This is a genomic window from Burkholderia sp. MSMB1589WGS (assembly GCF_001636105.1).
Taxonomy (GTDB): Bacteria; Pseudomonadota; Gammaproteobacteria; order Burkholderiales; family Burkholderiaceae; genus Burkholderia; species Burkholderia humptydooensis.
The window spans coordinates 286,226-398,963 of the sequence record NZ_LNJT01000007.1 but is presented as its reverse complement, the minus strand read 5'-3'; the positions used below and the strand labels follow the sequence as shown (position 1 = coordinate 398,963).

Annotated in this window: 109 protein-coding genes, 2 tRNA genes and 2 pseudogenes (1 of these 113 only partly in view); 73 read left to right on the top strand and 40 right to left on the bottom strand. The window is 68.7% G+C overall.

The genetic code is table 11. From position 1 onward, the window contains the following. Together WT16_RS09765 and WT16_RS09760 are read right to left on the bottom strand one after the other, a co-directional pair. Positions 1-59 carry the start of an MFS transporter gene (locus WT16_RS09765; protein ID WP_063533234.1) on the bottom strand. Its footprint begins 1,135 nt before the window's first position, so 59 of the gene's 1,194 nt are visible here — the first part of the coding sequence; its start codon is at positions 57-59; its stop codon lies beyond the left edge, outside the window. A 23-nt stretch (positions 60-82) separates the two neighbouring features. Beyond that, positions 83-1,144, bottom strand: a complete 1,062-nt coding sequence (locus WT16_RS09760; protein WP_063533233.1) for a porin — start codon at positions 1,142-1,144, stop codon at positions 83-85. Positions 1,145-1,477: 333 nt separating this feature from the next. Here WT16_RS09760 and WT16_RS09755 point away from each other — a divergent pair, with 333 nt between their 5' ends. Together WT16_RS09755 and WT16_RS09750 are read left to right on the top strand one after the other, a co-directional pair. Then, positions 1,478-2,623 (top strand): LuxR C-terminal-related transcriptional regulator, encoded by a 1,146-nt coding sequence (locus WT16_RS09755; RefSeq protein WP_063533826.1) that lies wholly within the window; start codon positions 1,478-1,480, stop codon positions 2,621-2,623. A gap of 82 nt (positions 2,624-2,705) precedes the next feature. Next, positions 2,706-3,695 carry a 2-dehydropantoate 2-reductase gene (locus tag WT16_RS09750; RefSeq protein ID WP_015600775.1) on the top strand — a complete coding sequence of 330 codons (990 nt, stop codon included), beginning with the start codon at positions 2,706-2,708 and terminating at the stop codon, positions 3,693-3,695. A gap of 81 nt (positions 3,696-3,776) precedes the next feature. Here the strand turns inward: WT16_RS09750 and WT16_RS09745 are convergent, their stop codons facing one another. Together WT16_RS09745 and WT16_RS09740 are read right to left on the bottom strand one after the other, a co-directional pair. Further along, a complete protein-coding gene (locus WT16_RS09745) occupies positions 3,777-4,226 on the bottom strand; it encodes a MarR family winged helix-turn-helix transcriptional regulator (protein WP_063533232.1) in 450 nt (149 codons plus the stop codon). Between the two features lie 90 nt (positions 4,227-4,316). Beyond that, positions 4,317-5,480: a glycerate kinase gene (locus WT16_RS09740; protein ID WP_063533231.1), complete on the bottom strand. Its 1,164-nt coding sequence runs from the start codon at positions 5,478-5,480 to the stop codon at positions 4,317-4,319. Positions 5,481-5,928: 448 nt separating this feature from the next. Between WT16_RS09740 and tig the strand changes: the two genes are divergently transcribed. The 5 genes from tig (at position 5,929) to WT16_RS09715 (ending at position 12,509) form a co-directional block, all read left to right on the top strand. Continuing rightward, the gene (gene tig, locus WT16_RS09735) at positions 5,929-7,278 is read left to right on the top strand and encodes a trigger factor (protein WP_006026148.1); all 1,350 of its coding nucleotides are present in this window, start codon (positions 5,929-5,931) and stop codon (positions 7,276-7,278) included. A gap of 144 nt (positions 7,279-7,422) precedes the next feature. After that, positions 7,423-8,076 (top strand): ATP-dependent Clp endopeptidase proteolytic subunit ClpP, encoded by a 654-nt coding sequence (gene clpP, locus WT16_RS09730; RefSeq protein WP_006026149.1) that lies wholly within the window; start codon positions 7,423-7,425, stop codon positions 8,074-8,076. Positions 8,077-8,235: 159 nt separating this feature from the next. Beyond that, complete coding sequence (gene clpX, locus WT16_RS09725) at positions 8,236-9,507, top strand: ATP-dependent Clp protease ATP-binding subunit ClpX (protein ID WP_004521258.1); 1,272 nt, start codon at positions 8,236-8,238, stop codon at positions 9,505-9,507. A 195-nt stretch (positions 9,508-9,702) separates the two neighbouring features. Then, positions 9,703-12,123 carry an endopeptidase La gene (gene lon / locus WT16_RS09720; RefSeq protein WP_009911970.1) on the top strand — a complete coding sequence of 807 codons (2,421 nt, stop codon included), beginning with the start codon at positions 9,703-9,705 and terminating at the stop codon, positions 12,121-12,123. Positions 12,124-12,433: 310 nt separating this feature from the next. Beyond that, a tRNA-Val gene (locus tag WT16_RS09715) sits at positions 12,434-12,509 on the top strand. Between the two features lie 132 nt (positions 12,510-12,641). Here the strand turns inward: WT16_RS09715 and WT16_RS09710 are convergent. Then, positions 12,642-12,977 (bottom strand): HPF/RaiA family ribosome-associated protein, encoded by a 336-nt coding sequence (locus tag WT16_RS09710; protein WP_059934620.1) that lies wholly within the window; start codon positions 12,975-12,977, stop codon positions 12,642-12,644. 93 nt (positions 12,978-13,070) lie between these two features. Between WT16_RS09710 and WT16_RS09705 the strand changes: the two genes are divergently transcribed. From WT16_RS09705 to WT16_RS09685, 5 genes are all read left to right on the top strand, one after another. Continuing rightward, a complete protein-coding gene (locus WT16_RS09705) occupies positions 13,071-13,565 on the top strand; it encodes a BCAM0308 family protein (protein ID WP_006026152.1) in 495 nt (164 codons plus the stop codon). 96 nt (positions 13,566-13,661) lie between these two features. Beyond that, positions 13,662-13,895, top strand: coding sequence for a hypothetical protein (locus WT16_RS09700; protein ID WP_063533230.1), 234 nt, complete (start codon positions 13,662-13,664; stop codon positions 13,893-13,895). An 81-nt stretch (positions 13,896-13,976) separates the two neighbouring features. Beyond that, the gene (locus WT16_RS35570) at positions 13,977-14,495 is read left to right on the top strand and encodes a carboxymuconolactone decarboxylase family protein (protein WP_308411156.1); all 519 of its coding nucleotides are present in this window, start codon (positions 13,977-13,979) and stop codon (positions 14,493-14,495) included. Between the two features lie 300 nt (positions 14,496-14,795). Continuing rightward, positions 14,796-14,872 (top strand) — tRNA-Asp (locus tag WT16_RS09690). An 86-nt stretch (positions 14,873-14,958) separates the two neighbouring features. Beyond that, the gene (locus WT16_RS09685; protein ID WP_015602446.1) at positions 14,959-16,893 is read left to right on the top strand and encodes a SurA N-terminal domain-containing protein; all 1,935 of its coding nucleotides are present in this window, start codon (positions 14,959-14,961) and stop codon (positions 16,891-16,893) included. 230 nt (positions 16,894-17,123) lie between these two features. On the opposite strand, the gene WT16_RS09680 is transcribed toward WT16_RS09685, so the two are convergent. Further along, the gene (locus WT16_RS09680; protein WP_006026156.1) at positions 17,124-17,798 is read right to left on the bottom strand and encodes an arylesterase; all 675 of its coding nucleotides are present in this window, start codon (positions 17,796-17,798) and stop codon (positions 17,124-17,126) included. Between WT16_RS09680 and WT16_RS09675 the strand changes: the two genes are divergently transcribed. Then, positions 17,797-18,513, top strand: a complete 717-nt coding sequence (locus WT16_RS09675; protein ID WP_063533229.1) for an ABC transporter ATP-binding protein — start codon at positions 17,797-17,799, stop codon at positions 18,511-18,513. The two genes, WT16_RS09680 and WT16_RS09675, sit on opposite strands and share 2 nt — an antisense overlap. Positions 18,514-18,583: 70 nt before the next feature. Here the strand turns inward: WT16_RS09675 and pgi are convergent, their stop codons facing one another. From pgi to WT16_RS09660, 3 genes are all read right to left on the bottom strand, one after another. Then, complete coding sequence (pgi, locus tag WT16_RS09670; RefSeq protein WP_015601235.1) at positions 18,584-20,206, bottom strand: glucose-6-phosphate isomerase; 1,623 nt, start codon at positions 20,204-20,206, stop codon at positions 18,584-18,586. A 101-nt stretch (positions 20,207-20,307) separates the two neighbouring features. Beyond that, positions 20,308-21,903, bottom strand: a complete 1,596-nt coding sequence (locus WT16_RS09665) for an NAD(P)H-hydrate dehydratase (RefSeq protein ID WP_063533228.1) — start codon at positions 21,901-21,903, stop codon at positions 20,308-20,310. Between the two features lie 45 nt (positions 21,904-21,948). After that, the gene (locus tag WT16_RS09660; RefSeq protein ID WP_063533227.1) at positions 21,949-23,253 is read right to left on the bottom strand and encodes an FAD-dependent oxidoreductase; all 1,305 of its coding nucleotides are present in this window, start codon (positions 23,251-23,253) and stop codon (positions 21,949-21,951) included. 220 nt (positions 23,254-23,473) lie between these two features. Here WT16_RS09660 and purL point away from each other — a divergent pair, with 220 nt between their 5' ends. Beyond that, positions 23,474-27,586, top strand: a complete 4,113-nt coding sequence (purL, locus tag WT16_RS09650; RefSeq protein WP_063533226.1) for a phosphoribosylformylglycinamidine synthase — start codon at positions 23,474-23,476, stop codon at positions 27,584-27,586. 130 nt (positions 27,587-27,716) lie between these two features. Here the strand turns inward: purL and WT16_RS09645 are convergent, their stop codons facing one another. From WT16_RS09645 to WT16_RS09625, 5 genes are all read right to left on the bottom strand, one after another. Beyond that, complete coding sequence (locus tag WT16_RS09645; protein WP_015601097.1) at positions 27,717-28,496, bottom strand: peptidylprolyl isomerase; 780 nt, start codon at positions 28,494-28,496, stop codon at positions 27,717-27,719. A gap of 24 nt (positions 28,497-28,520) precedes the next feature. Next, a complete protein-coding gene (locus WT16_RS09640) occupies positions 28,521-28,835 on the bottom strand; it encodes a BolA family protein (RefSeq protein ID WP_063533225.1) in 315 nt (104 codons plus the stop codon). A 2-nt stretch (positions 28,836-28,837) separates the two neighbouring features. Next, positions 28,838-29,368 (bottom strand): septation protein A, encoded by a 531-nt coding sequence (locus WT16_RS09635; protein WP_063533224.1) that lies wholly within the window; start codon positions 29,366-29,368, stop codon positions 28,838-28,840. 97 nt (positions 29,369-29,465) lie between these two features. Continuing rightward, entirely contained in the window at positions 29,466-29,897 is a 432-nt protein-coding gene (gene msrB, locus WT16_RS09630; protein WP_009911981.1) for a peptide-methionine (R)-S-oxide reductase MsrB, read from the bottom strand. A 50-nt stretch (positions 29,898-29,947) separates the two neighbouring features. Continuing rightward, positions 29,948-31,513 (bottom strand): protein adenylyltransferase SelO, encoded by a 1,566-nt coding sequence (locus tag WT16_RS09625; protein ID WP_063533223.1) that lies wholly within the window; start codon positions 31,511-31,513, stop codon positions 29,948-29,950. 128 nt (positions 31,514-31,641) lie between these two features. Between WT16_RS09625 and WT16_RS09620 the strand changes: the two genes are divergently transcribed. The 4 genes from WT16_RS09620 (at position 31,642) to WT16_RS09605 (ending at position 37,507) form a co-directional block, all read left to right on the top strand. Further along, positions 31,642-33,282, top strand: coding sequence for a 3-(methylthio)propionyl-CoA ligase (locus tag WT16_RS09620; protein WP_063533222.1), 1,641 nt, complete (start codon positions 31,642-31,644; stop codon positions 33,280-33,282). 223 nt (positions 33,283-33,505) lie between these two features. Beyond that, complete coding sequence (locus tag WT16_RS09615; RefSeq protein ID WP_063533221.1) at positions 33,506-35,590, top strand: 3-hydroxyacyl-CoA dehydrogenase NAD-binding domain-containing protein; 2,085 nt, start codon at positions 33,506-33,508, stop codon at positions 35,588-35,590. A 35-nt stretch (positions 35,591-35,625) separates the two neighbouring features. Then, complete coding sequence (gene pncA, locus WT16_RS09610) at positions 35,626-36,264, top strand: bifunctional nicotinamidase/pyrazinamidase (protein WP_015601290.1); 639 nt, start codon at positions 35,626-35,628, stop codon at positions 36,262-36,264. A 64-nt stretch (positions 36,265-36,328) separates the two neighbouring features. Then, the gene (locus WT16_RS09605; RefSeq protein WP_059934634.1) at positions 36,329-37,507 is read left to right on the top strand and encodes an acetyl-CoA C-acyltransferase; all 1,179 of its coding nucleotides are present in this window, start codon (positions 36,329-36,331) and stop codon (positions 37,505-37,507) included. Between the two features lie 118 nt (positions 37,508-37,625). Here WT16_RS09605 and WT16_RS09600 read toward each other — a convergent pair whose 3' ends face one another. After that, on the bottom strand, positions 37,626-38,090 hold the full coding sequence (locus tag WT16_RS09600) for a hypothetical protein (RefSeq protein WP_015602343.1): 465 nt from the start codon (positions 38,088-38,090) through the stop codon (positions 37,626-37,628). 532 nt (positions 38,091-38,622) lie between these two features. Here WT16_RS09600 and WT16_RS09595 point away from each other — a divergent pair. The 5 genes from WT16_RS09595 to WT16_RS09575 all read left to right on the top strand — a co-directional run bounded on the left by WT16_RS09595 (position 38,623) and on the right by WT16_RS09575 (position 42,358). Next, complete coding sequence (locus WT16_RS09595) at positions 38,623-38,937, top strand: Dabb family protein (protein ID WP_015600687.1); 315 nt, start codon at positions 38,623-38,625, stop codon at positions 38,935-38,937. Further along, positions 38,934-39,416, top strand: coding sequence for a PaaI family thioesterase (locus tag WT16_RS09590; RefSeq protein ID WP_006026173.1), 483 nt, complete (start codon positions 38,934-38,936; stop codon positions 39,414-39,416). Before WT16_RS09595 ends, WT16_RS09590 begins: the two co-directional genes overlap by 4 nt. An 89-nt stretch (positions 39,417-39,505) precedes the next feature. Next, positions 39,506-40,504 (top strand): NADP-dependent oxidoreductase, encoded by a 999-nt coding sequence (locus tag WT16_RS09585; protein ID WP_063533220.1) that lies wholly within the window; start codon positions 39,506-39,508, stop codon positions 40,502-40,504. A 98-nt stretch (positions 40,505-40,602) separates the two neighbouring features. Further along, positions 40,603-41,562, top strand: coding sequence for an alpha/beta hydrolase (locus WT16_RS09580; protein WP_063533219.1), 960 nt, complete (start codon positions 40,603-40,605; stop codon positions 41,560-41,562). A 355-nt stretch (positions 41,563-41,917) separates the two neighbouring features. Then, positions 41,918-42,358, top strand: a complete 441-nt coding sequence (locus WT16_RS09575; RefSeq protein WP_063533218.1) for a GNAT family N-acetyltransferase — start codon at positions 41,918-41,920, stop codon at positions 42,356-42,358. A gap of 48 nt (positions 42,359-42,406) precedes the next feature. Here the strand turns inward: WT16_RS09575 and WT16_RS09570 are convergent, their stop codons facing one another. Continuing rightward, positions 42,407-43,258, bottom strand: a complete 852-nt coding sequence (locus WT16_RS09570; protein ID WP_015602393.1) for an NRDE family protein — start codon at positions 43,256-43,258, stop codon at positions 42,407-42,409. A 64-nt stretch (positions 43,259-43,322) separates the two neighbouring features. After that, the gene (locus tag WT16_RS09565) at positions 43,323-44,369 is read right to left on the bottom strand and encodes a folate-binding protein YgfZ (protein ID WP_063533217.1); all 1,047 of its coding nucleotides are present in this window, start codon (positions 44,367-44,369) and stop codon (positions 43,323-43,325) included. A gap of 78 nt (positions 44,370-44,447) precedes the next feature. Here WT16_RS09565 and mltG point away from each other — a divergent pair, with 78 nt between their 5' ends. The 10 genes from mltG (at position 44,448) to WT16_RS09515 (ending at position 53,663) form a co-directional block, all read left to right on the top strand. Next, positions 44,448-45,467 (top strand): endolytic transglycosylase MltG, encoded by a 1,020-nt coding sequence (gene mltG, locus WT16_RS09560; protein ID WP_006026179.1) that lies wholly within the window; start codon positions 44,448-44,450, stop codon positions 45,465-45,467. Next, positions 45,468-46,088, top strand: coding sequence for a dTMP kinase (gene tmk / locus WT16_RS09555; RefSeq protein ID WP_015600227.1), 621 nt, complete (start codon positions 45,468-45,470; stop codon positions 46,086-46,088). Positions 46,089-46,107: 19 nt separating this feature from the next. Beyond that, entirely contained in the window at positions 46,108-47,142 is a 1,035-nt protein-coding gene (locus WT16_RS09550; protein WP_059934639.1) for a DNA polymerase III subunit delta', read from the top strand. Positions 47,143-47,184: 42 nt separating this feature from the next. Beyond that, positions 47,185-47,691, top strand: coding sequence for a GNAT family N-acetyltransferase (locus WT16_RS09545; RefSeq protein ID WP_063533216.1), 507 nt, complete (start codon positions 47,185-47,187; stop codon positions 47,689-47,691). 72 nt (positions 47,692-47,763) lie between these two features. After that, on the top strand, positions 47,764-48,573 hold the full coding sequence (locus WT16_RS09540) for a TatD family hydrolase (protein ID WP_006026183.1): 810 nt from the start codon (positions 47,764-47,766) through the stop codon (positions 48,571-48,573). Positions 48,574-48,585: 12 nt separating this feature from the next. Beyond that, the gene (locus WT16_RS09535) at positions 48,586-49,308 is read left to right on the top strand and encodes an ankyrin repeat domain-containing protein (protein WP_006026184.1); all 723 of its coding nucleotides are present in this window, start codon (positions 48,586-48,588) and stop codon (positions 49,306-49,308) included. Positions 49,309-49,381: 73 nt separating this feature from the next. Beyond that, positions 49,382-49,735 carry a Rap1a/Tai family immunity protein gene (locus WT16_RS09530; RefSeq protein WP_009912008.1) on the top strand — a complete coding sequence of 118 codons (354 nt, stop codon included), beginning with the start codon at positions 49,382-49,384 and terminating at the stop codon, positions 49,733-49,735. Between the two features lie 66 nt (positions 49,736-49,801). Continuing rightward, positions 49,802-50,989 (top strand): mechanosensitive ion channel domain-containing protein, encoded by a 1,188-nt coding sequence (locus tag WT16_RS09525; protein ID WP_059934641.1) that lies wholly within the window; start codon positions 49,802-49,804, stop codon positions 50,987-50,989. 195 nt (positions 50,990-51,184) lie between these two features. Next, a complete protein-coding gene (locus WT16_RS09520) occupies positions 51,185-52,363 on the top strand; it encodes an AAA family ATPase (protein ID WP_015601787.1) in 1,179 nt (392 codons plus the stop codon). A 235-nt stretch (positions 52,364-52,598) separates the two neighbouring features. Then, positions 52,599-53,663 (top strand): glycosyltransferase family 4 protein, encoded by a 1,065-nt coding sequence (locus WT16_RS09515; protein WP_006026188.1) that lies wholly within the window; start codon positions 52,599-52,601, stop codon positions 53,661-53,663. A gap of 194 nt (positions 53,664-53,857) precedes the next feature. Here the strand turns inward: WT16_RS09515 and WT16_RS09510 are convergent, their stop codons facing one another. The 3 genes from WT16_RS09510 to WT16_RS09500 form a co-directional block, all read right to left on the bottom strand. Further along, a complete protein-coding gene (locus WT16_RS09510; protein ID WP_006026189.1) occupies positions 53,858-54,445 on the bottom strand; it encodes a YSC84-related protein in 588 nt (195 codons plus the stop codon). Between the two features lie 235 nt (positions 54,446-54,680). Beyond that, complete coding sequence (locus WT16_RS09505) at positions 54,681-55,136, bottom strand: hypothetical protein (RefSeq protein WP_063533215.1); 456 nt, start codon at positions 55,134-55,136, stop codon at positions 54,681-54,683. 206 nt (positions 55,137-55,342) lie between these two features. Then, on the bottom strand, positions 55,343-55,633 hold the full coding sequence (locus WT16_RS09500; RefSeq protein WP_006026191.1) for a PsiF family protein: 291 nt from the start codon (positions 55,631-55,633) through the stop codon (positions 55,343-55,345). A gap of 440 nt (positions 55,634-56,073) precedes the next feature. Between WT16_RS09500 and WT16_RS09495 the strand changes: the two genes are divergently transcribed. Beyond that, positions 56,074-57,117 carry an asparaginase gene (locus WT16_RS09495; protein WP_063533214.1) on the top strand — a complete coding sequence of 348 codons (1,044 nt, stop codon included), beginning with the start codon at positions 56,074-56,076 and terminating at the stop codon, positions 57,115-57,117. A gap of 90 nt (positions 57,118-57,207) precedes the next feature. Here the strand turns inward: WT16_RS09495 and lysM are convergent, their stop codons facing one another. The 5 genes from lysM to gcl all read right to left on the bottom strand — a co-directional run bounded on the left by lysM (position 57,208) and on the right by gcl (position 61,799). Continuing rightward, complete coding sequence (lysM, locus tag WT16_RS09490) at positions 57,208-57,678, bottom strand: peptidoglycan-binding protein LysM (RefSeq protein ID WP_059934643.1); 471 nt, start codon at positions 57,676-57,678, stop codon at positions 57,208-57,210. After that, entirely contained in the window at positions 57,644-58,015 is a 372-nt protein-coding gene (locus WT16_RS30695) for a hypothetical protein (protein ID WP_230479270.1), read from the bottom strand. Before WT16_RS30695 ends, lysM begins: the two co-directional genes overlap by 35 nt. Positions 58,016-58,139: 124 nt before the next feature. Beyond that, the gene (locus WT16_RS09485) at positions 58,140-59,045 is read right to left on the bottom strand and encodes a 2-hydroxy-3-oxopropionate reductase (protein ID WP_015602368.1); all 906 of its coding nucleotides are present in this window, start codon (positions 59,043-59,045) and stop codon (positions 58,140-58,142) included. Positions 59,046-59,114: 69 nt separating this feature from the next. Next, positions 59,115-59,924: a hydroxypyruvate isomerase gene (gene hyi, locus WT16_RS09480; protein WP_015601773.1), complete on the bottom strand. Its 810-nt coding sequence runs from the start codon at positions 59,922-59,924 to the stop codon at positions 59,115-59,117. Positions 59,925-60,023: 99 nt separating this feature from the next. Further along, complete coding sequence (gene gcl / locus WT16_RS09475) at positions 60,024-61,799, bottom strand: glyoxylate carboligase (RefSeq protein ID WP_015601527.1); 1,776 nt, start codon at positions 61,797-61,799, stop codon at positions 60,024-60,026. Positions 61,800-61,963: 164 nt separating this feature from the next. Here gcl and WT16_RS09470 point away from each other — a divergent pair, with 164 nt between their 5' ends. After that, entirely contained in the window at positions 61,964-62,875 is a 912-nt protein-coding gene (locus WT16_RS09470) for a LysR family transcriptional regulator (RefSeq protein ID WP_006026197.1), read from the top strand. Positions 62,876-62,915: 40 nt separating this feature from the next. Here the strand turns inward: WT16_RS09470 and WT16_RS09465 are convergent, their stop codons facing one another. Then, positions 62,916-63,341 carry a cupredoxin domain-containing protein gene (locus WT16_RS09465; protein WP_063533213.1) on the bottom strand — a complete coding sequence of 142 codons (426 nt, stop codon included), beginning with the start codon at positions 63,339-63,341 and terminating at the stop codon, positions 62,916-62,918. Between the two features lie 10 nt (positions 63,342-63,351). Next, on the bottom strand, positions 63,352-64,272 hold the full coding sequence (locus tag WT16_RS09460) for a metallophosphoesterase (protein ID WP_063533212.1): 921 nt from the start codon (positions 64,270-64,272) through the stop codon (positions 63,352-63,354). A gap of 225 nt (positions 64,273-64,497) precedes the next feature. Here WT16_RS09460 and WT16_RS09455 point away from each other — a divergent pair, with 225 nt between their 5' ends. The 10 genes from WT16_RS09455 to WT16_RS09415 all read left to right on the top strand — a co-directional run bounded on the left by WT16_RS09455 (position 64,498) and on the right by WT16_RS09415 (position 71,277). After that, entirely contained in the window at positions 64,498-65,214 is a 717-nt protein-coding gene (locus WT16_RS09455) for an RNA polymerase sigma factor (RefSeq protein WP_006026200.1), read from the top strand. Continuing rightward, complete coding sequence (locus tag WT16_RS09450; RefSeq protein ID WP_063533211.1) at positions 65,204-66,220, top strand: zf-HC2 domain-containing protein; 1,017 nt, start codon at positions 65,204-65,206, stop codon at positions 66,218-66,220. Before WT16_RS09455 ends, WT16_RS09450 begins: the two co-directional genes overlap by 11 nt. Positions 66,221-66,496: 276 nt before the next feature. After that, positions 66,497-66,871 carry a 30S ribosomal protein S6 gene (rpsF, locus tag WT16_RS09445; RefSeq protein WP_006026202.1) on the top strand — a complete coding sequence of 125 codons (375 nt, stop codon included), beginning with the start codon at positions 66,497-66,499 and terminating at the stop codon, positions 66,869-66,871. A gap of 36 nt (positions 66,872-66,907) precedes the next feature. Continuing rightward, entirely contained in the window at positions 66,908-67,207 is a 300-nt protein-coding gene (gene priB, locus WT16_RS09440; RefSeq protein WP_006026203.1) for a primosomal replication protein N, read from the top strand. 2 nt (positions 67,208-67,209) lie between these two features. Continuing rightward, a complete protein-coding gene (rpsR, locus tag WT16_RS09435; protein ID WP_004193360.1) occupies positions 67,210-67,485 on the top strand; it encodes a 30S ribosomal protein S18 in 276 nt (91 codons plus the stop codon). 27 nt (positions 67,486-67,512) lie between these two features. Beyond that, on the top strand, positions 67,513-67,965 hold the full coding sequence (gene rplI / locus WT16_RS09430) for a 50S ribosomal protein L9 (RefSeq protein ID WP_015601438.1): 453 nt from the start codon (positions 67,513-67,515) through the stop codon (positions 67,963-67,965). Positions 67,966-67,970: 5 nt separating this feature from the next. Beyond that, positions 67,971-68,099, top strand: a complete 129-nt coding sequence (locus WT16_RS34850) for a DNA helicase (protein WP_075644811.1) — start codon at positions 67,971-67,973, stop codon at positions 68,097-68,099. A gap of 9 nt (positions 68,100-68,108) precedes the next feature. Then, positions 68,109-69,491: a replicative DNA helicase gene (locus WT16_RS09425; protein WP_006026205.1), complete on the top strand. Its 1,383-nt coding sequence runs from the start codon at positions 68,109-68,111 to the stop codon at positions 69,489-69,491. A gap of 138 nt (positions 69,492-69,629) precedes the next feature. Continuing rightward, positions 69,630-70,256: a DUF47 domain-containing protein gene (locus tag WT16_RS09420; protein ID WP_004193838.1), complete on the top strand. Its 627-nt coding sequence runs from the start codon at positions 69,630-69,632 to the stop codon at positions 70,254-70,256. A gap of 10 nt (positions 70,257-70,266) precedes the next feature. Continuing rightward, positions 70,267-71,277 (top strand): inorganic phosphate transporter, encoded by a 1,011-nt coding sequence (locus tag WT16_RS09415; protein ID WP_015601220.1) that lies wholly within the window; start codon positions 70,267-70,269, stop codon positions 71,275-71,277. Between the two features lie 227 nt (positions 71,278-71,504). Here the strand turns inward: WT16_RS09415 and WT16_RS09410 are convergent, their stop codons facing one another. Together WT16_RS09410 and WT16_RS09405 are read right to left on the bottom strand one after the other, a co-directional pair. Further along, entirely contained in the window at positions 71,505-72,575 is a 1,071-nt protein-coding gene (locus WT16_RS09410; protein ID WP_063533210.1) for a C40 family peptidase, read from the bottom strand. Positions 72,576-72,816: 241 nt separating this feature from the next. After that, positions 72,817-74,619: a PhoH family protein gene (locus WT16_RS09405; protein WP_082744096.1), complete on the bottom strand. Its 1,803-nt coding sequence runs from the start codon at positions 74,617-74,619 to the stop codon at positions 72,817-72,819. Here WT16_RS09405 and WT16_RS30685 point away from each other — a divergent pair. Further along, entirely contained in the window at positions 74,503-74,757 is a 255-nt protein-coding gene (locus WT16_RS30685) for a hypothetical protein (protein ID WP_006026209.1), read from the top strand. The genes WT16_RS09405 and WT16_RS30685 overlap by 117 nt on opposite strands. A 193-nt stretch (positions 74,758-74,950) precedes the next feature. Here the strand turns inward: WT16_RS30685 and WT16_RS09400 are convergent, their stop codons facing one another. From WT16_RS09400 to WT16_RS09360, 9 genes are all read right to left on the bottom strand, one after another. Continuing rightward, entirely contained in the window at positions 74,951-75,412 is a 462-nt protein-coding gene (locus tag WT16_RS09400; RefSeq protein WP_006026210.1) for a peroxiredoxin, read from the bottom strand. Positions 75,413-75,501: 89 nt separating this feature from the next. Next, positions 75,502-76,398: a polysaccharide deacetylase family protein gene (locus tag WT16_RS09395; RefSeq protein WP_015601280.1), complete on the bottom strand. Its 897-nt coding sequence runs from the start codon at positions 76,396-76,398 to the stop codon at positions 75,502-75,504. Positions 76,399-76,414: 16 nt separating this feature from the next. Then, the gene (locus WT16_RS09390; protein WP_006026212.1) at positions 76,415-77,470 is read right to left on the bottom strand and encodes a bifunctional UDP-4-keto-pentose/UDP-xylose synthase; all 1,056 of its coding nucleotides are present in this window, start codon (positions 77,468-77,470) and stop codon (positions 76,415-76,417) included. Continuing rightward, entirely contained in the window at positions 77,467-78,414 is a 948-nt protein-coding gene (locus tag WT16_RS09385) for a formyltransferase (protein WP_015600094.1), read from the bottom strand. Before WT16_RS09385 ends, WT16_RS09390 begins: the two co-directional genes overlap by 4 nt. Next, a complete protein-coding gene (locus WT16_RS09380) occupies positions 78,411-79,418 on the bottom strand; it encodes a glycosyltransferase (RefSeq protein ID WP_009890744.1) in 1,008 nt (335 codons plus the stop codon). Before WT16_RS09380 ends, WT16_RS09385 begins: the two co-directional genes overlap by 4 nt. A gap of 6 nt (positions 79,419-79,424) precedes the next feature. After that, positions 79,425-80,576: a DegT/DnrJ/EryC1/StrS aminotransferase family protein gene (locus WT16_RS09375; RefSeq protein WP_006026215.1), complete on the bottom strand. Its 1,152-nt coding sequence runs from the start codon at positions 80,574-80,576 to the stop codon at positions 79,425-79,427. Positions 80,577-80,715: 139 nt separating this feature from the next. Continuing rightward, on the bottom strand, positions 80,716-81,087 hold the full coding sequence (locus WT16_RS09370) for an SMR family transporter (RefSeq protein WP_004192320.1): 372 nt from the start codon (positions 81,085-81,087) through the stop codon (positions 80,716-80,718). A 20-nt stretch (positions 81,088-81,107) separates the two neighbouring features. Next, the gene (locus tag WT16_RS09365) at positions 81,108-82,814 is read right to left on the bottom strand and encodes a glycosyltransferase family 39 protein (RefSeq protein WP_015601985.1); all 1,707 of its coding nucleotides are present in this window, start codon (positions 82,812-82,814) and stop codon (positions 81,108-81,110) included. Positions 82,815-82,968: 154 nt separating this feature from the next. Next, positions 82,969-83,343, bottom strand: a complete 375-nt coding sequence (locus tag WT16_RS09360; RefSeq protein WP_006026217.1) for an Mth938-like domain-containing protein — start codon at positions 83,341-83,343, stop codon at positions 82,969-82,971. A 337-nt stretch (positions 83,344-83,680) separates the two neighbouring features. On the opposite strand from WT16_RS09360, the gene WT16_RS09355 reads away from it, so the two are divergent. The 6 genes from WT16_RS09355 to moaE all read left to right on the top strand — a co-directional run bounded on the left by WT16_RS09355 (position 83,681) and on the right by moaE (position 90,191). Continuing rightward, entirely contained in the window at positions 83,681-84,919 is a 1,239-nt protein-coding gene (locus WT16_RS09355) for a pyridoxal phosphate-dependent aminotransferase (protein WP_063533825.1), read from the top strand. A gap of 43 nt (positions 84,920-84,962) precedes the next feature. Further along, the gene (locus tag WT16_RS09350) at positions 84,963-86,291 is read left to right on the top strand and encodes a homoserine dehydrogenase (protein ID WP_015601717.1); all 1,329 of its coding nucleotides are present in this window, start codon (positions 84,963-84,965) and stop codon (positions 86,289-86,291) included. A gap of 7 nt (positions 86,292-86,298) precedes the next feature. Further along, entirely contained in the window at positions 86,299-87,750 is a 1,452-nt protein-coding gene (gene thrC, locus WT16_RS09345; RefSeq protein ID WP_006026220.1) for a threonine synthase, read from the top strand. 425 nt (positions 87,751-88,175) lie between these two features. Then, positions 88,176-89,414 carry a gephyrin-like molybdotransferase Glp gene (gene glp, locus WT16_RS09340; protein ID WP_006026221.1) on the top strand — a complete coding sequence of 413 codons (1,239 nt, stop codon included), beginning with the start codon at positions 88,176-88,178 and terminating at the stop codon, positions 89,412-89,414. Between the two features lie 20 nt (positions 89,415-89,434). Further along, entirely contained in the window at positions 89,435-89,692 is a 258-nt protein-coding gene (gene moaD / locus WT16_RS09335; protein ID WP_009912081.1) for a molybdopterin converting factor subunit 1, read from the top strand. 10 nt (positions 89,693-89,702) lie between these two features. Next, a complete protein-coding gene (moaE, locus tag WT16_RS09330) occupies positions 89,703-90,191 on the top strand; it encodes a molybdopterin synthase catalytic subunit MoaE (protein WP_009912084.1) in 489 nt (162 codons plus the stop codon). Between the two features lie 152 nt (positions 90,192-90,343). On the opposite strand, the gene WT16_RS09325 is transcribed toward moaE, so the two are convergent. Next, on the bottom strand, positions 90,344-90,895 hold the full coding sequence (locus WT16_RS09325) for a group III truncated hemoglobin (RefSeq protein ID WP_063533209.1): 552 nt from the start codon (positions 90,893-90,895) through the stop codon (positions 90,344-90,346). A gap of 182 nt (positions 90,896-91,077) precedes the next feature. Here WT16_RS09325 and WT16_RS09320 point away from each other — a divergent pair, with 182 nt between their 5' ends. The 21 genes and pseudogenes from WT16_RS09320 (at position 91,078) to WT16_RS09225 (ending at position 111,107) form a co-directional block, all read left to right on the top strand. Next, on the top strand, positions 91,078-91,575 hold the full coding sequence (locus WT16_RS09320) for an Rrf2 family transcriptional regulator (RefSeq protein WP_009912085.1): 498 nt from the start codon (positions 91,078-91,080) through the stop codon (positions 91,573-91,575). 202 nt (positions 91,576-91,777) lie between these two features. Continuing rightward, positions 91,778-94,375, top strand: coding sequence for an ATP-dependent chaperone ClpB (gene clpB / locus WT16_RS09315; RefSeq protein ID WP_015600325.1), 2,598 nt, complete (start codon positions 91,778-91,780; stop codon positions 94,373-94,375). A gap of 551 nt (positions 94,376-94,926) precedes the next feature. After that, entirely contained in the window at positions 94,927-95,664 is a 738-nt protein-coding gene (locus tag WT16_RS35565; RefSeq protein ID WP_348982055.1) for a reverse transcriptase domain-containing protein, read from the top strand. Continuing rightward, positions 95,573-96,316, top strand: coding sequence for a group II intron maturase-specific domain-containing protein (locus WT16_RS35560; RefSeq protein WP_348982099.1), 744 nt, complete (start codon positions 95,573-95,575; stop codon positions 96,314-96,316). Before WT16_RS35565 ends, WT16_RS35560 begins: the two co-directional genes overlap by 92 nt. A 150-nt stretch (positions 96,317-96,466) precedes the next feature. Further along, positions 96,467-96,772 (top strand): annotated as a pseudogene (locus WT16_RS09305) (transposase family protein); the annotation flags it as partial. 151 nt (positions 96,773-96,923) lie between these two features. After that, positions 96,924-97,118: pseudogene (locus WT16_RS35555) on the top strand (ABC transporter permease); the annotation flags it as partial. A gap of 294 nt (positions 97,119-97,412) precedes the next feature. Next, entirely contained in the window at positions 97,413-97,604 is a 192-nt protein-coding gene (locus tag WT16_RS09295; RefSeq protein WP_015601974.1) for a Flp family type IVb pilin, read from the top strand. 65 nt (positions 97,605-97,669) lie between these two features. Further along, entirely contained in the window at positions 97,670-98,149 is a 480-nt protein-coding gene (locus tag WT16_RS09290; protein WP_006026642.1) for a prepilin peptidase, read from the top strand. A gap of 12 nt (positions 98,150-98,161) precedes the next feature. After that, complete coding sequence (cpaB, locus tag WT16_RS09285; protein WP_063533207.1) at positions 98,162-99,202, top strand: Flp pilus assembly protein CpaB; 1,041 nt, start codon at positions 98,162-98,164, stop codon at positions 99,200-99,202. A 32-nt stretch (positions 99,203-99,234) separates the two neighbouring features. Next, on the top strand, positions 99,235-100,704 hold the full coding sequence (locus WT16_RS09280; RefSeq protein ID WP_063533206.1) for a type II and III secretion system protein family protein: 1,470 nt from the start codon (positions 99,235-99,237) through the stop codon (positions 100,702-100,704). Between the two features lie 33 nt (positions 100,705-100,737). Continuing rightward, positions 100,738-101,157 carry a CpaD family pilus assembly lipoprotein gene (locus WT16_RS09275; protein WP_063533205.1) on the top strand — a complete coding sequence of 140 codons (420 nt, stop codon included), beginning with the start codon at positions 100,738-100,740 and terminating at the stop codon, positions 101,155-101,157. Between the two features lie 10 nt (positions 101,158-101,167). Continuing rightward, entirely contained in the window at positions 101,168-102,400 is a 1,233-nt protein-coding gene (locus WT16_RS09270) for an AAA family ATPase (RefSeq protein ID WP_063533204.1), read from the top strand. Beyond that, positions 102,400-104,001 carry a CpaF family protein gene (locus WT16_RS09265; RefSeq protein ID WP_063533824.1) on the top strand — a complete coding sequence of 534 codons (1,602 nt, stop codon included), beginning with the start codon at positions 102,400-102,402 and terminating at the stop codon, positions 103,999-104,001. The genes WT16_RS09270 and WT16_RS09265 overlap by 1 nt, the downstream gene beginning before the upstream one ends. Continuing rightward, entirely contained in the window at positions 103,998-104,984 is a 987-nt protein-coding gene (locus WT16_RS09260) for a type II secretion system F family protein (RefSeq protein ID WP_063533203.1), read from the top strand. The genes WT16_RS09265 and WT16_RS09260 overlap by 4 nt, the downstream gene beginning before the upstream one ends. Beyond that, the gene (locus WT16_RS09255; RefSeq protein WP_006026649.1) at positions 104,981-105,925 is read left to right on the top strand and encodes a type II secretion system F family protein; all 945 of its coding nucleotides are present in this window, start codon (positions 104,981-104,983) and stop codon (positions 105,923-105,925) included. The genes WT16_RS09260 and WT16_RS09255 overlap by 4 nt, the downstream gene beginning before the upstream one ends. After that, the gene (locus tag WT16_RS09250; RefSeq protein WP_063533202.1) at positions 105,922-106,968 is read left to right on the top strand and encodes a tetratricopeptide repeat protein; all 1,047 of its coding nucleotides are present in this window, start codon (positions 105,922-105,924) and stop codon (positions 106,966-106,968) included. The genes WT16_RS09255 and WT16_RS09250 overlap by 4 nt, the downstream gene beginning before the upstream one ends. After that, complete coding sequence (locus WT16_RS09245; protein WP_015601982.1) at positions 106,965-107,393, top strand: TadE/TadG family type IV pilus assembly protein; 429 nt, start codon at positions 106,965-106,967, stop codon at positions 107,391-107,393. Before WT16_RS09250 ends, WT16_RS09245 begins: the two co-directional genes overlap by 4 nt. Then, positions 107,386-108,417, top strand: coding sequence for a TadG family pilus assembly protein (locus tag WT16_RS09240; protein ID WP_063533201.1), 1,032 nt, complete (start codon positions 107,386-107,388; stop codon positions 108,415-108,417). Before WT16_RS09245 ends, WT16_RS09240 begins: the two co-directional genes overlap by 8 nt. A 243-nt stretch (positions 108,418-108,660) precedes the next feature. Beyond that, complete coding sequence (locus tag WT16_RS09235; protein ID WP_063533200.1) at positions 108,661-109,476, top strand: ABC transporter substrate-binding protein; 816 nt, start codon at positions 108,661-108,663, stop codon at positions 109,474-109,476. A gap of 159 nt (positions 109,477-109,635) precedes the next feature. Continuing rightward, positions 109,636-110,361, top strand: coding sequence for an amino acid ABC transporter permease (locus WT16_RS09230; protein WP_063533199.1), 726 nt, complete (start codon positions 109,636-109,638; stop codon positions 110,359-110,361). A 2-nt stretch (positions 110,362-110,363) separates the two neighbouring features. Further along, the gene (locus WT16_RS09225; protein WP_063533198.1) at positions 110,364-111,107 is read left to right on the top strand and encodes an amino acid ABC transporter permease; all 744 of its coding nucleotides are present in this window, start codon (positions 110,364-110,366) and stop codon (positions 111,105-111,107) included. Between the two features lie 10 nt (positions 111,108-111,117). Here the strand turns inward: WT16_RS09225 and WT16_RS09220 are convergent, their stop codons facing one another. Beyond that, on the bottom strand, positions 111,118-112,539 hold the full coding sequence (locus WT16_RS09220; protein ID WP_063533197.1) for a peptidoglycan DD-metalloendopeptidase family protein: 1,422 nt from the start codon (positions 112,537-112,539) through the stop codon (positions 111,118-111,120). Positions 112,540-112,738: the final 199 nt, after the last annotated feature.

The following is a 112,738-nucleotide window of genomic DNA, read 5'->3' as shown; positions in this document are numbered from 1 at the left end:
TCGGCGGACGGCGCTGCGCCCGGCAGCGCGGGCTCTTGCAGCAATGTCTTGATGGTCATGGTCGTGATCTCGCGGGCTCGATTCAGAAGACGTGGTACATGCCGAGCATCGCGCCGAACTGCGATGCGCCGGCGAGCGGCGTCGGGTCGTATTCGTAGACGGTCTGCGAGCTGCGGCCGCTGTTTTTCGCGTAGCCGAGGTTCAGGTATGCGACGGTGCGCTTCGACAGCGAACAGGTCGCGCTCGCGATGAAGAGCGTCGGATGGCCGATCCGTGGCGTCGGCGAATCGGTGTGATAGACGCCGCCCGCGAAGCCGAAGCGGCCGCTCGTCTGGTAGCGCGCGCCGCCCCAGACGATCGTGCGCGCGGGATCGAGATCGCCCGTCAGGCGCTCGACGCCGGCATGGACGGTGAGCGGCAGCGATGCGAACGCATAGCGCGCGGCGAACGTGCCGATGTCGCGCCGCTGCGCGGAGCGGTCGACGCCGCCGTCGACCGTGCCGTGCGACCGATGCAGCACGGCGCTCGCCGACAGGCCGTTGCTCGTGAACTGGCCGCCCAGCTCGAGCACGCGGCCGGCGCGCGTATTGCCCGCGATGCCCGCCGTCGCGGCGAGCGCCTCGACGTCGAAGCCCGCGAACGTCGCCGACTGGAACTTGATCGAGTGGTCGATGAAGTTCGCGGACAGCGGCACGAGCACGCCCTGGCCGCTGTACGACGCGTACCAGAGCGGGTCGTAGAAGAGCGTCTTGTCGAACAGCGTGCTGAACTGGCGGCCGAGCGTGACGGTGCCGGCGGGGCCGCCGATGCCGACGTACGCGCCGCGAAAGAACGCATGGCCGGGCACGGTCGCCGTGCCGTCGTTCAGGTTGATGCCTTGCTCGAGCTTGAAGAGCGCCCGCCAGCCGCCGCCGAGATCCTCTTCGCCCTTGATGCCGACCTGGGAAGGCAGGATTCCGTAGTTTTGCAACTGCCAGGCGGCATGCCGGCCGTCGGCGTTCGACAGATACTGCACGCCCGCGTCGGCCACGCCGTAGAGCGTGAGCGTCGACTGCGCGTGCGTCGGGCCGGACAGCGCGGCGAGCGTTGCGGTTGCGGCGAGCGCGCGTCGTCGGCGTGTATTCCTGAACCTGAACGTCTTCATCGCTTCGTTTCTCCAAACCGGGTGATCGTTTTTCTTGAGGGGGCGTGCGCAGTGTCGGTAGCGGCAAAGTCGCTGCAAAGCCGTTCAGATGAACGGTGCGGGAAACCCTCCAGGCATCCTGAATGCCGTCATGCCGCGGCGCGCGCGGGCGGCTGCGGCGCGACGGCGTCGATGACGCGGTGCGGCAGCGCGCCGACACCGTTCAAATGGATGGGACATTCGCGCGTTCGCGCACGGGCGGTTTTCAAAAAAGCCGGCGGCTATAATCAAGCGCTCAGCGAAGCGATCGAAGCGCGCAAGGCCGGCTGCGAGCGGGCAAGGGAGCGGTCAGTGGTGGCGAGCAGGGCGGGATTCCGGCAGGACATCGATGCGCTGCGCGACGTGCCGGCGGCGATCGTGCTCGACGAAGCCGCGTGGCCGCCGCTTGCGTTGCGCCGGCGCGATTTCGACGGCGTCACACAGACGCCCGGCCCGGCGTCGCGCGAGCTGAGCCTGTTCCTGCTCGATCTGTACGCGGCCGCGAGCCGCGCGTCGATCGGCGAGTTCGAGTGCCGCTTCTTTCAGTTGCTGTCGCGCTATCTGCCGTTCGACGCCGGCTGGACAGGCGTCGCGAACCACACGCCGACCGGCCCCGTGATGCACAACAGCTATCTGTACCGGCTGCCGCACGAGTTCTTCCCCGACTGGAAGCGCGTGCGCGACTGCGATCCGCTTGCGCACCGGACCTTGCACGGCGCATACGGCCGGGCGGCGATCCTGTCCGTCGTCGAGCCGGGGCTCGATGGGCGTTTTCGCGACTGGTGCGTCAAATTCGGGCTCGCGCAACTGATGTGCGTGTGCACGCTCGACCGGCGTTTCGGACTCACGACGTTTCTGTCGATCTACCGGCAGGCCCTGAATCGTCCGTTCACCGAAGACGACGCGCGCCGCTACGAAGACGTGATCCCGCACCTCGCGGCCGCGCTGACGATCAACCGCGCCGCGCAGCTCACGCGCCTGCGCAGCGAGGCGGCCGCATCGACGATGCGCGCGATCTGCGACAACTTCGGCGTGCTGCATCACGCGGACGCCGGCTTCGGCGCGGTGCTGCGCACCGAGTGGCCGGACTGGGCCGGCTCGCGGCTGCCGCCCGCGCTCGTCGAGCACCTGCGCCGCCACGCGTCGCAGCCGTATTTGGGCGACGCGCTGCGCATGCGGTGCGTGCCCGTCGCCGGACTGTTCCAGCTCGAGGTGCGGCCGCGCTCGCTGCTCGATCGCCTGAGTCCGCGCGAGCTCGCGGCGATCCGCTATTACGGCGAGGGGCGCTCGCACAAGGAGGTCGCGCAGCAGATGGAGATCGCGCCCGCGACCGTGCGCCACTATCTGCGCTGCGCGTATCGCAAGCTCGGGATGCACGACAAGAGCCAGATTTCGGGCGTGCTCGGCGAGCTCGATCGCGCCGCGGAGGGAGCCGGCGCGGCGCGCGACATCGACGAGTGACGCGCGGTGCGCGACCAGATGGTTGTGCACGCAACTATTTGGCTCTATGCTCGCCGCTTTATTGAACGAGGAGGGGGTGCATATGGATCGGGCACCGGTGCGCGCGGCGATCGTCGGGATCGGCGCGATCGGCGGGCTGTTCGCGGCGGCGCTTGCGCGCGCGGGCTGGGACGTGAGCGCGTTCGCGCGCGGCGCGACGCTCGATGCGCTGCGCGAACGCGGGCTGCGGATCGTCGGCGAGTCCGGCGACGAAGCGGCGGTCCCGCTGCGCGCGAGCGACGACGCGCGCGTGCTCGGCGAACAGGACTACGTCGTCGTCGCGCTGAAGGCGCAGGCGTTGCCGGCGCTCGCCGCGCGCATCGCGCCGCTCGTCGGGCCGCGCACGACCGTCGTCGCCGCGATGAACGGGCTGCCGTGGTGGTTTTTCGACGGCTTCGGCGGTCCGCTCGACGGCGCCGTGCTCGACGCGGTCGATCCGGGCGGCGTAACGGCCGCGGCGCTGCCGCCCGCGCGCGCGATCGGCTGCGTGGTCCACCTGTCGTCGGCGACGCGCGAGCCGGGCGTCGTCGTGCGCGGCCGCGGCAACCGGCTGATCGTCGGCGCGCCGCGCCCCGAGCTGCTCGATCCGGCCGCACGCGTCGCCGGCGCGCTTGCGGCGGGCGGCTTCGACGTCGAGCGCTCGGCCGACATCCGCACCGACATCTGGGCGAAGCTCTGGGGCAACATGAACATGAATCCGCTGAGCGCGCTGACGGGCTCGGCGGCGGACCGCCTGCTCGACGATCCGCATACGAACGCGCTCGCGCTGCGGATGATGGAGGAGGCCGACGCGATCGGCGCGCGGCTCGGATTGTCGGCGGGGATGAGCGGCGCCGAGCGGATCGCGGTGACGCGCCAGTTGGGCGCGTTCAGGACGTCGATGCTGCAGGACCTGGAGGCAGGGCGGCCGCTCGAAGTCGGGCCGATTCTCGGCGTGTTCCCGGAGCTCGGCCGCAAGCTGGGAGTGCCGACGCCGTATTGCGACGCGGTGCTCGGGCTGTTGCGCCAGCGGGCGTTCAATTCCGGGCTGTGACGCGTCGCGCGGCGGACGGCCAGTTCGCCGATTGCGCCGGCAGGTCGATCGGCGGCAACGGGCCAGCGGGCGATCGGCCGCTCAATTCTCGCGTTCGCGCGCGCCGGCGATGATCTTGTCGAGCGCACGACTGAACGCCGCCCTTTCGCTTTCGCTCAGGCAGTCGAGCAGCGTGGCGTTCCACTTGCGCGCGATCGGCATGATTTTCCGGTTGAGCGCGGTGCCCGCCGGCGTGAGCGCGATCAGCACGACGCGCCCGTCGTCGTCGCTCGGGCCGCGCTTGACGAGCCCGCGCCGGATCAGCGCCTCGGCCGCGCGGCTCGCCTGGCTTTTGTCGAGGTTCGCGCGCCGCGCGAGCTCCATGATCGAGAACGGCCCGAACGCGCCGACCGACGCAATGATCCGCGCCTCAGGCAGCGATACGCCGAGCCTCGTCTGATACAGCTCGCCGATTCCGCGATCGGACAGCTTGTTCAGCACGTGCATCCGGTAGGTCATGAACTGGTCGAGCCCGACTTTGCTGCCTGCCATGTCGTGTCCTGAATGAGGGGTGCGGCCCGATTGTTGCCGCATCGCGGCGCGCGGTCAACGGTGCGGTTCGCGGCGCGCGCGCCGCGCCCGTCACGCGCGGCCGTAGCGCAGCCGCGTCAGTTGCTCGGCCGCGTTCTCGGTGAGGCGCGCGGCGTCGCGCAGCGCGGCGTCGAGCGCGATCGGGCCGGGCGCCGGCGAGAAGCAGCCGTCGAAATGTTCGGACAATTGCGGCAGCGCTGCCGTGTCGATGGCGCCCGACAGCAGTGTCGCCGGCACGCCCGCCGCGCGCGCATGCCGGCACGCGACGAACGGCGCCTTGCCGTGCAGCGTCTGCGCATCCGAGCGGCCTTCGCCCGTGATCATCCAGTTCGCGCCCGCGAGCGCCGCATCGAGCCCGATCTGCCGAGCGACGACTTCGGCGCCCGGCTCGAAACGCGCGCCGAGCACGTGCAGCGCGAAGCCGAGCCCGCCCGCCGCGCCGGCGCCGGGCAAGTCGCGGGCGCGACGGGCGGAAGCCCCGGTGGAGCGGCCCTCGAGCGCGGCTTCGACGAGCGTCGCGAAATGGCCGAGCGCGGCGTCGAGCGGCGCGACCTGCGCGGGCGTCACGCCCTTTTGCGGGCCGAACACGGCGGTCGCGCCGTGCTCGCCGGTGAGCGGGTTGTCGACGTCGGACATCGCGACGAACGACGCGTCGGCCACGCGCGCGTCGAGCCCGGCGACGTCGACGCTCGCGACGTGCGCGAGCCGCTCGGGCGTCGGCTCGATCTCGCGGCCGTGCGCATCGAATGCGCGCAGGCCGAGGCCGGCCAGAAGGCCCGCGCCGGCGTCGTTCGTGCTGCTGCCGCCGAGCGCGACGTAGAATGTGCGCACGCCGTCGTCGAGAAGCGCGCGGATCGCGTCGCCGAGCCCGCGCGTGCTGCGCGCGGCGACGGGTAGGCGCATGCCGGCCGGATCGGTGATGCCGACGATCTCCGCCGTCTCGACGATCGCCGTGCGCGCGTCGATGAGGCCGACGGCGGCGTCGCGCGGCGCGAGCGACGCGCCCGGCACGCGCAGCGTTCGACGCGTGCCGCCGTGCGCGAGCAGCGCATCGAGCGTGCCTTCGCCGCCGTCCGCCATCGGCCGGCGCCGGACGACGGCGTCGGGGCGCGCCCGCGCGACGCCGGCCGCGATCGCGTCCGCGGCCTGCTCGGCGGACAGCGAGCCCTTGAACGAATCGGGCGCAATGACGACGACGGGCGAGGGCGGCGGCATGGTGTCTCCGGATGCGGTTCGTGATGGCGGGCGGTTCGCGCGGGGCGGCGGGCACGGCGCATGCATGCGCACGCGTGCGGCGCGAGGGCGGGCGACGACCGTGAAGGGAGCTTACCGGATGGCTGGCGCGTGCGGGATATGGCGGCGCGCATGTCCGGGATCGCGCGGCGGCATGCGGCTGGCGGCGACGCGCGGCGATGCTGCGGCGCGCCACTGCCCGAACTCGCGGTGAGGGGAAAATAGTTTGCTAGAATAGCCGATTCTTCCGGCCAAAGCCGTGCTTCAAGCCGCCGATGGCTCGCATGGGGCGCACGCGCAGTCGGGCGCGGTCCGCGCCCGACTGCGCCCCGCATGAGCGAGACGGCGGTGCGCGACGGCGCGTCCGCCGCAAGGCTGGCACGGCAAGGAAAAACCGATTCGCTCGAATAATTTTAGGACGATTGAAGCCATGGCTAACGTTGTTGAAAACCTCGGCAAGCTCGAACGCCGCGTGACGATCTCCCTGCCGAAGGATGTCGTGCAGAAGGAGATCGACGCCCGTATCCAGAAACTCGCGAAGAACGTGCGCATGCCGGGCTTCCGCCCAGGCAAGGTGCCGCTCAAGATGGTCACGCAGCAGTATGCTGGCCAGGTCGAGGCAGAGGTGCTGAGCGACAAGATCGGTCAGGAATTCTTCACGATCAGCCGTGCGGAAAACCTGCGCGTCGCGGGTCAGCCGAGCTTTGCGCCGAAGCAGGATGCGGCGGAAGAGGGCGCGTACGCGTTCGACGCGACGTTCGAGGTGTATCCGGAAGTGAAGATCGGCGATCTGGCGGCGGCTGAAGTCGAGCGCTCGACGACGACGATCGGCGACGCCGAGATCGACCGCACGCTCGACATCCTGCGCAAGCAGCGCGTGCACTTCCACGCGCGCGGCGAAGGCGGCGAGCACGGCGACGGCGGCGCGGACACGGCCGCGCAGAACGGCGACCGCGTGACGGTCGACTTCGTCGGCAAGATCGACGGCGTCGCGTTCCAGGGCGGCACGGCCGAAGACTTCGTGTTCGTGCTCGGCGAAGGGCGGATGCTGCCCGAATTCGAGACGGCGGCGCTCGGCCTGAAGGCGGGCGAGCCGCGCGAATTCGACCTGAAGTTCCCGGACGACTATCACGGCAAGGACGTGGCGGGCAAGACCGCGCAGTTCACGGTCACGATGAAGAAGGTCGAGTGGCCGCACCTGCCCGCGATCGACGCCGATTTCTCGAAGTCGCTCGGCATCGAGGACGGCGATCTGACGAAGATGCGCGGCGAGATCAAGGAAAACCTCGAGCGCGAGGCGAAGCGCCGCACGCAGTCGATCGTGAAGAACCAGGTGATGGACGCGCTCCTGAAGATCTCCGAGCTTGACGTGCCGAAGGCGCTCATCGAGCAGGACCAGCAGCGCCTTGTCGAGATGGCCCGCCAGGACCTCGCGCAGCGCGGCGTGCCGAACGCGAAGGACGCGCCGATTCCGGTCGAGATGTTCGCCGAGCAGGCCGAGCGCCGCGTGAAGCTCGGCCTCGTGCTCGCCGAGCTGGTGAAGGCGAACGGCCTCGAGGCGAAGCCCGAGCAGATCCGCGCGGAAGTCGACGAATTCGCGAAGAGCTACGAGGACCCGAAGGAAGTGGTCCGCTGGTATTATTCGAATCAGCAGCGCCTCGCCGAAATGGAAGCGTTCGTTGTTGAGAGCAACGTCGTCGATTTCGTGCTGGGCAAGGCGAAGGTGACGGACAAGGAAGTAAGCTTCGAAGCACTGGCGAGCGCAACGGCGCAAGCGTAAGTTTCGCTCTAGCGGCGTGCCGGCTGTCGGAGCGACGACGGCCCGCACGCCGTTTTTTCATCGGCGCGGCGCCGCGCCGCGTGTGCGACGCTCCCCGGCTCGTTTCCTGCCGTTCAATACTCATTCTCGGACAAGGCTCATTGAATGATTAATCGCGCTCAATTGCTGGACACGTTGGCTTCGCAAGCCCCGCGGGATTTCGAGGCGCAAGCGCTCGGGCTCGTGCCGATCGTCGTCGAGACGAGCGGCCGCGGCGAGCGTTCGTACGACATCTACTCGCGGCTCCTGAAAGAGCGCATCGTGTTCATGGTCGGCGAGGTCAACGACCAGACGGCGAATCTCGTCGTCGCGCAGCTCCTGTTCCTCGAAAGCGAGAATCCCGACAAGGACATCAGCCTGTACATCAACAGCCCGGGCGGCTCGGTGTCGGCGGGGATGGCGATCTACGACACGATGCAGTTCGTGAAGCCGGACGTGTCGACGCTCTGCATGGGCCTCGCGGCCAGCATGGGGGCGTTCCTGCTCGCGTCGGGCGCGAAGGGCAAGCGCTACGCGCTGCCGAACGCGCGCGTGATGATCCACCAGCCGCTCGGCGGCGCGCGCGGCCAGGCGTCGGACATCGAGATCCAGGCGCGCGAGATCCTCTACCTGAAGGACCGCCTGAACCACCTGCTCGCCCACCATACCGGTCAGGACGTCGAGCGCATCGCGCGCGACACCGACCGTGATAATTTCATGTCCAGCGAAGATGCGAAGGCGTATGGGCTGATCGACCACGTGTCGACGAAGCGTCCGTAAGCTTTAGTGGGGTGCCGCCCCAATAGGAGCGGCGCCCGCCACGCGCCCCGAGCATCTGCGGCAAAAGAACATGCCGGCGTTTCCCGAGTATTTACCAGGTCATGGTGCCGGGGACAAACGGCGTATCATGTAACTCACGTGTCCGGAGGCTCTACATTCATGGCGGACAAGAAAGGTTCGAACAGCGAGAAGCTGTTGTATTGCTCGTTTTGCGGCAAAAGCCAGCATGAGGTGAAGAAACTCATCGCGGGGCCGTCGGTGTTCATCTGCGATGAATGCATCGATTTGTGCAACGAGATCATCCGGGACGAAGCGGCCGCGGCGGGTGTCGAAGCCAGCCTGTCCAAATCCGACCTGCCGAGCCCGCAGGAGATTCGCGACATCCTCGATCAGTACGTGATCGGCCAGGAGCGCGCGAAGAAGATCCTCGCCGTCGCCGTGTACAACCACTACAAGCGCCTGAAGCATCTCGACAAGAAGGACGACGTCGAGCTGTCGAAGAGCAACATCCTGCTGATCGGCCCGACGGGCTCCGGCAAGACGCTTCTCGCGCAGACCCTCGCGCGCCTGCTGAACGTGCCGTTCGTGATCGCCGACGCGACCACGCTGACGGAAGCCGGCTATGTCGGGGAGGACGTCGAGAACATCATCCAGAAGCTGCTGCAGAACTGCAACTACGAGGTCGAGAAGGCGCAGCGCGGGATCGTCTACATCGACGAGATCGACAAGATCAGCCGCAAGTCGGACAACCCGTCGATCACCCGCGACGTGTCGGGCGAGGGCGTCCAGCAGGCGCTGCTGAAGCTCGTCGAGGGCACGATGGCGTCGGTGCCGCCGCAGGGCGGCCGCAAGCATCCGAACCAGGATTTCATCCAGGTCGACACGACCAACATCCTGTTCATCTGCGGCGGCGCGTTCGACGGCCTGGAGAAGGTGATCACCGATCGCACCGAGAAGACGGGCATCGGTTTCGGCGCGACCGTGAAGAGCAAGCAGGAGCGGGACGCGGGCGAGGTGCTGCGCGAGGTCGAGCCGGAAGACCTGATCAAATTCGGGTTGATCCCCGAGCTGATCGGCCGGCTGCCCGTCGTCGCGACGCTCGGCAAGCTCGACGAAGCCGCGCTGATGAAGATTCTCGTCGAGCCGAAGAACGCGCTCGTCAAGCAATACCAGAAGCTGTTCGCGATGGAGCGGGTCGAACTCGAAATTCGTCCGGACGCGCTTCAGGCGGTCGCCCGCAAGGCGATTCGCCGCAAGACGGGCGCGCGCGGGCTGCGCTCGATCATCGAGCAGGCGCTCCTCGACGTGATGTACGAATTGCCGACCCTCAAGGGGGTCAGCAAGGTGATCATCGACGACAATGTCATCGAAGGAGACGGTAAGCCGTTACTCATCTATGAGGACACGCCGAAAGTGGCGGGTTCGAATTGACCGGCTTTGACGTTTCGTGTGCAAAAAAGCCGTTCATGGAATCGTGAACGGCTTTTTTTCGTTTATCTTGTGGGTAACTCTGACTCGTACCGTACGGTAACTTTTTTACTGAATATTTCCCACGCGCTGAAGGCTTGCAATCCGCTATGCCGGCCTTACTTACCGAACAATTGATTCCACTCATGGGGAAATGAAATGTCAGGCACCCAACTTCTCCCGCCGGAACGCACTACGCTCCCACTGCTGCCGCTGCGGGATGTCGTCGTTTTCCCGCACATGGTGATTCCGCTCTTCGTGGGCCGGCCGAAGTCGATCAAGGCCCTCGAAGTGGCGATGGAGGGCGGCAAGCACATCATGCTCGTCGCGCAGAAGACTGCTGCGAAGGATGAGCCGACCGAAAAGGACATGTACGACGTCGGCTGCATCGCGAACATCCTGCAGATGCTGAAGCTGCCCGACGGCACCGTGAAGGTGCTCGTCGAGGGCTTGCAGCGCGCGCAGGCGTTGTCGATCGAAGAGCAGGAGACGCAGTTCTCGTGCGAGGTGATGCCGCTCGAGCCGGATCACGCCGACAGCGCCGAGACGGAAGCGCTGCGCCGCGCGATCGTCTCGCAGTTCGACCAGTACGTGAAGCTGAACAAGAAGATTCCGCCCGAGATCCTGACATCGCTGTCGGGCATCGACGAGGCGGGCCGTCTTGCGGACACGATCGCCGCGCACCTGCCGCTCAAGCTCGACCAGAAGCAGCACATCCTCGAGATGTTCCCGGTCATCGAGCGTCTTGAGCACCTGCTTGCGCAGCTCGAGGCCGAGATCGACATCCTGCAGGTCGAGAAGCGCATCCGCGGGCGCGTGAAGCGCCAGATGGAGAAGAGCCAGCGCGAGTACTACCTGAACGAGCAGGTCAAGGCGATCCAGAAGGAACTGGGCGAAGGCGAGGAGGGCGCGGATCTCGAGGAACTCGAGAAGCGCATCAACGCCGCGCGCATGCCGAAGGAAGCGAAGAAGAAGGCCGATGCCGAGCTCAAGAAGCTGAAGCTGATGTCGCCGATGTCGGCGGAAGCCACCGTCGTGCGCAACTACATCGACACGCTGATCGCGCTGCCGTGGCGCAAGAAGAGCAAGGTCAACAACGATCTCGCGAACGCCGAGAAGGTCCTCGACGAGGATCACTTCGGCCTCGAGAAGGTCAAGGAACGGATCCTCGAGTATCTTGCGGTGCAGCAACGCGTCGACAAGGTGAAGGCGCCGATCCTCTGCCTCGTCGGGCCTCCGGGCGTCGGCAAGACCTCGCTCGGCCAGTCGATCGCGCGCGCGACGAACCGCAAGTTCGTCCGGATGGCGCTGGGCGGCGTGCGCGACGAGGCCGAGATTCGCGGTCACCGCCGGACCTACATCGGCTCGATGCCGGGCAAGATCCTGCAGAGCCTGTCGAAGGTCGGCGTGCGCAATCCGCTCTTCCTGCTCGACGAAGTCGACAAGATGGGGATGGATTTCCGCGGCGATCCGTCGTCGGCGCTGCTCGAAGTGCTCGATCCGGAACAGAACCACACGTTCGCCGATCACTACGTCGAGGTCGATTTCGACCTGTCGGACGTGATGTTCGTCGCGACGTCGAACTCGCTGAACATTCCGCCGCCGCTCCTCGACCGGATGGAAGTGATCCGCCTGTCGGGCTATACCGAGGACGAGAAGGTCAGCATCGCGCAGCGCTACCTGCTGCCGAAGCAGAAGAAGAACAACGGCCTGAAGGAAGGCGAGATCGAGGTCGCCGAGCAGGCGATCCGCGACATTATCCGCTACTACACGCGCGAAGCCGGTGTGCGTTCGCTCGAGCGCGAGGTGTCGAAGATCTGCCGCAAGGTCGTGAAGATGCTGCTGCTGAAGAAGGCATCGGGTGCGGTCAAGGTCGACGGCGAGAACCTCGATACGTTCCTCGGCGTGCGCAAGTACGATTTCGGTCTTGCCGCGAAGGAGAACCAGGTCGGCCAGGTCACGGGTCTCGCATGGACCGAGGTGGGCGGCGATCTGCTGACGATCGAGGCGGCCGTGATGCCCGGCAAGGGCAACGTGATCCGCACGGGTTCGCTCGGCGACGTGATGAAGGAATCGGTCGAGGCCGCGCGCTCGGTCGTGCGCTCGCGCTCGCGCCGGCTCGGCATCAAGGATGAGGCGTTCGAGAAGCAGGACATCCACATCCACGTGCCGGAAGGCGCGACGCCGAAGGACGGTCCGTCCGCCGGCATCGCGATGACGACGGCGCTCGTGTCGGTGCTGACGGGCATTCCGGTGCGCGCCGACGTCGCGATGACGGGCGAGATCACGCTGCGCGGCGAAGTGCTGCCGATCGGCGGGCTGAAGGAGAAGCTGCTCGCCGCGCACCGTGGCGGCATCAAGCTCGTGCTGATTCCGGAAGAGAACGTGAAGGATCTCGCCGACATTCCGGACAACGTGAAGAACGCGATCGAGATCGTGCCGGTCCGCTGGATCGACAAGGTGCTCGAGCTCGCGCTCGAACGTCTGCCGAACGCGCTGCCCGAGGAAGAGGCGAAGGCGGCGGCGCCTGTCGCGGAATCCGCGAAGGAAGCCGGATCGACCGAAGTCGTCAAGCACTGAGCGCACGCGCGAGCGGTTGCGTTTCACCGAACAAGCTCACGGCCGCAAGGCCGTGGGCTTTGTTTTTGCGCGGCGGGTGGGCGTTGGTATCGGTGGGTTGGCTGCTGGCGGCGAGTGCGACTTCCTGCTTCGGGTCGAGTTTTTCTCGCGCGATGCGCCGCCGGCGTGTTTCTTCCGCACGAGTAGCGGCGGACGGGCCGGGTGCGGATCAGAATTTGGCGCTGGTAAAGAGGGGAAGGTTGCGCTAAACTATTGGGCTCGCTGCGTGAGGGGTGCGATGCTCCAATCGAGAACGGCGTGAATCCGGAGCGGGTGCTTAGCTCAGTTGGTAGAGCGGCGCCCTTACAAGGCGTAGGTCGGGAGTTCGAGCCTCTCAGCACCCACCATTTCCGTTTCGCGACACGCGTTCGACGCAGCTCGAAGAAGATTGCAGCAGTAATCGAAACCCGCATGGCGATTGGCTTTGCGGGTTTTTGCTTTTTTGGGACGTCGCCGGCGGTGTTCTTGGTCGCGCGCCGCTACGCGGACTGTCTCGCCCGGTCGCGGCGCTTGCTCACCGCATCGTCGAGCATTCGCTCGGCATTGCCGAACGCATCGCGCAGCGCGACGTACACGTCCTCGTCGGACTCGCGATTGGACACGATCTCGATCCCCGGAATCGTCACGTCGACGTGCACGTCGAAGGGCTTGCGCTGGTGCTTGTGCTTGTCGTCGAGGATCACGCTGACCTGGCGGGCGGCGACGCCTTCATTGTTCGTCGCGGCGCGAATGGCGGTTTGACGCCGATCAACGTCGATCGGTTGCGCGGGCATGCGCATCGCGGCGCGCATTGCGCCTGCCCGGGCGCCCGGCATGGCTTCGTTGACTCAGGTCAACGTGGGCGCGAGCGGCCGCCATAGGCTGGAGCTGTCGTTGCACTCGTTCGGCATCATGCAAGGAGCGTCTCCATGAACCGTCGCACGCGGCCTTTCAAGGCAGGCAGTCACGAAGAGGTCTATCCTGGCCTCGCGCAAGATCCCTATGCGATGCGTCGCAAACTGCACGAGCCGACGGTGTGCCCCACCTGCGGCGCGGTCTTCAGCGCCGGGCGCTGGCAGTGGCTCGCGCGTCCCGACGGCGCGCACGAGCATCTATGCGGCGCCTGTCGGCGCAGCGCGGAGAACATGCCGGCCGGCTATCTCCATATCGACGGGCCGTTTGCGAGCGAGCATTGGTCCGAGCTGCTCCAGTTGCTCCGCAGTCGCGAGGAACAGGCGCGGGCCGAGCATCCGATGCAGCGGATTATGTCGATCGACACGGACGACGGCGCGACGGTCGTGACCACGACCGATGTCCATCTGGCGCGCAATCTCGGCTCGGCGCTGAAGTCCGCGTATCAGGGCTCGCTCGACCTGAAATACAGTCCGGACGAGCAGCTCGTGCGGGCGTATTGGCGTCGATAGCGACTCGCGGGCGTCGCGTGTGCGCCGCCCGGGGCCCCGGGGCGAGCCGCACGTTCGAAGGGGTTCCAACCATTCGCTGTCGGGTGTGGAGGCAACATGCCGTGGACCGTCGATCGCTATCCGGCGTCGATGCGCAACATGACGCCCTGGGTGCGCGACAAGGCGATCGAGATCGCCAATTTGCTTCTTCTTTCTTTTGGGCGGTTGCCGCGTCTCGGCGCGTTGAGTTCGGCGATTCGGCGTTCGTGGATGCCGCCTGCCGCCTCTCGCGCGATGGTTCGGCTCCAGGTGCGCCCAAACGTGAACTTCCGATGCGCCGCGCCGTGTTGACATGCGTCAATCGGTAGCGCGCCCGCACGCCGACAATCGGTTCGTGGCGAACGCATCGTCGCGATTCGGCCGTGCCGTGCAATGGTTTTGCCGGGGCTTGCCGGGCGCGCGCCGGCATCGGCGAGCGCGCGATGCGTGGCGCGGACATGCTGCGGCCGGCCTCGACGGGCCGCATGGAGACCGATGATGAGCAAGACCTATCCCGAGCAATATCACGAATTTCAACTGACGCTGGGCAAGCTGGCGAACAGCCCGCTCGGGCCGACGCTCGACGGATTCTCCCGGATGCATCAGCCGGCGCTCGCGGCCGGCGCGATCGATGAGCGCGGCAAGCGGCTGATCGCGCTCGCGATCGCGGTTGCGACGCAATGCGACGATTGCATCGGCTACTACGTGCACGAAGCATTGCGCGCGGGCGCATCCGATCACGAGATTCTCGACGCCGCGGGCGTCGCGGTGATGATGGGCGGCGGGCCGGCCGTCGTCTATGCGTGTCACGTCTACGAGGCGCTCGAGCAGTTTTCGGCCGCCGCGGCGGAGCCGCCCGTGCCGCCCGATGCGGTGCTGGCCGGCACGGCGACTGTCGACGATCCCGATTGAGCGTCACGGTTTTTCGCCCGTGTGTCTTCGTGGTCGGCGGGCCGCCGGCGCATGGTGGGCGAAGGCGCCGCGAGAATGCCGAGGCGGCTGCGCGATCCGCGCCGAAGTTTCGGGCCCGAGAACCTGAAGTTTATCGATCGTGATCTGCAGGCACGTCGATATTGCGTGCAGGCGACAACTTCGGATACCATGGCGGATTGCCGCGCTGTCGCGGTAGCTGCTGGGCCCGGCCGGGCGCGCCTTCGATCGGCGCCTCGGCGCGCCGCAAGGTTGCGCGGCCCTGCACGCAAGCAAGACCAAGGAGCGGTAGTTCAGTCGGTTAGAATACCGGCCTGTCACGCCGGGGGTCGCGGGTTCGAGTCCCGTCCGCTCCGCCATCATCCCGAAAGGCGAACTCCGGTTCGCCTTTTTTCTTGCCTGCTGTTGTAATATCGGGCGTTTTGTCCAGTTCACGCCGTCACGCATGCTCGATTTCTTTCGCAATCACCAGCGCCTGATGATGTTCTTCCTGCTCCTGATCGTGCTGCCGGGGCTAGGGATCGTCGGCATTCAGGGTTTCCGTGGGTTCTTCGACGAAAACGCGAACGTCGCGGCCGTCAACGGGCACAAGATCACGCGCGCCGAATTCGACGGCATGCTGCGCCAGCAGGTCGACCAGGCGCGCCAGATGCTGGGCGCGCAGTTCGACGCGAAGGCGTTCGATACGCCGGAGCGCCGCCAGCAACTCCTCGACGGGCTGATCCAGCAGCGCGCGCTCGCCGACGAGACGCAGCGCCTGCATCTGACCGCGTCGGACGGCGCGGTGCGCCAGACGCTGTTGAGCGACCCCGTGATCGCGTCGCTGAAGAAGCCGGACGGCTCGTTCGACGCCGAGCGCTACACGCAGATGCTCGCGATGCAGGGCATGACGCCCGATCAATACCAGGAGCGCGTGCGCTACAACCTCGCGCTGCAGCAGATTCCGGCCAGCATCGTGGCGAGCGCGTTCACGCCGAAGAGCATCGCGCGCCGTCTGACCGAACTTGCCGAGCAGCAGCGCGAAGTGCAGCCGATGGTGCTGAAGCCGGCCGACTACGCGGCGAAGGTGCAGCCGACCGACGCACAGATCTCCGCCTACTACGACGCGCACAAGCAGGCGTTCGCGACGCGCGAGACGGCGACGATCCAGTATCTCGTCTACTCGCAGGCGGCGGCCGTTGCGGCGGCGCAGCCGAGCGACATCGACATCAAGAAGTACTACGACGACAACATCGCGCACTACCGCACCGATGCGCAAGTGCGCGTGAGCCATATCTTCATCGCGGCGGCGAAGGACGCGAGCGCGGCCGACAAGGCCGCCGCGAAGGCGAAGGCCGAGCAGTTGCTCGCCGAAGTGAAGGCGCATCCGGACCAGTTCGCGCAAATCGCCGAGAAGAACTCGCAGGACGCGCCGTCGGCGGCGAAGGGCGGCGATCTCGGCTTCATCACGCGCGGCTCGACGGCGGGCGGCGCAGCGTTCGACGATGCCGCGTTCGCGTTGAAGAAGGACGAAGTCAGCGGCGTCGTGCAGGGCGACTTCGGCTTTCACATCCTGAAGGCGACCGACGTGAAGCCGGCCGTCGTGAAGCCGCTCGCCGAAGTGAAGGATTCGATCGCGGCGGACCTGAAGCAGCAATTCGCGGCGAAGGCGTTCGCCGACAACGCGGAAGGCTTCACGTCGACCGTCTACGAGAAGGCGAAGAGCCTGCAGCCCGCCGCCGACAAGTACAAGCTGACGATCCAGACCGCTGCGGTGTCGCCGCAGCCGAACCCGGCGCTGCCGCCCGACAGCCCGCTCAACAACGCGAAGTTCCTCGCGGCCGTGTTCGCCGCCGATTCGGTGAAGAACGGCAACAACACGCAGGCGATCGACGTCGGCAACAACACGCTGATCGCCGCGCGCGTGACGAATCACCAGCCGTCGACCGTGCCCGCGCTCGACGCGATCAAGGACCGGGTGCGCGCGAAGGTGGTTGCCGACGAGGCGGCGCGTCTCGCGAAGCAGGACGGCGAAGCGAAGCTCGCGGAGCTGCGCAAGTCGAAGTCGACGGCGGGCTTCGCCGCGGCCGACAAGATCTCGCGCACGCAGGCGCACGGCTTGCCGCCGGCGGCCGTCAGCGCGATCTACAAGGTCGATCCGAAGACGTTGCCTGCCTATGTCGGCGTCGATCTCGGCAACGACGGCTATGCGATCTTCCGCGTGAATTCGGTGGTCGCGGCTGCGCCCGCCGACGATCAGCGTCTCGCGGCCGCTCAGCAGCAGCTCGCGCAGGTGTATGCGCAAAGCGAGACGGAAGCGTATCTCGCGTCGCTGCGCGCTCGCTCGAAGGTCAAGCTGTACGGCTCGACCGCCGGCGGCGCGCAGGACGGCTCGAACTGACGGCGGACGACGGCGCGCCAGCGCGCTCGTTCGAGAAGGAACAGCCCCGCCATCGCGCGGGGCTGTTTCGTTTCGGCGGGTGTGCGGGGCCGGGTGTTCGGGGTCGGGTTTCGCGCCGGGCGATGCGGGGCGCGAAGCCGAAGCGGCTGTCTGACGGCATCGGCCGGTCCGAGACGGTCGACGGACAGACGAATCGCCGCATCGACGCATCGAGCGCCGGCGCGGCGCGGTCAGCGCGCCGACGTCCGCAACAGCGGCTTGAGGGTCGGCCACACGTTGTCGAGCAACTGGCGCTGCGCGGCCTGCGTCGGATGGATCTGGTCGGCCTGGAACATGTCGGGCTTGTTTTCGATGCCGGCGAGCAGGAACGGCACGAGCGGCACGCGCATTTCCTTCGACAGCGCCGTGTAGACGCCGTGAAATTTCTGCGTGTAGTCCGGCCCGTAGTTCGCCGGCACGTACATGCCGACGAGCAGCACCTGCGCGCGTGCCTGCCGTGCCTGCGCGACGATCTCGCGCAGGTTGCTTTCGGTCGCGGCAAGCGGCACGCCGCGCAGCGCGTCGTTCGCGCCGAGCTCGACGACAACGACGGCGGGCTTGAGCCGCGCGAGCGCCGCGGGCAGCCGCGCGCGGCCGCCGCTCGTCGTGTCGCCGGAGATGCTCGCGTTCGCGACGTTATAATCGATTCGCTCGGCCGCGAGGCGCGCGCGCATCAGCGCGACCCAACCCGTGTCGCGCGGCAGGCCGTACTCGGCCGACAGGCTGTCGCCGAGCACGAGGATCACCGGCTTGCTGCCGTTGGCGTTCGGCGCGGGCGCGGCATTCGTTGCGGCGGATGCCGCGCCCGCGAGCGCCACGATCACGGCGAGCGTCGCGCCGACCTTCCAGTGAAATGTGCGTTTCATGCTCAAGATTACCGATCCGATCATCGAAGTGCGGAATGTGTGCAAGCGTGTCGCCGATGCCGCAGGCGAGCTGACGATCCTCGACGGCATCGACCTGACGGTCCGCGCGGGCGAGAGCGTCGCGATCGTCGGCGCGTCGGGGTCGGGCAAGTCGACGCTGCTCGGCCTGCTCGCCGGCTTGGACAGCGCGACCGAGGGCACGGTTCGCCTGTTCGGTCAGGATCTCGGCCGGCTCGACGAGGACGCGCGCGCGGCGCTGCGCAACGGCGCCGTGGGCTTCGTGTTCCAGTCGTTCCAGTTGATGCCGCATCTGACCGCGCTCGAGAACGTGATGCTGCCGCTCGAGCTGCAGGGCGGCGTCGGCGCGCGCGAGGCTGCGCAGCGCGCGCGCGCGCTGCTCGAAGAGGTCGGACTCGGCGCCCGCACGGGGCACTATCCGAAGCTGCTGTCGGGCGGCGAGCAGCAGCGCGTCGCGCTCGCGCGCGCGTTCGTCACGCGTCCGGCGCTCTTGTTCGCCGACGAGCCGACGGGCAGCCTCGATGCGGCGACGGGCCATGCGGTCATCGATCTGATGTTCGAGCTCAATCGCGCGCACGGCGCGACGCTCGTGCTCGTCACGCACGATCCGGAGCTCGCGCGCCGCTGCGGGGCGACGGTCGTGCTCGAAGCGGGGCATCTGCGCGGCGCGGAACGCGCGCGGCAGCAAGCGAGCTGACGCGGCGCGCGCCCCGAGCCGCACGAGCGCAGCGGCCGCGCTCTCGCCGCCGCCCGCGTGGGCGCATGCGTTATTCGCCCAACGCCTTCCTTGCGCGCGCGATCAGCGCCGACGTCGACGAATCGTGCTTCGCCGGATCGGCCTGCGCGGCCGTCAGGTCCGCCTCGACGACCTTGCCCAGAATCTTGCCGAGCTCGACGCCCCACTGGTCGAACGGATTGATGTTCCACACCGCCGCCTGTACGAGCACCTTGTGCTCGTACAGCGCGATCAGCGCGCCGAGCGTGCGCGGCGTGAGTGCGTCGACGAGAAGCGTCGTCGTCGGCCGGTTGCCGGGGAACGTCAGGTGCGGCGCGAGCTCGGGCTTGGTCGGGCCGGCGATCTTGCGCGCTTCGTCGAGCGTGCGGCCGAGCATCAGCGCCTCGCTCTGCGCGAAGCAGTTCGCGAGCAGCTTCGGATGATGGCTCGCGAGCGGATGCTCGGGCGTGAGCACCGCGATGAAATCGATCGGCACGAGCGTCGGGCCCTGGTGCAGCATCTGGAAGAACGCGTGCTGGCCATTCGTGCCGGGCTCGCCCCACGTGACGGCGGACGTCGGGTAATCGACGAACGCGCCGTCGATTCGCGCGGACTTGCCATTGCTCTCCATCTCGAGCTGCTGCAGGTACGACGGCAGGTAATGCAGCGCCTCCGAGTACGGCGCGACGAGATAGCTCTGCGCGCCGAAGAAATTCCGATACCAGATGCCGACGAGACCCTGCAGTACCGGCAGGTTGCGCTCGAGCGGCGCGGTGCGGAAGTGCTCGTCCATGTCGTGCGCGCCGGCGAGCAGTTCGTCGAAGCGCTCGGGCCCGATCGCGATCATGATCGACAGGCCGACCGCCGACCACAACGAATAGCGGCCGCCGACCCAGTCCCACATCTCGAACACGTTCGCCTCGGCGATGCCGAACCTGACGACCTCGGCGGGATTCGCCGACACGCCGACGAAGTGCTTCGCGAGCGCGCTCTCCGGGCAGCCGTTCGCGACGAACCAGTCGCGCAGCGAGCGCGCGTTCGTCATCGTCTCGAGCGTCGTGAAGGTCTTCGACACGATGATCGCGAGCGTTTCCTGCGGATCGATCTGCTCGAGCACGCGCGCGAGGTCCGCGCCGTCGACGTTCGACACGAAGTGCGTCGCGATGTCGGGCGTCGCGACGTGGTGCAGCGCGTGGACGACCATCTTCGGCCCGAGGTCCGAGCCGCCGATGCCGATGTTCACGACGTGGCGGATACGCTTGCCGGTGTGGCCCCTCCATGCGCCGCTGCGCACCGCGTCGGCGAAGCGCGCCATTTTCGCGCGCTCGGCCGCGACCTGCGCGTGAAACGGCGCGTCGGGCGCATTCGCGCGCAGCGCGGTGTGCAGTGCCGCGCGTCCTTCAGTCGGATTCACGGTTTCGCCCGCGAACATCGCGTCGCGGCGCGCCTCGACGCCCGCTTCGCGCGCGAGTTGCACGAGGAGGGCGAGCGTCGCGTCGGTGATGCGGTTCTTCGAGAAATCGGCGGCGAGGCCGCCGCCTTCGAACGTGAAGCGTTCGGCGCGCGTCGGCGCGCGATCGTTGGCGGGGGCGAACCAGTCGCGCAGATGCGCGTCGCGGATCTCTTCGTAGTGCGCTTGCAGCGCGGGCCAAACGGGGAGCGAATTCAGCGTCATGGCAATCAGGAGCGAAACAGCATGAACCGGGGGAGGGCTGCGCCTGCGCGCCGGCGCGCGGCATGCAGGCGGACGAGGAGCCCGCCTGGGCGGCGGGACGATCAGTATAGCGGCGCTTCGCCCGGTGCGGCGGGTCGCGTATAAAACAGCCGATTGACGAGCACGCGCACGGCGGCCGCGAGCTCGCCCGCGGCGAGGCCCGCGGGGCCCGCGCCAGCCGCGCACAGCCGCTCGGCGGCGAGCCCGTGCAGATAGACGCCGGCAAGCGCCGCTTCGTAGCGCGGCATGCGCTGCGCAAGAAACGCGCCGATCAGGCCGCCCAGCACGTCGCCCGTGCCGCCCGTGGCGAGCGCCGCGTTGCCGGTCGGATTGATCGCGATACGGCCGTCGGGCGCCGCGATCACGGTGCCCGCCCCCTTCAGCACGACGACCGCCGAAAAGCGCGCGGCGAGCGCGCGCGCGGCGGCGATACGGTCGCGCTGGACGGCGGCCGCGTCGGTGGCGAGCAGGCGCGCGGCTTCGAGCGGATGCGGCGTGAGGACGGCGGCGTCACCCGCGCGGCCGCGCGCGGCGAGCGCGTCGGCGAGCGCGGGCGTGTTCGCGATCAGGTTCAGCGCGTCCGCATCGACGAGCTTCGGCGCATCGAGCGGCAGCAGCGCCGCGAGCGTGCGCGCGGCCCGCTCACTCGCGCCGAGCCCGCAGCCGATCGCGAGCGCGGTGAGCGACGCGCTCGGCAGCGCGTCGGCCGGATGCAGCATCAGCTCCGGATACGGCGGATCGTACGGCGGCGCGCCCGCGCCGACAAAGCCGACGTGGACCTTGCCCGCGCCCGCGAAGAGCGCCGCGCGCGCGGCGAGGATCGGCGCGCCGCACATGCCCGTGTCGCCGCCGACGATCGCGATGCTGCCGTACGTGCCCTTGTGCGACGCGAACGCGCGCGGCGGCAGGCGCGCATCGAAGAGCCCGGGTGCGTTCAGCCGGATCGCGGGCGCGGGCGGCTCGCCGAGATCGAGGGGCGCGACGTGAATCTCGCCCGCGAGGTCGCGCCCGTCGCCGGTGTAGAGGCCGGGCTTCGTGGCGATGAACGACAGCGTGTCGGTGGCCGCGACGGCGCTCCCGCCGCCGACGCGCGTGCCGGTGTCGCTGTCGAGGCCGCTCGGCACGTCGAGCGCGAGCACGCGGCCGGTGCGCCGCGCGCGCGCCGCGATGCGCTGCGCGATCGCGGCGAACGCGCCGTCGAGCGGCCGCGCGAGCCCGATGCCGAACAGGCCGTCGACGAGCCAGCCGTAGCCGTCGAACGATTCGGGCGCCGCCTCGTCGATCGGCACGTTCGCCGCGCGCGCGCGCTCTAGCGCCCAGCGCGCGTCGCCGGGCTTCACTTCGATCGGCATCCAGGCGTCGGCCGCGAAGCCGAGCCGGCGCAGCTCGGCCGCGGCGACGAGCGCGTCGCCGCCGTTGTTGCCGGGGCCGACCGCGAACCAGACGGGCCGCGGATCGCTGACGAGCCGTGCCGCGAGCCATTGCGCGGCCGACTTGCCCGCGCGTTCCATCAGCGTGTGGGGCGGCAGCGCGGCGGCCGCCGCGGTTTCGATGTCGCGCAGCTCGGCGATGGTCAGAAGCGGCTCGCTCGCGTGAAGCGGCGGCAAGTCGAACGGTTCGGACGAATGGGGCAGGGGGGAATCGGCGGACAGGATCATGGGCGGCTCGCGATCACGCGCCGCCCGCGCGCGGCGGCAACGGCGTCAGGTGGCAAAGCGCTCCGCGCGCAGCGCGGCGAGCGTGTCGGCGGGCACGCGCTGCGCGCTGCCGCCGAGGTCATCTGCCACCACTTTAGCAGACCCGAACGCGAGGCCCCAGCCCGCCGGGCCGTGGCCGAAGTTGACGAAGACCCGCGGATCGGCGGTCGGCCCGACGACGGGCAGGCCGTCCGGCGACAGCAGCTTCGCGCCTTGCCACGCGCGCGCGGCGGAGATCTTCGCCGCGCCGGGCAGCCAGTCGTGCGTCGCCTGGCCGAGGAGGGTGAGCGCCGCCTCGGACAGCGGCTCGGGCAGCGGCCGCGCGAGATCCCGCGCGCTTTGCAGCACGGCGCCGCCGCCGATCCGCAGCCGCTGGCCGAGCCGCGTGATCGCGATCCGCTTGACCGAGTCGACGATGCTCAGATGCGGCGCGTGCTCCTCATACGCGAGGGGCGCCGTCAGCGTGTGGATGCGCACCGGATGCAGCGGCGCGCGCACGCCGAGCGGCTCGACGAGCGCGAGGCTTTCCGTGCCCGCCGCGACGACGATCGCGTCGGCCGAGATCACGTCGACTTCCTTCGATTTCGCCGCGCGCGGATCGGCCGGGTCGGGCGCGAGCTCGACGGCCGCGCGCGTCGCGTCGGTGCGGATCGCGGCGACCGCGCGGCCGAGCCGGAACTGCACGTCGCGCTCGTCGAGCACCTGCTTGACGAGCTTCGCGAAGAGCGGGCAGTTCGCGGTGCGCTCCTGCGCGAACAGCACGCCGCCCGCGAACGCGGGATCGGCCGGCATCGACGGCTCGAGCGCCGCGCACGCCTCGGGCGCGAGCGTCTCGTAAGGCAGGCCGAGGTCGCGCATCAGGTCGAGCGCGGGCTGCGTCGCGTCCCATTCGGCCGCGTCGCGCACGACGTGCAGCACGCCGCTCTTCTGTTCGAATTCGAGACCGAAGCGCGCCTCGACGTCGGCGATCGCCTCGCGCGACAGCTCGACGAGCGGCCGCAGCCTCGCGTACTGCGCGGCGAACGCGGCGGGCTCGCGCAGCGCGTCGAGGCGGCGCGTGAAGCGCCGCAGCGCGCCGTCGAGGCCCGGCTTGTAGACGACGCCGCTCTTCTGCGCGCGCCGCTCGCGCATGAAGGTCGGGCCGAACCAGACGTCGAGCGGGGTCGGCAGCAGCGTGCCGCCCTGGCCGTAGGTCGCGCCTTGCGCGACCGTCGCGTGGCGCTCGACGACGCACACGCGATGGCCGGCCGCGCGCAACTGGTAGGCGGTGGCGATGCCGGCGATGCCGCCGCCGATGACGATTACATCCATGTTCGATTCGATGTCGGGCGCCGCATACGGCCCGATTGAGGATCTTGCGTGGCGGGCCGTGCGCGGCCCGGTGAAGCGCGCATGATAGCGCCAAATGAAGCGCGCCGGCCGATGCGGCGCGCGCGGGCGGCCGTTCGGCGGGCGACTTCCGGGTATAATTACGGCCTTCCTTACGCCCCACGTCGCCAGCTTGCGCGACTCATCGACGTCAGTCCAGCCCATGGCTCACTTCTCGTGTTTTCCCGGTGCTTCGGCGCTTTCCGATTTCCGTCAAACCCGCCTGCTCGACGCGCTCAAGCAAATCGACGGCGACATCGTCGCGGTTCGCGGCCAGTATCTGCATTTCGTCAACGCACATGAGCCGCTCACCGCGGACGACGACGCGCGCATCGGCGCGCTGATGCACTACGGCGCGCCGTTCGAGCCCGCCGCGGAGAAGGGCGCGACCGAGACCTTCGTCGTGCTGCCGCGCTTCGGCACCGTGTCGCCGTGGGCGAGCAAGGCGACCGACATCGCGCAGCACTGCGGCCTCGCGCGCGTGCGCCGGATCGAGCGCGGCATCGAGTTCACGGTGACGCTGAAGGCGGGCCTCCTCGGCGTCGGCGCGAAGAAGGCGCTCGCCGCCGACGCGCGCGCGGCGGTCGCGGCCGCGCTGCACGACCGGATGACCGAGAGCGTCGTCGCGTCGCGCGACGACGCGCGGCACCTGTTCGACGAACTGCCGGCGAAGCCGCTCGCGACGGTCGACGTGCTCGCCCGCGGCCGCGCCGCGCTCGAGCGCGCGAACGTCGAGCTCGGCCTCGCGCTCGCCGACGACGAGATCGACTACCTCGTCGACGCGTTCAAGAAGCTCGAGCGCAACCCGACCGACGTCGAGCTGATGATGTTCGCGCAGGCGAACAGCGAGCACTGCCGCCACAAGATCTTCAACGCGCAGTGGACGATCGACGGCGAAGCGCAGGACATGTCGCTTTTCGCGATGATCCGCAACACCGAGAAGATGAGCCCGCAAGGCACGATCGTCGCCTATTCGGACAACTCGTCGATCATGATGGGCGCGCAGGCGGAGCGCTGGTTCCCGCGCGGCGCGAACGGCTCGAATGGGCTCGCCAATACGCCCGCCAATACGCCCGCCAATGCGCCTGCCGAGCGCTACGGCCGCCACACCGAGCTCACGCACACGCTGATGAAGGTGGAGACGCACAACCACCCGACCGCGATCTCGCCGTTTCCGGGCGCCGCGACGGGCGCGGGCGGCGAGATCCGCGACGAAGGCGCGACGGGCCGCGGCGCGCGGCCGAAGGCGGGCCTGACGGGCTTCACGGTGTCGAACCTCGATCTGCCGGGCGCGCGCGAATCGTGGGAAAACGCGCGCGACGCCGCGCGGCCGGCAGGCGCGCGCGACGCGCACGAGCCGCACGCGCCGTACGGCCGCCCGGACCGGATCGCGTCGCCGCTGTCGATCATGATCGACGGCCCGCTCGGCGGCGCCGCGTTCAACAACGAATTCGGCCGGCCGAACCTGGGCGGCTACTTCCGCGTGTACGAGCAGAACGTCGGCGGCCAGGTGCGCGGCTATCACAAGCCGATCATGATCGCGGGCGGCATCGGCAACATCTCGGACGCGCACACGCACAAGCACGACGTGCCGGCAGGCTCCTTGCTGATCCAGATCGGCGGCCCCGGCATGCGGATCGGCATGGGCGGCGGCGCGGCGAGCTCGATGGCCACGGGCGCGAACACGGCCGAGCTCGATTTCGATTCCGTCCAGCGGGGCAACCCGGAAATCGAGCGCCGCGCGCAGGAAGTGATCAACGGCTGCTGGCAGCTCGGCGATCAAAACCCGATTCTCAGCATTCACGACGTCGGCGCGGGCGGCCTGTCCAACGCGTTCCCCGAGATCGTCGACGGCGCGGGCAAGGGCGCGCGCTTCGAACTGCGCAAGGTCGCGCTCGAGGAGTCGGGGCTGTCGCCGCGCGAGATCTGGTCGAACGAGGCGCAGGAGCGCTACGTGCTGGCGATTTCGCCCGCCGACCTGCCGCGCTTCGAGGCGATCTGCGCGCGCGAGCGCTGTCCGTTCTCGGTTGTCGGCGTCGCCACCGACGAGCGCCGGCTTCAGCTCGTCGACGACGAGGCGACGGGCGCGGCCGGGCATCCGGTCGACATGCCGATGGACGTGCTGCTCGGCAAGCCGCCGCGCATGCACCGCGACGTGAAGCGCGTCGCCGTCGAGCGCGCGGGCGTCGACGTGACGGGCCTCTCGTTCGCCGACGTCGCGCGCGACGTGCTCAGGCACCCGAGCGTCGCGAGCAAGTCGTTCCTCATCACGATCGGCGACCGCACGGTCGGCGGCACGTCGGTGCGCGACCAGATGGTCGGCCCGTGGCAGGTGCCCGTCGCCGATTGCGCGATCACCGCGCTCGACTACGCGGGCTTCGCGGGCGAGGCGATGACGATGGCCGAGCGCACGCCGCTCGCCGTGATCGACGCGCCGGCGTCGGGCCGGATGGCGGTCGGCGAGGCGATCACGAACATCGCGGCCGCGCCGATCGCGTCGCTCGACAAGCTGAAGCTGTCCGCGAACTGGATGGCTGCGTGCGGCACCGAAGGCGAGGACGCGAAGCTCTTCGACACCGTGAAGGCGATCGGCATGGAGCTGTGCCCAGCGCTCGGCATCGGCATTCCGGTCGGCAAGGATTCGCTGTCGATGAAGACGAAGTGGGACGACAACGGCGTCGCGAAGGAAGTCGTCGCGCCGGTGTCGCTGATCATCTCGGCGTTCGCGCCCGTCGAGGACGTGCGCCGCCATCTGACGCCGCAACTGCGCCGCGTCGCCGACGTCGGCGCGAGCGTGCTGATCGCGATCGATCTCGGCCGCGGCAAGCATCGCTTGGGCGGCAGCATTCTCGCGCAGGTCACGCAGCAGGTGGGCGACGAAACGCCCGACGTCGACGATCCGGAGGACCTGAAGCGCTTCTTCGCGGCGATCCAGTCGCTGAACGCGCGGAATAAGCTGCTCGCGTACCACGACCGCTCGGACGGCGGTCTGTGGGCGGCCGTCTGCGAAATGGCGTTCGCGGGGCACGCGGGCGTGTCGCTGAACGTCGACATGCTGACGCTCGATGCGCAGCACGAATCCGATTACGGCGACGCGAAGGACTGGGCGAAGCAGACGAGCGGCCGCCGCGAGGACCGCACGATCCGCGCGCTTTTCTCCGAGGAGCTCGGCGCGGTCGTCCAGGTGCGCGCGGCGGACCGCGACGCGGTGCTCGGCGCGCTGCGCGAGCATGGCCTGTCCGCGTGCTCGCACGTGATCGGCGCGGTCAACGAGACCGATGCGATCGAGGTGTACCGCGACGCGAAGAAGATTTACGAAGCGCCGCGCGTCGAACTGCAGCGCGCGTGGAGCGAGGTGAGCTGGCGCATCGCGCGGCTGCGCGACAATCCGGCGTGCGCGGACGCGGAGTACGACGCGGTTCTCGACGCCGGCGATCCGGGCCTCGCGCCCGTGCTGACGTTCGATCCGGCGGAGGATATCGCCGCGCCGTTCATTGCGACCGCGGCGGGTGCGCGGCCGCGCGTCGCGATCCTGCGCGAGCAGGGCGTGAATTCGCATCTCGAAACCGCCTATGCGTTCGACCGCGCGGGCTTCGACGCGCACGACGTCCACATGAGCGACCTGCTCGCCGGCCGCGCGACGCTCGCCGATTTCGCGGGCGCGGTAGCGTGCGGCGGCTTCTCGTACGGCGACGTGCTGGGCGCGGGCGAGGGCTGGGCGAAGACGATCCGCTTCAACGACAGGCTCGCCGACATGTTCGCCGCGTTCTTCGCGCGCCCCGACACGTTCGCGCTCGGCATCTGCAACGGCTGCCAGATGATGTCGAGCCTCGCGTCGATGATTCCGGGCGCGGATGCATGGCCGAAGTTCACGCGCAACAAGTCCGAGCAGTTCGAGGCGCGCTTGTCGTTCGTCGAGGTGCAGAGCTCGCCGTCGATCTTCTTCGCCGGCATGGAAGGCTCGCGGATTCCGGTCGCGGTCGCGCATGGCGAAGGCTACGCGGACTTCTCGCAGCAGGGCGATCAGAGCCGCGTCGCGGTCGCGATGCGCTACGTCGATCATCGCGGCGGCGCGACCGAGCGCTATCCGTTCAACCCGAACGGCTCGCCCGCGGGCATCACGTCGGTGACGACGGCGGACGGCCGCTTCACGGTGCTGATGCCGCACATGGAGCGCGTCCATCGCACGGTGACGATGAGCTGGCATCCGGAAGGCTGGGGCGAGGCGAGCCCGTGGCTGCGCGTGTTCCGCAACGCGCGCCGCTGGATCGGCTAAGCGGCGGCCCGTGCCGCGCGCATTGCCGCCGGCGCTTCGCTTTTTGCGGCAAACAAAAAACCGCTCGGGGGGAGCGGTTTTTTTGCGATGCATGGCCGCGCGCGATGCGCGGCGCCGAGGCCGGCGAGCGTTACTGGATCTTCGCCTGCTGGCGCAGGCCTTCCTCGAACGTCTGCAGTTTCTGCTGGACCATCTGCTGCGCGATCTGCTGCTTGACCTGCTCGAACGGCGGCGGCGTGATGCTGCGGACGTCGTCGACGCGGATGATGTGCCAGCCGAACTGCGTCTTCACCGGCGCGTCCGTCATCTGGCCTTTCTGCAACTGCTGCGCGGCCGCCGCGAACTCCGGCACGTACGCCTTCGGATCGGACCAGTCGAGATCGCCGCCGTTCTTCGCCGAGCCCGGGTCCTTCGAGAATTGCTTCGCGAGATCCTCGAACTTCGCGCCGCCCTTGATCTTCGCGATCAGGTCCTTCGCCTGCTGCTCGTTGTCGACGAGGATATGGTGCAGGTGATATTCGCGGCCCCCGGCGTTCTTCACGAGCTCGTCGTAGCGCGCCTTCAGCTCGGCGTCGCTCGGCTGGTTCTTCTTCAGGAAATCCTCGATCAGCGCGCGCAGCACAGCGGTCTGCTGCGCGACGACGATCTGCGCCTTCACGTCCGGGCGATTCGGAATCCCGCGCCTGATCGCTTCCTGCATCAGAATCTCGCGATTGACGAGCTCCTGGCGCACCGCCTGCTCGAGCTGCGGCGTGTCCTGCTGACCTTGCTGGACGAGCTGCGCGATCATCGCGTCTGCGCGCGATTTCGGAATCGGCGTGCCGTTCACGACGGCGATGTTCTGGGCGAAAGCGGGAGCGGCTGCGAGAGCGGCTGCCGCGGCCCACAGGCGGGGAGATTTCAGGATCATCGGGAAGTTCCTAATGAGACGGACTTAATGAGAACGGGAAGACTCAGGATATTCTTCTGGCGTGTACGCAACGATCGCAAGCGCGTGAACGCCGCGCTGCATGGCGTCGGCGAGCGCATCATACACCAGCCGATGTCGCGCAACGCGGCTCTTGCCGGCGAACGCGGCGGACACGATCGTGACCGTGTAGTGGCCGCCAGCGGCCGCGCCCGCATGGCCCGCGTGCTGCGCGCTATCGTCGCGCACATGGACCGACGCGGGCGCGAGCGCGGCGGTAAGCCGTGCCTCGATGAGCGCGATGCGCTCGCTCGGCGTGGCGTGCAGGAAGGTGTCGCTCATCGTCACTCGTCCTTCAGGTATTTCGCGAGCCAGAGGCTTTGCAGGATCACGAAGACGACGATCGCGCCCGTCGTGCCGAACAGCTTGAAGTTGACCCACTGCGATTCGGTGAAGTTGCGCACCACGTACAGATTCGTCACGCCGAGCGCCGCGAAGAACGCGGCCCACGCGAGGTTCAGCTTGTCCCAGACCGGCTCGGGCAGCGTCAGTTGCTTGCCCATCATCTTCTCGATCAGGTTCTTGCCGAACGCGTAGCGCGCGGCCACGAGGCCGACCGCGAACAGCCAGTAGAGGACGGTCGGCTTCCACTGGATGAACTTCTCGTCATGCAGCACGAGCGTCGCGCCGCCGAACACGACGATCACGCCGAGGCTCACCCACAGCATCGTGTCGACCTTCCGATGCCGGAACGCGACCCACGCCACTTGCGCGAGCGTCGCGGCGATCGCGATGGCGGTTGCCGTGAAGATGCCCCATAGCTTGAAGGCGGCGAAGAACAGAATGATCGGGAACAGATCGAACAGGAATTTCATGGTGCTCGCGGCTGCGTGGCGGGCGCGTGACCCGCCACCGTTGTAGGGACGCCCCGTCGCGGCGCGCGGGCCGGCCGGCTCCACGGCCGGCCCGGGCTCACTTCCGCTCGGGTTTAGCCTCGAAGTTTAACGCAGCCGAGTTGATGCAGTACCGCAATCCGGTTTTGTCGCGCGGGCCGTCCTCGAACACGTGGCCGAGATGCGCGCCGCACTGGTTGCAGCGCACCTCGACGCGCGTCATGCCGTGCGTGTAGTCCATCTTCTCGTCGATCACCTCGCCGTCGATCGGCTTGAAGTAGCTGGGCCAGCCGCAGCCCGAATGGTATTTCGCGCCCGACTCGAAGAGCGCGGTGCCGCAGACGACGCAGTGATAGATGCCCGCGTCCTCGGTGTCCGTGTACTCGCCGGTGAACGGCCGCTCGGTCGCCGCGCGCTGCGTGACCTCGTATTGCAGCGGCGTGAGCCGGCGGCGCAGCTCGGCGTCGTCCTCCTGATACGGATAACGCCGGTCGTCTCGATCTCCTGACATCTTCGATTCTCCTGATGGATTCATGCGCAACGCGCGCGGCGGCTGCGGCTTCACGACGAGCAGCTCACTTCGAGCGTGCTCGCCCAGTCGGGCGGCAGCGCGGCGTACGCGTCGTGCTCCGGCTGCTCGTCGAACGGGCGGCGCAGCACGGCCGCAAGGCGCTCGATCTCGGAAAAGTCTTTCTCCTTCGCGCGGCGGATCGCCGTTTCCGCGAGATGGTTGCGCAGCACGTATTTCGGGTTCGCGCGGTTCATCGCGGCCGCGCGTGCCGCGTCGTCGCGCGCTTCTTCCGACAGGCGCGCGCGGTAGAGGTTCGCCCAGCGGTCGAATGCGTCGCGATCGATGAAGAGATCGCGCGCGGGCGCATCGCCGCGCGCGTCGTGCTTCGACACGCGCGCGAGATGGCGGAACGTCAGCGTGAAATCGGCGTGGCTCGCGTCCATGATCTCGAGCAACTGGTTCGCGAGCGCCGCGTCGCCTTCGCGCTCGAGCGCGAGACCGAGCTTTGCGCGCATCGCGCGCTCGAGCGCGGGGCCGAATTGCTCGGGGAAGCGGCCGAGCACCGCGTGCGCGTCCTCGACCGCGCGCTCGGCGCGCGCGTCTTCGCTCGGCGCGTCGCGATCGAGGCCGAAGAGCGGCAAGAGCGCCTGCGCGAGGCAGAAGCAGTTCCAGTGCGCGATGCGCGGCTGCATCCGGTAGGCGTAGCGGCCGTGCGTGTCCGAGTGGTTGCAGACGTGCTTCGCGTCGAACGCGTCGATGAAGCCGAACGGGCCGTAGTCGATCGTCACGCCGAGGATCGACATGTTGTCGGTGTTCATCACGCCGTGGCAGAAGCCCACCGCCTGCCATTGCGCGACGAGCTCCGCGGTGCGCCGCGTCACTTCCGCGAGGAGCGCGAGATATGGATCGTCGGCGTCGCGGCAGGCCGGGTAGAAACGGTCGATCACGTGGTCGGCGAGCGCGCGCAACTGCTCGGGCCGATCGTTCGCGAAGAAGTGCTCGAAATGGCCGAAGCGCACGAAGCTTTCCGCGACGCGCGTGACGACCGCCGACGTTTCGATTTCCTCGCGGATCACCGGCTGGTCCGAGCCGATCACGGTTAGCGCGCGCGTCGTCGGGATGCCGAGGTGGTGCATCGCCTCCGAGCCCAGGAACTCGCGAATCGACGAGCGCAGCACCGCGCGGCCGTCGCCCATGCGCGAATACGGCGTGCGGCCCGCGCCCTTCAGTTGCAGCTCGTAGCGGCGGCCGTCGTGCGCGAGCTCGCCGATCGTGAGCGCGCGGCCGTCGCCGAGCTGGCCCGCCCACACGCCGAACTGGTGGCCCGAGTAGACCGACGCGTATGGCAGCGACGCTGGCGGCCAGTCGCGCGTCGGGTTGCCGCAGAACAGCTCGGCGAAGCCGGGCGCGTCGCGCAGTGCGGGATCGAGGCCGAGCATGCGCGCCGCTTCGTCGGAGAAGCCGACGACGTACGGCGCGGGCAGCGGCGCGGCGGGCAGCCGGGTCAGGAAGGCGCCGCCGAGCTGCGCGAACGCGTCGCCGCGCGGCGCGGCGAGCGTCGCGGCGAGATCGGGGAGAGGGGCGGCCGGTGCGGCTTCGCTTGTGGAAAACGACATATTGCTGATCGGTAAGTTAGCCGATATTGTAAGTCCGCGCCGCGCGGCGCGCTCGAAGCCGTCCGCGCGCCGCCGAGCCGCTTGCAGCAGACCGTATCGGACAAATCACTTCAGGGAGAAGGAAGACGATGGGTAAGCCGTTGCTGGGCCAGATGATGGATATGCCGCTCCTCGTGTCGTCGCTGATCGCGCATGCGGCGCGGCACGCGGGCGACGTCGAGATCGTGTCGCGGCGCGTCGAGGGCGACATCCACCGCTATACCTATCGCGATTGCGAAACGCGTTCCAAACGGCTCGCGCAGGCGCTGATCCGCCTGGGCGTGGGCGTTGGCGACCGGGTTGGAACGCTCGCGTGGAACGGCTACCGACACGTCGAGGCGTATTACGGGATCAGCGGGTTGGGCGCCGTCTGCCATACGATCAACCCGCGCCTCTTTCCCGAGCAGATCGCGTACATCGTCAACCACGCCGACGATCGATACGTCCTCTTCGACCTGAATTTCGCGCCGCTCGTCGACCAGATCGCGCCGCAATGCCCGAACGTGAAAGGCTGGATCGCGATGACGGACGACGCGCATCTGCCGAAGGGCGCGACGCCTTATCTCTGCTACGAGACGCTCGTCGGCGCGCAAGACGGTGATTACGCGTGGCCGCTCCTCGACGAGCGGCAGGCGTCGTCGCTCTGCTACACGTCCGGCACGACGGGCCACCCGAAGGGCGCGCTCTATTCGCATCGCTCGATGGTGCTGCACGCGTACGGCGCGGCGCTGCCCGACGCGATGGCGCTGTCGTCGCGCGACGCGGCGCTGCCCGTCGTGCCGATGTTCCATGTCAACGCGTGGGGGCTGCCGTACACGGCGGCGCTCACGGGCGCGAAGCTCGTGCTGCCCGGCAAGGACCTCGACGGCAAATCGCTGTACGAGCTGATCGAAAACGAGCGCGTGACGTTCTCGGCGGGCGTGCCGACCGTCTGGCTCGGCCTGCTCGCGTATATGCGCGAGGCCGGCGTGCGCTTCTCGACGCTCGGCCGGACGGTGATCGGCGGCTCCGCGTGCCCGCCGTCGATGCTCGAGACGTTCGAGGATGTCTACGACGTGCGCGTGATCCACGCATGGGGGATGACCGAGCTGTCGCCGCTCGGCACGCTGTCGAAGCTCAACTGGGCGCAATCGCAGCGGCCCGTCGGCGAGCAGCGGCGGCTCCTCGAGAAACAGGGCCGGGTGATCTACGGGATCGACATGCGGATCGTCGGCGACGACGGTCGCGAACTGCCGTGGGACGGCGTCGCGTTCGGCGATTTGCAGGTGCGCGGCCCGTGGGTGATCGATCGCTATTTCGGGAGCGACGCGTCGCCGCTTGTCGACGGCTGGTTCCCGACGGGCGACGTCGCGACGATCGACACCGACGGCTTCCTGCAGATCACCGACCGCAGCAAGGACGTGATCAAGTCGGGCGGCGAGTGGATCAGCTCGATCGACATCGAGAACGTCGCGGTCGCGCACCCGGCCGTCGCCGAGGCCGCGTGCATCGCGTGCAGGCATCCGAAATGGACCGAGCGGCCGCTCCTCGTCATCGTCAAGCGCGCCGGCATGGACGTGACGCGCGACGAATTGCTCGCGTTCTATGACGGCAAGGTGGCGAAATGGTGGATTCCGGACGACGTCGTGTTCGTCGACGCGCTGCCGCACACCGCGACGGGCAAGCTGCAAAAACTCAAGCTGCGCGAGCAATTCCGGGACCACGTGCTGCCGACGGCGGTCGACGCGTAGGCGCGCAGCGCACCGCCCGCCGGACGTCCCGCGCGCACCGCCACGCACCGCGCGCCGCGCGGGCCGTCACTAAATTGAACGACCGTTCTTTTTTGTTGTATTCTGCCTCTGTTTCTCGGAAAACGGCGCATCGACCGCACGGCTTGCCCGCCGTTGGCGGACAATGACCGCATCACAAGCTGGCGCCGCCGCACCGGCCGCGCATACGCATGGAGGCAGGCAGATGGCAGTGGACTACACGACTCGCGACGGCGTGGCCGTCATCACGCTCAACAATCCGCCCGTCAACGGCCTCGGCCTGTCGACGCGGCTCGGCATCATGGAAGGGCTCGAGCGCGCGCAACGCGACCCGTCCGTCGCGGCGATCGTGCTCACGGGCGCGGGCCGCGCGTTCTCGGGCGGCGCGGACATCACCGAATTCAACACGCCGAAGGCGCTGCAGGAACCGACGCTGCACACCGTGATCGACGCGGTCGAGGCGAGCGGCAAGCCCGTCGTCATCGCGATCCACGGCGTCGCGATGGGCGGCGGCCTCGAGCTCGCGCTCGGCGCGCACTACCGCGTCGCGTCGCCCGGCGCGCAGATCGCGCTGCCGGAGGTGAAGCTCGGCCTGCTGCCCGGCGCGGGCGGCACGCAGCGCCTGCCGCGCGCGGTCGGCCTCGAGACCGCGCTGAACATGATCGTCTCCGGCGCGCCCGTGCCGTCCGAGCAGCTCGCCCAAAGCGGGCTGTTCGACGCGCTCGTCGAAGGCGACCTGCTCGATGCGGCCGTCGCGTTCGCGCGCAAGGCTGCTGCTGCGAGCGGCCCGCATCCGCGCGTGCGCGACCGCGAGATCGTCCACGAGAACGCGGCGGGCTTCATCCAGTTCGCGCGCAACAGCGCGAAGGCCGTCGCGCAGCATTATCCGGCGCCGCACAAGTGCATCGACGCGATCGAGGCGGGCGTGCTGCAAGGCTTCGACAAGGGGCTCGCGTTCGAGCGTGACTGCTTCGTCGCGCTCGTGCAGACGCCCGAGAGCCGCGCGCTGCGCCACGCGTTCTTCGGCGAGCGTGCGGCGAGCAAGATTCCCGACGTGCCGGCCGACACGCCCGCGCGCGAGATCAAGGCGGTCGCGGTGATCGGCGCGGGCACGATGGGCGGCGGGATCACGATGAACTTCCTGAACGCGGGGCTGCCCGTCACGCTGCTCGAGACGAAGCAGGAAGCGCTCGACCGCGGCGTGGCGACGATCCGCAGGAACTACGACGCGCAGGTGAAGAAGGGCAAGCTCACGCAGGAGAAGCTCGACGCGCGGATGGCGCTCATCCGCCCGACGCTCGCGTACGACGACCTGAAGGACGCCGATCTCGTGATCGAGGCGGTGTTCGAGGAGCTCGGCGTGAAGGAGCAGGTGTTCAGGCGGCTCGACGAAGTAGCGAAGCCGGGCGCGATCCTCGCGTCGAACACGTCGACGCTCGACGTGAACAAGATCGCTGCGTTCACGAAGCGGCCGCAGGACGTCGTCGGCATGCACTTCTTCAGCCCGGCGAACGTGATGAAGCTGCTCGAGGTGGTGCGCGGCGAGCGGACCGCGAAGGATGTGCTCGCGACCGTGATGCAGCTCGCGAAGAAGATCCGCAAGACGGCGGTCGTGTCCGGCGTGTGCGACGGCTTCATCGGCAACCGGATGGTCGAGCAGTACATCCGCCAGGCGCTCTTCATGCTCGAAGAGGGCGCGCTGCCCGCGCAGGTCGATCGCGCGATCGAGAAGTTCGGCTTCGCGATGGGGCCGTTCCGGATGAGCGATCTCGCCGGCAACGACATCGGCTGGGCGATCCGCAAGCGCCGCTACGTCGAGCAGCCGGATCTGCATTACTCGAAGATCGCCGATCGCCTGTGCGAGCAGGGCCGCTTCGGCCAGAAGACGGGCGCGGGCTGGTACGACTACGTGCCGGGCGAGCGCCACGCGAAGCCGTCGAAGCTCGTCGACGAGATGATCGTCGCGTATTCGAACGAGCGCGGGCTCGAGCGGCGCGAGATCGGCGACGACGAGATCGTCGAGCGGCTCGTCTACGCGCTCGTCAACGAAGGCGCGAAGATCCTCGAGGAGAAGATCGCGTCGAAGGCATCCGACATCGACATGGTGTATCTCACGGGCTACGGCTTTCCGCTCTGGCGCGGCGGGCCGATGCTGTACGCGGACACGGTCGGCCTCTACAACGTCGAGCGCGCGATGCGCGGCTACGCGGCGCGCGCGAACGGCGATGCGTGGCAGATCGCGCCGTCGATCGCCGAGCTCGCGAAAAGCGGGCGCGGTTTCAACGCGTGACGCGCGGCGGCGTCGCCCATTGACGGAGCACCACGATGCAGCGCACCGACGATGTCCTTCTCGTGATCGACGTGCAGAACGATTTCATGCCGGGCGGCGCGCTCGCGGTTGCGCACGGCGACGAAGTCGTGCCGGCGATCAACCGGCTCGCTGCACGCTTCGATTGCGTCGTGCTGACGCAGGACTGGCACCCGCGCGATCACGTGTCGTTCGCGGCGAACCATCCGGGCCGCGCGCCGTTCTCGACGATCGCGCTGCCGTACGGCGAGCAGGTGCTGTGGCCCGCGCACTGCGTGCAACGCACGCAAGGCGCGGCGCTGCACGCCGATCTCGACATCCCGCACGCGCGGGCCGTGATCCGCAAGGGGCACGACGCGTCGGTCGACAGCTACTCGGCGTTCGTCGAAGCCGACCGCAGCACGCCGACGGGTCTTGCCGGCTATCTGCGCGAGCTCGGCGTCAAGCGCGTGTGGTGCTGCGGGCTCGCGACCGACTATTGCGTCGCGTGGTCCGCGCTCGACGCGCGCGCCGCGGGATTCGACGCCGCCGTGATCGAGGACGCGTGCCGCGCGATCGATCTCGACGGCTCGCTCGCGCGCGCATGGGCGTCGCTCGCGGCGGCGGGCGTCGCGCGCGTGCGGGCGGCCGACGTCCATCCCGGCGTCAATCCGTAGCCGCCGTCATTCATTTCATCGCCTATCGATCCACAGAATTCAGATTCAGAATCAGGAGACTCGGATGACCGAAGCCGTAATCGTATCGACCGCCCGCACCGGGCTTGCGAAATCCTGGCGCGGCGCGTTCAACATGACGCACGGCGCGACGCTCGGCGGCCACGTGGTCGCGGCCGCCGTCGAGCGCGCGAAGCTCGATCCCGCGCGCGTCGAGGACGTGCTGATCGGCTGCGCGAACCCGGAAGGCGCGACGGGCGCGAACATCGCGCGGCAGATCGCGCTGCGCGCGGGGCTGCCCGTCAGCGTGCCGGGGATGACCGTCAACCGCTTCTGCTCGTCGGGATTGCAGACGATCGCGCTCGCCGCGCAGCGCGTGATCGCGGGCGAGGGCGACGTGTTCGTCGCGGGCGGCGTCGAATCGATCTCGTGCGTGCAGAACGAGATGAACCGGCACATGCTGCGCGAGGGCTGGCTCGACGCGCACAAGCCGGAGATCTACTGGACGATGCTGCAGACGGCCGAGAACGTCGCGAAGCGCTACGGCATCCCGAAGGAGCGTCAGGACGAATACGGCGTGAATTCGCAGCTTCGCGCGGCGGCCGCGCAGGCGGCGGGGCGCTTCGACGCGGAGATCGTGCCGATCACCGTGCGCGCGGGCGTTGCCGACAAGGCGACGGGCCGCCTCTACACGAAGGAGGTCACGCTCGCCGCCGACGAGGGCGTTCGGCCCGACACGACGCTCGAAGGCGTCGCGAAGATCCGCGCGGCGTTGCCGGGCGGCGTGATCACCGCGGGCAACGCGAGCCAGTTCTCGGATGGCGCGGCTGCGTGCGTCGTGATGAACGCGAAGCTTGCGGAGCGCGAGGGCCTCGCGCCGCTCGGCATCTTCCGCGGCTTCGCGGTGGCGGGCTGCGAGCCGGACGAGATGGGCATCGGGCCCGTCTATGCGGTGCCGAAGCTCCTGAAGCAGGCGGGGCTCAAGGTAGCCGACATCGATCTGTGGGAGCTGAACGAGGCGTTCGCGGTGCAGGTGCTCTATTGCCGCGATACGCTCGGGATTCCCGACGATCGGCTGAACGTGGACGGCGGCGCGATCGCGGTCGGCCATCCGTATGGCGTGTCGGGCGCGCGGCTCACTGGCCATGCGCTGATCGAGGGCAAGCGGCGCGGCGCGAAGTACGTCGTCGTGACGATGTGCATCGGCGGCGGGCAAGGCGCGGCGGGGTTGTTCGAAGTGGTTTGACGGCGGCGTCGCGCCGATCGGGCGCGGCGGGTCCCTGCTGTCGCGCCGGCGCCGCATCGCGCGATGCGGCGCCCGCCGGCCCGGCACGCCGATCAAGCGGATTGCGGCTCGGCGGACCCTAGTATTTCGGCGGTTTTTTCACGAGGGGCGACTGTATGCCGGCAAGCTTGCGGTCGATCGTCCCGTCTTTGATGCCTTCCAACTGAAGCGCGCGCTGCAACGGCGACGCGGGCGTGACAGGCTTCGCTTTATTGTGCCGAGGCGCGACACCGATCCTCTTGCCGAGATGGTAGATGCCGGAAAGCGTGCGTGCTTCCCATGCCGGATACTTGCCGTTCGAGACCCAGTCCCGCGTCAGAAAATAGTGTTCGACACAGGCCATGATTTCGTCGTCCTTGTCGACGAGATTGCCGGGCAGATTCGGCGGCGGCGAAATGCCGCCAAATCCGGCGTTTCGCACCAGGTACAGATCGTGTGCAATCCGTTCGGACCGTTCGGTGGCGGACGTGACGCCCAAAACGGTCGAGTAGTGGCGATCCCAGCGCCTGATGAGCGTCCTGACTGTCGATTCCTTGGGGAACACTTTGCGCTCCTTGGATTCAGGTGGAGCATGCGCAGACCAACCGCCGACGTCGCATCGCTCCCGTCTCCGATGTATCCGGGCATCATTCGAGTGCCGGGCGGCGGCGTCTTCCTTCGACAGGATTCGACGTTCCGCGGGAATCGGCATCCGGGGGCCCGATCGCGCGGCGATGCGCGCCGTCGGCGTTCGACGCGGCTATCGTCAGGCAAAAAGCAGTATAGGACGCGCGGCGCGATTAGCCAGCGTCCTGTCGGCCGCACAAGGCGGCGTCATGCCGGGCGACGCACGCCGATCTGTCGCGCGTTTCGCGGCCGCCCGCGCGCTACCGCTTCGCCGGGCTTCGCGCCAGAACCATCGGAATCGATAAGTTTGGTAGGCTTGCTGTCTGTCTCGGCCCGGCCGATGTCGGCGGCGATTTCGGGCGGCGCGGGCAAACGGCGGATGTCGCCGGACGTCCGGACCGCTGAACCGCGAACGCCGACGGCTCCGGCGAGGCGGAATTGACGAACGACTGCGAAGAACCACGGACATCATGATCAGACACATCGTAAGCTGGAAACTCAAGGAATCGGCCGAAGGCGCGACGCGCGCGCAGAACGCGCAGAAGCTTAAGGAAAAGCTCGAAGCGTGCCGCGGCATCGTGCCGGGGCTGCTCCATCTCGAAGTCGGGCTCGCGACGCCCGGCCTCGAGGCGACCTGCGACGTCGTGCTCGTCGCCGATTTCGCGGACAAGGCCTCGCTCGACGCATACCAGGTACATCCGGTGCACGAGGAGGTGAAGAAGTTCGTCGGCGCGGTGCGCGAGAGCCGCGAGTGCATCGACTACCTCGTCGACGACGTGCGATGAGCGCCGGCTCCGCCACGGCCGGCCGCGAGCCGGCGATCGAAAGCCCGTTCGTCGACGCGCTCGGCGTGCGGCTCGTATCCGCGAAGGACGGCGCGAGCGAGATCGTGCTGCCGCTCGTCGAGCAGCACATGAACACGTGGAACATCGCGCACGGCGGCGTCACGATGACGCTCGCCGACGTCGCGCTCGCGATGGCCGCGCGCAGCCTGACCGACGACGGCGTCGGCGTCGTCACGGTCGAGATGAAGGTGAACTTCATGCAGCCGGGGCGCGGCGAGTTGCGAGCGTACGGCCGCGTGCTGCACCGCTCGACGACGATGGCGTACTGCGAAGGCGAGGTCCGCGACAGCGCGGGCAACTTCGTCGCGAAGGCGCTCGGCACGTTCAAGTACATGAAGCGGCTCGCGGTCGGCCGCGACATCGCGCGGCAGCGCACCCGCACCGATCCGGGCGCGCATCCCGGCCCGAGCGACGCGTGATGCAATCGGGCGGCCCCGCCTGTCGGCGGGGCCGTTTGCCGTCGGCGCGGCCGCGCGCGGCGATGGACAGGCGGACAAGGAGGCAGGAGATGTCACAGGTCAACCGGCGGGTGCTGCTCGTTTCGCGCCCCGAACGCGAGGCGAGCGTCGAGAACTTCAAGCTCGTCGAGACGCCGCTCGCGCCGCTCGCCGACGGCGAGGTGCGCGTGCGCAATCATTTCCTGTCGATCGATCCGTACATGCGCGGGCGGATGAATGCGGGGAGGTCGTACGCCGAGCCGCAGCCGCTCGGCGAGGTGATGGGCGGCGGCACCGCGGGCGAGGTCGTCGAATCGCGCAACCCGGCGTTCGCGGTCGGCGACAAGGTGGTCGGCGCGTATGGCTGGCAGGAGTACGGCACGTCGACGGGCAAGGAACTGCGCAAGGTCGACACGACGCACGTGCCGCTGTCCGCGTATCTCGGGCCCGTCGGCATGCCCGGCGTGACCGCGTGGTACGGGCTGAACCGGATCATCCGGCCGCGCGCGGGCGAGACGGTCGTCATCAGCGCGGCGAGCGGCGCGGTCGGCAGCGTCGTCGGGCAGCTCGCGAAGCTCGCGGGCTGCCGCGCGGTCGGCATCGCGGGCGGCGCGGACAAGTGCCGCTACGTCGTCGACACGCTCGGCTTCGACGCGTGCGTCGACTACAAGGCCGGTCGGCTCGCCGACGATCTCGCGGCCGCCGCGCCGAACGGCGTCGACGGCTATTTCGAGAACGTTGGCGGTGCGGTGCTCGACGCGACGCTCGCGCGGATGAACCCGTTCGGCCGAGTCGCGATGTGCGGGATGATCGCCGTGTACGACGGCGCGCCGGCGCCGCTCGCGAACCCGGCGCTGATTCTGCGCGAGCGGCTGCTCGTGCAGGGCTTCATCGTGTCCGAGCACTTCGACGTGTGGCCCGAGGCGCTCGCGCAGCTCGCGGCGCTCGTCGCGCAGAAGAAGCTGCATTATCGGGAGACGATCGCGCAGGGCATCGAGCGCGCGCCCGACGCGCTGCTCGGGCTGCTGAAGGGGCGCAATTTCGGCAAGCAGCTCGTCGCGCTCGTCTGACACGCCGTGGCATCATACGGCGCTCTGAGTCCCCGGGCTTTTTCGCCGGCGCGCTCGCGCCGCTCGCCCGCCGTTTGCCTTGCCGTTTGCCTTTGACGATGCCGCTGAACCCGAAGATCGCGCAGGTGCTCGACATGATCGAGCGCGCAAAACGTCCCGATTATCACGAACAGACGCCCGCGCAGGCGCGCGCGGCGTACGAGAAGAGCGCGCCGATCCTCGACGTCGCGCCCGCGCCGATGTTTTCGGTCGAAGACCTGCGCGTGCCGTCGCGCGACGGCGGCGCGTTCGGCGCGCGGCTCTATCTGCCCGTCGAGCCGAGCCTGGCCGAGCCGCTGCCCGCGCTCGTCTACTATCACGGCGGCGGCTTCACGGTCGGCAGCGTGAACACGCACGACGCGCTGTGCCGGATGTTCGCGCGCGACGCGCGTTGCGCGGTGCTGTCGGTCGATTACCGGCTCGCGCCGGAGCACAGGTTTCCGACTGCGGTCGGCGACGCGGAGGACGCGCTCGTGTGGCTGCACGCGCACGCGTCGCGTTTCGGGATCGATCCGGCGCGGCTCGCGGTCGGCGGCGACAGCGCGGGCGGCACGCTCGCGACGGTGTGCGCGGTGCTCGCGCGCGACCGCGGGATCGCGCTCGCGTTGCAACTGCTGATCTATCCGGGCACCACGGGGCATCAGCAGACCGAATCGCACGCGCGGCTCGCGAAGGGCTATCTGCTGTCGGCGGACACGATCCAGTGGTTTTTCGAGCATTACGTGCGCGACGCGTCGGATCGCGACGACTGGCGCTTCGCGCCGCTCGACGGCACGCGCGGCGCGCCGTCGTTCGAGCGCGTCGCGCCCGCGTGGATCGCGACGGCGGAGTACGATCCATTGGCCGACGAGGGCGACGCGTATGCGGACAAGCTGCGTGCGGCGGGCAACCGGGTGACGCTCGTCGCATACGCGGGAATGATTCATGAGTTCTTCAAGATGGGCGGTTTCGTGCCGGAAGTGCGGCTCGCGCATGCGGACGCGGCGGGCGCGCTGCGCGCGGCGTTCGAAGGCGATTGAGCGCGAACGCGCGGGCGATTCGGCGCGGCGCGGAATCCGCGAGACGGGACGTGCGTCATGGGTCGGAGGGAATGCCGCGCCGCGTGTAGCGGCTCATCGCGGCTTGCGCGGCCGCCCGGACGGCGGGATTGGCCAATCGGCCGATTGCCGGGGCATTTCATTCGGCAGACGATACGGATATGAAGCGGGCCGATGAAGCGGGGCAACGAGGCGCGCCTATCATGCGGAGCCGTTTCCGGCGGCGGACACGAGCGGCATGCGCGGCACGGGCGGCCGGCGAAGGCCGGATGATCGGCGCGCGAATGCGGTGCGCCGCACCCGGCCCGGCGAGAACCGGCTGACGAGGATTCGACACATGGAAAGCATCGAAATCGAAACAGGCGACTGGTCGCGCCTTGGCGGCGATGCGTCGCGGATCCGCGACGCGGTGTTCGTGCGCGAGCAGCGCATTCCGGCCGAGCTCGACCTCGACGACGACGATCCGCACGCGCGGCACGCCGTCGCGTATCTGGTCGGCGGGACGGCGGGCGCGCGGCGCGCGGTCGCGACCGGGCGGCTCTTGCCGACGGGCGCGATCGGCCGGGTGTCGGTGCTCGCCGACGTGCGTGGCCGCGGCGTCGGCTCGCGGCTTCTGGACGCGCTTCTCGCCGAAGCGCGGGCGCGCGGCGACGCGCTCGTGCGGCTCTATGCGCAGCAGCGCGCGGTCGCGTTCTATTTGCGGATCGGCTTCCGGATTGTCGGTGAGCCGTTCATCGAGGCGGGCGTGCAGCATGTCGAGATGGCGCGCGAGCCGTGAGCGGGGCGGGACTGGGCGGGCTCGCATCCCGATCCGCCGCCGGCGCGATCACCGCCGCGCGACGCCGCTCCCGTCGACATCGAACGTGTACGCGCGCTCGAACGCGCCCGGCCGCACGATCCGGTGCGAGCCGTCGTCGTCGCAGCGCTCCTTCATGTCGAACCTGAGCCGTCCCTCGACGTCGCGCGCGACCCGCAGCACGGTCGTGCCGCGTGATCCGTACTCGGGCGTCTCGATGAACGCCGCGGACAGCGCGCGCTCGCGCTCGATCGGAATGCCCGTGTGCGGCAGCGCGTCGGCGGCGGCCTCGCGAGTGTCGCGCATCATCTCGATCAGCGCGTCGAGCGGCGCCGCCGCGTCGTCGGTGAGCAGCGCGCCGAGCGCGCTGCGCTTGCCGACGAGCTTCGGCCACGGCGTGTCGAGCCGCGCGTTCGACAGCCCGTGCATGCCGGGCGCGACGGACACGGGCGCATCGGGCGCGGGCCGCGCGTCGTCCGGCCGGTTGCAGTACCACGCGAGCTCGCCGCGCGCGACGTCGCCCGCGAGCAGCGTGAAGCCGTTGTAGAACACGGCCTTCTCGGCCACGTTCGCGAGATAGTCGAGCGGCGCGACGTTCTCGCCCGTGAGGAATCCGGACACGAGCTTGCCGCGCGTCGGCGCGCCCGCGCGTATGTCGAACGGCGCTCGGTAGTTGGTGAGCGCGGCGAAGCGGCCGTCGCGCGCGACGCCGAGCCATGTGCCGCCGCCTTCGAGATCGCGGCCCGCGAGCACGTGCGGCGCGTCGCTCCACCACGCGAGCGGCGCGCTCGTGCGGCGGAAGAATTCGTCGCGGTTCGCGGCAAGTGTCAGCACCGGGCCGTGCGTGGCGTCGGGCTGCCAATCGAATACGATCAGGCACATCGGGCGATATCCTCGCTGGGTGAGGCCGGCGCGCCGCGGCGCGTGCGCTCCGGCGGCGCGGCTGTCAGGCTTCGGCGGGCAGCGCGTAGGGAAGCGGCAGGAACGCGAGCGTCGGACCGTTCGCGGACGCCAGGTGGACCGACCCGTTCCCGAGCGCGGCGAGCTTGATCTCGACGAGCGCGTCGACGCCGCCTTCGGGCGCCGCCGCCGCGTTCACGATCATCCCGCACGGCTGACCGGGGTCGTCCGAATGATAGAGCTCGACGCCTGCACGTGCGGCGTCAGTGTCGGCCGCGACGTGCGCGAGCGCCGTGCGGCGCTTGATCGTGCCCCGATACTGGCTGCGCGCGACGACTTCCTGCCCCGGATAGCAGCCCTTGCGGAAGTTGACGCCGCCGATCACGTCGAAATTGACCATCTGCGGGACGAATTGCTCGACGGCGGGCTGCGTGATGCGCGGCTCGCCCGCGCGCACGTCGAGCCAATCCCAGACGGCGGCCGACACGCGCGGCAGCGCGTTCTCGAGCGCGGGCAGGCGCGCGTCGAGCTCGGCGCGCGTGGCGATCCACAGGTGGCGCGCGCGCCCGGCCGCGTCGGGCAGCCGCACGAGCGCGCCGGCGGGCGCGTCGACTTTCGTGTGGACGCCGTCCGGCAGCGCATCGAAGATGCCCGACAGCGCGGTGCGCACGTCGCCCGCGAAGCCGACCGCGACGAGCGTGCCGCTCGCGTCGGCGAGCTTCGCCTTCGCGCGCAGCACGAACATCGACAGGCGCTTTTGCACCGCGGGCTGTACGTCCTTCGATACGAGCAGGCGCACGTCGTGGCCGGCGCGCCACGCGAGGAACGACGCGAGCAGGCGCCCCTTCGGCGAGCAGTAGCCGGCGAGGCGCGCGCTCGCGGCGTCGAGATGCTCGATGTCGTTCGTCAGTTGGCTGTGCAGGAACGTTGCGGCGTCGGGGCCCGTCACGTCGACGATGCCGAACTGTTCGAGCACCGCGAACGCGCCGCGCTCGAGCACGGCGGCGAAATCGCCGGCGCCCGGACGGGGCAGTGTCGGCGGCGCGGTGGGGGCGTCGGCCGGTGCGGCCGGAGAGGCGATCGGTGTGCTCATGGAATGAGGGAACAGTCAATCCTGACTTTGGCAGAGGCGAGCAAGTATTATATGGGTCTTACCTGATTCACGTTCCGCATGTCCCTACTGAAGAAGTGCGCCGCGCTCGCGGCGCTCGCCGTCGTATTGCTGGGCGCCGCGTGCGCGGGCGGAGCCTATTACTGGGCCACCCGGCCGATCGCGCTCGCCGCGCCCACCCTCGACGTCACGATCAAGCCCCGCAGCAGCGTGCGCAGCGTCGCGCAGCAGCTCGTGCACGGCGGCGTGAGCGTCGAGCCGCGCCTCTTTGTCGCGATGACGCGCGTGCTGTTCCTGTCGAGCCGGCTCAAATCCGGCAACTACGAGTTCAAGACGGGCGTGACCCCTTACGACGTGCTGCAGAAGGTCGCGCGCGGGGACGTCAACGAATACGTCGTCACCGTGATCGAAGGCTGGACGTTCAGGCGCATGCGCGCGGAGCTCGACGCGAATGCGGCGCTCACGCATTCGAGCGCGGGGATGAGCGACGCGGCGCTGTTGCGCGCGATCGGCGCGCCCGACGAAGCCGTCGCGCGCGGCACCGGCGAGGGGCTGTTCTTTCCGGACACCTACCTGTTCGACAAGGGCACGAGCGACCTGAACGTCTATCGGCGCGCGTACAGGCTGATGCAGACGCGCCTTGCCGACGCGTGGACCGCGCGCCGGCCCGGCCTGCCGTTCAAGACGCCTTACGAGGCGCTGACAGTCGCGTCGCTCGTCGAGAAGGAGACGGGGCACGCGGCCGATCGCGCGTTCGTGTCGGGCGTGTTCGCGAACCGCCTGCGGGCCGGGATGCCGCTGCAGACCGATCCTTCGGTGATCTACGGAATGGGCGACGCATACGCGGGGCGGCTGCGCAAGCGCGATCTGCAGACCGACACTCCGTACAATACCTACACGCGCCGCGGGCTGCCCCCGACGCCGATCGCGCTGCCGGGCGAGGCGGCGCTCTATGCCGCGGTGAACCCCGCGGCGACGTCCGCGTTCTATTTCGTCTCGAAGGGCGACGGCACGAGCGTCTTTTCGGACACGCTCGGGGATCACAACAAGGCCGTGGACAAATACATACGAGGTCAATGAATGGCGCGTGGCAAATTCATCACGTTCGAAGGGATCGACGGCGCGGGCAAGACCACGCATCTGCAGTGGTTCTGCGACCGGCTCCAGGAAAGGCTCGGGCCGGCCGGCCGGCACGTCGTCGTCACCCGCGAGCCGGGCGGCACGCAGCTCGGCGAGACGCTGCGCGAGATTCTCCTCAACCAGCCGATGGACCTCGAGACCGAGGCGCTGCTGATGTTCGCCGGCCGGCGCGAGCATCTCGCGCTCGTGATCGAGCCCGCGCTCGCGCGCGGCGACTGGGTCGTGTCGGACCGCTTCACCGATGCGACGTTCGCCTACCAGGGCGGCGGGCGCGGGCTGCCGCGCGACAAGCTCGAGGCGCTCGAGCGCTGGGTGCAGGGCGGCTTCCAGCCGGATCTGACGGTGCTGTTCGACGTGCAGCCGCAGGTGGCGAGCGCGCGGCGCGGCGCCGCGCGGATGCCGGACAAGTTCGAGAGCGAATCGGACGCGTTCTTCGCGCGCACCCGCGCCGAATACCTGCGCCGCGCGCAGGAGGCGCCGCATCGGTTCGTGATCGTCGATTCGAGCGAGCCGATTCCCCAGATCCGCAAGCAGCTCGAAGGCGTGCTCGCCGCGCTGTGACGAAAGGAAGACGCGAACGATGATCTATCCGTGGCAGACCGACGACTGGACCCGCCTGCAGGCGCTGCGCGCGCATTGGCCGCACGCGCTGCTGCTGTACGGCCAGGCGGGAATCGGCAAGCTCGCCTTCGCGCAGCATCTCGCGAAGGGCTTCTTGTGCGAGACGCCGCGCGAGAACGGCGAGCCGTGCGGCGCGTGCGCCGCGTGCACGTGGTTCGAGCAGGGCAATCATCCCGATTACCGGATCGTCGTGCCCGAGGCGCTCGCGGCCGAGCTGCCGGGCGCGGCCGACGAGCCGAAGGCCGCCGACGCCGACGAAGGCGGCAAGAAAACCAGGACCCCGAGCAAGGAGATCAAGATCGAGCAGGTGCGCGGGCTCGTCGACTTCTGCGGGATCGCGTCGCATCGCGGCGGCGCGCGTGTCGTCGTGCTGTATCCGGCCGAGGCGCTCAACGTCGCGGCTGCGAACGCGCTGCTGAAGACGCTCGAGGAGCCGCCTTCGGGCGTCGTGTTCCTGCTCGTGTCCGCGCGCATCGACCGGCTGCTGCCGACGATCGTGAGCCGCTGCCGGCAGTGGCCGATGACGGTGCCCGCGCCCGACACGGCCGCCGCGTGGCTCGCCGCGCAGAACGTGGCGGACGCGAACGCGCTCCTCGCCGAGGCGGGCGGCGCGCCGCTCGCCGCGCTCGCGCTCGCGAGCGACGAGAACCGGCCGCTGCGCGACTGGGCGCTCGCGCAGCTCGCGGCGGGCGCCGCGTGCGATCCGTTCGCGTGCGGCGAGACGCTGCAGAAGCTGCCCGTGCCCGTCGTGCTCGGCTGGCTGCAGCGCTGGCTGTACGACTTGCTTGCCGAACGCGCGGCGGGCGCGCCGCGCTATTTCCCCGCGCAGCGCGCGGCGCTCGCGCGCTGCGCGGCGGCTGTCGACGCGAACGCGTTCGCGCGCTTCCTGAAGACGGTCACGCGGCAGCGCGCGGTGGAAAACCATCCGCTCAGCGCGCGCCTCGTGTTCGAAGAGCTGTTTCTCGGCTATCGGGAACTGTTCGCGTCGTCCTGACCGACCGTTTCGTCCAACCGTTTCGCCCATCGGATCGCATTCATGACCCAGCTTGCCTACCGCGACGCCACACCCGCCGATCTGCCGGCGATCGTCGCGATCTACAATTCGACGGTCGCGTCGCGCCGCGTGACGGCCGACACCGAGCCCGTGACGGTCGACAGCCGCCGCGCGTGGTTCGACGCGCACAATCCGCATGCGCGGCCGCTGTGGGTCATCGAGGAAGCGGGGCGGGTGGTCGCCTGGCTGAGCTTCTCCGATTTCTACGGCCGTCCCGCATACGGCCACACGGCGGAGATCAGCATCTATCTCGACGAGGCTGCGCGCGGCCACGGGCTCGGCAGCCGGCTGCTCGACGCGGCGCTCGCGAAGGCGCCCGCGCTCGGCGTGCACACGGCGCTCGGCTTCATCTTCGGGCACAACGAGCCGAGCCTGCGGCTCTTCGCGCGCTACGGCTTCGCGACCTGGGGCATGCTGCCGCGCGTCGCGGTGCTCGACGGCGTCGAGCGCGATCTCGTGATCGTCGGCAGGCGGCTCGCCGACGCCTAAGCGCGCACGGCGCGGCGAGCGGGCGCGTCGGTCCGCCGGCGCCGGCACGCGCAGCGCAGCAAGGAATTCAACATGTTCGTCGATTCACACTGTCACATCAATTTCGAAGGGCTCGCCGACCGGCTGCCGCAGGTGCTGGACAACATGCGCGAGCACGGCGTCACGCACGCGCTCTGCGTATCGGTCGATCTCGAGACGCTGCCCGCCGTGCTCGCGATCGCACGCGATCACGACAACGTTTTCGCGTCGGTCGGCGTGCATCCGGACCACGAGGACGCGAAGGAGCCGACGGTGGCCGAGCTCGTCGAGCTCGCCGCGCATCCGAAGGTGGTCGCGATCGGCGAGACGGGCCTCGACTACTACCGGCTCGAAGGCCGCTCGATCGCCGACATGGAGTGGCAGCGCGAGCGCTTTCGCACGCACATCCGCGCGGCGCACGCGACGGGCAAGCCGCTCATCGTCCATACGCGCGCGTCGTCGGAGGATACGCTGCGGATCATGGCCGAGGAGCGCGCGAGCGCGCCGGGCGGCGTGATGCACTGCTTCACTGAGCCCTGGCCCGTTGCCGAGGCCGCGCTCGCGCAGGGCTTCCACATCTCGCTGTCGGGCATCGTCACGTTCAAGAGCGCGACCGACGTGCAGGACGTCGCGCGGCGCGTGCCGCTCGACCGGCTGCTGATCGAGACCGATTCGCCATACCTTGCGCCCGTGCCGTATCGCGGCAAGCCGAATGAACCTGCGTACGTGAGCCATGTCGGACGCTTTATCGCGGCGCAACGCGGGATGACCGACGAGGCGCTCGGCGCCGCGACGTCGCAAAACTTTTTCCGGCTGTTCAAGATCGCCCGCACGGGCGGCGCCAGCCCAGTCAACCAGGGGTAGGAGCTGAAAAAAATGAAGTCGATCAAGCACTTGTCGAAACAACGCACGATGGGCGCCGTGCTGCGCACGCTCGCGGTCGCGGGCGGGCTCGGTGCGCTCGCGGCGGCGTCCGCGCACGCGGAGTCGCTCGACGGGATCGTGAAGGCCGTCAAGTTCGACGACATCAAGGACATCTCGAAGCAACTGAAGAACGGCCTCGACCCGAACACGATCGCGCCGAACGGCGATCCGCTCCTCGTGATCGCCGCGCGCGAGAAGTCCGACCAGGTCGCCGCCGCGCTCGCGGCCGCGCCGAACGCCGATCTCGACAAGGAAGACAAGGCGGGCGAGAACGCGCTGATGCTGGCCGCGCTGAACGGCGATCTGCAGCTCGCGAAGCTGCTCGTCGACAAGGGCGCCGAAGTGAGCAAGAAGGGCTGGTCGCCACTCCATTACGCGGCGACGAACGGCAACGACGAGGTCGTCAAGTATCTGATCGACAAGTCCGCATACATCGACGCCGCGTCGCCGAACGGCACGACGCCGCTGATGATGGCCGCGCGCGGCAACCACGGCTCGACCGTCACGCTGCTGCTCGACCAGGGCGCCGACCCCGCGCTGAAGAACCAGCTCGGCATCACCGCGCTCGACTTCGCGAAGCACTACAACGCGCCGGACGCGACCGCGATCCTGTCGAAGCGCACGGTGCGCATCGGCGATGCGCCGGCGCCGAACGCACAAAAGAGTGCAAAATAAGGGTTTTCGGCGCGGCGGCCTGCCGCGCCTTTCGAAGTATCGGCGGTTTCGCCTTCTGACATAAGGAAGATTCATGTTGCGGGCTATGTTTTGCGCCGCCGCGTTCGCCGTGCCGCTGACGGCGGCCGCCTTCACGGCCGGCGACCTCGACAAGCTGTGCGCGAAGACCGACGTCAAGTCGCGGGCGTCGTGCGCGGCGTACATCGAGGGCGCGGCGGACGGCGTCTACAACACGATCGACGCGATCGGCGGCACCACGGGGCCGCGCGTCGGCCAGTACTTCTGCCTGCCGCCCGACATCAAGGCGCAGCAGATGACCGATGCGGTGCGCAAGTACATCGCGGAGAATCCGAAGCTCGCCGACTACAACGCGAGCACGGCAGTGTCGCTCGGGCTCGGCAAGGCGTTTCCCTGCCGCGGCTATTGATCCGGGCCGGCCGCCGCCCCGGCGCGGGGGCGCGTTCCCCGCGAACCTGACGGAGACACGGCGCGCATGTTGACGATCGACGACTTGTGGCGCATCGCCGATGCGCCGCTTCATACCTGGCTCGGCACGCTTGTCGTGTCGGCGCTCGTCTTGCTCGCGGTCGCGGGCATGCACCGCGTCGGCGCGCGCATCGTCGTGCCGATCGCCCGGCCTTATCCGTTCATGAGCGTGATCGTGTCGTATGTCGACCGGCCGTCGCTCGCGCTGCTGTCGTTCCTCGCGCTCGAATTCCTGTGGCTGCAGGTCGACGAATCGCTGCCGCACGCGGGCGGGCTGCGCACGCTCGCCGCGGTCGGCACGATCGCGGCGCTCACGTGGCTGTTGATGCGCCTGGCCGCCGCGGTCGGCGACGCGATCATCCGCGCGCATCCGCTCGATACGCCGGACAACCTCGAGGCGCGCCGCATCCACACGCAGACGCGCGTGCTCGCGCGGACCGTGATGGTGCTGATCGTGATCATCGGCACGGGCGCGGCGCTGATGACGTTCCCGAACGTGCGGCAGGTCGGCGCGAGCCTGCTCGCGTCGGCGGGCGTCGCGGGCCTCGTCGCCGGTATCGCCGCGCGGCCGGTGCTCGGCAACCTGATCGCGGGGCTGCAGATCGCGCTGTCGCAGCCGATCCGGCTCGACGACGTCGTCATCATCCAGGGCGAGTGGGGGCGCATCGAGGAGATCACGGGCACTTACGTGTCGGTGCGCTTATGGGATCAGCGCCGGCTCGTCGTGCCGCTGCAGTGGTTCATCGAGAATCCGTTCCAGAACTGGACGCGCAGCAGCGCCGAGCTGATCGGCACCGTGTTCCTGTATGTCGACTATCGGCTGCCGCTCGAGCCGCTGCGCGCGGAGCTCGCGCGGATCGTCGCGGGCGCGCCCGAATGGGACGGCCGCGTGCAGGTGCTGCAGGTGACGGACGCGACCGAGCGCTCGATGCAGGTGCGCGCGCTCGTCAGCGCGCGCGATTCGTCGCTGGCGTGGGATTTGCGCTGCCGCGTGCGCGAAGGGCTCATCGCGTTCATCAATGCGCATTATCCGCATTGCCTGCCGCGCGAGCGCACCGAATGGACGACGCCCGATGCGCTCGCGCACGAGTCGCGTCCGGGCGAACGCGCGCCCGAGCCGGCCGCGAGCACTGCGGCGTTCACCGCCGCGGACCCGACGACGTCGGAGACCGGTGTGCCGCGCGCGCCGCATTGAGCGCGGCGCGCCGCGCCGGGCCGTGCGTCGCGCCGGCTTGAGGCCCGGTTGGCGCACGCTTCGCTCGATGACCGCCTCGTTCGTCGCCGATTCGCCTGATTCGCCCGATTCGCCCGATTCGCCTGATTCGCCTGATTCGCCTGATTCGCCTGATTCGCCGACTCGATCCACCGATTTCCGACAACCCGTTTCCCGATGCCGCCACTCACCGCACTCGCCATCGCCAATTACCGCTCGCTGCGCGATCTCATCGTGCCGCTCGCGACGCTCAACGTGATCACCGGGCCGAACGGCAGCGGCAAGTCGAGCCTGTATCGCGCGCTGCGCCTGCTCGCGGATACCGCGCAAGGCCGCGTGATTCCGTCGCTCGCGCGCGAGGGCGGGCTGCCGTCGACGCTCTGGGCGGGCCCCGAGCGCTTCTCGCGCGGGATGCTGGCGGGCGAGGTGCCGGTGACGGGCACGGTGCGCAACGAGCCCGTGAGCCTGAAGCTCGGCTTCGCATGCGAGGATTTCGGCTACGCGATCGATCTCGGGCTGCCGCCGCTCAACAGCGAGACCGAGTTCGGGCTCGATCCGGTCGTCAAGCGCGAGTGCATCTGGAGCGGACCGCTGCCGCGGCCGTCGACGCTGCTCGTCGACCGGCGCGGCGCGCAATTGCGCACGCGCGGCGAAACGGGCGAGTGGCAGACCGTGCCGCAGCCGATCGCGAGCTTCGACAGCATGATGACCGAGTTCTCGGACCCGCGCGGTGCGCCGGAGATGATCGCGGTGCGTGAGCGAATCCGCTCGTGGCGCTTCTACGATCATTTCCGCACCGACGCGCTTGCGCCCGCGCGGCTTGCGCAAGTCGGCACGCACACGCCGGTGCTGTCCGACGACGGCGGCGATCTGGCGGCCGCGCTGCAGACGATCTACGAGATCGGCGACGCCGACGCGCTCGACGCGGCGATCGGCGACGCATTCCCCGGCGCGCGGCTCGAGATCGACAATCCGGGCAAGTGCGGCCGCTTCGAGGTGCTGATGCGCCAGCCGGGCCTGCTGCGGCCGCTGCGCGCGGCCGAGCTGTCGGACGGCACGCTGCGCTACCTGCTGCTCGTCGCGGCGCTGCTGACGCCGCGTCCGCCCGCGCTCCTCGTGCTGAACGAGCCGGAGACGAGCCTGCACCCGGACCTGCTGCCCGCGCTCGGCCGGCTGATCGCGCAGGCGGCCGAGCGTTCGCAGGTGATCGTCGTGTCGCACGCGGCGCGGCTCGTCGCGTCGCTCGAACGCGAGCCGGACAGCCATTCGATCGTGCTCGAAAAGGAACTGGGCGCGACGCGGATCGTCGATGCGGACGCGCTCGAACTGCCGGCGTGGAAGTGGCCGGCGCGGTGAAGGCGGTTCGATCAGGCGCTCGGCAGGAGCGGAAAGACAAGCGCGGAAAGGCAAGCGCGGCCCGACGCGGCGGGCGGGGCTGCAAACATGCGGCTCCCCCGAATGTATCCCGTCTGTAACAAGCCCCAAAAAATGCAATCGGTCCGCTGGCGCGCGCGCCGATCGCTAATAATGGCAATTTGCGGGCGTCGCCCGACGCCGGTCCGCTGGCCGGCCGCCACTGGAGATCGTACCCATGAGAATTGCGCAGATCGCTCCGTTGACTGAATCGGTGCCGCCGAAGCTCTACGGCGGCACCGAGCGCGTCGTGTCGTACATCACCGAGGCGCTCGTCGATCTGGGGCATGACGTGACGCTGTTCGCGAGCGGCGACTCGATCACGCGCGCGAAGCTCGACGCGGTATGGCCGCGCGCGCTGCGGCTCGATTCGTCGATCCGCGACCGGATCGCGCCGCACATGCTGCTGATGGAGACCGTCGCGCGCCGCGCGCGGGACTTCGATGTGCTCCATTTCCACATGGACTACTACTCATTCTCGATCTTCAAGCGGCAGGACACGCCGTTCGTGACGACGCTGCACGGCCGCCTCGATCTGCCCGAGCAGCAGCCCGTGTTCGACACGTTCGACACCGCGCCCGTGATCTCGATCTCGAACGCGCAGCGCCACCCGATGCCGCAGGCGAAATGGCTGACGACCGTCTATCACGGGCTGCCGGAGACGCTCTACACGCCGCAGCCCGTCGAGCAGTCGTATCTCGCGTTCCTCGGCCGGATCTCGCCGGAAAAGCGCGTCGACACGGCGATCCGGATCGCGCAGCGCTGCGGGATGCGCATTCGCATCGCGGCGAAAGTCGATGCGGCGGACGAAGAGTATTTCGAGCGCGAGATCAAGCCGCTCTTTGCGCTGCCGCACGTCGAATACATCGGCGAGATCGCCGATCACGAGAAGGCGGCGTTCCTGTCGGGCGCGCACGCGTTGCTGTTTCCGATCGACTGGCCCGAGCCGTTCGGCCTCGTGATGATCGAGGCGATGGCGTGCGGCACGCCCGTCATCGCGTTCAATCGCGGCGCGGTGCCGGAGGTGATCGACGAGGGCGTGTCGGGCTTCATCGTCGAGGACGAGATCGGCGCCGCCGCGGCGGTGAACCGGCTGCACACGCTGTCGCGTGAGCGGGTGCGTGCGCGCTTCGAGGAGCGCTTCACGTCACGCCGGATGGCGCAGCAATACGTCGAGGTCTATCAATCGCTGATTCGCGCGCAGAAGCGCTCGCGCTTCAAGGTGATCGATTCGGCGTCTTGAGCGAACGGCGAGGGCGGCGGCGCGCGGTGCGTGGTCACGCCCGCGCATTGCCGCCGCGCACGCGGATCGTGCGAGCGTCAGCCGGCTGACGCATTGCGATGACGCATGAAAAAACGGCGATGCGCTTTTACGCGCATCGCCGTTTTCGCGTCGGCCGCCGCTCGCCCTCGGCGCGTCGGCCGCCCGCGCGGGCGTCAGATCTTCAGCTTCGTGACCTTCGTGCCGCTGATCGACACGTCGCCCATCAGGCCGGCGTTCGTCAGCACGATCACTTCGACGGGCGCGGTCGCCGTCGTCGTGTCGATCGCGCCGTTCGCGCCCATCTTCACGAGCGCGACCGATGCGTCGGCGCCCGCCGCCCAGCCTTCGGAGTTGCGGAATTTGTCGAGCGCATCCTGCGTCATGAACAGGAACACGATCGCCTTCGACTGCGCGCCCGCCTGCAGGCCCACCGACAGCGACGACGTGTTGTAGTAGCCGAGCGTCGCGCCGCCGACGCGCAGCGCGCCGTTGCCGGTCTGGCCGCCGATGATGAGGCCCGCCTGGATCACGTCCGGGAACACGAGCACGCCGCGCGACTTCGCGACGAGTTCACGCGAGCCGGGCACCGTCGAGTACAGGCGCGACAGCGTCGCGTCGACGCTCGCATCGATGGCTTGACGCTTCGACGCGTTGGTCGCGGCATTGGCGGGCTTGTCCGGCGTCGTCGTGCAACCGGCGAGCGCCAGGCTGCCCACGACGAGCGCGGCGGCGGCTTTCAACACGAGATTGCGTTTGTGCATCGTTTTTCTCCATCAAGTGTAGATCAGCGTGATTCCCGCGAACGGGCGTGTCACGCGGGACTTTATAACACAGCGAAACGCCTTGCCTTGCCGCTGTAAGGTGAAAGACGGTCAAATCGGCGTGTTTCATTGTGCGGCGGCGCGCGCGCATGCACGTTGTCGCGGGCCAAGGTTCGTGTCGGTGGGCGATTCGCGCGCCGCGCGTCACGCATGATTTTGCGCGCGGCGCCAGCCGTCAGTGATGCGAAACGGGAGGTTCGATGGGCGGCTTGATGGGCGGACGCCGCAGCGCGCGGCGCACGAGGCCGATCACGACGCCGCACGCGAACAGGAACGCGGCGGGGACGATCCAGTAGCCGACGAACGCGTGCCACAGGTAGCTCGCGAGCGTGCGCTTGCGCACCGCGAATTCGTCGCGCGCCTCCTGCTGGCGGCGCGCGTTCGCCGCGAGCACGTCGGCAGGGCAGCCCGCCGCGCGCGCTTCGTCCGGCTCGCCGCGGCAGACCTTCGCCGCGCCCGCCGCGCGCTGCGCGTCGGTGAGCTCCCAGGTCGACAGCGCGAGCTTGAGGTCGGCGCGGTTATAGGCCATTTCCTCGCGGATCTCCCGCACGGCGACGATCGCGACGGGCACGGCCCAGAACACGATGACGATCAGCCAGCGCCGGAACCAGCGGTTTTGTCTCCATGCCATCCCGTGCCTCCGTTTGATGCGCGGTGCGCATCTGTCATGAGGGCGGCCCGATGGCGCTTCGTTTTGGTGGTGAGGGCCGCGCTGCAGCCATCATAGAAGAAATTGCGGCCAAACGCCGCAGCCGGCCGCGCGCATGCATGCGCCGCAAAAGAAAATGCCGCGCCCGTCGAAACGGTGCGCGGCATCGTGCCGATTCGCCGGAAGCGTCAGGCGGCGGGCTTCGCCGACAGGCAGTCCTTCATGAATGCCTTGCGATCGTTGCCCGTCTTGCCGGCGGCTTGCGTGTTGCAGGCCTTCATCTTTTCCTGCTGCGACATCTTCTTCGCCGGCTTCGCCGACAGACAGTCCTTCATGAACGCCTTGCGCTCGTCGCCCGTCTTGCCGGCGGCCTGCGCGTTGCATGCCTTCATCTTGTCCTGCTGGCTGTTTGCGGCGAATGCAGGCGTTGCCAGCACGCCGCCGACGAGCAGCGCGGCCATCAGCGATCGGATCTTCATTGGACACTCCCGGTGGGTGAATTGCATCTTGTTCGATAAGCGACGAATCGCGCGGCTGCGCGGATCGCGGTTTGCATTATGGCAAATCGGCGCCGAAACGACAAAATACTCGGGAAAACGAGCGGTGCGCTAATTTTCGCGTGACGCGCGCGCAACGGCCGGGCGCGCCCGAAATGCTTTCGCAAGGCTGCAAACGCCGGCGCCGCAGGCGTTTCGGGCGGCCGCCGCATGCGAATGCCGCGTGCTGTCGCCGAGGCGCGCCGCCGGGCGTCGTCACGGATTTTGTCTATTTCGGGATAACGCGGACCGGTGCGGCGCACGCGGTCTCGCGCGTCGCGCGTGCATTGCGCGGGAGTGCGAACGGTCGCCGCGCGCGCCCGCCCACTCGGGGAAACTCCGTCCTTGCCGAAGGGCGGCCGGCTGCCGTTACAATCGCGGCCATGAACGCACCGACATCTTCCCATCCCCTCCACGTTTCGAACCCGGCGCCGCGCGCGCTGCCGCGCATCGCCGTCCTCGCGACGGGCGGCACGATCGCCGGCGCTGCCCCCGACGCCGCGCAGACGGCCGGCTATCAGGCGGGCGCGCTCGGCGTCGACAGGCTGCTCGCCGCCGTGCCCGCGCTCGCGCAGATCGCGACGATCGAGGCCGAGCAGATTGCGAGCATCGACAGCAAGGACCTGTCGCCCGCGCTGTGGACGACGCTCGTCGAGCGGATCAATGCGCTTGCCGCGCGCGATGCGATCGACGGCATCGTGGTCACGCACGGCACCGACACGCTCGAAGAAACCGCGTACCTGCTGCATCTGACCGTGAAGACCGCGAAGCCCGTCGTGATGACGGCGGCGATGCGCCCGGCGACCGCGCTGTCGTCCGACGGCCCGCTGAACCTGCTGAACGCGGTGGCCGTCGCGGGCAGCGCGGCGGCGCGCGGGCAGGGCGTGCTCGTCGCGTTCAACAACCGGATTCACAGCGCGCGAGATGTCTTGAAGACGAGCACGTACGCGGTCGACGCGTTTCATTCGCCGGAGCTCGGCGCGCTCGGCTGGGTGCAGGACGGCCGCATCGAGTTCGCGCGCCGCGCGACGCGCCCGCATACGCTCGACTCGCGCTTCGCGACCGGCGCCGCCTGGCCGCAGGTCGACGTCGTCGCGAGCTATGCGGGCGCATCGCGCGTGATCGTCGACGCATGCGTCGCGGCGGGCGCGCGCGGGCTCGTCGTCGCGGGCACGGGCAACGGCTCGATCCACGCGACGCTGCAGACGGCGCTCGCCGAGGCGGCGGCGAAGGGCGTCGCGATCGTGCGCGCGTCACGCGTCGGCTCGGGGCACGTGATGCGCAATGGCGCGGCGAACGACGATGCGCTCGGCTTCGTGAGCGCAGGCTCGCTCAATCCGTACAAGGCGCGCGTGCTGCTGATGCTCGCGCTCGCGGCGGGCATGGCCGACGTGCGCGAATTGCAGCAGGTGTTCGATACGTATTGACCGGCGCGCGCCGGCATCGCGCACGGCGCGCAAGAAAAAAGCGGACTCGCAGGTCCGCTTTTTTCATGATGTCCGCTGCGCGCGCGTCGTTCAGGACTGCGGCGGAATCACGAGCTTCTGGCCCGGATAGATCTTGTCCGGGCTCGACAGCATCGGGCGGTTCGCCTGGAAGATCACGTCGTTCTTCGAGCCGTCGCGGTAGTACTTCTCGGCGATCTTCCACAGGTTGTCGCCGGAGACGACGTCGTGATATTGCACTTGCGGATCGTCCGGCTGCAGGTCGTCGTCGTTGACGCCCGCGACGCCTTGCACGTTGCCTGCCGCCACTTTGACCTTGGCCTTGGTGTCGAGATCCGCGACGCTGCCCGTGAGCGTGACGGTGCGCGACGTGCCGTCGAACGCAACCGTCAGGTTCGACGTGTCGAGGCCCTGTGCGGAGATGTAGTTCTTGATCGCATCGGCGGCCGTCTGGTTCGCGGCGGCCGGATCGGCCGCGGCTTGCTCGTCGCTCTTGCCGAGCAGTTTTTCACCCGCTTCCTTGATGAACGAAAGAAGACCCATCGCAACACTCCTTCAGGTGATTGACAAAAATGCGCCGTGAAGTCGCGAGAAGCGCCCGGGTGATGCGACGCTTCTCGAAAGGCGTCGCGAAAGTGTAGGCGTTCACGTTGCAAATTGCATGAAAAATCGCTTCGTCGAACGTAAAGAAATGTAATACGCGCCGCGACGAATCCGACAGACGGACACCCGACGACGACGTCTGACCGACCAAGGCTTCCCCGTCGGCGCCGGGTGCCGCTGCGGACCCACCTGCCGCTCTCAGCCGAAAGCGGCTTCGTTTGCCTGCCGCGCGCACGATGCGCGCGGCGAGGCGCCCCATCGACGATGCGTCGCGCACGCATCGCATTCGATTGCGTCGAATGTCACGTCGACGACTCGTTGTTGTGTTAAGCCTTGATGCGGTGGCGAAGGCGCGCAGCATCGCGGCGTTGCGATTCGCCGCGCCACGCCGCCGCGTTCGCTCACGCGACCTTCTTGCCGCTTTGCGGCTCGCCGATCTCGACGTTCGACATGATCTCGAGCGCGCGCACGATCGCCGAGTGATCCCACGCGCCGCCGCCGTTCGCCGCGCACACGCTGAAGAGCTGCTGCGCGCTCGCCGTGTGCGGCAGCGCGATGTTCATCCGGCGCGCGCCGTCGAGCGCGAGGTTCAGGTCCTTGCGATGCAGGTCGATCCGAAAGCCCGGCTCGAACGTGCGCTTCGTCATTCGCTCGCCGTGCAGCTCGAGAATCCGCGACGACGCGAAGCCGCCCATCAGCGCGCGCCGCACGCGCTCCGGATCCGCGCCGGAGCGCGCGGCAAAGAGGAGCGCCTCCGCGACCGCCTCGATGTTCAGCGCGACGATGATCTGGTTCGCGACCTTGCAGGTCTGGCCCGCGCCGTTCTCGCCGATCAGCGAGACGTTCTTGCCCATCCGCTCGAAGAGCGGCTTCGCGCGCTCGAACGCGCGCTGCGGGCCGCCGACCATGATCGTAAGCGTCGCGTCGCGCGCGCCGACTTCGCCGCCCGATACGGGCGCGTCGAGATAGTCACAGCCGAGCGAGTTGATCTCCTTCGCGAACTCGCGCGTGTCGAGCGGCGAGATCGAGCTCATGTCGATCACGAGCTTGCCGGCCGAGAGGCCCTTCGCGACGCCGTCGTCGGCGAACAGCACGTTTCGCACGTCGGGCGTGTCGGGCACCATCGAGATCACGATGTCCGACGCCTGCGCGATGGCCGTCGAATTCGCGACGACCCGTGTCTGCTCGCGCAGGTCGGCAGGCACCGGATACGCGCCGTTCACGACGAGGCGGTGGCCGCCCTCGAGCAGGTTGCGCGCCATATGCGCGCCCATGATGCCGAGGCCGATGAAGCCGATCGTTGCCATTGCAGTGTCTCCTGTGAGTGCGTTGATTTCGAATCCGAAACGGGTGAATAGGGACGTGTGCGCGCCGGATCACGCGCCGCTGCGCGCGCGCGGCGCGTCGGCGCGCGCGATCTGCCGCAGCCAGCCGAGGCCTTCGGCCGTCGTCGTGCGCGGCTTGTATTCGCAGCCGACGTAGCCGTCGTAGCCGAGTTCGTCGAGCAGATCGAACAGGTACGCATAATGGATCTCGCCCGTGCCGGGCTCGTGGCGGCCAGGGTTGTCCGCGAGCTGGATGTGCGCGATCGCGCCGAGGTGCTTGCGCAGCGTCGCCGCGAGCTCGCCTTCCATCCGCTGCATGTGATAGATGTCGTACTGCAGGAACAGATTGTCGGCGCCGACCGCGCGGATCACGTCGAGCGCTTCGGCGGAGCGGTTCAGCGCGAAGCCCGGGATGTCGTACGAATTGCACGGCTCGACGAGCAGGCGAATGCCCGCCTGCTTCAATTCGGCCGCGGCGAAGCGCAGGTTCCCGACGATCGTCGCGAGCGCCGTGTCGCGCTCGACGCTCGCGGGCGCAATGCCGACGAGGCAGTTCAGTTGCGGCACCTGCAGCGCGCGCGCATAGTCGATCGCGCGGCCCACGCCGTCCTGGAATTCGCCGATGCGATCGGGCAGGCACGCGATGCCGCGCTCGCCCCGATCCCAGTTGCCCGCGGGCAGGTTGTGCAGCACGAGGCGCAGGCGATTCGCGTCGAGCCGCTCGGCGAGCTCGTCCTTCGCGTACGGATACGGAAACAGGAACTCGACGGCGGTGAAGCCCGCGTCGGCCGCCGCCTCGAAGCGGTCGAGAAACGGGACTTCGTTGAACAGCATCGTCAGATTGGCTGCGAATTTCGGCATGTCGGTCGTCTCACGGGGCGGTCAGTGGTGCAAGTCAAGTGTGGCGAACTGATCAGCCATGCTGATCAATCAATCAATCGAGCTGGCAAGCGAAGCGCGTCAGTCGAGCAGCGAGATCGCGGTCGGCGCGTGCTCGGCCTTGTCCGCGAGATCCTCGAACTCGTTGATCGCATCGATCTCGGCGCCCATCGAGACGTTCGTCACGCGCTCGAGAATCACCTCGACGATGACGGGCACGCTGAACTCGGCCGTCATCTGCCGCGCACGCTCGAGCGCGGGCGCGATCTCCTCGGGCTTGAACACGCGCAGCGCCTTGCAGCCGAGCCCTTCGGCGACGGCGACGTGATCGACGCCATAGCCGTTCACCTCGGGCGCGTTGATGTTGTCGAACGCGAGTTGCACGCAGTAGTCCATGTCGAACGCGCGCTGCGCCTGGCGAATCAGGCCGAGATAGGCGTTGTTGACGACGACGTGCACATAAGGCAGCTTGAACTGCGCGCCGACCGCGAGCTCCTCGATCATGAACTGGAAGTCGTAGTCGCCGGACAGCGCGACGATCGGGCGCTGCGGATCGGCCGCGCGCACGCCGAGCGCGGCGGGAATCGTCCAGCCGAGCGGGCCCGCCTGGCCGCAGTTGATCCAGTTGCGCGCCTTGAACACGTGCAGGAACTGCGCGGCCGCGATCTGCGACAGCCCGATCGTGCTCACGTAGCACGTATCGCGGCCGAACGCCTTGTTCATCTCTTCGTACACGCGCTGCGGCTTCACGGGCACGTTGTCGAAATGCGTCTTGCGCTGCAGCGTGCGCTTGCGCTGCTGGCAGTCGGCGACCCACGCGCCGCGGTTCTTCAGCTTGCCCGCGGCCTTCCATTCGCGCGCGATCTCGACGAACAGCTCGAGCGCCGCCTTCGCATCCGACACGATCCCGAGATCGGGGCCGAACACGCGGCCGATCTGCGTCGGTTCGATGTCGACATGCACGAACTTGCGGCCCTTCGTGTAGACCTCGATGCTGCCCGTGTGGCGGTTCGCCCAGCGGTTGCCGATGCCGAGCACGAAGTCGGACGCGAGCAGCGTCGCGTTGCCGTAGCGGTGCGATGTCTGCAGGCCGACCATGCCCGCCATCAGCGGATGGTCGTCGGGAATCACACCCCACGACATCAGCGTCGGAATCACCGGCACGCGGAGCGTTTCCGCAAATTCGACGAGCAGGTGCTCGGCGGCCGCGTTGATCACGCCGCCGCCGGATACGATGAGCGGGCGCTCGGCGTCGTTCAGCATCGCGAGCGCGGCCTCGATCTGCGCGCGCGTCGCGCGCGGCTTGTAGACGGGCAGCGGCTCGTAGGTCGCGATGTCGAATTCGATCTCGGCGAGCTGCACGTCGATCGGCAGGTCGATCAGCACGGGGCCGGGGCGGCCCGAACGCATCAGGTGGAACGCCTGCTGGAACACGCGCGGCACGAGCGCGGGCTCGCGCACCGTGACGGCCCATTTCGTGACGGGCTTCGCGATCGATTCGATGTCGACCGCCTGGAAATCTTCCTTGTAGAGCCGCGCGCGCGGCGCCTGGCCGGTGATCGCGAGGATCGGGATCGAGTCGGCCGATGCCGAGTAGAGGCCCGTGATCATGTCGGTGCCGGCCGGGCCCGACGTGCCGATGCACACGCCGATGTTGCCGGGCGCGGCCCGCGTGTAGCCTTCCGCCATGTGCGACGCGCCTTCGACGTGCCGCGCGAGCACGTGTCCGATCGCGCCCGAGCGGCGCAGCGCCGAATACAGCGGGTTGATCGCGGCGCCCGGCACGCCGAACGCGGTCTGCACGCCTTCCTTCTCGAGCACGAGCACGGCTGCGTCGACGGCTCTCATCCTGGCCATGAAATGTCTCCTTGTTCGATGCGAATCGCGGGTATCGCTGGTGTCGAGGACACTTTAGGGATGCAGGAAAGGTTTGATAAGATCAGCTCGAGTCGCTTATTCCGAGACTAAAAGTATCGAATGCCGGGCGCGCGCGGTGGCGCCGGGCAGGGAGGAGACAGCGGATGGACCGGTTCAAGCAGATCGAAACCTTCGTGCGGGTGGCCGACGCGGGCAGCCTCGCGGCGGCCGCGCTCGAGGAGGGCGTGTCGCCCGTCGTGCTCGGGCGGCGCATCGACGCGCTCGAGAAGCGCCTCGGCGTGAAGCTGATGTACCGGTCGACGCGGCGGCTCGTCGTGAGCGAAGACGGCGCCGCGTTCCTCGAGCGCTGCCGCGGGCTCCTCACCGAATGGGCGCAGGCGGAGAACGAGGTTGTCGCGGGGCGCCGCGCGGTGGGCGGGCACCTGATCGTGTCGGCGCCCGCCGCGTTCGGGCGCAAGCACGTCGCGCCGCTCGCGCCCGCGTTCATCGCCGACAAGCCCGACTTGCAGATGTCGTTCAACCTGACCGACCGCGTCGTCGATCTCGTGCGCGAGGGCTATGACCTGTCGATCAGGATTGGCGGCGCGGTCGATCCGAACTTCGTCGCGGTGAAGCTCGCGTCGAACCGGCGCGTCGTGTGCGGCACGCCCGAGTATTTCCGGCGGCACGGCCGGCCGACGACGCTCGACGATCTCGCCGAGCACAACTGTCTCGCGTTCAATCTGCAGGGCGGCCAGAACCGCGGCTGGTACTTCCGGCGCAACGGCAAGCTCGTGACGATGCGCGTATCGGGCACGCTCGACTGCAACGACGGCGAGCTCCTGCACCGCTGGGTGTCGGAAGGGCTCGGGCTCGGCTGGCGCTCGACGTGGGAGATTGCGCAGCAGCTCGCGCGCGGCGAGCTCGCGACGGTGCTCGACGAGTACGCGCTGCCCGATTACGACATCCTCGCCGTCTATCCGCAGCAGCGCTACGTGCCCGCGCGCGTGCGCTATTTCATCGATTATCTGCGCGACGTGTATGCGCGGCCGGGGTATTGGGAAGGCGCCGCGTGAGCGCGCCGGGCGCCGCTCGGTTAGCCGGCGGGCCTTCGCGCTACCCGACGACGAGCACGCCGTTCATCGTCTCGTGCCCGGAGCCGCAGAAGATGTCGCACAGGAACTGGACCGTGCCCGGATCGCCCGCCTGCGCGGCAAGATGGACGACCGCGCCCGGCGGCACGTCCGCACGCACGCCGTACTGCGGGATCGAAAAGCCCATCACGGTGTCCTGCGCGGTCAGCTCGAACACGACCGATTCGTGCGGCGCAAGCGCGATCCGGTCCGGCGTGAACACGAAGCGCCGTGCGTGAACCTTGATCACGCGCGGCGGTGCCGCACGCGTGCGCGACGTGTGAACGCCCGCGAGCGCGGCGAGCGCCGCGCCGCCCGCGGCGAAGAGCCAGCGGCGGCGCGACGCGGACAATGCAGTCGCGCGAGCCCGGCCGCGAAGCGCACGCGGATCGAAGAAAAAATGGCGCATCGCGTTCTCCTCAGGCAGCCGGTTGCGTCTGCTTCGCGCCGACGGGCATCTCGGTGAGCACCGGCGCGCGCGCCGCGTCGCCGACGCGCACCTCGCGCCAGCCGAGCCCGCGATAGGGCGCCGCGGCGTCCCACGGCACCGGCAGGCGCTTGTCCTGCGAGCCGGGCGCGGGCAGCGGGAACATCAGCGAGCGCGCCGCGTGATGCGCGATGTGGCCCGTCATTGCGTGGTGCTCCTGGTGGATGTGCCCGTAGAACACAGTGACGTTCGGATAAGGCATCAGCACGTCGACGACCTTCGCGCCGTCGCGCGTCGCCCAGTCCCATTGCGGCGCGAGATCGAAGAGCGGGCGGTGCGTGAACACGACGATGCGCGCGTCCTTCGGCTGCCGCGCGAGATCCTGCGCGAGCCATTCGATCTGCGCGTCGCCGACGCGGCCGGCCGGGTCCGACACGTTGTCGACGACGACGAAGTGCACGCCCTTGTGATCGAACGCGTAGTGCGTGTCGCCGAAGATCTCGCGGTACGCGGCGCCCGCGTCGAGACTCGCGTCGTGCTCGCCCGGCATCAGATGCAGCGGCTTCGCGTTCAGTTGCGCGACGATCGACTGGAACTGCCGCAGCCGCGCGCGGCGCTCGGCCGGGTCGTCGGTCGTGTGCGTGAGGTCGCCCGTGAACATCACGAAGTCGGGCGCGACGGGCAGCGCGTTGACGGCATCGATCGTCTTCGGCAGCGTGCCGCGCGCGTCCGGGTTGATCGCGGGGCCGGTGAAGCCCCAGTGCGCGTCGGAGAGCTGGACGAAGAAGAAATCGGCGCCGGCGTTCGCGGCGAAACTCCAGCCGGGCAGCGCGGACGCGAACGCGACGCCGCCGCCGCACGCGGCCAGGCGCAGGAAATCGCGCCGTTTCAGGGATCGGGAGGAGTTCGGCATGGGGGCGCCTTCGCAAGTGACGGTTCGTGCATGCAATACCGCCGCGGCGGCGCGGATATTCCCGGCTTATTTTTCGCCGCCGTGCGCGGATCGCGGGAATAAACTGGATCGATGAGCGGTAAGCATCGTTGACGGCGTGCGCCGCCTCGGGCGGCGTGCGCCGGACGCGAGCGGCCGGCGGGCGGCCGCGCATCCCCGGGAGGCGACGTGGGTCAATTCGGCCGGATGGTCGACGAACGTGACGCGGGCGACGAGGACAGCAAGGATGGGGCGGGCGGCAGGCGCGCGGCGGCCGACGCGGCGGCGCGCGGCGAGCGTTTTCGCACGCTCGCGCTGCCGCATCTGGATGCCGCATACAACCTCGCGCGCTGGCTGTGCGGCAATGCGAGCGACGCGGAGGACGTCGTGCAGGACGCGTGCATGCGCGCGTTCCGCTTTCTCGATTCGTGCCGCGGCGACAACGCGCGGCCGTGGCTGCTGACGATTGTGCGCCACACGTGGTACACCGAATGGCGGCGGCGGGCGAGCGCGCACGAGGTGGCCGCGACCGACGCGCTCGACGCCGCCGATTCGCCGGACGATTGGCATCCGGCGGCCGAAGATCCGCTCGCGCTGCTGATGCGCAGCGAGGACGTGCAACGCGTGAACGCCGCGCTCGCGAAGCTGCCGCCCGAGTACCGCGAGGTGCTCGTGCTGCGTGAAATGGAAGACTTGAGCTATCGCGAGATCGCTGCGATCGCCGACGTGCCCGTCGGCACCGTGATGTCGCGGCTCGCGCGGGCGCGGCGGCGGCTTGCCGCGTTGCTCGGCGGAGCGCGCGACGTGACGGCGCCCGCGTCGCGTGCGGCTCGCGCGCCGGCGCGTTCGGACGATCGCGCGGCGGAGGGCGAGCGCGGCGCGCCGCCGGCCGGAACCGCATCGGAGGCCATCGATGGACTGTAACGAAGCGCGTGCGCTGCTCGGCGCGGACGTCGACCGCGAGCTTTCCGCCCCCGACGCGTGGCGGATCGAGCGGCACGTCGACGGTTGCGGCGCGTGCCGTGCCGAGCGGGAGCGGCTCGTCGCGCTCGGCCGGGCGGTGCGGCGGGCGCAATATCATCGCGCGCCGCATGCGCTGCGCGAGCGCGTCGTCGCGCAATTGGCGGGGGCGGAGGTGCCGGTGGCGGAGGTGCCGGTGGCGGATGCGTCGGTCGCCGAGACGCCGGCCCCGGTCATGTCGGACCGCGGCGGGCGGGAAGGACGGACCGCCGAGATCCCGGCTGCCGAGGTGCCGGCGCGGCACGTTCCGCCCGCCGATGCGCCGGCGCCGGGCGGTGACGGCCCGCCTGCGTCGCGGGCGAGGCGCTGGTTCGCGCGGCCGGGCTCGCACGACAGGCCCGCCGGGCAGGTCGCCGGGCAGATGGCCGGCGGGCCGCGGCCGCGCGCCGCAGCGCTGCCTGGCCTCGGCTGGGGCGTCGCGCTGGCGATCGCGTTCGCCGCGGCGGCGGGCCTCGTGCTCGATGCGCGCCGCGCGGCGACGGAGCGCGTCGTCGACGAAATCGTCGCGAGCCACGTGCGGGCCGGCCTGTCGTCGCGCGACATCGACGTGGTTTCGAGCGATCGCCACACGGTCAAGCCGTGGTTCAACGGGCGCCTCGACTACGCGCCGCCCGTCGTCGACCTGAGTGCGAGCGGCTTCGCGCTCGCGGGCGGCCGGCTCGACTATGTCGGGCAGCGGCGCGTCGCGGTGCTCGTCTATCGCTACCGGCAGCATGTGATCGACGTCTACGTGCAGCCGGCGGGCGAGCGCGGCGCGGCGCGTTACGCGACCGTGTCGCAGGGCTATGCGCTCGACCGCTGGGACGCGGCGGGCATGACGTGGTGGGCGGTGACGGACGCGGAGCCGTCCGCGCTCGCGGCGTTCAGGGCGGCGTTGATCGCGCGCGTCGCGGCGCCGCGGAGCCAATGATCCGAGGGGCAGGATGCGACCCCGTCATGGCCCAGCCCAGCCAAGCCAAGCCGGCCCGGAACCGAACGGGCCAGCGACCGTTGCACGCGCCCAGCCAATGAGCGTGCCGCCCGGCGCCGCCCGCGAAGTCCCCAAGTCGTTGAAAACACGGCCGAAACACGCGGCGAAACGCTGATCAGCCTTGCGCGCGACCCATATCCGGGTTAAACTTTCCGGCTTCTCACTTGCCACACCGGTTCAGACGCCCGGGTGGCTTCTATCCATAAGGAGTGTGTAATGCGTCATTACGAAATCGTCTTCATCGTGCACCCCGATCAGAGCGAGCAAGTGCCCGCGATGATCGAGCGCTACAAGTCCACGATCACGTCGCACGGTGGCCAGATCCACCGCGTCGAAGACTGGGGCCGCCGCCAACTGGCCTACATGATCGAGAAACTCGCGAAGGCTCACTACGTCTGCATGAACATCGAGTGCGACCAGGCGACGCTCGACGAACTCGAACACGCGTTCAAGTTCAACGACGCCGTGCTGCGCCACCTCATCGTCAAGATGAAGAAGGCCGAAACCGGCCCGTCGCCGATGATGAAGGAAGTTCAGCGCGAAGAAGCCAAGAAGGCGGCTGCAGCTCAGCCGACCGAAGCGCAGGCTTAACGCACCAAGCCATCAGGGAAGGAGCGCGTCGCCTCCGTGAACAGGCTGCAATTGACGGCGAGCGTCGTCGAGCGTGAACCGGTGCGGTACACCCCCGCCGGCGTTCCGATCGCAAGCGCCACGTTGCAGCATCGCACGGAAGTCGTCGAAGCAGGCATCGCCCGGCAGGTCGAATTGACGATCCCGGCCGTGGCGGCAGGCGAGGCGAGCGGCAAGCTGGAAGCATGCGAGATGGGCGTCGAGACGCTCTTCACCGGTTTCCTGGCGAAAAAGCACCGCAACGCGAGAACCCTGGTGTTTCACATCACAGCATTGCAGGACATTGGAAAGGACTGAACATGGCCCGCCCCACTGGTAAGAAATTCGACAAGCGTCGTCAGCAACAAAACCCGCTCTTCAAGCGCAAGAAGTTCTGCCGCTTCACGGCAGCCGGCGTCGAGCAGATCGACTACAAGGATACGGAAACGCTGAAGGACTTCATCGGCGAGAACGGCAAGATCACGCCGGCGCGTCTGACGGGCACGAAGGCCCACTATCAGCGCCAGCTCGATACGGCGATCAAGCGCGCGCGTTTCCTCGCGCTGCTGCCGTACACCGATCAGCACAAGGCGTAATCAGGCGACGCAATAAGGAGAATTCGAATGCAAATCATTCTGTTGGAAAAAGTCGCCAATCTGGGCAATCTCGGCGATATCGTCAAGGTCAAGGACGGTTACGCCCGCAACTTCCTGATCCCGAACCGCAAGGCACGCCGCGCGACGAAGGACGCGATCGCTGAATTCGAAGTGCGCCGCGCCGAGCTCGAGAAGGTCGCCGCTGAAAAGCTGGCAGCTTCGCAGGCAGTCGGCGAGAAGCTGACGGGCCAGACGTTCGAAATCACGCAGAAGTCGGGCGTCGACGGCCGTCTGTTCGGCTCGGTCACGAACGGCGACGTCGCGGAACTGCTGAAGAAGGCGGGCTACGAAGTCGAGAAGGCGCAAGTGCGCATGCCGGAAGGCCCGCTGAAGATGATCGGCGAGCACGGCGTGCAGGTCGCGCTGCACACCGACGTCGTCGTCGACGTCACGATCAACGTGATCGGCGACCACGCGTAAGCGACATGCAGTCTTTGCGGGCGGCCCACGCCGCCCGACATGAAGGGCAGGGGCCCGGGCAACCGGTTCCTGCCTTTTTTCGTTTCTCGGCGTTGCCGACGCCGGGTGGCGAAGCCGCGCCCATTTCGCGATAATCCGAAGCCATGAACGCGCCGAAAGACCCCCAAATCGAATCGCTGAAAGTCCCGCCGCACTCGATCGAGGCCGAGCAGTCCGTGCTCGGCGGCCTGTTGCTCGACAACGGCGCCTGGGACCGGATCGCCGACTTCCTGTCGCAGAGCGATTTCTACCGGTACGACCATCGCATCATCTTCGAGCACATCGGCCGGCTCATCGCGGCGACGCGCCCCGCCGACGTCGTCACCGTCTATGAGGCGCTCACGACGTCCGGCAAGGCCGAGGACGTGGGCGGGCTCGCGTATCTGAACGCGCTCGCGCAGAACACGCCGAGCGCGGCGAACATCCGCCGCTATGCGGAGATCGTCCGCGATCGCGCGGTGCTGCGCCGGCTCGTGTCGGTCGCCGACGAAATCTCGGCCGATGCGTTCAATCCGCAGGGCAAGGAAGTCCGCCAACTGCTCGACGAGGCCGAATCGAAGGTGTTCTCGATCGCCGAGGACGGCGCGCGCGGCACGCAGGGCTTCCTCGAGATCGGGCCGCTCCTCACGCAGGTCGTCGAGCGGATCGACACCCTTTACCACACCGCGAATCCGAGCGACGTGACGGGCACGCCGACGGGCTTCGTCGATCTCGACCGGATGACCTCCGGCATGCACGGCGGCGAGCTGATCATCGTCGCGGGCCGCCCGTCGATGGGCAAGACGGCGTTTTCGATGAACATCGGCGAATACGTCGCCGTCGAGTACGGATTGCCCGTCGCGGTGTTCTCGATGGAAATGCCGGGCACGCAGCTCGTGATGCGGATGCTCGGCTCGGTCGGCCGGCTCGACCAGCACAGAATGCGCACCGGGCGCCTGACCGACGAGGATTGGCCGAAGCTCACGCACGCGGTGCAGAAAATGAGCGAGGCGCAGCTCTTCATCGACGAGACGGGCGGCCTGAACCCGATGGAGCTGCGTTCGCGCGCGCGGCGTCTCGCGCGCCAGTGCGGCAAGCTCGGGCTCATCATCGTCGATTACCTGCAACTGATGACGGGCTCGTCGCAGGGCGAGAACCGCGCGACCGAGATTTCGGAAATCTCGCGCTCGCTGAAGAGCCTCGCGAAGGAGCTCGACGTGCCGGTGATCGCGCTGTCGCAGCTCAATCGCGGCCTCGAGCAGCGGCCGAACAAGCGGCCGGTGATGTCGGATCTGCGGGAATCAGGCGCAATCGAGCAGGATGCGGACGTGATTCTGTTCATCTATCGCGACGAAGTGTATAACCCGGACAGCCCCGACAAGGGCACCGCCGAGATCATCATCGGCAAGCAGCGTAACGGCCCGATCGGCCCCGTTCGCCTCACGTTCCTGGGGCAATACACGAAGTTCGACAATTTTGCAGGGGTGCAAAACTTCTACGGCGAGTAGCGCCGGATGTAAACCCCTATTTCGCAAAACGTTGTATCTCGTCGCCGTCGTTGCGATCGGGCGCTTGGCGGCCAAGTGTAAAACAGTACAATGTCGCCGGTTTTTGTGACCGCCGTTTGACCATCTTTCAGGAATCCCATGTTCGGTCGATTCATGCCCACCGAGGGCAAGTTCTTTGAAATCTTCAATGCGCACGCGAATTACATCGTCTCTGGCGGACGCGAGCTCGAACTTCTGATCGACAATCTCGCGGACGCCGAGATTCACAAGCAGAACGTGCAATCGGCCGAGAAAGCCGCCGACAAGCTGACGCACGAAGCGATCGATCTGCTGCACAAGACGTTCATCACGCCGCTCGACCGCGACGAGATCCACAAGCTGATCACGACGATGGACGACATCCTCGATCTGATGGAGGACGTGGCAACCGCCGTGTCGCTGTACGACGTGCGGTCGGTGACGTCCGAGGCGAGCCAGCTCGCGCACATCGTCACGCAGTCGGCGCAGCACGTGCAGGCGGCCGTCGCGCTGCTGTCGGACATGAAGCAGTCGGGCCAGATCCTGAAGGCGTGCGAAGAGATCGACCGCTGGGAGTCGGAGGCGGACCGCGTGCTGCGCGCGGCGATGTCGAAGCTCTTCCGCGAGGAAGACGACGTGAAGACGCTCATCAAGCTGAAGGCGATCTACGAGCTGCTCGAGCAGATCACCGACAAGTGCGAGGATGTCGCGAACATCATCGAAGGCATCGTGCTGGAAAACGCCTGAGCGGATCACGATGCATTCGATACAACTCGCCTTGTGGGCCGTCGCGGCGCTCGTGCTCGTCGCGCTGGTGTTCGATTTCATGAATGGCTTTCACGACGCCGCGAACTCGATCGCGACCGTCGTGTCGACCGGGGTGCTGAAGCCCCAGCAGGCCGTCGTGTTCGCGGCGGCATTCAACGTCATCGCATATTTCATCTTCCATCTGAAGGTCGCGCAGACCGTCGGCAAAGGCACGATCGACGCGAGCATCGTCGATCACTATGTCGTGTTCGGCGCGCTGTTCGGCGCGATCGGCTGGAACATCATTACGTGGTACTACGGGATTCCGTCGAGCTCGTCGCATGCGCTGATCGGCGGGCTCGTCGGCGCCGCGGTGTCGAAGTCGGGCTGGGGGTCGCTCAACGTCGACGGGCTGATGAAGACCGTCGCGTTCATCTTCATCTCGCCGCTGCTCGGTTTCATCCTCGGCTCGCTGTTCATGCTCGGCGTGTCGTGGCTGTATTTCCGGACCGCGCCGAGCAAGGTCGACCGGCGTTTCAGGCGGCTGCAACTGCTGTCGGCCAGCCTCTACAGCCTCGGCCACGGCGGCAACGACGCGCAGAAGACGATCGGCATCATCTGGATGCTGCTGATCGCGTCGGGCTACGCATCGGCCGCGTCCGACGCGCCGCCCATCTGGGTGATCGGCGCGTGCTATCTGTCGATGGGCCTCGGCACGCTGTTCGGCGGCTGGCGGATCGTGCGCACGATGGGCCAGAAGATCACGAAGCTCAAGCCCGTCGGCGGTTTCTGCGCGGAGACGGGCGGCGCGCTTACGCTGTTCATCGCGTCGTGGATGGGCATTCCGGTGTCGACGACGCACACGATCACGGGCGCGATCGTCGGCGTCGGCGCGACGCGCAAGCTGTCGGCCGTGCGCTGGGGTGTCGCGGGCAACATCGTGTGGGCGTGGGTGCTGACGATTCCCGCATCGGCGCTGATCGCGGCGGCCGGCTGGTGGATCGGGCACCGCGTGTTCTGATGCGCTGAGCGCGCCGGTCGCGCGGCACGACGCCGCGTTTCGCCGCGTAGAAAACAACGATGCGCCGCATGCCGACAGGCTGCGGCGCATCGTCTTTTCAGCGCCGGCGTTTTCCGGCGCTCGGATGGTCGTTCGCGTTTGGGTGTGCGTCCCGCTTTTGCCGGGTGGGTCGGGACGACGCGTCGAGCAGCCCGCACCGCGTGCGTTCGCGCGGTTCGTCCGGTTTGTCAGTAGCTGCCGTTCGCGAAGCGGGCGATCGGGTCGTCGTTCGTGCCGGTTGCGGCGGCGCGCGCCGCGCCGCTTGCTGTCGACGCGCGCAGGATTTGCACGTTGCCGGGCGCGGCGAGCTGCGCCTGGCGGGCTGCCGCGCGCGCGGCGGGCGGGGGCGGCTCGAATGCGTCCGCGGCGGCGTCGATCGGATCGGCCGGCGATGCGCCGGCAACGCTCGCCGTGCCGCCGACGGGCGGCGGAGCCGGCGGCGCCGCGCTGCCCGAATCGCCGGCGGACGCGAGCGCGGGCGAGCTCGCGCCGGCCGCTTGTGCTTGCCGCCGCGCGGCGGACATCGCGGACGGCGGCGGCTCGTACGGGTCGGCGGCGGCGGTGGCGACAGGCGGCACATTCGGCACATTCAGCACATTCGGCACGGCGGGCGTCGTCGGCGCATTGGCCGCCGCGTAGGTCGCCGCGGGACTCACGCGCGGCACGGGTTCCGGCTGCCGGCTCGCCTGATAGGTCGGCGCGTCGAACGGCGCCGGCTTCGCCTTCGGCGCCGCGACGCGCCGGATCCCGTCGAAGCGCTTCGCCCAATACGGATTCGTCAGATAGTCGAGCCGCACCGTGCCGCCCGTGGACGGCGCGTTCACGAAGCGCAGCTTGCCGACATAGATGCCGACGTGCGAATGCGGCCGCCCCGACGTATTGAAGAAGATCAGATCGCCCGGCGCGATGCCATCGGGCTCGATCGATTCGCCGGCCGAGCTCATGTCGGCCGTCGTGCGGGGCAGGGTGACGCTCGCCGCGCGATCGACGACATAGCGCACGAGCCCGCTGCAATCGAAGCCGCTGTCCGGCGTGTTGCCGCCCCAGCGGTACGGCACGCCGACGAGGCTCATCGCCTGGATCGAGATTTCCTCGCGGCCGACGCTATGGTCGACGAAATTCGGGAAGCCGCGCGGCGGCGTATACGCGCGCGGCGTGGTGATCGCCATGCCCGACGACGAGCGTGCCGACTTCTGCGGCGCGCTCGAGCAGGCGGCGAGCAGCGAGATCACGAGAACGGACAGCGAAAGACGCAGCATGAGAGGCGGGCGAACGCGCTGCGCTCGCCAATCGTATGACAACGGTTAATCGCGATAGTAGTGCGTCCGGCGGGGCTTCCGCAAGAATTCTTGAGAAATGACTTGAAGTTTCGCGCGTAAATGTTGTGCAAGAAGGACGTTTTGCTCGTCGCTGATTCGACCCTGAAATGAAAAAGCGGCGCCTGACGAATCAGGCGCCGCTTCAGGCCGGAAGCCGCTCGACGCGGCCGCCGGCGCATTGTTACAGGATGTCGGACGCGTAGTCGGCAAGCCGAGAGCGCTCGCCGCGCGCGAGCGTCACGTGGCCGCTGTGCCCCCAGCCCTTGAAGCGGTCGACGACGTACGTGAGGCCCGAGCTGCCTTCCGTCAGGTACGGCGTGTCGATCTGCGCGATGTTGCCGAGGCAGATGATCTTCGTGCCGGGGCCCGCGCGCGTGACGAGCGTCTTCATCTGCTTCGGCGTGAGGTTCTGCGCCTCGTCGATGATCACATACTTGTCGACGAACGTGCGGCCGCGCATGAAGTTCATGCTCTTGACCTTCAGGCGCGAGCGGATCAGCTCCTGCGTCGCCGCGCGGCCCCATTCGCCGGCCGCGTCGTCGGTCTTCTGCAGCACTTCGAGGTTATCGTCGAACGCGCCCATCCACGGCTGCATCTTCTCTTCCTCGGTGCCGGGCAGAAAGCCGATGTCCTCGCCGACGGGCACGGTCGCGCGCGTGACGATGATCTCGTTGTAGCGCTTGTCGTCGAGCACCTGCGCCAGGCCCGCCGCGAGCGCGACGAGCGTCTTGCCGGTGCCGGCCTGACCGAGCAGCGTGACGAAGTCGATCTCGGGGTTCATCAGCAGGTTCAGCGCGAAGTTCTGCTCGCGGTTGCGCGCGGTGATGCCCCACACGTTGTTCTTGTGGTGGCTGTAGTCACGCAGCGTCTGCAACAGCGCCGTCTTGCCGTTCAGCTCGCGCACGATCGCATGGAACGCGGGCTCGCCGTTCTGCGGCTCGAGATAGACGAACTCGTTGACGAGCATCGACGCGACGAGCGGGCCCGTCACGCGGTAATACGTCGTGCCCGTCTTCGTGTCCTGCCAGCTCTCCATGCCCTTCGCATGCTTCGTCCAGAAGTCCTGCGGCAGTTCGCGCACGCCGGAGTAGAGCAGATCCTTGTCCTCGAGGACCTGGTCGTTGAAGTAATCCTCGGCGGGCAGGCCGAGCGCGTGCGCCTTGATCCGCATGTTGATGTCTTTCGACACCAGCACGACCTGCCGGTCGGGCCGCTCGCGCTGCAGCGCGCGCACGACGCTCAGGATCTGGTTGTCGGCCTTGCCCTGCGGCAGGCCCTCGACGGGCTCGATGCTCGTGAGCGTCGTCTGGAAGTACAGGCGCCCGAGCGCCTCGCGGCTGCCGAGGCGCGCGAGCGGAATGCCGGCCGAGATCGGGCCCGCATCGGCGACGAGCGAGTCGAGCGTGCGGCTCACCTGACGCGCGTTGCGCGCGACTTCCGACATCCCCTTCTTGTGATCGTCGAGTTCCTCGAGCGTCATCATCGGCAGATAGACGTCGTGCTCCTCGAAGCGGAACAGGCTGCTCGGATCGTGCATCAGCACGTTCGTGTCGAGCACGAAGAGCTTTTGCATCTCGATTTCGGCGCTCTTGCCGCCGCGCGTTTTCGCGGCCGCGCGCGGCGTGGCGGGCGCGGCCGCCGCGGGCTTCACCGCATCAGTCTTCGACGAGCGCGCGACGGGGGCGGCGGGCGACGCGGGCGCGGCCGGCACCGGTTGCAGCAGCGCGGCCGTCTGCTTCGTCTTGCGCGCGCGCGGCGCGGCGGCGCTCGCTTCGGTGGGCGCGACCGCGCGCAGCGGCGAGGTGGTGTTCGCGGCAACGACCATCGGTTCGGCTACGCTCGCCGGGCTGTAATCGGCCGCAGCGGCGTGAGCGGGGCCCCCGGAGGCGGATTGCTTCGCGGCTTTCGCGGGCCGCGCTTTCGCCTTGTATTCGTCGGGCGGCAGAAGGCTGCCGAGCTTGCTGGGGGGAGTAGGCAAAGGCATGGTGTCCCTCGGGAGGAATCGTGTCGCAGGCATGCGCCGCCGTTCGCATCCTGCGACGCGTCGTGCGTGCAGTTTGCGCGCAGTGGCGCACATGGGGTTCGAATCGCCGGTTCGCCTAGATTTCGATCGTCTCCTTGACGCGTTGGACGGCCGGCGCGCAATGGCTGGCCCGGAAACCATAAAAAAAGCCGCTCCCCCGAACAGGGGCAAGCGGCTCGGCTTTAACCGTCGTGCTGCGCGTCAGATGCGTGGGCGCATCGTTGGGACCACCGGCGCAGCTACGAGAAAAATGGGTCGGACAGGCATTCATTGCGGCCCAATATAACGCGCCTCAAAGCGCTTGTACAGCGCTCAGCACGTCGTCGACGTGGCCCGGCACCTTCACGCCGCGCCATGCGTGGCGCAGCACGCCTTCGCCGTCGATCACGAACGTCGAGCGCTCGATTCCGCGCACTTCCTTGCCATACATTTTCTTCAGTTTCATGACACCGAACAGCGCACAGAGCGTTTCATCGGGGTCCGAAATCAACGGGAACGGCAATTCGAGCTTCGCCTTGAAGTTCTCGTGCGAGCGCAGGCTGTCGCGCGATACGCCGGCGATTTCCGCGCCGGCCTTCTTGAACTTCGGATACAGATCGCGGAACTGCAGGCCCTCGGTCGTGCAGCCGGGCGTGTTGTCCTTCGGATAGAAATACAGCACGAGCTTCTTGCCCCTGACGCCCGACAGCGAAAACTCGCCGCTCGTGGCAGGCGCGGTGAAATCGGGAACTTGACGGTCGACTTCGACAGACACGTGTTTCTCCTGTTGTTATGAACGAGCGCGGACGGCGGGCCGCGCGTGGCGATGCGGGATGTGAGGCGAAAGCCGGCGACGGCGTTCGTTCAGTCGGGCTGGACGATCAGCTCGCCGGAGCGGCCGGGGATCTCGCCCCACGCGACAGGGTACGATGGCAGCGCGGCGCGGTCCAGCGTCGCGTAATAGTCGCCCATCGTCGCGAACGTGTGGCCTTGCGCGCGCCAGCCCGCGAGCAGTTGCTCGAACACGGGCGCGAGCTTCTGGCCTTCGAGCTCCGCGTGCAGCGTGAATACCTGATCGTGCGGATTGCGCTCGGTGTGCTCGAGCAGATGCGCGGCGACGTTGCGCGTGTCGATGCCGTCGATGCCGAGGATCTCGTCGAGCGTCGGCAACGTCGTCGGCATCTGTACGTGCGCGAGCGTCCTGCCCGCGACGACGGGCAGATACGGCGAATGGCCGCGGCCGTCCGACGCGTAGCGCATCCCCCACGCGTCGATCTGCTCGAATGCGGCGTCGTTCATCTGCCAGCCGGCCGCGCCGTGCGTGACGGGCGGCGCGCCGAAGATCTCGACGAAGCGCTCGCGGCTCTTGTTCATTTCGCGCACGGTCCAGTCGCGCGAACGCTGGCGGACGTTGTCCTGCCAGTACACGTGATCCCAGGTGTGGATCCCGCATTCGAAGCCGGCTTCGTGGATCGCGCGCATGTCGGCTCTCGCGCGGCGGCCGATGTCGGGGCCGGGCAGCAGCACGCCGTACAGCAACTGCCTGACGCCGTAATGCTCGACGACCGACGTGCGCGACACCTTCTTCAGGAACCCCGGCCGCAGCACGCGGCGCATCGCCCAGCCGGTGTGGTCCGGGCCGAGGCTGAAGAGGAAGGTCGCGCGCGCGGCGAAGCGATCGAAGATGCGCGCGAGGTTCGGCACGCCTTCGCGCGTGCCGCGCAGCGTGTCGACGTCGATCTTGAGGACGATGCGGGCCAAGCGGCGGCGCTCCTCTTCAGCCTTGCTGCTCGACGAGCGCGCGTGCGTCGGCGACGTGGCCGCGGTACGCCTCGAAGATCTGGCGCAGCGCGTCGTCGAACGTGAACTGCGGCGCCCAGCCAAGCTCCTGCATCGTGTTCTCGATCTTCGGCACGCGGTTCTGCACGTCCTGGTAGCCGTTGCCGTAGTACGCGCCCGACGTCGTCTCGACGAGCTGCACGCGCTTGGCCGAATCGGCGTATTCGGGGAATTCCGCCGCGAGCTCGAGCATCTTGTTCGCGAGTTCGCGCACCGAGAAGTTATTGTCCGGATTTCCGATGTTGTAGATCTTGCCTGTCGCGACGCCGTTCGGATTCTCGATGATCTTCATCAGCGCGCTGATGCCGTCGTCGACGTACGTGAACGCGCGCTTCTGCGAGCCGCCGTCGACGAGGCTGATGTTCTCGCCGCGCACGATGTGGCCGAGGAACTGCGTGACGACGCGCGAGCTGCCTTCCTTCGGCGTGTAGATCGAGTCGAGGCCCGGGCCGATCCAGTTGAACGGGCGGAACAGCGTGAAATTCAGGCCCTCCATCCCGTAGCCCCAGATCACGCGGTCCATCAGTTGCTTCGAGCACGCGTAGATCCAGCGCGGCTTGTTGATCGGGCCGTAGGTGAGGGCGGACGCGTCCGGATCGAACTGCTCGTCCGCGCACATGCCGTACACCTCGGACGTCGACGGGAACACGAGGTGCTTGCCGTACTTGACGGCCGAACGCACGATCGGCAGGTTCGCCTCGAAGTCGAGCTCGAACACGCGCAGCGGCTGCTTGACGTAGGTGGCGGGCGTCGCGATCGCGACGAGCGGCAGGATCACGTCGCACTTCTTCACGTGATACTCGACCCACTCCTTGTTGATCGTGATGTCGCCCTCGAAGAAATGCATCCGCTCGTGCTTGACGAGGTCGCCCAGCCGATCGGTCTGCATGTCCATGCCGAACACTTCCCAATCGGTGGTTTCAAGAATGCGCTTGGACAGGTGATGGCCGATGAAGCCGTTCACACCCAGGATCAGGACTTTTTTAGCTTTCATGAATGACGGGAAGAATGAATGAACTGCGCGAATTCCGCCGGGGAAACGACGGCTTCGCCGCCGTCGCGCTGCCGGCGCAGTTCGAGAATGGAGACGGCGCGGCTGTCGCCGCAAACGCCGAACAGCATATTATCGCTTACGTGCAGGCCCGGCGGCAAATCGGCGGCCGCGCGCGCGGCCGCCGAGCCGGGCGCGGCGAGCCGCGCGCGCGCGATCACGAAGCGCGCGCCGTCGAGGTCGGTGAACGCGCCCGGATACGGCGGCGCGACTGCGCGGATCAGGTTGTATACGGTCGCGGCCGGCTGCGACCAGTCGATGCGCCCGTCCTCGGGCTTGCGCCCGCCGTAGTAGCTGCCCTGCGACAGATCGTTCGGCAGGTGCGGCGCCTCGCCCGCGAGCAGCGCGGGCAGCACGCGCCAGAGCGTCTGCTCCGCGGCGACCGTGACCTTGTCGAATACCTGCGCGGCGGTGTCGTCGGGCAGGATCGGCACCGCGGTCTGGCCGACGATCGCGCCCGCGTCAGGCTTCGCGGCCATCTCGTGCAGCGTCGCGCCGGTTTCGGTCTCGCCGTTGAGCACCGCCCAGTTCGTCGGCACGCGGCCGCGGTATTTCGGCAGCAGCGATCCGTGCATGTTGTATGCGCCGCGCGCGGCGAGCGCGAGGAGGTCGGCGGGCAGCATGTGCCGGTAATAGAAGGAGAAGATGAAATCGGGCTTCGCGCTCGCGACCGCCGCGCGCACGTCGGCGCCCGCCGGATCGGCGGGCGTGATGACCGCGATGCCGTGCTCGGCCGCGACCGCCGCGACGCTGCCGAACCAGATGTTCTCGGTCGGGCTGTCTTCGTGCGTGACGACGAGCGCGACGTCGACGCCGCGCGCGAGCAGCACCTGCAGGCAGCGCACGCCGACGTTGTGATACGCGAAGACGACGGCGCGCGGCTTCATCGCGCGGCCTCGCGGCGCTCGGCGGCGAGCGTGACGCCGGGCTTGCCGTCGCGCGCCTCGAGCACGGTGTGGATCAGGTAGCGCGGCCGCGCGCGGACCTGCTGATAGATGCGTCCGATGTACTCGCCGAGCAGGCCGAGCGCGAAGATGATCACGCCGAGCAGGAAGAACGTGATCGCGAAGAGGGTGAACACGCCTTGCACTTCCGCGCCGACGATGAAGCGCCGCACGACGAGCAGCACGAAGAGCGCGGCCGAGCCGAGCGACAGGATCACGCCGATGAACGACAGCCATTGCAGCGGCACGACCGAGAAGCCCGTGACGAGATCGAAGTTCAGGCGAATCAGGCTGTACAGCGAGTATTTCGATTCGCCCGCGAAGCGCTCTTCGTGCGCGACCTCGATTTCGGTCGGGTTCTGCGCGAACGTGTACGCGAGCGCGGGTATGAACGTGTTCACCTCGCCGCAGCGGTTGATCGTGTCGATGATGTGGCGGCTGTAGGCGCGCAGCATGCAGCCCTGATCGGTCATCTTGATGCGCGTGATGCGCTCGCGCAGCCGGTTCATCGCGGCCGACGCCTTGCGGCGGAACAGGCTGTCCTGACGTTGCAGCCGGATCGAGCCGACGTAGTCGTAGCCTTCGCGCATCTTCGCGATCAGCTTGCCGATTTCCTCGGGCGGGTTCTGCAGGTCGGCGTCGAGCGTGATGACGATCTCGCCGCGCGACTGCTCGAAGCCCGCGAGGATCGCCATGTGCTGGCCATAGTTGCCGTTCAGGAGCACGACGCGCGTCGTGTCCGGACGCACGCGGAACTGGTCGGCGAGGAGGGCGGCCGAGCGGTCGCGGCTGCCGTCGTTGACGAGGATCACTTCGTACGGCGTGCCGAGCGCGTCGAGCGCCGGGTAGAGCCGCGCGAAGAGCGCAGCGAGCCCCGCTTCCTCGTTGTACACGGGGATGACGATCGAAACTTCAGGATTCGTCGCGCGTGTTTCAGGGTGAGTCATGTCCGCTTATTTTCCGTATTGTTCGCAAATCTGGTTGACGGCGTCGACGACCCGTTGCACGTCCGCATCGCTCATCTGCGTGAAGAGCGGCAGCGTGACGGTCGACGCGCCGAAGCGCTCGGCGTGGGGGAACATGCCCTCCGTGAAGCCGCGCGCGCGGTACAGCGTGAAAAGATGAATGGCCGGGTAATGGACGCCCGAGCCGATGCCGCGCTGCTTCAACTGCTCCATGAACTCGCCGCGCGAGATCGACAGTTTCTCGAGCGGCAGCGTGATCTGGAACATGTGCCAGTTGCCGTGCTCGAAGTCCGCGACGGGCAGCCCGACGCCGAGCGCGAGCGCGGGCCCGCTCGCGAACGCGTCGAAGTAGCGGCGCGCGAGCCCGCGGCGCGTCGCGTTGAAGCGCTCGAGATGCGCGAGCTGGCCCCAGCCAACGCGCGCGGCGACGTCGGTCAGATTGTACTTGCCGCCGAGCACGTCGCAGTCCATCCCGTCGAGGCCCGTGCGCGTGATCCCCTGCAGGCGGTACTTCTGAGCGAGCGTCGCCTCGGCTTCGTCGTTGAGCACGAGCGCGCCGCCTTCGATCGACGTGATGTTCTTGTTCGGATGGAAGCTGAACGACACGATGTCGCCGATCGCGCCGATGCGCTGGCCGCGCCACGTCGAGCCGAGCGCCTGCGCGGCGTCCTCGATCACGCGCAGCTCGTGCGCGCGCGCGATCGCGTAGAGGCGGTCCATGTCGACGGGCAGGCCCGCCAGGTACACAGGGATGATCGCCTTCGTGCGCGGCGTGATCGCCTTTTCGACGAGGTCGAGATCGAGGTTGCGCGTGGCGGGATCGATGTCGACGAACACGGGCGTCGCGCCCGTTTCGAGGATCACGTTGCTCGTCGCGACCCATGACGCGGGCGTCGTGATCACTTCGTCGCCGGGGCCTGCGCCCGCGATCCGCAGGCCGATCTCGAGCGTCGCCGTGCCCGAGTTGAACACGCGCACGGGGCGCCCGCCGCAGTATTCGGACAGCGCGGCCTCGAAGCGCTGGCACTGCGGGCCGGTCGTGATCCAGCCGGAGCGCAGCACGTCGGCCACGCCCTGAATGGTTTCCTCGTCGATCTCGGGTTTGACGAACGGCAGGAAAGGAACGGAAGTCTGGCTCATGTAAGCTTCGCTCGTTGTCGTGTGAAAGGAATCGGGCGCCGCCCGACACGCGCATTTGACACTGTCCGCCGGAACGGGTGCGTCACTTTTTGTCGGCGCGGCCGGTGCGCGTCGAGCGCGCGGGCCGGGTGCGGGCGCGTCAACTGCGCGCGAGCACGAACACGCCGATCAGGATGATGCCGATGCCCACGAGGCGCTGCACCGACAGCACCTCGCCGAACAGGTACCACGCGGCGAACGCATTGACGACGTAGCCGAGCGAGAGCATCGGATACGCGACCGACACGTCGACCCGGGACAGCCCGACGATCCACACGACCACCGAGAGCACGTAGCAGCCGAGGCCGCCGATGATCGGCAATTGGGTCGCGATCTTGAAGCCGATGGGCACAATGTTCGCACGGGTGAATTCGAAGTGTCCAACGGCGCGCACGCCGGCTTTCAGCAGCAGTTGCGCGCAGGCGTTCAGCATCACGCCCGTGACGATGCAGAAGAGAGAGACGGGATTCATCGGTTCGGGTCCCTCGCGGCTCAGGATTGCGGCTTCTCGACGACGACGCGCCGGTTGTCGCGCGCGACGACGCGCATCGGCAGGCCCGCTTCCGACAACTGCCTGTAGCGGTCGGGCGACATCAGCGCGAGCGCGTGGCGATCGGTGCGCCAGCGTTGTTCCCATTCGGCGACGGTCGGAACCCACTTGTCGGGCTCGACCGAGATGCCGAACGCGAGTTCGTCCTTGCGCTCGACCATGATCATCGTGTGGCCGACGTAGAACGGCAGCGTGTGGTCGAGCGTGTCGACCGAATAGAACGGCGTGTCGGGCGGCAGCTTCGCGAGTTCCGCGCGGATCGCGGGCGCGAGGAGCGCGCCCGAGCTGTAGCGGCCGAACGCGTCGTGCCCGGTGCCGCCGATCGTGCCGAGGAGGAGCCACCCGGCGCCGAACGCGACGGCCGCCGCGGCGATGCCCGCGCGGCCCCGGCGATTGAGCCACACGGCGACGAGCGTGAGCGCGAACGCGGCGGCGAGCGCCGCGTACACCCACTTCTGGAACGCCAGGTATTGCGCATTCGGCGTGCGCGCGTCGCCCAGGCGCGCGAGGAAGAGCGCGCCGAACGCGGCGGCGACGAGGAACACCAGGTAGCCGAACAGGTGGCGGCGGAACCGCTCGCGCGGCACGAGCGGCAGATACGCGCCGATCATCAGCGCGAGCGCGGGTGCGACGGGCAGCACGTACGAGATCAGCTTCGAGTGCGACGCGCTGAAGAACAGGAAGATGAACGCGCTCCATGTAGCCAGCACGAGCATCGGCGCGAAGCCGTTCGGCTGGCGCGGGATGCGCAGCGCGTGGCGCACGCTCTGCACGCTCACGGACAGCCACGGCAGGAAGCCGACGATGAGCACCGGCACGAAGTAGTAGAACGCGCCGGGGCGGTTCTGCTCGGGCGTCAGGTAGCGCCGGAACTGCTGGACGATGAAGAAGAAGTTGAAGAATTCGGGGTTGCGCGACTGCACGAGCACGAACCACGGCGTCGCGATCGCGAAGAAGACGACGAGGCCGCTCGCGAGGTGGAGGCGCTTCCACAGCGCCCAGTCGCGCGACGCGAGCGTGTAGAGGACGAGCACGGCGCCCGGCAGGATCAGGCCGACGAGGCCCTTCGACAGCACGGCGAGCGCCATCGATGCCCAGCAGAGCCACATCCAGCCGCGCTCGGCGCGCTTGCCGATGCCGGGCCGCTGTGCGAGGAGGAGGGCGCAGAGCGTGATCGTCATCCACAGCGACAGTCCCATGTCGAGCGCGTTGAAGTGGCCCATCAGGTTCCAGTACGGCGAGCTCGCGAGCACGAGCGCCGCGAAGAAGCCCGCGCGCGGGTTGAACACGCGCGCGCCGGTGTAGCCGGCGAAGAGGACGCCCGCGAAGCTCGCGAGCGCCGTGTACAGGCGCGCCTGCCATTCGCCGACGCCGAACCACGCGAACGTGAGCGCGTTGAGCCAGGTCTGCAGCGGCGGCTTCTCGAAATACTTGTAGCCGTTGTAGCGCGGCGTGATCCAGTCGCCCGTGGCGAACATCTCGCGGGCCATTTCGGCGTAGCGGCCTTCGTCGCTCGGGATCAGATGGCGCAGGCCGAGCGGCGCGAACCAGATCACGGCGAGCGCCGCGACGAGAAAGAGGAGCGTGGCGCGGCTCAGCGTCATGGGCGCGGCGCGATCGAGCGGTAGCCTGGTCGGCGTATCGTTCATAGGGTTCGTATCGAGTTTGTCAGATTCGGTCGGGCGGGTTGCGGCTGTCGTCCGCGGCAAGTGGGACGCGGTGCGAAACAGGGGGGCAAACACGGGCACAAGCACAGACGCAAGCGCCGCCGGGGGTTTTAGCGCGGTGCGGCTTAACGCTCGCTTAACGTTCGATCAGCAGCGCCGCGGCGACCTTCCGGCCTTCGGCCATCAGGATGTTGTACGTGCGGCAGGCGGCCTGGAAATCCATCGTCTCGACGCCGATCCGCTGCGCAGTGAGCTGCGCGGTCAGGCGCGGGTGCGGGAAACGCAGTCTCGCGCCGCTGCCGAAGATCACGACCTCGGGCTGCGGCTCGAGCAGCATCGCGAAGAGCTCGGGCGTGAGCGCGTCGAACGACGCGACGGGCCATTCGGCGACGGGCGCGCCCGGCAGCACGATCACGCTCGTCTCGTGGCGCTGCAGATTGATGTCGACATAATCGGGGCCGTAGCCGGTGACGGTATTGAGCGCGTTGCTCGGGTCCTGATGTAATTTCAAATCGGTCTTCCGCGGTGTCGAAAAGGGCCGGAACAGCGGCCGCGCCGCTCGGCGATCCGGCCCCGAACGGGGCGGGCCGCCTGCCGCGATGCGCACGGCCGTCGTGGCGGACACTGCCGCGCGAAGGCCGCGGCCGGGTTGGTGCATTGCGAAAGTCGGCCAAAATCCGCTAAATTATAACTTTTTAGCCGCTCCCGGGCGGCGTTTCTGTCGCGCGCCGCCACAAGCCGCGCCCGTCAGCCGCATGAAGCCATTCCTAGACAGCGCGCTACCGGCCGCTCTCCAGTTTTGATCCCCGCCCCCAGGCCCGCAGGCATTACCCAGGAACGTGTCCGCCGTGAAACCGATTCAGAAGTCGAACAAGCTGCTCAATGTCTGCTACGACATCCGCGGCCCCGTGCTCGAGCACGCGAAGCGCCTCGAGGACGAGGGGCACCGCATCATCAAGCTGAACATCGGCAATCTGGCCCCGTTTGGATTCGACGCGCCGGACGAGATCATCCAGGACATGATCCGCAACCTGCCGATGTCGTCCGGCTATTCGGATTCGAAAGGCGTGTTCGCCGCGCGCAAGGCGATCATGCACTACACGCAGCAAAAGGGCGTGCGGGGCGTCGAGCTCGACGACATCTACGTCGGCAACGGCGCATCCGAACTCATCGTGATGGCGACGCAGGCGCTCCTGAACGACGGCGACGAGGTGCTGCTGCCCGCGCCCGATTACCCGCTCTGGACGGCGGCCGTGAGCCTGTCTGGCGGCACGCCCGTGCACTATGTCTGCGACGAGTCGAACCGCTGGATGCCCGATCCCGACGACATTCGCCGCAAGATCACGCCGAACACGAAGGCGCTCGTCGTGATCAACCCGAACAACCCGACGGGCGCGCTCTATTCGGACGAATTGCTCGGCGAGCTGATCGCGATCGCGCGCGAGCACGGGCTCGTCATCTTCGCCGACGAGGTCTACGACAAGATCGTCTACGACGGCAAGTCGCACACGGCGCTCGCGTCGCTTGCGGAGGACGTGATCACCGTCACGTTCAACAGCCTGTCGAAGAGCTACCGGTCGTGCGGCTATCGCGCGGGCTGGATGTCGGTCGCGGGGCTCACGGCCGGGAACCGCCGCCGCGCGCACGATTACCTGGAGGGGCTCGGCATCCTGTCGTCGATGCGCCTCTGCGCGAACGTGCCCGGCCAGTACGCGATCCAGACCGCGCTCGGCGGCTATCAGAGCATCAACGAGCTGATCATGCCGAGCGGGCGCCTGTACAAGCAGCGCGAGCTCGCGTACGACATGCTGACGTCGATTCCCGGCGTGTCGTGCGTGAAGCCGGAAGCGGCGCTCTACATGTTCCCGCGCCTCGACCCGAAGCTCTATCCGATCGACAACGACCAGCAGTTCATCCTCGAGCTGCTGCTCCGGGAGCGCGTGCTGCTCGTGCAGGGCACGGGCTTCAACTGGCCGACGCCGGATCACTTCCGTGTCGTGTTCCTGCCGAACGTCGACGACCTGACCGATTCGATCGAGCGGATCGCGCGCTTCCTCGATGGCTACCGGAAGCGCAACGCGGTCTGACCGGGCGCGTCCCATCTTTTTCATTCAATAGACCACACGCAGCATGGAACCGATCAAAGTAGGCCTGTTGGGCTTCGGCACGGTGGGCGGCGGCACCTTCAAGGTGCTGCGCCGCAACCAGGAAGAAATCAAGCGGCGCGCCGGGCGCGGCATCGAGATCGCGCGCGTCGCGGTGCGCAATCCCGCGAAGGCGCTCGCCGCGCTCGACGGCGACGCGGGCGGCGTGTCGATCGGCGACGATTTCAACGCGGTCGTCGACGATCCGTCGATCGCGATCGTCGCGGAGATGATCGGCGGCACCGGCATCGCGCGCGAGCTCGTGCTGCGCGCGATCGCCAACGGCAAGCACGTCGTGACCGCGAACAAGGCGCTGCTCGCCGTGCACGGCACCGAGATCTTCGAGGCGGCGCGCGAGAAGGGCGTGATGGTGGCGTTCGAGGCGGCCGTCGCGGGCGGCATTCCGATCATCAAGGCGCTGCGCGAGGGGCTGACCGCGAACCGGATCCAGTACATCGCGGGCATCATCAACGGCACGACGAACTACATCCTGTCGGAGATGCGCGACCGCGGCCTCGATTTCGCGACGGCGCTCAAGGCCGCGCAGGAGCTCGGCTACGCGGAAGCCGATCCGACCTTCGACATCGAGGGCGTCGACGCCGCGCACAAGGCGACGATCATGAGCGCGATCGCGTTCGGCGTGCCGGTGCAGTTCGAGCGCGCGTACGTCGAGGGGATCAGCAAGCTCGCCGCGACCGACATCCGCTACGCGGAAGAGCTCGGCTACCGGATCAAGCTGCTCGGCATCACGCGCCGCACCGAGCGCGGCATCGAGCTGCGCGTGCACCCGACGCTGATTCCCGCGAAGCGCCTGCTCGCGAACGTCGAGGGCGCGATGAACGCGGTCGTCGTGCATGGCGACGCGGTCGGCACGACGCTGTACTACGGCAAGGGCGCGGGCGCGGAGCCGACGGCGTCGGCCGTCGTCGCCGATCTCGTCGACGTTACGCGCCTGCACACGGCGGACCCCGAGCACCGCGTGCCGCACCTCGCGTTCCAGCCGGACAGCCTGTCGAACACGCCGATCCTGCCGATCGAAGAGGTGACGAGCGGCTATTACCTGCGCCTGCGCGTCGCCGACCAGACGGGCGTGCTCGCCGACATCACGCGCATTCTCGCCGAATCGGGCATCTCGATCGACGCGCTGCTGCAGAAGGAGTCGGAGCAGGTCGACGACGCGAACGGCGAGACCGACATCATCCTGATCACGCACGAGACGATCGAGAAGAACGTCAACGCGGCGATCGCGCGCATCGAATCGCTCGCGACGGTCGTGTCGAAGGTCACGAAGCTGCGCATGGAAGCGCTCAACTGAGGACGACATGAATTACATCTCCACGCGTGGCGCCGGCATCGGCGAGCGCCACACGTTCTCCGACATCCTGCTCGGCGGCCTCGCGAAGGACGGCGGGCTCTATCTGCCGAGCGAGTATCCGCGGGTGAGCGCGGACGAGCTCGCGCGCTGGCGCGCGCTGCCGTACGCGGATCTCGCGTTCGAGATCCTGTCGAAGTTCTGCGACGACATTCCCGCCGACGACCTGCGCGCGATCACGCGCCGCACGTACACGGCGGATGTCTACCGCCACACGCGCCACGGCGGGAACGCGGCCGACATCACGCCGCTCACGACGCTCGGCGTCGAGCACGGCGCGCCCGTCGCGCTGCTCGAGCTGTCGAACGGCCCGACGCTCGCGTTCAAGGACATGGCGATGCAGTTGCTCGGCAACCTGTTCGAGTACACGCTCGCGAGGCACGGCGAAACGCTGAACATCCTCGGCGCGACGTCGGGCGACACGGGCAGCGCGGCCGAGTACGCGATGCGCGGCAAAGCGGGCGTGCGCGTGTTCATGCTGTCGCCGCACCAGAAGATGAGCGCGTTCCAGACCGCGCAGATGTACAGCCTGCAGGACCCGAACATCTTCAACCTCGCGGTGCAGGGCGTGTTCGACGACTGCCAGGACATCGTGAAGGCCGTGTCGAACGATCACGCGTTCAAGGCGCAGCAGAAGATCGGCACGGTCAATTCGATCAACTGGGCGCGCGTCGTCGCGCAGGTCGTCTACTACTTCAAGGGCTACTTCGCGGCGACGCAGTCCAACGACGAGCGCGTGTCGTTCACGGTGCCGTCGGGTAACTTCGGCAACGTCTGCGCGGGCCACATCGCGCGCATGATGGGGCTGCCGATCGCGAAGCTCGTCGTCGCGACGAACGAGAACGACGTGCTCGACGAGTTCTTCCGCACGGGCGCGTACCGCGTGCGCAGCGCCGAGGACACGTATCACACGAGCAGCCCGAGCATGGACATCTCGAAGGCGTCGAACTTCGAGCGCTTCGTGTTCGACCTGCTCGGCCGCGATCCGGCGCGCGTCGTCCAGTTGTTTCGCGACGTCGAGCAAAAGGGCGGCTTCGATCTTGCGGCGAGCGGCGATTTCGCGCGCGTCGCCGAGTTCGGCTTCGTGTCGGGCCGCAGCACGCACGCGGACCGGCTCGCGACGATCCGCGACGCGTTCGGGCGCTACGGCACGACGATCGACACGCACACGGCCGACGGTCTGAAGGTCGCGCGCGAGCATCTGCAGCCGGGCGTGCCGATGGTCGTGCTCGAGACCGCGCAGCCGATCAAGTTCGGCGAGACGATCCGCGAAGCGCTCGGGCGGGAGCCGTCGCGGCCCGCCGCGTTCGACGGGCTCGAGGCGCTGCCGCAGCGCTTCGAGGTCGTCGGCGCGAACGCTCAGCAGGTGAAGGACTTCATCGCCGCGCATACGGGCGCGTGACGCGCCGGCGAATGCGGCGGGCGGCGCGTGCGATGCCGTTGTCGGTCGCCGCGTTGCGCGAAGTCACCGGGGTGCGACGCCGTGACGCGCGCTGCTGCGCCGCATGGCCATCGTGCGGTGCGATATCGGCCGATCGGCGGGACCAGCGGCAAAGGCCGCGACGTGCAATCGTCAGACCCATTCCGTGCCGACTCGCGCTGCCGTATCGGCGAGCGGGGCGGCCGGACCGAACAGCTCGATCGGCACACGTTGATCGGGCTGTTTTTCTTTTCAGGCGATCGATTGCGCATGCGCGATCCGCCGCGCGCGATCATCGCTGCGATCGGTCGCCCACATCCGCGCGGAGGCGTCGCTACAATGTCGCCATCCGGTCAACATATCAATCGACGATGTCCCACCCCAATCCCCAGACGCCGCGCGCGCCGATGCTGTCGACGGCCGATGCGCTGGCGGCGCTCCTCGCGGCGGCGCGCCCGCTCGCCGAAACCGGAGCCGAAACCGAAACCGTGCCGACGCTCGATGCGCTCAACCGCGTGCTCGCGGCCGACGTGGTGTCGCCGCTCGACGTGCCGCCGATGAACACGAGCGCGATGGACGGCTACGCGGTGCGGATCGCGGACCTGACGCGCGGCGAGCGGCGCCTGCCGGTGTCGCAGCGGATTCCCGCGGGTCATCCGGCCGGGCCGCTCGCGCCGGGCACGGCCGCGCGCATCTTCACGGGCGCGTCCGTGCCGGCCGGCGCGGACGCGGTCGTGATGCAGGAGCAGACGGAGGAGGCGGGCGACGAGATCGACATCCTGCATACGCCGACGGCGGGCGAATGGATCACCGCGCAGGGCGCGGACATCCGCCGCGGCTCGGTGATCCTGCCCGCCGGCACGCGGATGACGCCGCAGGCGATGGGGCTTGCCGCGTCGGTCGGCTGCGCGTCGCTCGCGGTCACGCGGCGCGTGAAGGTCGCGGTGTTCTTCACGGGCGACGAGCTGACGATGCCGGGCGAGCCGCTCAAGCCCGGCGCGATCTACAACTCGAACCGCTTCACGCTGCGCGGGCTGCTCGAGCGGCTCGGCTGCGACGTGACCGACTACGGCATCGTGCCGGATCGGCGCGACGCGACGCGCATGGCGCTGCGCGAGGCGGCGCGCGAGCACGACGTGATCGTGACGAGCGGCGGCGTATCGGTGGGCGACGAGGATCACGTGAAGCCCGCGGTCGAGGCGGAAGGCCGGCTCGCGCTGTGGCAGATCGCGATGAAGCCGGGCAAGCCGCTCGCGTTCGGCGCGATCCGGCGAGACGGCGCGGCGGGAAGGGCGGCCGCGGGCGAAGCGTATTTCGTCGGCCTGCCGGGCAACCCGGTGTCGAGCTTCGTCACGTTCCTGCTGTTCGTGCGGCCGTTCCTGCTGCGGATCGCGGGCGTGACGCAGGTCGCGCCGCGCGCGGTGTCGCTGCGCGCGGACTTCACGCAGAACAAGGCCGACCGCCGCAATGAATTCCTGCGCGCGCGCGTGAACGCGGCGGGCGGGCTCGACCTGTTTCCGAACCAGAGCTCGGCCGTGCTGACATCGACGGTATGGGGCGACGGCCTGATCGATAATCCGCCCAACCACGCGATCAGCGCGGGCGAGACGGTGCGTTTCATTCCTTTTTCCGAATTGCTCGGCTGAAGCCGGGCGGTGTAGTGACGATGAAGATCGAACTGAAGTTTTTCGCGAGCGTGCGCGAAGCGCTCGGCGTCGCGAGCGAGACAGTGACGGTGCCGGACGGCGTCGCGACGGTGGGCGACGTGCGCGCGTGGCTGCGCACGCGCGGCGGCGCATGGGCGGACACGCTCGCCGAGGGGCGCGCGCTGCGGATGGCGTGCAACCACACGATGACGGATGCCGGCACGCGGATCACCGACGGCTGCGAGGTGGCGTTCTTCCCGCCCGTGACGGGCGGCTGAGGAGGCGGCGATGGCGACGGTACGGGTGCAGGCCGACGATTTCGACGTGAGCGCCGAGATCGCGGCGCTGCGCGCGCGCAATCCAAAGGTGGGCGCGGTCGCATGCTTCGTCGGCACGGTGCGCGATCTGAACGAAGGCGAGCAGGTCGACACGCTCGAGCTCGAACACTATCCGGGGATGACCGAGAAGGCGCTCGCCGCGATCGCGGACGATGCGATCGCGCGCTGGCCGGGCATCGACGTCGCGATCGTCCACCGGGTCGGCAAGCTCCGTCCGCTCGATCAGATCGTGTTCGTCGCGACCGTGTCCGCGCATCGCGGCGACGCGTTCCAGTCGTGCGAGTTCGTGATGGATTACCTGAAGACGCAGGCGCCGTTCTGGAAGAAGGAGAAGACGCCTGCGGGCGAGCGCTGGGTCGACGCGCGCAGCGCCGACGACGCGGCGCTCGCGCGTTGGGGCGTCGAATCGGGGAACGCGGGGAGCGAGAAGCGCGGATAGCGAGGTTTCCTGCGTTCGGGACCGTTCGGCAAATGATCGTTCGCCAATTTTCGTGTCGCCGACGCCTGCGGGAGAGCGCCGTTTGAATCAGGGCGTTCGTGAGTACGTTGATTTCGACGCTGAAGCGCCGGTCGCCCGGCGCGGTCACGCGCTTACGTATCGTCGTGCGCCGTCCGGCCGACGATCTTCGCCGGAAACGGCTCGCCGCGCGGCTGGCGCGCGTGCGCGTTGTCGTCTGCCGGCCGTTTCGGCGCGATCAGATCGAGAATCGCCTGCTGCTCGGCCGGAATCCGGTAATCCCAGCCGAAGCGGCTCAGTTGCAGGCTCTGCGCGATCCGCAGCGCGGGCTCCATGAAGCGCACGGCCGCCGCGGGCTCGTAGCGCGCCTCGACGGTCTTCAGGAACAGCGCGAGCCAGCGGCTGAAGTGGACGGGTTCGAGGCCGTCGAGCGGCTGGTGCGCGGCCTGCACGTTGCCGCGGTAGCGTTTCGTGCCGAGCACGAGGCTCGACCAGAATTCGCCCATTTTCGGCAGGTGCTGGTCCCAGCGGCCGGCGAGCTTGCTTTCGAACACGGGGCCGAGGAGCGCATCGTCGCGCACGCGATCGTAGAATGCGTCGACGAGCGCGCGGATGTTCTCCGGCGTCGGTTCGGCGTCGCGCGCCGGCGCCGCAGCGGCGGATGAGGCGGAAAAAGCTTGGGTCATCTAAAAAGGGCCGGGTAATACGGCAGCACGTGGGTGCGTTTTTGTCGCACAATATTAAACGGCCACTCTCTCAATAAAAGTGCTGACGGCATGCATCTTATGACGCGGCCGTCCGATCGGCAATGGCAGACGCGCGATGTTTGCGTGAGCGCCGGTCGCACTGACACAACATCTACTTCGTAATGAGACTAACCGACTACACCGACTACTCTTTGCGCGTCATGTTGTTCCTCGCAGTCCGAGGCGAGGGCCTGTCGACGATCCAGGAGATTTCGGATGCCTACGGCATCTCGAAGAACCATTTGATGAAAGTGGTGCAGCAGCTCGGCGAGCTTGGTTGGATCGAGACGGTGCGCGGCCGCAACGGCGGCTTGCGCTTGAACGCCCAGTCCGCGACGCTGACCGTCGGCGAAGTCGTGCGCAAGACCGAAAACGATTTCGCGCTCGTCGGCTGCTTCGCGGGCGAAGCCGAATCGCACCGCAACTGCGTGATCCAGTCCGTGTGCCGGCTCAAGGGCGTGTTCGTGGCGGCTCGCGAAGCGTTCTTCGCGGAGCTCGACAAGCATACGATCGGCGAGCTCGCGCAGCCGGCGTCCCAACTCGCGACGCTGCTCGGCCTCACGCCGGTGCGGATCGTGTCCGCGGCCGACGTCCGCGCGGCCGCGACCATCGTCGGCTGAAGACGCGCCGCCCGCGCTGCGTGGGCGGTTTTCCCAGTGGTCTCCTCACGTGCGCCGGCCGCGCCGCTCGCCGCGCTTCGTTCCCATCGCCGCCACGCGCTTCGCGTGACGCGTCCCTTTGCTGTGCCTCAATAAAAAACCGGCTTGAAAGGCGGATAACCATCCTCATTTGGTTGCTATTCGCAAATTGGAGGTCTCATTCATGAGAATCGACAAGCTCACCACCAAATTCCAGGAGGCGCTCTCGGACGCGCAGAGTCTTGCCGCCGGGCGCGACAACCAATACATCGAACCCGTTCACGTGCTGGCCGCGCTCGTCGCGCAGCAGGACGGTTCCTCGCGCTCGCTGCTGTCGCGCGCGGGCGTGCACATCCAGGCGCTGCAAGGCGCGCTCAACGAAGCGATCTCGCGCCTGCCGCAGGTGACGGGCACGGGCGGCGACATCCAGGTCGGCCGCGAGCTCGCGGGCCTGCTGAACCAGGCCGACAGGGAAGCGCAGAAGCTCAACGACACGTTCATCGCGAGCGAGATGTTCCTGCTCGCCGTGGCCGACGACAAGGGCGACGCGGGCCGTCTCGCGCGCCAGCACGGGCTCACCCGCCGCGCGCTCGAATCCGCGATCGCCGCCGTGCGAGGCGGCTCGCAGGTGCACAGCCAGGACGCCGAAAGCCAGCGCGAGGCGCTGAAGAAATACACGATCGACCTGACCGAGCGCGCGCGCGCGGGTAAGCTCGATCCGGTGATCGGCCGCGACGACGAGATCCGCCGCTCGATCCAGATCCTGCAGCGCCGCACGAAGAACAACCCGGTGCTGATCGGCGAGCCGGGCGTCGGCAAGACCGCGATCGTCGAAGGGCTCGCGCAGCGGATCGTCAACGGCGAAGTGCCCGAGACGCTGAAGAACAAGCGCGTGCTGTCGCTCGACATGGCGGCGCTGCTTGCCGGCGCGAAATATCGCGGCGAGTTCGAGGAGCGCCTGAAGGCGGTGCTCAACGACATCGCGAAGGACGAAGGCCGCACGATCGTCTTCATCGACGAGATCCACACGATGGTGGGCGCGGGCAAGGCCGAAGGCGCGATGGATGCGGGCAACATGCTCAAGCCGGCGCTCTCGCGCGGCGAGCTGCACTGCATCGGCGCGACCACGCTCGACGAATACCGCAAGTACATCGAGAAGGACGCCGCGCTCGAGCGCCGCTTCCAGAAGGTGCTTGTCGACGAGCCGAGCGTCGAAGCGACGATCGCGATCCTGCGCGGGCTGCAGGAGAAGTACGAGCTGCACCACGGCGTCGAGATCACCGATCCGGCGATCGTCGCCGCGGCGGAACTGTCGCACCGCTACATCACCGACCGCTTCCTGCCCGACAAGGCGATCGACCTGATCGACGAGGCCGCGTCCAGGATCAAGATGGAAATCGATTCGAAGCCCGAAGAAATGGACCGGCTCGATCGCCGTCTGATCCAGTTGAAGATCGAGCGCGAAGCGGTGAAGAAGGAGCAGGACGAGGCGTCGCAAAAGCGTCTTGCGCTGATCGAGGAGGAAATCGAGCGGCTCGGGCGCGAGTACGCGGATCTCGAAGAGATCTGGACGGCCGAGAAGGCGGCCGTGCAGGGCAGCGCGCAACTGAAGGAAGAGATCGACAAGGTGCGCGCCGACATCGCGCGGCTGCAGCGCGAAGGCAAGCTCGAGAAGGTCGCCGAGCTGCAGTACGGCAAGCTGCCGCAGCTCGAGGCGCGCCTGAAGCAGGTCGCGCAGGCGGAGGAAAGCGAGCAGCACAATCCGACGCGGCCGCGCCTGTTGCGCACGCAGGTCGGCGCGGAGGAAATCGCCGAGGTCGTGTCGCGTGCAACGGGTATTCCGGTGTCGCGGATGATGCAGGGCGAGCGCGAGAAGCTGCTGCACATCGAAGAGAAGCTGCATGAGCGCGTGGTCGGCCAGAACGAGGCGATCGACGCGGTCGCCGACGCGATCCGCCGCTCGCGCGCGGGCCTCGCCGATCCGAACCGTCCGTACGGCTCGTTCCTGTTCCTCGGCCCGACGGGCGTCGGCAAGACCGAATTGTGCAAGGCGCTCGCCGGTTTCCTGTTCGATTCGGAAGAGCACCTGATCCGCATCGACATGAGCGAGTTCATGGAGAAGCACAGCGTCGCGCGGCTGATCGGCGCGCCGCCCGGCTACGTCGGCTACGAGGAGGGCGGCTATCTGACCGAAGCCGTGCGCCGCAAGCCGTACAGCGTGATCCTGCTCGACGAGATCGAGAAGGCGCACCCGGACGTGTTCAACGTGCTGCTGCAGGTGCTCGACGACGGCCGGATGACGGACGGGCAGGGGCGCACCGTCGACTTCAAGAACACGGTGATCGTGATGACGTCGAACCTCGGCTCGCAACTGATCCAGTCGATGTCGGGCGCGTCGCAGGAAGAGATCAAGGACGCGGTGTGGGTCGAGGTCAAGCAGCACTTCCGCCCCGAGTTCCTGAACCGGATCGACGACGTCGTCGTGTTCCACTCGCTCGACCGCAGCAACATCCAGGCGATCGCGAGAATCCAGCTCGCGCGCCTGCATGACCGGCTCGCGAAGCTCGACATGGCGCTCGACGTGTCGGAGGCCGCGCTCGAGCAGATCGGCAAGGTCGGCTACGATCCGCTGTTCGGCGCGCGGCCGCTCAAGCGCGCGATCCAGCAGGAGATCGAGAACCCGGTCGCGAAGCTCATCCTCGCGGGCCGCTTCGGTCCGAAGGACGTGATTCCGGTCGACGTGCAGGACGGCAGGTTCATGTTCGAGCGCGTCGTGCATTGAGCGCCGCGGCTCGGCTGGGCGGTTCGCCGCCCGGTCTCACGGCCGGCTCCGGCCCGTGAAAGCAAAACACCCCGCTCGCGAGCGGGGTGTTTTTTTATCGGGTGCGCCCGGCAGGGCGCACTCACTGGGAGGTGAAAGTCCTCTACTCGCCCGGCAAGGGGAAGAGTTAGCCGAAGGCAAGGGTTTCCCGGGTGACTGGGAGTCTGAAGGAAGCTGGGAGGCAAAGCGCTGGCCTGACGAACAGGAAGCGGATATGAGGCGTAGCGACTGGGTAAGGTGTCCCAATTCACCGAAGCCCGAAACTTGCACCGACGTTGTTACGTAGATCCGACAGGCATAAGCGTGAAGGTGAGTGCGCAATACCCGGGGAGATCTGTTTCTGTGCTGGCGCGGTAAGGCCAGCTACCGAGGTCGAGAGGCGGCGGGACGCGGAAGCAGAAGTCAGCAGAAGGCATAGTAGGTCAAGGCGAAGGCGGAGAGCCGAAGAGGACCGGGACCGAAGGCCGGAACAGTGAATGCCGAGAGTAGGACGGATGATCTCGAAGCCTGTTATGGATGCAGAAGCGCTGGAGACAGTGGCCGAGCACGCGAGGGGTGGCCGGAAGCCACCGGGCTGCGTGCGGGGTGCGGAGACGGGCACGGCGACATCTGGGCAAACGAAATCGGAGGGCGACGCGCTGATGGAGCGCGTCGTGGAACGCGGCAACATGAGGCGAGCATACCGCCGGGTGCTGAGGAACCAGGGTTCAGCCGGGGTAGATGGGCTGAGCGTGGAAGGCCTTGGTGACTGGCTCAAGATGCACTGGCCGAGTGTGAAGCAGGCGCTGCTGGAAGGGCGGTACGTACCGCAGGCGGTACGCCGGGCGGACATACCGAAGCCGCAAGGCGGGGTGAGGACGCTGGGCGTGCCAAGCGTGGTGGACCGACTGATCCAGCAAGCGCTGCACCAAGTATTGCAACCGATCTTGGAGCCGACGTTCTCGGCGAGTAGTTACGGATTCCGACCGGGCAAGAGTGCGTTGGACGCGGTGCGTCAGGCGCAAGCCTATGTTCAGGGTGGTCGGCATTGGGTGGTCGATATCGATTTGGAGAAGTTCTTCGATCGAGTCAACCATGATGTGCTGATGGGCCGGGTTGCGAGGCATGTAAAAGACAAAAGTGACGCTGAAGCTGATTCGCCGCTTCCTCGAAGCGGGGATGATGGCGCACGGCGTGACGCGTGCGAGGACGGAGGGCACGCCGCAAGGCGGCCCGCTGTCCCCGCTACTGTCGAATATATTGCTGAGTGATCTGGATCGGAGGCTGGAGAGCCGAGGGCTGGCGTTCTGCCGGTACGCTGACGACTGCAACATTTACGTTGGCAGCCAACAAGCAGGACAGCGCGTCATGGCGAGAATCAGGGCCTATCTCGAGAAGGTCTTGAAGCTGCGCGTGAACGAGGCCAAGAGTGCGGTGGCGCGGCCGAGCACGCGGAAGTTCCTGGGATACCGGGTGGCGGTGAGGTTGGGTCAAGCACAGATCCGGATTGCACCGGAAAGCATCAAGCGATTGATGACGCGGGTGCGGGATCTGACGTTGAAGGGAAGAAGCGGGTCCCTTGAGCAGACGATCCGGAAGCTCAACCCGGTCCTACGGGGGTGGGCAAATTACTTCCGGCTCAGCCAGCAGCACAAGCGGCTGGAGGGGCTGGACGGATGGTTGCGAAGGCGTTTGCGCTGCCTGATCTGGCGGCAGTGGAAGCGCCCCCGAACCCGAGAGCGCAACATGATCGCACTGGGCCTACGCCCGGAGCGGGCATGGAAATCGAGCGTGAACGGGCGAGGACCTTGGTGGAACGCCGGTTCTCACCATTTGAAGCAGGCGTTACCCAATGCCTACTTCGATGCACGGGGACTGGTCTCGATCCGTCGGACGGTGGATCGCCTCCAGAGCATTAACTGAACCGCCGTATGCGGAACCGCACGTACGGTGGTGTGAGAGGGCTGAGGGGGTAACCCCTCACCCTACTCGATTTCATCGCAGAAAACCGTGGAGCCTTGTAGGGCGATTGCGTAACCTGACGCGTGACTTTATGGAGGTCAGGAGGAAGAATTGCTCGATCGCAAGGCACTTCAGGCACTGGGTTGCTGGACAGGCTATCGGCTGGAGCGGGTGGAGTGGCCGCAGGGCGATAGCCGCACGCTGTCGCTGTACTTGAAGCTGGTCAGCAAGGTGATGTACTGCGAGCAATGCGCAGCGCGTTGCCAGCAGATTCATGAAACGACGGTGCGGCGGGTGCGTGATCTGCCGCTGTTCGAGTATCGGGTGGTACTGCATGTCCCCCGTCGCCGGGTCTGGTGCAAACGCTGCGGCAGGCCGAGGCAGGAGAAGCTTGACTGGCTGGGCCGCTACCAGCGAGCGGCGGTGCTCGCGCGCCTGCGCGGTATGCACCGCCTGCGCGACGCGCAGTGGCTGCGCAAGACATCGGTCGCGCTCGCGCTGATCGCCGCATGGGAAATCGCCGCGCGCGCGATCGACAACGATCTGCTGTTGCCGCTCGCGTTGCTGTGAGCTCGCGTTCGGCGCGAGCGCGGGCGGCGGCGGGCTCGGCGGGTACATCTTCCAGAACCGCAACGAGTTCTACACGGATCGCGTGTTCGCCGGCCTGGCCGCGGTGATCGTGATCGGGCTCGTCGTCGAGCACGGCGTGTTCGACGCGCTTGAACGCGCAACCGTCAGGCGCTGGGGCGTGCACGCGCAGTAAAGCGATCAGCCGAATCCCGCCATTCATTCCGGATACCGAACGATCAACCGCGGATCACCCGCCGTTCGCCCGCGCGTTTCTTCATTCGATTGAGCGGGCAACGGTGAAACCTGACGGGTGCATTTCGCCTTGCCTTCGAGGCTTTCATCGGATCCCAAAGCAAATTGAGGGAACGAGGGTTAGTCCCACTGTGGAACGTTTGCGTCGCGCCCGTTAAGCGGTACGGAAAGTCAAGCTTTCCAGCGTCGTGCCCACGGCGCTTCGATCATGCAGCCGTTCTTTCAGGAGACTCTCATGCTGCGTTTCATTCAATCGCTTTTGCGCGACGAGCGCGGGGTCAGCGCACTCGAATATTCAGTGCTGGCCGGCATCGTGGTGGTGGCAGTCGCTGCGGCAGGTGCCATCTTCGGCGGCAATTCCGGCTTGCCGAACCTGTTCCAGAACATGATCACCAAGGTGACGAGCGTACAAACCAACGGCCATTGACGACGAACCGGCCGGCGCCGCTCGCCGTGGCGCGCCGGCCGCGTTCCCCGATTTCACGAACGCCCATGATTCTCTCGCTCAAGCTCGTCGCCAGTTGGACGCTCGCGTCGCTCGCGCTCGCCGATCTGCGCGCGCGGCGGCTCGCGACGTTCGCGGTCGCGATCGTCGGCGCGCTGTATGGCGCGCTGGCGCTCGCGGGCGCGCCGGGCGACGGCGGCTTCGCCGCGCATGCGGCGCTCGGTGTGGCCGCGTTCGCGCTCGGTGCGGCGATGTTCCGCATCGGCTGGATCGCTGGCGGCGACGTCAAGCTCGCGGCCGTGGTGTTTCTGTGGGCAGGTCCCGCGCATGCGGGGCCGGTCGCGTTCGCGATCGGCGTCGGCGGTCTCGCCGTCGGCGCCGTCTGCATCGCGGCCGCGCGCGCGCCGCGCGCGCTCGCGTGGTTCGCGCCGGCGCGCGGCGTCCCGTACGGGGTCGCGCTCGCGGCGGGCGGCCTTTTCGCCGTGTGGGCGCCGGCCGCTTGCCGGCTGCCCGCATGTCTCGGATGACAGGCGGCCGACATGTCCCATTTTCTCAAGCTCGCCGGCCTGATGCTCGTCGCGGTGGTCGGCGCGTTCCTGTTTCGCGCGCTATACGTGGCGGCGTCGCAGCCGCGCCCGGCCGCGCCGCCGCAACAGGTGCGCGTGCGCGTCGCGGCCGCCGATCTGCCGGCGGGCCTGCTGCTGCGCGACGCCGATCTCGGCTGGAAGACGATGGCGCGCGGCGACGCGCCCGCCGGCGCGTTGATCGAAGGTGATGTGCGCAGCGACGCCAAGACTGCGAACGTGGCCATCGACGCGAGCGTTGCCGCAGCCGGCGATCTGAAGGGCGACCTGCTGCGCCATCCGGTGCGCGCGGGCGCGCCGCTCGGCCCGGCCGACGTGATCCTGCCGAGCGCGCCCGGCTTTCTCGCGGCCGCGCTCAAGCCCGGCATGCGTGCGATCTCGGTCGCGATCGACGACGTATCCGGCAATGCCGGCCTCATTGAGCCGGGCGACTACGTCGACGTGCTGCTCACGCAGCAGCTCGCCGCGCCGGGCGGCGCGCCGGCCGACCCGGAGCGCGCGGTCGAATCGGAGACGATCGCCGCGCGCGTGCGCGTGCTCGCGGTCGGCTCCGCGTTCCAGCGGCCGAAGGAGGACGCCGCGCAGCCGAACACGCGCGCGCGCACGGTGACGTTCGAGGTGAGCTCGCACGATGCGCAGGTGATCACGGTCGGCGCGCATCTGGGCGCGCTGTCGCTCGCGCTGCGCAGCTTCGCGACGAGCGATCGCGGCGCGGGCGGCGTGGCGTTTGCGGAGCCGCCCGCGCCGCCGGTATGGGCGGGCGACGTGTCGCGCGCGCTGCGCGCGGAGGCGCCGGCCGCGCCGCCGCGCCGCGGCGGCGCCGCGCGTGCGGGGGCCGAGCGGCGCGTGATCGTCTATCACGGCTCGAAGCAGGACGACGCGGCGGGCGCGGGCGCGGGCGCGCCGCTGCCGGGCGGCGTGCCGCCGATTCCGACGCTGCCGCCGTTGCCGGGAGCGGCGACGCCGCCGGCCGGCGGCGCGCGGCCGGCGGCGTGACGGATGGCGATCGATCAGGAGGACGAGTCGAAATGGGGAGCGTGATTGGCGCGATCGGCGTGCGGCAAGCGGCGTCGGCATCGGCATCGGCATCGCCGCACGCGGTGCGCTCGCGCGCGCGTGCAAGCGGGCGGCGCGCGGCGGCGGCCGCGCTGGGGTGGCTCGCGGTTGCGCTGAGCGCGATGACGGTCGCGCCGCGGCTCGCGCGTGCGGCCGAGCCCGCGCCGGTGCTCGCCGTGCCCGCCGGCGGCGGCGAGATGGTGAAGCTGCCGGAGCCCGCGGTCGCGGTGTTCGTCGCGGACCCGGACGTCGCCGACGTGCACGTGCCGACGCCGCAGGCCGTGTTCGTGCTCGGCAAGAAAGCCGGCACGACGACGCTGTTCGCGCTCGGCGCGAACAACCGGACGATTCTGCGCGAGACCGTCGTCGTCGACGTCGACACGCCGTCGCTGCAGCGCATCCTCGACGCGCGCTTCCCGCAACTGCATCTGACGCTCGCGGGCGCGCCGGGCTCGCTGATGGTGAGCGGGCGCGTGCCGAGCGCCGCGGACGCGGACGCCGTCGCGCAGACGCTCAAGCCTTACCTGCGCCAGCAGGAATCGCTCGTCAACCGGCTCACGCTCGCGCGGCCGATCCAGGTGCATCTGCGCGTGCGCATCACCGAGGTCGACCGCAACATCACGCAGCAGCTCGGCATCAACTGGAGCGCGCTCGGCGCGAGCGGCAATTTCGTCGGCGGGCTGTTCAACGGGCGCACGCTGTTCGATACGGCGTCGAAGGCGTTCGATCTGTCGCCGTCGGGCGCGTTCTCGGTGCTGGGCGGCTTTCACACGTCGCGCTACTCGATCGACGGCGTGCTCGACGCGCTCGATCAGGAGGGCCTCATCACGATGCTCGCCGAGCCGAACCTCACCGCGATCTCCGGCCAGACCGCGAGCTTTCTCGCGGGCGGCGAGTTTCCGATTCCGGTCGCGCAGGACACGACGGGCGCGATCACGATCCAGTTCAAGCCTTACGGCGTGTCGCTCGATTTCACGCCGACCGTGCTCGCCGACAACCGGATCAGCCTCAAGGTGCGCCCGGAGGTGAGCGAGATCGATCCCACCAACAGCGTGACGACGGGCAGCATCAAGGTGCCGGCGCTGACGGTGCGGCGCGTCGACACGACGGTCGAGCTGTCGAGTGGGCAGAGCTTCGCGATCGGCGGCCTCCTGCAGAGCAAGAGCAGCGACGTGCTCGCCGAGCTGCCGGGGCTCGCGCGGCTGCCCGTGCTCGGCAAGCTGTTCTCGTCGCGCAATTACCTGAACGACAAGACCGAGGTCGTCGTGATCGTCACGCCGTACATCGTGCAGCCGGCGAATCCGGGCGAGCTGCACGACGCGCTCGACGACGTCACGCGCCCGAGCAGCGACATCGAATTCGTGCTGCAGCGCTCGCTCGGCATCGATCCGCTCGGCGGCGATGCGCCGCGGCTTGCGGGCCCGGCGGGCTTCGTCTACTGACGACGGAAGGCAAGAGGAACACGGAGGCATGCGATGGCGATTCGATTGGAACACACGCTGCGCCGGCACGCGTCGCGCGCGGTGGCCGCGTGCGCGTGGACGGCGCTCGCCGCGCTCGGCGGCTGCATGGCCGGCCATCCGCCGTACGGGATGCCCGATGCGTCGGTGATCGGCTACGACGCGCGCACGGGGCTCGCGCGCGCACCCGACTGCGCGGCGCTCGAGCAGCGCTCGCAGATGATCGACGCGGGCCGCGCGCGGCCCGGCGTGAGCTTCGGCTGCGCGACCTACGGCAACCTCGCGGCGATGCTCGCGCGGCCCGCCGATCTCGTCGCGCCGCTGCCTTACGCGGGCGCGGACGCGGCGCTCGGCGCGAGCGCGGTGCGCCGTTACGACGAGGGCCGCACGACGCCGCTCAACCCGACGTCGACGACGACGTCCGTCACGCATTAGCGGAGGCGAGATGGGAGCACTCGATCTGATGGGCGGCGCGCGGCGCGCGAAGGACCTGCGCGAGGCGGCGGGCGGCGCGCGCCTGATCGCGATCGTCGCCGACACGGCGAGCGACGAAGCGATCCGCAACCTGATCGTCGATCAGGCGATAACGGGCGCGCACGTCGCGCGCGGCGCGATCGACGACGCGATCGCGCTGATGCGCGATCTGCCGCACGGGCCGCAGCATCTGCTCGTCGACGTGTCGGGCGCGGCGATGCCGCTGTCCGATCTCGCGCGGCTCGCCGACGTCTGCGATCCGTCGGTGAACGTGATCGTGATCGGCGAGCAGAACGACGTCGGCCTGTTCCGCAACATGCTGCGCATCGGCGTGCGCGACTATCTCGTCAAGCCGCTGACCGTCGAGCTCGTGCACCGCGCGCTGTCCGCAGCCGATCCGGGCGCGGCTGCGCGTACCGGCAAGGCGATCGGCTTCGTCGGCGCGCGCGGCGGCGTCGGCGTGACGAGCATCGCGGTCGCGCTCGCGCGCCATCTCGCGGACCGCATCCGCCGCCGCGTCGCGTATGTCGATTTCGATTGCCACGGCGGCGCGGCGTGCTCGATGCTCGGCGTCGTGAGCAATCAGGGGCTCGTCGAGCTGCTGCAGAATCCGCAGCGGCTCGACGCGCAGTTGATCAAGCACGCGATGGTCGCGCAGAGCGACCGGCTCTCGGTGCTGTCGGCCGAGCTGCCGTACGACAGCGAGGCGCCGTTGCGCGCGGGCGCGGTGGCGGGGCTCGTCGGCGCGCTCCGGCATCAGTTCCATTACGTGCTGCTCGATCTGCCCGAGCGCGCGGGCCGGCTCGCCGACGAAGCGCTCGCCGCGTGCGCGAGCGTCTACATCGTCGCCGACCGCTCGGTGCATGCGGCGCGCGAGGTGGCTCGGCTGCTGCATCATGCGGAGGCGCTCGACGGCGACGCGCACGTGTCGCTGATCCTCAACAACGCGCAGCAGCCGGTGCGCGGCCGCGTCGAGCCGGCCGACTTCGCGCGCGCGGTCGGGCGTGCGTCGGCGCTCGAGCTGCCGTACGAGCCGCTCACGCTCGCCGTCGCCGAGAATCTCGGCGCGGCGCTCGACGCGCCGCGCGGCGGCTTCGCGGCCGGCATCGCCGCGCTCGCGCAAGGGCTGACGGGCGCCGACGCGGCGAGCGCGCCGCGCCGGCCGTGGTACGCGCGGCTTGCCGGCGCGCGGGGCGCGCGATGATGTTCGGCCGCCGCCCGTCATCTTCGTTCGCGCCCGGCGCCGACGTCGGCGCGCGCGAGTTCGCGAACGACGCCGCGTTGCCGGGCGCGGCGCCCGCCGTCGGGCACGCGTCGGCGCCCGATGCGCCCGATGCGCCCGATGCGGGCGGCGCGTCGCGCGCGAATCCGCCCGCGGGCGCCCGGCGGGAAAGCGGCGCACCCGACGGCCATCCGCGCGCGCCGCGCGACGCTCGGGACGATTGCGACGCTCGGGACAATCGCGACGATCGCGACGATCGCGACGATCGCGACGATCGAAACGACCCGGACGGCTCCGGCCACGCGCAAGACCACCACGAGGCGCTGATCCGCTCGGAGACGTTCAGGACGATCCGCGCGGTCGTGTTCTCGTCGATGAACATGTCGGCCGCGCTGATGATGTCGCGCGCCGAGGTGCGCGAAGGCATCGAGCAGACGGCCGCCGACATGATCGCGCGCGAGCGCCTGACGGTGACGCTCGCCGAGCAGGCGCTCATCGTCGACGAGATCCTCAACGACATGTTCGGCGTCGGCCCGATCGAGCCGCTCCTCGCGGACGAGCGTGTGACCGACATCCTCGTCAACGGCCCCGACCAGGTGTACGTCGAGCGCGCGGGCAAGCTCGAGCTCACGCCGCTGAAGTTCCGCGACAACGCGCACGTGATCAACGTCGCGCAGCGGATCGCGGCGGCGGTCGGGCGGCGCGTCGACGAGAGCAGCCCGATGGTCGACGCGCGGCTCGCGGACGGCAGCCGCGTGAACGTCGTGCTGCCGCCGATCGCGATCCGCGGCGCGTCGATCTCGATCCGCAAGTTCGCGAAGCGCAACATCACGCTCGCGCGGATGGCGCAGCAGGGCAACCTGTCGCAGGCGATGGTCGAGGTGCTGAAGATCGCGAGCGCGTGCCGGCTGAACATCGTGATCTCGGGCGGCACGGGCTCCGGCAAGACGACGCTGCTGAACGCGCTGTCGCACTTCATCGATTCGCACGAGCGCGTCGTGACGATCGAGGACGCAGCCGAGCTGCAACTGCAGCAGCCGCACGTGGTGAGCCTCGAGACCCGTCCGGAGAACAGCGAGGGGCTGGGCGGCGTGTCGCAGCGCGATCTCGTGCGCAACGCGCTGCGCATGCGCCCCGACCGGATCATCCTCGGCGAGACGCGCGGCCCGGAGGCGTTCGACGTGCTGCAGGCGATGAACACCGGGCACGACGGCTCGATGACGACGATCCACGCGAACACGCCGCGCGATGCGATCACGCGCCTCGAGAGCATGGTGATGATGGCCAACGGCAACCTGCCGCTCGTGTCGATCCGCCGGCAGATCGCGAGCGCGGTGCACATGATCCTGCAGATCGAGCGGATGCGCGACGGCGTGCGGCGCGTCACGCGCGTGACCGAGATCGCGGGCATGGAGGGCGACGTCGTGATCACGCAGGATCTGTTCGCGTTCCGCTACGACGCGAGCGCGTTCCAGGAGCAGGTGCACGGGATGTTCGAATCGTCTTCGCTGCGGCCGGCGTTCGCGCAGCGCGCCGCGTATTACGGCCTCGAGGGCGCGCTGCTCGGCGCGTTGCAGCCGTGAGCGCCGCGGACGTCGTTGCCGTCGGCGCGTTCTTCGCGATCGTCGTCGCGGGCTTCGTCGTGCGCGCGCTGCACGATCTCGCGCGTCGGCGGCCCGCCGCGCGCGTGCGGGCGCGCGTCGGCGCGCTGCGCGCCGCGGGGCGCAGCGCGCCGCCCGCGCACGCGTCGCGCGTCGGCCAGCAATTGTTCACCCGCCCGCACGGCGAAGGCGAAGACGGCGCGCTGCGCGCATGGCTGCGCGCACGCGGCGAGCGCGTGCGCACGGCGGCGGGCGCGGGCGGCGCGCGCGCGATCGCGTTCGCCTCCGCGCTCGCGGCGCTCGCGGGCTTCGTCGGCGCGTCGTTCGCGGGCGTCGCGCCGTGGCTGCGGATCGCGCTCGCGGCGGCGCTCGCGGCCGGCGCGGCGCGCGCCGTCTACCGGATTCTGATCGCGCGCTTCAAGCAACGCTTTCTCGGCGTGTTCCAGGACGCGCTCGATCTGATCATCCGCGCGGTGCGCGCGGGCATCCCCGTCGCACAGGCGATCGGCACCGCGGGCCGCGAAAGCGAGGAGCCCGTGCGCGCGACGTTTCGCGCGATGGGCGATGCGCTGCGCGTCGGCGCGGACCTGAAGGACGTGCTCGAGCAGCAGGCCGAGCGCCTGCAGCTCGCCGATTTCTCGTTCTTCGGCGTGTGCCTCGTGTTGCAGCGCGAGACGGGCGGCAATCTGACGGAGACGCTCGAGAACCTCTCGGGCATCATCCGCACGCGTCGCGACATCCGGATGAAGACGCGCGCGCTGACGGCGGAAGGGCGCATCGCGAGCAAGATCATCGCGGCCGTGCCGTTCGCGATCGCCGCGTTCCTGTTCGTCGTGAACCGGCCGTACATCGACCTGCTGTTCCGCACGCGCGCGGGGCACAAGATGCTGATCCTCGCCGCGGTGCTGCTCACGATCGGCCTCGCGATGATTCGCAAGATCGCCAACCTGGACACGTCGCGATGAACCCGGCCGCGCTGTCGATCGCCATCATGCTCGTGCTCGCCGCTGTCGTGGCGCTTGCGTGGCTGCTCGCGCGCGACGTCGCGGCGCGCCGGCGCGTCGCGCAGCGTGCGCGCGCGAGCGCCGCGCGCGCAGCGGCCGTCTACGCGCCCGTGGACGACGGCGCGCGCAGCGTGCCGCGGCGCGTCGCGCAGCGGGTGGCGTCGCTCGGCGAGCGGGTGCCCGTCGTCGACGCGACGCAGCGGATGAAGCTCGCCGCGCGGCTCGCGAGCGCGGGCTTTCGCGAGTGCCACGCGGTGTCGGTGATGGTGGGGCTCAAGCTCGTCGTCGGCGCGTGCGCGGGGCTCGCCGCGCTCGTCGTCGGCGCGCACGTGCCGCGCGCCGGCGATTATGTCGTGCTGCGCGTGCTGATGATGGCGGGCGCGTTCGTGATCGGCATGATGCTGCCCGAGCACGCGCTCGGCTTCGCGGTCGCGCGCCGCCAGAAGACGATCGCCGCGTACCTGCCCGACGCGCTCGATCTGCTCGTCATCTGCACGAACGCGGGCAACAGCCTCTCGGTCGCGATCCGGCGCGTCGCGTCCGAGCTGAAGACGATCTGCCCGCCGCTCGCCGACGAATTCTCCGTCTGCGCGAACGAACTGCAGATCGGCGGCGAGCCCGCGTTCGCGCTCAACGCGATGGCCGCGCGCATCGGCCTGCCGTCGATGCGCGCGCTCGTGACGACGCTCGTCCAGTCGCAGCAGTACGGCACGCCGATCACGCAGTCGCTGCGGATGCTGTCGCGCACGGAGCGCGCGATGCAGATGATCGCGCTCGAGGAAAAGGCGGCGAAGCTCGCGCCGAAGATGACGCTGCCGATGATGCTGTTCGTGATGCCGACCGTCGCGTTGATCGCGGCGGGGCCGGCGGTGATTCGACTGATAGCGGTGTTCCACAAATGAACGAGCCACATTTCGACGACGCATGCGACCGCGCATGCACGGCGCGGCGCATCGGCCGCGAGGGGCATGCAGGGCGGGCAGGGCGCGTGGGGCGCCTGCGCCGCGCGACGCCGGCCGCGCGGGTGTTCTGCCCGTTGTTCTCCCCGTTGTTCTCCTTGCTGTTCTCCCTGTCGTTCGCCGCGCTGCTCGCGGGCTGCGCGAGCCACGGCGCGTTTCAGCCGCGGCCAGTGCTGTCGCAGCGCGGCACGGTCGGCGACAGCGATCTGACCGTCGCCGAGAGCGCGCTCGCGGCCGGCAACGCGGAGCTCGCGGCGACGCTCTTCGAGCGCGCGCTGAAGGCCGACCCGCGGTCGCTGCCCGCGCAGGTCGGGCTTGGCGATGCGATGTACCAGACGGGCGAACTTGCGCGCGCGGGTGTCTTGTATGCGCAGGCGGCGACCGCCGCGCCGGACGATCCGCGCGCGCAGTTGGGCCTCGCGCGCGTCGCGCTGCGCGAGCGGCATCTCGACGACGCGCTCGCGCGTTACGCGAAGCTGAACGCCGCGCATCCGGAGAACATCGCGGCGGCGGCCGGCCTCGGCACGGTGCTGGATCTGCTCGGGCGGCACGACGACGCGCAGCGCGTGTATCGCGCGGCGCTCGCGCGCCATCCGGACGCGCACGCGCTCACGACCGATCTCGGCCTGTCGCTCGTGCTCGCGAATCGCGCGCGCGAGGGCGCGAACGTGCTGCTCGACGTCGCGGGGCTGCCGAACGCGCCGGCGCAGGCGCGAGAGGACCTTGCGCTCGCATACGGGATGCTCGGCAACGACGATGCCGCGAAGCGCATCCTCATTCACGATCTGCCGGCGGCGTCGGCGGAGGACAACCTGCGTTTCTACCGGAACGTGCGCGAGCGAAGGGCGGCGGGGGCGGGCAGTCCGGGCGGCGCGCCGAATGTGACGAGTGCGACAGGCGAGGCGAACGCGGCGCATGCAGCGGCGGCAGCGGGCGCGACCGCCGACGCCGGCCCCGCGCCCGTGCGCGCGGAGATCGTCAAATGAAACGCGTCTCCCGGCTGGTGCGCGACGAGCGCGGCGTGGTGTCGCTCGAATTCGTGCTCGTGTTTCCGTTCATGATGCTCGTGCTGTTCGGCATCGTCGACACGAGTCTGCTGCTCTGCGACAAGGCGGTGATCACCAACGCGAGCCGCGAGGCCGCGCGCGCGGGCGTCGTCGTGCGCGTGCCGCAACTGGCCGCGACCGACATCGCGAAGGTCGCGCTGTCGTACGCGCAGGGCAGCCTCGTGAGCGGCGGCACGGTCGGCGCGCCCGTCGTCAACGTCGACCAGTCGGCCGGCACGTCGCCCGGCAGCCCGTTGAAAGTGACCGTCAGCTACACGTATCAGGGCCTCGTGCTCGGCTCCGCGCTGAGCGCGCTGACGGGCCCGATCACGCTGACGGCCGTGACGGTGATGAACTATGAATGAGCGTCGCGCCGCCGCCGCGCGCCGCCGTGAGCGCGGCTCCGTCGTGCTGTGGTTCCTGCTGTTCCTGCCGGTGCTGCTGCTCTTCGGCGCGTTCGCGATCGACTTGCCGCACGTCGCCACCGCGCGCAACGAACTGCAGAACGCGGCGGATGCGGCCGCGCTCGCCGGCGCCGCGTCGCTCGAGTCGAGCCCGGGCGCGCCCGGGTGGGCGGCGGCCGCGAGCGCGGCAAGCGCCGCGCTGTCGCTGAACGCGGCCGACGGCGCGACGCTGTCGAGCGGCACGGTGCAGACGGGCTACTGGAACGTGACGGGCGCGCCCGCCGGCCTCGAGCCGACGACGCTCGTGCCCGGCGCATACGACGTGCCGGCCGTGCAGGCAACCGTCACGCGCGCGACGAACCGCAACGGCGGGCCGCTTGCGCTGCTGATGGGCGGCTTCCTCGGCCTCGTCGGCACGCCCGCGGCGGCGACGGCGGTCGCGGTTGCCGCCGCGCCGTCGACGCTCGGCGCGGGCGGGCTCTTTCCGATGGTCATCGATCAATGCGTGCTCGACCAGTACTGGGACGCGCAGGCGGGCGCGCCGCGCGTCGATCCGGCGACGGGCGCGCCGTACGAGTTCCAGGTCGGCAACGGCCAGACTTACGGCGGCACATGCTATGCCGGCCAGTGGACGACGTTTCTCGTCAACGCGAACGACGTGCCGACCGTGCGCGGACTGATCGCGAACGGCAACCCGACGCCGCTCTCGATCGGCGACAGCATCTGGATCGAGCCCGGCATGAAGACTGCGATCTACTACGACGTGCCGGTCGGCGTGACGGTCGTCGTGCCGGTCGCCACGCAGATCAGCAGCAAGACCTATGTGCCGGTCGTCGCGTTCGCCGCGCTTCATATCGACGCGTCCAACGGCGCGAACATCAAGGCGATCACCGGCCACTTCGTCGGCGGCTACCGGATTCCCGCGAGCGCAGGCGGCGTCGGGCCCGCGTACGGCGCGTACGTCGCGCCGCGTCTCGCGTATTGAGCGCGGACGCACGCCTGCGGCCACGCGCATGATCGCGGCGCGCGCCGACGCGAACGCGCCGCGCCGCATCGCACGCCGCCCGCGCACGCGATAGCATGAAAACTGCTGAGTTCAGCAGCATTTCTTGGTTCGAAAACGGTGCATGCACTGATACGGTGACGGACTCGCGGCGCATCGCGCGCCGCGTCGCTCATCAGCCGGACGCGCCGCGCCGGCGTCACCTAGAACAAGAGAAACGCACCAATGAAACTCAAGCCATTCGCTACCTGGCTCATCGGTCTGTCGCTCGTCGCCGCGCATGCGGCCGCGCACGCGGACCGCCTCGACGACATCAAGAAGTCCGGCGTGCTGCGCGTCGCGACGTTCGACAGCAATCCGCCATTCGGCTTCGTCGATCCGAAGACGAACCGGATCGTCGGCCTCGACGTCGACTATGCGCAGGCGCTCGCCGACAGGCTCGGCGTCAGGCTGAAGCTGCAGCCCACCAATCCCGCGAACCGCATTCCGTTCCTGACCTCGGGCAAGGTCGATCTCGTGCTGGCGAACTTCACGATCACCGACGAGCGCGCGAAGCAGGTCGACTTCAGCATTCCGTATTTCGCGTCCGGCCAGCAGTTCCTCGCGAAGAAGGGCGTGCTGAAATCGGCCGACCAACTGAACGGCCTGCGCGTCGGCGCCGACAAGGGCACGACGAACGAAGTCACGCTGCGCGAGAAATTCCCGAAGGCGACGATCGTCGCGTACGACGACACGCCGTTCGCGTTCGCCGCGCTGCGCGCGGGCAACGTGCAGGCGATCACGCAGGACGGCCCGAAGCTGATCGGCCTGCTCGCGAACGTGCCGGACAAGCAGAACTACGAAGTGCCGGCGTTTTCGATCTCGAACGATTACATGGGCGTCGGCGTGCCGAAGGGCGAGACGCGGCTCGTCGCGTTCGTCAACGATACGCTGACGAATCTCGAAGCGAACGGCCGCGCGGGCCGGATCTACGATGCATGGTTCGGGCCGAACACGAAGACGCCGCTCGCGCGGATCTTCCGGATCGGCGACAAGCGCTGAACGCAGCGCCGAGCCCGCTGAACCCGCGCGGGCCGCCTGCACGCCGCATGCGGCCCGCATTCGCGCGTGATGCGAGCGCGTGCGCGATCGAGGCGCGCGACACGCAATCACGCGGCACGCAACCTGCGGCCGCCCGCCCCGGCGGCCCGAAGCAACGAGATGGACGCCTGGCTCGCTCCCAAATATCTGATGTGGTTATGGCAGGGTTTCCTGCTGACGCTCGGCCTGTCGTTCGCGGCGGCCGTCGCGGCGACGCTCGCGGGCTTCGCGCTCGCGATCGCGCGGTATGCGAAGCGCGCATGGCCGAGGCGCGCGGCGGCCGCGTACGTCGTCGCGTTTCGCAACACGCCGCTCGTCGTGCAATTGCTGTTCTGGTATTTCGGCGTCGCGTCGCTGCTGCCCGAGCCCGTGATGGCGTGGCTCAACGCGCGCCATGCGGCGGCCCTGGGCGGCGTCGAGCTGCATTGGCCGTCGTTCGAGTTCGTCGCGGGCTGGGTCGGCCTGAGCTGCTACACGAGCGCGTTCGTCGCCGAGGAGTTCCAGGCGGGGCTGCGCGGCGTGCCGGCCGCGCAGCATCACGCGGCGAGCGCGCTCGGCCTGTCGCCGCTGCAGACGTTTCGGTTCGTCGTGCTGCCGCAGGCGGTGCGGATCGCGCTGCCGCCGCTCTTCGGCCAATACATGAATCTGATCAAGAACTCGTCGCTGACGATGGCGATCGGCGTCGCCGAGCTGTCGTATGCGTCGCGCCAGGTCGAGACCGAGACGTTCCGGACCTTCGCCGCGTTCGGCGTGTCGACCGTGCTGTACATCGCGGCGGTCGCGGCCGTCGAAGCGTTCGCGCAATGGACGGTGCGGCGCCGCGATCGCACGTTCGCAGGGCGCTGACGATGGATCTGTCGATACTCGCGCACAACCTGCCGTACCTGCTCGTCGGCGCGTTTCCCGACGGCCCGCTCGGCGGCGCCGCGCTGTCGCTCGTGCTCGCGCTCGCGTCGGCGCTCGCATCGGCCGTGCTGGGCGTCGCGCTCGGCGTCGCGCTCGCGCTCGCGACGGGCGCGCTGCGCGGCGCGCTCGTTGTCGTGATCGGCTTTTTCCGCGCGATTCCGGTGCTGATGCTGATTTTCTGGACCTACTTCCTGCTGCCCGTGCTGCTGCACGCGGACGTGCCGGGGCTCGCGGCCGTCGTGTGCGCGCTGTCGCTCGTCGGCGGCGCGTATCTCGCGCATTCGGTGCACGCGGGCATCCGGGCGGCGGGCGACGGGCAGTGGCAGGCCGGGCTGTCGCTCGGGCTCACGCGCTGGCAGACGGTGCGCCACGTGCTGCTGCCGCAGGCGGTGAAGATCATGACGCCGTCGTTCGTCAACCAGTGGGTGTCGCTCGTGAAGGATACGTCGCTCGCGTACATCGTCGGCGTGCCGGAGCTGTCGTTCGTCGCGACGCAGGTCAACAATCGGCTGATGGTGTATCCCGCGCAGATCTTCCTGTTCGTCGGCGTGATCTACCTGATTCTCTGCACCGCGCTCGACGTCGCGGCGACGTGGCTGCTCGCGGGCCGTCGGCGCGGCTCGCCGCGCGGCGACGAGGCGTCGCGCGCAACTGCCGCGCAGCCGGCGTCGGGCGGGCCGCGATAGCGTCGCGGCGTCACGACGACGCGTAATGCGTGTTGAAGATCGCGCGCAGCGTCGACGTATCGGTCGCGAACTCGGCCCACAGCGGCGCGTCGACCTGCGCGAAGCCGAGCGGCCGCGCGCCGCCCGATGCGAGCCGGAAGCGCGCCTCGCTCGCGACGCGCCTGAACGCGTCGAGCTGCATCGCCGACAGCGTGTTCTGCGCGTTGGCGAGCGCGACGAGCGGATCGACCGGCCGATCGTCGACGCGCACCTCGAAATGCAGATGCGGGCCCGTCGCCGCGCCCGTCGCGCCGACCGAGCCGATCCGCTGGCCCTGCGCGACCCTCATCCCGACGTCGAGCCCCGGCGCGAACGCCGACAGATGCGCGTAGTAAGTCGACGTGCGGTCCGGATGGTCGATGACGACATACTTGCCGTAGCCGAGCGCATCGTAGCCGACGAACGACACGACGCCCGCCGCCGCCGCGTCGACGCGCGTGCCGGCCGGCGCGGCGAGATCCACGCCCGTGTGCATTTGCAGGATGTGCGACAGCGGGTGCACGCGCTCGCCGAAGTACGAGCTGATGCGCGTGCTGACGACGGGCATCGTGAGCGCGGGCGCGTCGAGCGGCGCGCCGTCGAACGCGTAGTACGCGCCGCCCGCCGCGCCCGGCGGCTTGAACCAGACCGCGCCGAACCGGCGGCCCGCGACGCGCAGCTCGAGCGCGGTCACGCGCGGCTTGCCCGATGCGGCGTCGAACGCGATCCGGTAGCGGTCGCCCTGTTGCGCGTTCGCGTGAGACTGCACGCGGTCGGCGATCAGGTCGCCGATCTGGATGCGTACTTCGGGCGGGATGTCGATCCGGTTCAGCGTGTCGGCGAGCGTGTCGTCGATCGGCCCGGCGCGCACGCCGCTGTCCGTGAGCGCGAGCACGGAATCGGCGAGCGAGAACGCGCGGCCGTCGTAGCCGAGCAGTTGGTTGCGGTGCGCGGCGAGCGACGCGAAGAGTCCGGGGCTCGCGCCGGGCCGCGCGAGCCCCGGCTGCGCCGGGCCGGGCTGCGTGACGTCCGCCTGCGCATCGCCGAGCGTCGGGCCCGCCGACTCTTGGCGACGCGCGGCGAGCGTTCGCAGCGGCGCGGCAGGCGGGTTCTGCTCGGCGATCAGGCGCTCGAGCTCGCCCGTGACGAAGCGCTGCGCGCTCGGAAACGGCGTGTCGGCGAACACGCGCTGCGGCGTGCGCGCGGCGTTCGCGCTCGACGCATCGGGCGACTTCGACACGGCCGGCAGCGCCGCGAGGCCGCAGGCGATCAGCGCGCCGAGCGCGCCCGCCGCGGGCAGCTTGCGCCTGAACGAACGAGGAGGGGCCGAGCGAGCCGCCGATCCGGCGACGGACGCGGGATCGGCGAAAGAGACGGAAGAAACGGAAACGGATTGCGCGATTGGCTTGGCCAAGAGTGTCCACATCCTTGAAAAGGGCGGTTCGAACGAAAAGGGTGTGGGCGGCGACTGCGTTGGAACCCGCGTCGGGGCGGGCCGGCAGCGCCTGGGCGTCAACGCGGCGGGGCGCGCTCGCGAACGGAACGCGCCCCGCTGCGCGCCGCCCGGCCCAACGACGCGGACGATGTCCGCTCCGAACGGCGATTCGGTTTCC

Bases quoted from the DNA above. Each gene is read 5' to 3' on its own strand.
- WT16_RS09760 (WP_063533233.1), bottom strand. From the start codon at position 1,144: ATGAAGACGTTCAGGTTCAGGAATACACGCCGACGACGCGCGCTCGCC.
- WT16_RS09750 (WP_015600775.1), top strand. From the start codon at position 2,706: ATGGATCGGGCACCGGTGCGCGCGGCGATCGTCGGGATCGGCGCGATC.
- WT16_RS09745 (WP_063533232.1), bottom strand. From the start codon at position 4,226: ATGGCAGGCAGCAAAGTCGGGCTCGACCAGTTCATGACCTACCGGATG.
- WT16_RS09740 (WP_063533231.1), bottom strand. From the start codon at position 5,480: ATGCCGCCGCCCTCGCCCGTCGTCGTCATTGCGCCCGATTCGTTCAAG.
- tig (WP_006026148.1), top strand. From the start codon at position 5,929: ATGGCTAACGTTGTTGAAAACCTCGGCAAGCTCGAACGCCGCGTGACG.
- clpP (WP_006026149.1), top strand. From the start codon at position 7,423: ATGATTAATCGCGCTCAATTGCTGGACACGTTGGCTTCGCAAGCCCCG.
- clpX (WP_004521258.1), top strand. From the start codon at position 8,236: ATGGCGGACAAGAAAGGTTCGAACAGCGAGAAGCTGTTGTATTGCTCG.
- lon (WP_009911970.1), top strand. From the start codon at position 9,703: ATGTCAGGCACCCAACTTCTCCCGCCGGAACGCACTACGCTCCCACTG.
- WT16_RS09710 (WP_059934620.1), bottom strand. From the start codon at position 12,977: ATGCCGGGCGCCCGGGCAGGCGCAATGCGCGCCGCGATGCGCATGCCC.
- WT16_RS09705 (WP_006026152.1), top strand. From the start codon at position 13,071: ATGAACCGTCGCACGCGGCCTTTCAAGGCAGGCAGTCACGAAGAGGTC.
- WT16_RS09700 (WP_063533230.1), top strand. From the start codon at position 13,662: ATGCCGTGGACCGTCGATCGCTATCCGGCGTCGATGCGCAACATGACG.
- WT16_RS35570 (WP_308411156.1), top strand. From the start codon at position 13,977: ATGGTTTTGCCGGGGCTTGCCGGGCGCGCGCCGGCATCGGCGAGCGCG.
- WT16_RS09685 (WP_015602446.1), top strand. From the start codon at position 14,959: ATGCTCGATTTCTTTCGCAATCACCAGCGCCTGATGATGTTCTTCCTG.
- WT16_RS09675 (WP_063533229.1), top strand. From the start codon at position 17,797: ATGCTCAAGATTACCGATCCGATCATCGAAGTGCGGAATGTGTGCAAG.
- WT16_RS09680 (WP_006026156.1), bottom strand. From the start codon at position 17,798: ATGAAACGCACATTTCACTGGAAGGTCGGCGCGACGCTCGCCGTGATC.
- pgi (WP_015601235.1), bottom strand. From the start codon at position 20,206: ATGACGCTGAATTCGCTCCCCGTTTGGCCCGCGCTGCAAGCGCACTAC.
- WT16_RS09665 (WP_063533228.1), bottom strand. From the start codon at position 21,903: ATGATCCTGTCCGCCGATTCCCCCCTGCCCCATTCGTCCGAACCGTTC.
- WT16_RS09660 (WP_063533227.1), bottom strand. From the start codon at position 23,253: ATGGATGTAATCGTCATCGGCGGCGGCATCGCCGGCATCGCCACCGCC.
- purL (WP_063533226.1), top strand. From the start codon at position 23,474: ATGGCTCACTTCTCGTGTTTTCCCGGTGCTTCGGCGCTTTCCGATTTC.
- WT16_RS09645 (WP_015601097.1), bottom strand. From the start codon at position 28,496: ATGATCCTGAAATCTCCCCGCCTGTGGGCCGCGGCAGCCGCTCTCGCA.
- WT16_RS09640 (WP_063533225.1), bottom strand. From the start codon at position 28,835: ATGAGCGACACCTTCCTGCACGCCACGCCGAGCGAGCGCATCGCGCTC.
- WT16_RS09635 (WP_063533224.1), bottom strand. From the start codon at position 29,368: ATGAAATTCCTGTTCGATCTGTTCCCGATCATTCTGTTCTTCGCCGCC.
- msrB (WP_009911981.1), bottom strand. From the start codon at position 29,897: ATGTCAGGAGATCGAGACGACCGGCGTTATCCGTATCAGGAGGACGAC.
- WT16_RS09625 (WP_063533223.1), bottom strand. From the start codon at position 31,513: ATGTCGTTTTCCACAAGCGAAGCCGCACCGGCCGCCCCTCTCCCCGAT.
- WT16_RS09620 (WP_063533222.1), top strand. From the start codon at position 31,642: ATGGGTAAGCCGTTGCTGGGCCAGATGATGGATATGCCGCTCCTCGTG.
- WT16_RS09615 (WP_063533221.1), top strand. From the start codon at position 33,506: ATGGCAGTGGACTACACGACTCGCGACGGCGTGGCCGTCATCACGCTC.
- pncA (WP_015601290.1), top strand. From the start codon at position 35,626: ATGCAGCGCACCGACGATGTCCTTCTCGTGATCGACGTGCAGAACGAT.
- WT16_RS09605 (WP_059934634.1), top strand. From the start codon at position 36,329: ATGACCGAAGCCGTAATCGTATCGACCGCCCGCACCGGGCTTGCGAAA.
- WT16_RS09595 (WP_015600687.1), top strand. From the start codon at position 38,623: ATGATCAGACACATCGTAAGCTGGAAACTCAAGGAATCGGCCGAAGGC.
- WT16_RS09590 (WP_006026173.1), top strand. From the start codon at position 38,934: ATGAGCGCCGGCTCCGCCACGGCCGGCCGCGAGCCGGCGATCGAAAGC.
- WT16_RS09585 (WP_063533220.1), top strand. From the start codon at position 39,506: ATGTCACAGGTCAACCGGCGGGTGCTGCTCGTTTCGCGCCCCGAACGC.
- WT16_RS09580 (WP_063533219.1), top strand. From the start codon at position 40,603: ATGCCGCTGAACCCGAAGATCGCGCAGGTGCTCGACATGATCGAGCGC.
- WT16_RS09575 (WP_063533218.1), top strand. From the start codon at position 41,918: ATGGAAAGCATCGAAATCGAAACAGGCGACTGGTCGCGCCTTGGCGGC.
- WT16_RS09570 (WP_015602393.1), bottom strand. From the start codon at position 43,258: ATGTGCCTGATCGTATTCGATTGGCAGCCCGACGCCACGCACGGCCCG.
- WT16_RS09565 (WP_063533217.1), bottom strand. From the start codon at position 44,369: ATGAGCACACCGATCGCCTCTCCGGCCGCACCGGCCGACGCCCCCACC.
- mltG (WP_006026179.1), top strand. From the start codon at position 44,448: ATGTCCCTACTGAAGAAGTGCGCCGCGCTCGCGGCGCTCGCCGTCGTA.
- tmk (WP_015600227.1), top strand. From the start codon at position 45,468: ATGGCGCGTGGCAAATTCATCACGTTCGAAGGGATCGACGGCGCGGGC.
- WT16_RS09550 (WP_059934639.1), top strand. From the start codon at position 46,108: ATGATCTATCCGTGGCAGACCGACGACTGGACCCGCCTGCAGGCGCTG.
- WT16_RS09545 (WP_063533216.1), top strand. From the start codon at position 47,185: ATGACCCAGCTTGCCTACCGCGACGCCACACCCGCCGATCTGCCGGCG.
- WT16_RS09540 (WP_006026183.1), top strand. From the start codon at position 47,764: ATGTTCGTCGATTCACACTGTCACATCAATTTCGAAGGGCTCGCCGAC.
- WT16_RS09535 (WP_006026184.1), top strand. From the start codon at position 48,586: ATGAAGTCGATCAAGCACTTGTCGAAACAACGCACGATGGGCGCCGTG.
- WT16_RS09530 (WP_009912008.1), top strand. From the start codon at position 49,382: ATGTTGCGGGCTATGTTTTGCGCCGCCGCGTTCGCCGTGCCGCTGACG.
- WT16_RS09525 (WP_059934641.1), top strand. From the start codon at position 49,802: ATGTTGACGATCGACGACTTGTGGCGCATCGCCGATGCGCCGCTTCAT.
- WT16_RS09520 (WP_015601787.1), top strand. From the start codon at position 51,185: ATGCCGCCACTCACCGCACTCGCCATCGCCAATTACCGCTCGCTGCGC.
- WT16_RS09515 (WP_006026188.1), top strand. From the start codon at position 52,599: ATGAGAATTGCGCAGATCGCTCCGTTGACTGAATCGGTGCCGCCGAAG.
- WT16_RS09510 (WP_006026189.1), bottom strand. From the start codon at position 54,445: ATGCACAAACGCAATCTCGTGTTGAAAGCCGCCGCCGCGCTCGTCGTG.
- WT16_RS09505 (WP_063533215.1), bottom strand. From the start codon at position 55,136: ATGGCATGGAGACAAAACCGCTGGTTCCGGCGCTGGCTGATCGTCATC.
- WT16_RS09500 (WP_006026191.1), bottom strand. From the start codon at position 55,633: ATGAAGATCCGATCGCTGATGGCCGCGCTGCTCGTCGGCGGCGTGCTG.
- WT16_RS09495 (WP_063533214.1), top strand. From the start codon at position 56,074: ATGAACGCACCGACATCTTCCCATCCCCTCCACGTTTCGAACCCGGCG.
- lysM (WP_059934643.1), bottom strand. From the start codon at position 57,678: ATGGGTCTTCTTTCGTTCATCAAGGAAGCGGGTGAAAAACTGCTCGGC.
- WT16_RS09485 (WP_015602368.1), bottom strand. From the start codon at position 59,045: ATGGCAACGATCGGCTTCATCGGCCTCGGCATCATGGGCGCGCATATG.
- hyi (WP_015601773.1), bottom strand. From the start codon at position 59,924: ATGCCGAAATTCGCAGCCAATCTGACGATGCTGTTCAACGAAGTCCCG.
- gcl (WP_015601527.1), bottom strand. From the start codon at position 61,799: ATGGCCAGGATGAGAGCCGTCGACGCAGCCGTGCTCGTGCTCGAGAAG.
- WT16_RS09470 (WP_006026197.1), top strand. From the start codon at position 61,964: ATGGACCGGTTCAAGCAGATCGAAACCTTCGTGCGGGTGGCCGACGCG.
- WT16_RS09465 (WP_063533213.1), bottom strand. From the start codon at position 63,341: ATGCGCCATTTTTTCTTCGATCCGCGTGCGCTTCGCGGCCGGGCTCGC.
- WT16_RS09460 (WP_063533212.1), bottom strand. From the start codon at position 64,272: ATGCCGAACTCCTCCCGATCCCTGAAACGGCGCGATTTCCTGCGCCTG.
- WT16_RS09455 (WP_006026200.1), top strand. From the start codon at position 64,498: ATGGTCGACGAACGTGACGCGGGCGACGAGGACAGCAAGGATGGGGCG.
- WT16_RS09450 (WP_063533211.1), top strand. From the start codon at position 65,204: ATGGACTGTAACGAAGCGCGTGCGCTGCTCGGCGCGGACGTCGACCGC.
- rpsF (WP_006026202.1), top strand. From the start codon at position 66,497: ATGCGTCATTACGAAATCGTCTTCATCGTGCACCCCGATCAGAGCGAG.
- rpsR (WP_004193360.1), top strand. From the start codon at position 67,210: ATGGCCCGCCCCACTGGTAAGAAATTCGACAAGCGTCGTCAGCAACAA.
- rplI (WP_015601438.1), top strand. From the start codon at position 67,513: ATGCAAATCATTCTGTTGGAAAAAGTCGCCAATCTGGGCAATCTCGGC.
- WT16_RS34850 (WP_075644811.1), top strand. From the start codon at position 67,971: ATGCAGTCTTTGCGGGCGGCCCACGCCGCCCGACATGAAGGGCAGGGG.
- WT16_RS09425 (WP_006026205.1), top strand. From the start codon at position 68,109: ATGAACGCGCCGAAAGACCCCCAAATCGAATCGCTGAAAGTCCCGCCG.
- WT16_RS09420 (WP_004193838.1), top strand. From the start codon at position 69,630: ATGTTCGGTCGATTCATGCCCACCGAGGGCAAGTTCTTTGAAATCTTC.
- WT16_RS09415 (WP_015601220.1), top strand. From the start codon at position 70,267: ATGCATTCGATACAACTCGCCTTGTGGGCCGTCGCGGCGCTCGTGCTC.
- WT16_RS09410 (WP_063533210.1), bottom strand. From the start codon at position 72,575: ATGCTGCGTCTTTCGCTGTCCGTTCTCGTGATCTCGCTGCTCGCCGCC.
- WT16_RS09405 (WP_082744096.1), bottom strand. From the start codon at position 74,619: ATGCCTTTGCCTACTCCCCCCAGCAAGCTCGGCAGCCTTCTGCCGCCC.
- WT16_RS09390 (WP_006026212.1), bottom strand. From the start codon at position 77,470: ATGAAAGCTAAAAAAGTCCTGATCCTGGGTGTGAACGGCTTCATCGGC.
- WT16_RS09385 (WP_015600094.1), bottom strand. From the start codon at position 78,414: ATGAAGCCGCGCGCCGTCGTCTTCGCGTATCACAACGTCGGCGTGCGC.
- WT16_RS09380 (WP_009890744.1), bottom strand. From the start codon at position 79,418: ATGACTCACCCTGAAACACGCGCGACGAATCCTGAAGTTTCGATCGTC.
- WT16_RS09375 (WP_006026215.1), bottom strand. From the start codon at position 80,576: ATGAGCCAGACTTCCGTTCCTTTCCTGCCGTTCGTCAAACCCGAGATC.
- WT16_RS09370 (WP_004192320.1), bottom strand. From the start codon at position 81,087: ATGAATCCCGTCTCTCTCTTCTGCATCGTCACGGGCGTGATGCTGAAC.
- WT16_RS09365 (WP_015601985.1), bottom strand. From the start codon at position 82,814: ATGAACGATACGCCGACCAGGCTACCGCTCGATCGCGCCGCGCCCATG.
- WT16_RS09350 (WP_015601717.1), top strand. From the start codon at position 84,963: ATGGAACCGATCAAAGTAGGCCTGTTGGGCTTCGGCACGGTGGGCGGC.
- thrC (WP_006026220.1), top strand. From the start codon at position 86,299: ATGAATTACATCTCCACGCGTGGCGCCGGCATCGGCGAGCGCCACACG.
- glp (WP_006026221.1), top strand. From the start codon at position 88,176: ATGCTGTCGACGGCCGATGCGCTGGCGGCGCTCCTCGCGGCGGCGCGC.
- moaD (WP_009912081.1), top strand. From the start codon at position 89,435: ATGAAGATCGAACTGAAGTTTTTCGCGAGCGTGCGCGAAGCGCTCGGC.
- moaE (WP_009912084.1), top strand. From the start codon at position 89,703: ATGGCGACGGTACGGGTGCAGGCCGACGATTTCGACGTGAGCGCCGAG.
- WT16_RS09325 (WP_063533209.1), bottom strand. From the start codon at position 90,895: ATGACCCAAGCTTTTTCCGCCTCATCCGCCGCTGCGGCGCCGGCGCGC.
- WT16_RS09320 (WP_009912085.1), top strand. From the start codon at position 91,078: ATGAGACTAACCGACTACACCGACTACTCTTTGCGCGTCATGTTGTTC.
- clpB (WP_015600325.1), top strand. From the start codon at position 91,778: ATGAGAATCGACAAGCTCACCACCAAATTCCAGGAGGCGCTCTCGGAC.
- WT16_RS35565 (WP_348982055.1), top strand. From the start codon at position 94,927: ATGGATGCAGAAGCGCTGGAGACAGTGGCCGAGCACGCGAGGGGTGGC.
- WT16_RS35560 (WP_348982099.1), top strand. From the start codon at position 95,573: ATGATGGCGCACGGCGTGACGCGTGCGAGGACGGAGGGCACGCCGCAA.
- WT16_RS09295 (WP_015601974.1), top strand. From the start codon at position 97,413: ATGCTGCGTTTCATTCAATCGCTTTTGCGCGACGAGCGCGGGGTCAGC.
- WT16_RS09290 (WP_006026642.1), top strand. From the start codon at position 97,670: ATGATTCTCTCGCTCAAGCTCGTCGCCAGTTGGACGCTCGCGTCGCTC.
- cpaB (WP_063533207.1), top strand. From the start codon at position 98,162: ATGTCCCATTTTCTCAAGCTCGCCGGCCTGATGCTCGTCGCGGTGGTC.
- WT16_RS09280 (WP_063533206.1), top strand. From the start codon at position 99,235: ATGGGGAGCGTGATTGGCGCGATCGGCGTGCGGCAAGCGGCGTCGGCA.
- WT16_RS09275 (WP_063533205.1), top strand. From the start codon at position 100,738: ATGGCGATTCGATTGGAACACACGCTGCGCCGGCACGCGTCGCGCGCG.
- WT16_RS09270 (WP_063533204.1), top strand. From the start codon at position 101,168: ATGGGAGCACTCGATCTGATGGGCGGCGCGCGGCGCGCGAAGGACCTG.
- WT16_RS09265 (WP_063533824.1), top strand. From the start codon at position 102,400: ATGTTCGGCCGCCGCCCGTCATCTTCGTTCGCGCCCGGCGCCGACGTC.
- WT16_RS09255 (WP_006026649.1), top strand. From the start codon at position 104,981: ATGAACCCGGCCGCGCTGTCGATCGCCATCATGCTCGTGCTCGCCGCT.
- WT16_RS09250 (WP_063533202.1), top strand. From the start codon at position 105,922: ATGAACGAGCCACATTTCGACGACGCATGCGACCGCGCATGCACGGCG.
- WT16_RS09245 (WP_015601982.1), top strand. From the start codon at position 106,965: ATGAAACGCGTCTCCCGGCTGGTGCGCGACGAGCGCGGCGTGGTGTCG.
- WT16_RS09240 (WP_063533201.1), top strand. From the start codon at position 107,386: ATGAATGAGCGTCGCGCCGCCGCCGCGCGCCGCCGTGAGCGCGGCTCC.
- WT16_RS09235 (WP_063533200.1), top strand. From the start codon at position 108,661: ATGAAACTCAAGCCATTCGCTACCTGGCTCATCGGTCTGTCGCTCGTC.
- WT16_RS09230 (WP_063533199.1), top strand. From the start codon at position 109,636: ATGGACGCCTGGCTCGCTCCCAAATATCTGATGTGGTTATGGCAGGGT.
- WT16_RS09225 (WP_063533198.1), top strand. From the start codon at position 110,364: ATGGATCTGTCGATACTCGCGCACAACCTGCCGTACCTGCTCGTCGGC.